General features: G+C 44.8%; 91 protein-coding genes, 2 tRNA genes, 1 pseudogene and 1 riboswitch (1 of these 95 running past the window's edge). Of the genes and pseudogenes, 42 read left to right on the forward strand and 52 right to left on the reverse strand.

The genetic code is table 11. The features are described 5' to 3' along the window. A pseudogene (locus tag R7P35_RS08065) lies at positions 1 to 344 on the reverse strand (murein transglycosylase A); the annotation flags it as partial. A gap of 273 nt (positions 345 to 617) precedes the next feature. Further along, positions 618 to 1,073, reverse strand: a complete 456-nt coding sequence (locus tag R7P35_RS08070; RefSeq protein WP_005380234.1) for a DUF2850 domain-containing protein — start codon at positions 1,071 to 1,073, stop codon at positions 618 to 620. 162 nt (positions 1,074 to 1,235) lie between these two features. Between R7P35_RS08070 and argA the strand changes: the two genes are divergently transcribed. Further along, positions 1,236 to 2,573, forward strand: a complete 1,338-nt coding sequence (gene argA / locus R7P35_RS08075; RefSeq protein WP_012841478.1) for an amino-acid N-acetyltransferase — start codon at positions 1,236 to 1,238, stop codon at positions 2,571 to 2,573. Positions 2,574 to 2,990: 417 nt separating this feature from the next. Beyond that, positions 2,991 to 3,179 carry a hypothetical protein gene (locus tag R7P35_RS08080; RefSeq protein WP_005380230.1) on the forward strand — a complete coding sequence of 63 codons (189 nt, stop codon included), beginning with the start codon at positions 2,991 to 2,993 and terminating at the stop codon, positions 3,177 to 3,179. 34 nt (positions 3,180 to 3,213) lie between these two features. On the opposite strand, the gene recD is transcribed toward R7P35_RS08080, so the two are convergent. The 3 genes from recD to recC form a co-directional block, all read right to left on the reverse strand. Further along, positions 3,214 to 5,361 carry an exodeoxyribonuclease V subunit alpha gene (gene recD / locus R7P35_RS08085; protein WP_171344504.1) on the reverse strand — a complete coding sequence of 716 codons (2,148 nt, stop codon included), beginning with the start codon at positions 5,359 to 5,361 and terminating at the stop codon, positions 3,214 to 3,216. Then, entirely contained in the window at positions 5,361 to 9,035 is a 3,675-nt protein-coding gene (gene recB / locus R7P35_RS08090; protein WP_213904913.1) for an exodeoxyribonuclease V subunit beta, read from the reverse strand. Before recB ends, recD begins: the two co-directional genes overlap by 1 nt. A gap of 327 nt (positions 9,036 to 9,362) precedes the next feature. Then, entirely contained in the window at positions 9,363 to 12,854 is a 3,492-nt protein-coding gene (gene recC / locus R7P35_RS08095) for an exodeoxyribonuclease V subunit gamma (protein ID WP_258458537.1), read from the reverse strand. A gap of 252 nt (positions 12,855 to 13,106) precedes the next feature. On the opposite strand from recC, the gene R7P35_RS08100 reads away from it, so the two are divergent. Then, positions 13,107 to 14,930 carry a DUF3413 domain-containing protein gene (locus R7P35_RS08100; RefSeq protein ID WP_132936903.1) on the forward strand — a complete coding sequence of 608 codons (1,824 nt, stop codon included), beginning with the start codon at positions 13,107 to 13,109 and terminating at the stop codon, positions 14,928 to 14,930. Between the two features lie 75 nt (positions 14,931 to 15,005). Here R7P35_RS08100 and R7P35_RS08105 read toward each other — a convergent pair whose 3' ends face one another. Beyond that, on the reverse strand, positions 15,006 to 15,980 hold the full coding sequence (locus R7P35_RS08105; RefSeq protein WP_258458538.1) for a TDT family transporter: 975 nt from the start codon (positions 15,978 to 15,980) through the stop codon (positions 15,006 to 15,008). A 109-nt stretch (positions 15,981 to 16,089) separates the two neighbouring features. Between R7P35_RS08105 and R7P35_RS08110 the strand changes: the two genes are divergently transcribed. The 5 genes from R7P35_RS08110 to dapD all read left to right on the forward strand — a co-directional run bounded on the left by R7P35_RS08110 (position 16,090) and on the right by dapD (position 20,992). After that, complete coding sequence (locus tag R7P35_RS08110; RefSeq protein ID WP_017636009.1) at positions 16,090 to 17,016, forward strand: LysR substrate-binding domain-containing protein; 927 nt, start codon at positions 16,090 to 16,092, stop codon at positions 17,014 to 17,016. 128 nt (positions 17,017 to 17,144) lie between these two features. Then, entirely contained in the window at positions 17,145 to 17,444 is a 300-nt protein-coding gene (locus tag R7P35_RS08115; protein WP_005380208.1) for a YebG family protein, read from the forward strand. Positions 17,445 to 17,600: 156 nt separating this feature from the next. Further along, positions 17,601 to 17,676: riboswitch (Fluoride riboswitch) on the forward strand. Between the two features lie 259 nt (positions 17,677 to 17,935). After that, positions 17,936 to 18,628, forward strand: a complete 693-nt coding sequence (locus R7P35_RS08120) for an iron-sulfur cluster assembly scaffold protein (RefSeq protein WP_005391710.1) — start codon at positions 17,936 to 17,938, stop codon at positions 18,626 to 18,628. Between the two features lie 23 nt (positions 18,629 to 18,651). After that, positions 18,652 to 19,635: a GGGtGRT protein gene (locus R7P35_RS08125; RefSeq protein ID WP_005391709.1), complete on the forward strand. Its 984-nt coding sequence runs from the start codon at positions 18,652 to 18,654 to the stop codon at positions 19,633 to 19,635. A gap of 325 nt (positions 19,636 to 19,960) precedes the next feature. Next, positions 19,961 to 20,992: a 2,3,4,5-tetrahydropyridine-2,6-dicarboxylate N-succinyltransferase gene (gene dapD, locus R7P35_RS08130; RefSeq protein WP_042521367.1), complete on the forward strand. Its 1,032-nt coding sequence runs from the start codon at positions 19,961 to 19,963 to the stop codon at positions 20,990 to 20,992. 81 nt (positions 20,993 to 21,073) lie between these two features. On the opposite strand, the gene glpQ is transcribed toward dapD, so the two are convergent. Both glpQ and glpT read right to left on the reverse strand, forming a co-directional pair. Continuing rightward, positions 21,074 to 22,129: a glycerophosphodiester phosphodiesterase gene (gene glpQ, locus R7P35_RS08135; protein WP_025768218.1), complete on the reverse strand. Its 1,056-nt coding sequence runs from the start codon at positions 22,127 to 22,129 to the stop codon at positions 21,074 to 21,076. Positions 22,130 to 22,185: 56 nt separating this feature from the next. Beyond that, the gene (glpT, locus tag R7P35_RS08140) at positions 22,186 to 23,550 is read right to left on the reverse strand and encodes a glycerol-3-phosphate transporter (protein ID WP_005380199.1); all 1,365 of its coding nucleotides are present in this window, start codon (positions 23,548 to 23,550) and stop codon (positions 22,186 to 22,188) included. 896 nt (positions 23,551 to 24,446) lie between these two features. Here glpT and R7P35_RS08145 point away from each other — a divergent pair. From R7P35_RS08145 to R7P35_RS08165, 5 genes are all read left to right on the forward strand, one after another. Continuing rightward, the gene (locus R7P35_RS08145; protein WP_005380195.1) at positions 24,447 to 25,301 is read left to right on the forward strand and encodes an MIP/aquaporin family protein; all 855 of its coding nucleotides are present in this window, start codon (positions 24,447 to 24,449) and stop codon (positions 25,299 to 25,301) included. Between the two features lie 59 nt (positions 25,302 to 25,360). Further along, the gene (gene glpK, locus R7P35_RS08150; protein WP_005380193.1) at positions 25,361 to 26,878 is read left to right on the forward strand and encodes a glycerol kinase GlpK; all 1,518 of its coding nucleotides are present in this window, start codon (positions 25,361 to 25,363) and stop codon (positions 26,876 to 26,878) included. Between the two features lie 159 nt (positions 26,879 to 27,037). After that, positions 27,038 to 27,829, forward strand: a complete 792-nt coding sequence (locus tag R7P35_RS08155; RefSeq protein ID WP_005380192.1) for a DeoR/GlpR family transcriptional regulator — start codon at positions 27,038 to 27,040, stop codon at positions 27,827 to 27,829. 176 nt (positions 27,830 to 28,005) lie between these two features. Beyond that, complete coding sequence (glpD, locus tag R7P35_RS08160) at positions 28,006 to 29,565, forward strand: glycerol-3-phosphate dehydrogenase (protein WP_017636005.1); 1,560 nt, start codon at positions 28,006 to 28,008, stop codon at positions 29,563 to 29,565. 279 nt (positions 29,566 to 29,844) lie between these two features. After that, positions 29,845 to 30,798 carry a CorA family divalent cation transporter gene (locus R7P35_RS08165; protein ID WP_005391702.1) on the forward strand — a complete coding sequence of 318 codons (954 nt, stop codon included), beginning with the start codon at positions 29,845 to 29,847 and terminating at the stop codon, positions 30,796 to 30,798. Between the two features lie 73 nt (positions 30,799 to 30,871). On the opposite strand, the gene R7P35_RS08170 is transcribed toward R7P35_RS08165, so the two are convergent. Beyond that, positions 30,872 to 32,056, reverse strand: a complete 1,185-nt coding sequence (locus R7P35_RS08170) for an NnrS family protein (protein WP_182016232.1) — start codon at positions 32,054 to 32,056, stop codon at positions 30,872 to 30,874. A 184-nt stretch (positions 32,057 to 32,240) separates the two neighbouring features. Here R7P35_RS08170 and R7P35_RS08175 point away from each other — a divergent pair, with 184 nt between their 5' ends. Further along, positions 32,241 to 32,792 carry a gamma-glutamylcyclotransferase family protein gene (locus R7P35_RS08175; RefSeq protein ID WP_206953305.1) on the forward strand — a complete coding sequence of 184 codons (552 nt, stop codon included), beginning with the start codon at positions 32,241 to 32,243 and terminating at the stop codon, positions 32,790 to 32,792. A gap of 38 nt (positions 32,793 to 32,830) precedes the next feature. Here R7P35_RS08175 and R7P35_RS08180 read toward each other — a convergent pair whose 3' ends face one another. Then, a complete protein-coding gene (locus R7P35_RS08180; RefSeq protein ID WP_017636001.1) occupies positions 32,831 to 33,418 on the reverse strand; it encodes an outer membrane beta-barrel protein in 588 nt (195 codons plus the stop codon). A gap of 420 nt (positions 33,419 to 33,838) precedes the next feature. Between R7P35_RS08180 and ebgR the strand changes: the two genes are divergently transcribed. Beyond that, on the forward strand, positions 33,839 to 34,825 hold the full coding sequence (ebgR, locus tag R7P35_RS08185) for a transcriptional regulator EbgR (protein WP_182016233.1): 987 nt from the start codon (positions 33,839 to 33,841) through the stop codon (positions 34,823 to 34,825). A gap of 171 nt (positions 34,826 to 34,996) precedes the next feature. Here the strand turns inward: ebgR and R7P35_RS08190 are convergent, their stop codons facing one another. Continuing rightward, positions 34,997 to 35,914, reverse strand: a complete 918-nt coding sequence (locus tag R7P35_RS08190) for a LysR family transcriptional regulator (protein WP_158156818.1) — start codon at positions 35,912 to 35,914, stop codon at positions 34,997 to 34,999. Between the two features lie 112 nt (positions 35,915 to 36,026). Here R7P35_RS08190 and chrA point away from each other — a divergent pair, with 112 nt between their 5' ends. Next, positions 36,027 to 37,166 (forward strand): chromate efflux transporter, encoded by a 1,140-nt coding sequence (gene chrA / locus R7P35_RS08195; protein WP_158156820.1) that lies wholly within the window; start codon positions 36,027 to 36,029, stop codon positions 37,164 to 37,166. Between the two features lie 123 nt (positions 37,167 to 37,289). Here the strand turns inward: chrA and R7P35_RS08200 are convergent, their stop codons facing one another. Further along, positions 37,290 to 37,934 carry a helix-turn-helix transcriptional regulator gene (locus R7P35_RS08200; protein WP_005380169.1) on the reverse strand — a complete coding sequence of 215 codons (645 nt, stop codon included), beginning with the start codon at positions 37,932 to 37,934 and terminating at the stop codon, positions 37,290 to 37,292. 568 nt (positions 37,935 to 38,502) lie between these two features. Between R7P35_RS08200 and R7P35_RS08205 the strand changes: the two genes are divergently transcribed. The 4 genes from R7P35_RS08205 to R7P35_RS08220 are packed head-to-tail and all read left to right on the forward strand — an operon-like array spanning position 38,503 to position 41,038. After that, the gene (locus tag R7P35_RS08205; RefSeq protein WP_064354267.1) at positions 38,503 to 39,390 is read left to right on the forward strand and encodes a hypothetical protein; all 888 of its coding nucleotides are present in this window, start codon (positions 38,503 to 38,505) and stop codon (positions 39,388 to 39,390) included. Between the two features lie 20 nt (positions 39,391 to 39,410). Beyond that, complete coding sequence (locus R7P35_RS08210) at positions 39,411 to 39,734, forward strand: hypothetical protein (RefSeq protein WP_005380167.1); 324 nt, start codon at positions 39,411 to 39,413, stop codon at positions 39,732 to 39,734. A gap of 5 nt (positions 39,735 to 39,739) precedes the next feature. Next, positions 39,740 to 40,417, forward strand: a complete 678-nt coding sequence (locus R7P35_RS08215) for a C39 family peptidase (RefSeq protein ID WP_033905563.1) — start codon at positions 39,740 to 39,742, stop codon at positions 40,415 to 40,417. A gap of 54 nt (positions 40,418 to 40,471) precedes the next feature. Beyond that, positions 40,472 to 41,038: a hypothetical protein gene (locus tag R7P35_RS08220; RefSeq protein WP_064376472.1), complete on the forward strand. Its 567-nt coding sequence runs from the start codon at positions 40,472 to 40,474 to the stop codon at positions 41,036 to 41,038. A gap of 224 nt (positions 41,039 to 41,262) precedes the next feature. Here the strand turns inward: R7P35_RS08220 and R7P35_RS08225 are convergent, their stop codons facing one another. Next, the gene (locus R7P35_RS08225; protein ID WP_005380160.1) at positions 41,263 to 42,258 is read right to left on the reverse strand and encodes a transporter; all 996 of its coding nucleotides are present in this window, start codon (positions 42,256 to 42,258) and stop codon (positions 41,263 to 41,265) included. 476 nt (positions 42,259 to 42,734) lie between these two features. On the opposite strand from R7P35_RS08225, the gene R7P35_RS08230 reads away from it, so the two are divergent. Next, the gene (locus tag R7P35_RS08230; protein WP_206953302.1) at positions 42,735 to 44,426 is read left to right on the forward strand and encodes an AMP-binding protein; all 1,692 of its coding nucleotides are present in this window, start codon (positions 42,735 to 42,737) and stop codon (positions 44,424 to 44,426) included. Between the two features lie 68 nt (positions 44,427 to 44,494). Here the strand turns inward: R7P35_RS08230 and R7P35_RS08235 are convergent, their stop codons facing one another. Further along, the gene (locus R7P35_RS08235) at positions 44,495 to 44,704 is read right to left on the reverse strand and encodes a DUF1127 domain-containing protein (RefSeq protein ID WP_005380156.1); all 210 of its coding nucleotides are present in this window, start codon (positions 44,702 to 44,704) and stop codon (positions 44,495 to 44,497) included. A gap of 97 nt (positions 44,705 to 44,801) precedes the next feature. Here R7P35_RS08235 and R7P35_RS08240 point away from each other — a divergent pair, with 97 nt between their 5' ends. Further along, the gene (locus R7P35_RS08240) at positions 44,802 to 45,749 is read left to right on the forward strand and encodes a LysR substrate-binding domain-containing protein (protein ID WP_170893994.1); all 948 of its coding nucleotides are present in this window, start codon (positions 44,802 to 44,804) and stop codon (positions 45,747 to 45,749) included. Positions 45,750 to 45,867: 118 nt separating this feature from the next. Here R7P35_RS08240 and fusA read toward each other — a convergent pair whose 3' ends face one another. Together fusA and radA are read right to left on the reverse strand one after the other, a co-directional pair. Beyond that, positions 45,868 to 47,958, reverse strand: coding sequence for an elongation factor G (fusA, locus tag R7P35_RS08245; protein WP_005386444.1), 2,091 nt, complete (start codon positions 47,956 to 47,958; stop codon positions 45,868 to 45,870). Positions 47,959 to 48,173: 215 nt separating this feature from the next. Next, positions 48,174 to 49,553 (reverse strand): DNA repair protein RadA, encoded by a 1,380-nt coding sequence (radA, locus tag R7P35_RS08250; RefSeq protein ID WP_258458287.1) that lies wholly within the window; start codon positions 49,551 to 49,553, stop codon positions 48,174 to 48,176. 136 nt (positions 49,554 to 49,689) lie between these two features. On the opposite strand from radA, the gene R7P35_RS08255 reads away from it, so the two are divergent. Continuing rightward, on the forward strand, positions 49,690 to 52,038 hold the full coding sequence (locus tag R7P35_RS08255; RefSeq protein WP_206953300.1) for a PilZ domain-containing protein: 2,349 nt from the start codon (positions 49,690 to 49,692) through the stop codon (positions 52,036 to 52,038). A gap of 63 nt (positions 52,039 to 52,101) precedes the next feature. Here the strand turns inward: R7P35_RS08255 and serB are convergent, their stop codons facing one another. Beyond that, positions 52,102 to 53,082, reverse strand: coding sequence for a phosphoserine phosphatase (serB, locus tag R7P35_RS08260; RefSeq protein WP_005386439.1), 981 nt, complete (start codon positions 53,080 to 53,082; stop codon positions 52,102 to 52,104). Positions 53,083 to 53,173: 91 nt separating this feature from the next. Here serB and R7P35_RS08265 point away from each other — a divergent pair, with 91 nt between their 5' ends. Next, positions 53,174 to 53,779, forward strand: a complete 606-nt coding sequence (locus tag R7P35_RS08265) for a YtjB family periplasmic protein (protein ID WP_005391677.1) — start codon at positions 53,174 to 53,176, stop codon at positions 53,777 to 53,779. Between the two features lie 95 nt (positions 53,780 to 53,874). Here R7P35_RS08265 and deoD read toward each other — a convergent pair whose 3' ends face one another. From deoD to deoC, 4 genes are all read right to left on the reverse strand, one after another. Then, positions 53,875 to 54,594 (reverse strand): purine-nucleoside phosphorylase, encoded by a 720-nt coding sequence (deoD, locus tag R7P35_RS08270; RefSeq protein ID WP_005380140.1) that lies wholly within the window; start codon positions 54,592 to 54,594, stop codon positions 53,875 to 53,877. Positions 54,595 to 54,737: 143 nt separating this feature from the next. Continuing rightward, positions 54,738 to 55,958, reverse strand: coding sequence for a phosphopentomutase (locus tag R7P35_RS08275; protein ID WP_017820430.1), 1,221 nt, complete (start codon positions 55,956 to 55,958; stop codon positions 54,738 to 54,740). Between the two features lie 68 nt (positions 55,959 to 56,026). Further along, positions 56,027 to 57,355, reverse strand: coding sequence for a thymidine phosphorylase (deoA, locus tag R7P35_RS08280; RefSeq protein WP_206953299.1), 1,329 nt, complete (start codon positions 57,353 to 57,355; stop codon positions 56,027 to 56,029). 97 nt (positions 57,356 to 57,452) lie between these two features. Further along, on the reverse strand, positions 57,453 to 58,229 hold the full coding sequence (gene deoC / locus R7P35_RS08285) for a deoxyribose-phosphate aldolase (protein WP_005380133.1): 777 nt from the start codon (positions 58,227 to 58,229) through the stop codon (positions 57,453 to 57,455). Between the two features lie 90 nt (positions 58,230 to 58,319). On the opposite strand from deoC, the gene R7P35_RS08290 reads away from it, so the two are divergent. Beyond that, positions 58,320 to 58,454, forward strand: coding sequence for a hypothetical protein (locus R7P35_RS08290; protein ID WP_005391675.1), 135 nt, complete (start codon positions 58,320 to 58,322; stop codon positions 58,452 to 58,454). 358 nt (positions 58,455 to 58,812) lie between these two features. Here the strand turns inward: R7P35_RS08290 and R7P35_RS08295 are convergent, their stop codons facing one another. From R7P35_RS08295 to R7P35_RS08320, 6 genes are all read right to left on the reverse strand, one after another. After that, positions 58,813 to 60,096 (reverse strand): NupC/NupG family nucleoside CNT transporter, encoded by a 1,284-nt coding sequence (locus R7P35_RS08295; RefSeq protein ID WP_005380131.1) that lies wholly within the window; start codon positions 60,094 to 60,096, stop codon positions 58,813 to 58,815. Between the two features lie 204 nt (positions 60,097 to 60,300). Next, entirely contained in the window at positions 60,301 to 61,074 is a 774-nt protein-coding gene (locus R7P35_RS08300) for a TatD family hydrolase (protein WP_005380129.1), read from the reverse strand. Beyond that, on the reverse strand, positions 61,061 to 61,258 hold the full coding sequence (locus tag R7P35_RS08305) for a DUF5363 family protein (RefSeq protein ID WP_017635884.1): 198 nt from the start codon (positions 61,256 to 61,258) through the stop codon (positions 61,061 to 61,063). The genes R7P35_RS08300 and R7P35_RS08305 overlap by 14 nt, the downstream gene beginning before the upstream one ends. Positions 61,259 to 61,352: 94 nt before the next feature. Further along, entirely contained in the window at positions 61,353 to 62,942 is a 1,590-nt protein-coding gene (prfC, locus tag R7P35_RS08310) for a peptide chain release factor 3 (RefSeq protein ID WP_005380123.1), read from the reverse strand. Positions 62,943 to 63,227: 285 nt separating this feature from the next. After that, a complete protein-coding gene (rimI, locus tag R7P35_RS08315; protein ID WP_005386430.1) occupies positions 63,228 to 63,683 on the reverse strand; it encodes a ribosomal protein S18-alanine N-acetyltransferase in 456 nt (151 codons plus the stop codon). Between the two features lie 12 nt (positions 63,684 to 63,695). Next, entirely contained in the window at positions 63,696 to 64,094 is a 399-nt protein-coding gene (locus R7P35_RS08320) for a DNA polymerase III subunit psi (RefSeq protein ID WP_005386429.1), read from the reverse strand. Positions 64,095 to 64,253: 159 nt separating this feature from the next. Between R7P35_RS08320 and R7P35_RS08325 the strand changes: the two genes are divergently transcribed. Then, complete coding sequence (locus tag R7P35_RS08325; RefSeq protein ID WP_005380120.1) at positions 64,254 to 64,700, forward strand: hypothetical protein; 447 nt, start codon at positions 64,254 to 64,256, stop codon at positions 64,698 to 64,700. Between the two features lie 62 nt (positions 64,701 to 64,762). On the opposite strand, the gene R7P35_RS08330 is transcribed toward R7P35_RS08325, so the two are convergent. Both R7P35_RS08330 and R7P35_RS08335 read right to left on the reverse strand, forming a co-directional pair. Beyond that, a complete protein-coding gene (locus R7P35_RS08330; protein WP_005380119.1) occupies positions 64,763 to 65,266 on the reverse strand; it encodes a GNAT family N-acetyltransferase in 504 nt (167 codons plus the stop codon). Beyond that, positions 65,256 to 65,777 (reverse strand): SCP2 domain-containing protein, encoded by a 522-nt coding sequence (locus tag R7P35_RS08335; protein WP_318091999.1) that lies wholly within the window; start codon positions 65,775 to 65,777, stop codon positions 65,256 to 65,258. Before R7P35_RS08335 ends, R7P35_RS08330 begins: the two co-directional genes overlap by 11 nt. Positions 65,778 to 66,140: 363 nt before the next feature. On the opposite strand from R7P35_RS08335, the gene R7P35_RS08340 reads away from it, so the two are divergent. From R7P35_RS08340 to R7P35_RS08350, 3 genes are all read left to right on the forward strand, one after another. Next, positions 66,141 to 68,180: a bifunctional diguanylate cyclase/phosphodiesterase gene (locus R7P35_RS08340; protein ID WP_005380112.1), complete on the forward strand. Its 2,040-nt coding sequence runs from the start codon at positions 66,141 to 66,143 to the stop codon at positions 68,178 to 68,180. Between the two features lie 133 nt (positions 68,181 to 68,313). Continuing rightward, positions 68,314 to 69,327, forward strand: a complete 1,014-nt coding sequence (locus R7P35_RS08345; RefSeq protein ID WP_005386427.1) for a ubiquinone anaerobic biosynthesis protein UbiU — start codon at positions 68,314 to 68,316, stop codon at positions 69,325 to 69,327. 20 nt (positions 69,328 to 69,347) lie between these two features. Continuing rightward, positions 69,348 to 70,226: a U32 family peptidase gene (locus R7P35_RS08350; protein ID WP_021034024.1), complete on the forward strand. Its 879-nt coding sequence runs from the start codon at positions 69,348 to 69,350 to the stop codon at positions 70,224 to 70,226. A gap of 51 nt (positions 70,227 to 70,277) precedes the next feature. On the opposite strand, the gene R7P35_RS08355 is transcribed toward R7P35_RS08350, so the two are convergent. The 17 genes from R7P35_RS08355 to rlmE form a co-directional block, all read right to left on the reverse strand. Beyond that, complete coding sequence (locus R7P35_RS08355; RefSeq protein WP_017635889.1) at positions 70,278 to 71,624, reverse strand: MATE family efflux transporter; 1,347 nt, start codon at positions 71,622 to 71,624, stop codon at positions 70,278 to 70,280. 124 nt (positions 71,625 to 71,748) lie between these two features. Further along, the gene (locus tag R7P35_RS08360) at positions 71,749 to 72,171 is read right to left on the reverse strand and encodes a MarR family winged helix-turn-helix transcriptional regulator (RefSeq protein ID WP_005380103.1); all 423 of its coding nucleotides are present in this window, start codon (positions 72,169 to 72,171) and stop codon (positions 71,749 to 71,751) included. A gap of 99 nt (positions 72,172 to 72,270) precedes the next feature. Further along, a complete protein-coding gene (nlpI, locus tag R7P35_RS08365) occupies positions 72,271 to 73,191 on the reverse strand; it encodes a lipoprotein NlpI (RefSeq protein ID WP_005380101.1) in 921 nt (306 codons plus the stop codon). A gap of 178 nt (positions 73,192 to 73,369) precedes the next feature. Continuing rightward, positions 73,370 to 75,505: a polyribonucleotide nucleotidyltransferase gene (pnp, locus tag R7P35_RS08370; RefSeq protein WP_005380098.1), complete on the reverse strand. Its 2,136-nt coding sequence runs from the start codon at positions 75,503 to 75,505 to the stop codon at positions 73,370 to 73,372. Between the two features lie 292 nt (positions 75,506 to 75,797). Next, positions 75,798 to 76,067 carry a 30S ribosomal protein S15 gene (gene rpsO, locus R7P35_RS08375; RefSeq protein WP_005380094.1) on the reverse strand — a complete coding sequence of 90 codons (270 nt, stop codon included), beginning with the start codon at positions 76,065 to 76,067 and terminating at the stop codon, positions 75,798 to 75,800. Between the two features lie 141 nt (positions 76,068 to 76,208). Beyond that, positions 76,209 to 77,162, reverse strand: coding sequence for a tRNA pseudouridine(55) synthase TruB (gene truB / locus R7P35_RS08380; protein WP_025768208.1), 954 nt, complete (start codon positions 77,160 to 77,162; stop codon positions 76,209 to 76,211). Then, the gene (rbfA, locus tag R7P35_RS08385) at positions 77,162 to 77,557 is read right to left on the reverse strand and encodes a 30S ribosome-binding factor RbfA (RefSeq protein ID WP_005380087.1); all 396 of its coding nucleotides are present in this window, start codon (positions 77,555 to 77,557) and stop codon (positions 77,162 to 77,164) included. Before rbfA ends, truB begins: the two co-directional genes overlap by 1 nt. A gap of 114 nt (positions 77,558 to 77,671) precedes the next feature. Next, positions 77,672 to 80,383, reverse strand: coding sequence for a translation initiation factor IF-2 (gene infB, locus R7P35_RS08390; protein ID WP_005380086.1), 2,712 nt, complete (start codon positions 80,381 to 80,383; stop codon positions 77,672 to 77,674). 22 nt (positions 80,384 to 80,405) lie between these two features. Next, complete coding sequence (nusA, locus tag R7P35_RS08395) at positions 80,406 to 81,893, reverse strand: transcription termination factor NusA (RefSeq protein WP_005380084.1); 1,488 nt, start codon at positions 81,891 to 81,893, stop codon at positions 80,406 to 80,408. A gap of 36 nt (positions 81,894 to 81,929) precedes the next feature. Beyond that, positions 81,930 to 82,385: a ribosome maturation factor RimP gene (rimP, locus tag R7P35_RS08400; RefSeq protein WP_005386424.1), complete on the reverse strand. Its 456-nt coding sequence runs from the start codon at positions 82,383 to 82,385 to the stop codon at positions 81,930 to 81,932. A gap of 225 nt (positions 82,386 to 82,610) precedes the next feature. After that, positions 82,611 to 82,687: transfer RNA gene (locus tag R7P35_RS08405), tRNA-Met, on the reverse strand. Positions 82,688 to 82,743: 56 nt separating this feature from the next. Continuing rightward, a tRNA-Leu gene (locus R7P35_RS08410) sits at positions 82,744 to 82,827 on the reverse strand. Between the two features lie 16 nt (positions 82,828 to 82,843). Continuing rightward, on the reverse strand, positions 82,844 to 83,182 hold the full coding sequence (gene secG / locus R7P35_RS08415; RefSeq protein WP_005380080.1) for a preprotein translocase subunit SecG: 339 nt from the start codon (positions 83,180 to 83,182) through the stop codon (positions 82,844 to 82,846). 220 nt (positions 83,183 to 83,402) lie between these two features. Continuing rightward, positions 83,403 to 84,743 carry a phosphoglucosamine mutase gene (gene glmM, locus R7P35_RS08420; protein WP_318091968.1) on the reverse strand — a complete coding sequence of 447 codons (1,341 nt, stop codon included), beginning with the start codon at positions 84,741 to 84,743 and terminating at the stop codon, positions 83,403 to 83,405. A 19-nt stretch (positions 84,744 to 84,762) separates the two neighbouring features. Further along, complete coding sequence (gene folP, locus R7P35_RS08425) at positions 84,763 to 85,593, reverse strand: dihydropteroate synthase (protein ID WP_017820419.1); 831 nt, start codon at positions 85,591 to 85,593, stop codon at positions 84,763 to 84,765. Positions 85,594 to 85,645: 52 nt separating this feature from the next. Then, positions 85,646 to 87,619 (reverse strand): ATP-dependent zinc metalloprotease FtsH, encoded by a 1,974-nt coding sequence (ftsH, locus tag R7P35_RS08430; RefSeq protein ID WP_318091969.1) that lies wholly within the window; start codon positions 87,617 to 87,619, stop codon positions 85,646 to 85,648. Between the two features lie 108 nt (positions 87,620 to 87,727). After that, positions 87,728 to 88,357: a 23S rRNA (uridine(2552)-2'-O)-methyltransferase RlmE gene (gene rlmE, locus R7P35_RS08435; RefSeq protein ID WP_005388985.1), complete on the reverse strand. Its 630-nt coding sequence runs from the start codon at positions 88,355 to 88,357 to the stop codon at positions 87,728 to 87,730. A 138-nt stretch (positions 88,358 to 88,495) separates the two neighbouring features. Between rlmE and yhbY the strand changes: the two genes are divergently transcribed. Further along, positions 88,496 to 88,792 carry a ribosome assembly RNA-binding protein YhbY gene (yhbY, locus tag R7P35_RS08440; protein WP_005380066.1) on the forward strand — a complete coding sequence of 99 codons (297 nt, stop codon included), beginning with the start codon at positions 88,496 to 88,498 and terminating at the stop codon, positions 88,790 to 88,792. 84 nt (positions 88,793 to 88,876) lie between these two features. On the opposite strand, the gene greA is transcribed toward yhbY, so the two are convergent. Further along, positions 88,877 to 89,350, reverse strand: a complete 474-nt coding sequence (gene greA / locus R7P35_RS08445) for a transcription elongation factor GreA (RefSeq protein ID WP_005380065.1) — start codon at positions 89,348 to 89,350, stop codon at positions 88,877 to 88,879. A 545-nt stretch (positions 89,351 to 89,895) separates the two neighbouring features. Here greA and R7P35_RS08450 point away from each other — a divergent pair. Both R7P35_RS08450 and dacB read left to right on the forward strand, forming a co-directional pair. Beyond that, complete coding sequence (locus R7P35_RS08450) at positions 89,896 to 90,918, forward strand: porin (protein ID WP_005380064.1); 1,023 nt, start codon at positions 89,896 to 89,898, stop codon at positions 90,916 to 90,918. A 186-nt stretch (positions 90,919 to 91,104) separates the two neighbouring features. Further along, positions 91,105 to 92,526 (forward strand): serine-type D-Ala-D-Ala carboxypeptidase, encoded by a 1,422-nt coding sequence (gene dacB, locus R7P35_RS08455; RefSeq protein ID WP_017820417.1) that lies wholly within the window; start codon positions 91,105 to 91,107, stop codon positions 92,524 to 92,526. Here the strand turns inward: dacB and R7P35_RS08460 are convergent. Continuing rightward, positions 92,505 to 93,350 (reverse strand): magnesium transporter, encoded by an 846-nt coding sequence (locus tag R7P35_RS08460; protein WP_005380062.1) that lies wholly within the window; start codon positions 93,348 to 93,350, stop codon positions 92,505 to 92,507. The genes dacB and R7P35_RS08460 overlap by 22 nt on opposite strands. A 418-nt stretch (positions 93,351 to 93,768) precedes the next feature. Continuing rightward, positions 93,769 to 94,956: a tyrosine--tRNA ligase gene (tyrS, locus tag R7P35_RS08465; protein WP_017820416.1), complete on the reverse strand. Its 1,188-nt coding sequence runs from the start codon at positions 94,954 to 94,956 to the stop codon at positions 93,769 to 93,771. Between the two features lie 130 nt (positions 94,957 to 95,086). Between tyrS and R7P35_RS08470 the strand changes: the two genes are divergently transcribed. Continuing rightward, a complete protein-coding gene (locus R7P35_RS08470; RefSeq protein WP_033905576.1) occupies positions 95,087 to 96,379 on the forward strand; it encodes a peptidoglycan DD-metalloendopeptidase family protein in 1,293 nt (430 codons plus the stop codon). Positions 96,380 to 96,444: 65 nt separating this feature from the next. On the opposite strand, the gene vmeK is transcribed toward R7P35_RS08470, so the two are convergent. The 3 genes from vmeK to erpA all read right to left on the reverse strand — a co-directional run bounded on the left by vmeK (position 96,445) and on the right by erpA (position 101,121). Continuing rightward, complete coding sequence (vmeK, locus tag R7P35_RS08475; RefSeq protein ID WP_318091972.1) at positions 96,445 to 99,549, reverse strand: multidrug efflux RND transporter permease subunit VmeK; 3,105 nt, start codon at positions 99,547 to 99,549, stop codon at positions 96,445 to 96,447. 9 nt (positions 99,550 to 99,558) lie between these two features. Next, positions 99,559 to 100,674: an efflux RND transporter periplasmic adaptor subunit gene (locus tag R7P35_RS08480; RefSeq protein ID WP_054574824.1), complete on the reverse strand. Its 1,116-nt coding sequence runs from the start codon at positions 100,672 to 100,674 to the stop codon at positions 99,559 to 99,561. Between the two features lie 105 nt (positions 100,675 to 100,779). After that, on the reverse strand, positions 100,780 to 101,121 hold the full coding sequence (gene erpA / locus R7P35_RS08485) for an iron-sulfur cluster insertion protein ErpA (RefSeq protein ID WP_005380031.1): 342 nt from the start codon (positions 101,119 to 101,121) through the stop codon (positions 100,780 to 100,782). A gap of 246 nt (positions 101,122 to 101,367) precedes the next feature. Between erpA and hemL the strand changes: the two genes are divergently transcribed. The 9 genes from hemL to R7P35_RS08530 all read left to right on the forward strand — a co-directional run. After that, entirely contained in the window at positions 101,368 to 102,663 is a 1,296-nt protein-coding gene (gene hemL, locus R7P35_RS08490; protein WP_005380032.1) for a glutamate-1-semialdehyde 2,1-aminomutase, read from the forward strand. A gap of 345 nt (positions 102,664 to 103,008) precedes the next feature. Continuing rightward, positions 103,009 to 104,094 (forward strand): AI-2E family transporter, encoded by a 1,086-nt coding sequence (locus tag R7P35_RS08495; RefSeq protein ID WP_005386541.1) that lies wholly within the window; start codon positions 103,009 to 103,011, stop codon positions 104,092 to 104,094. A gap of 76 nt (positions 104,095 to 104,170) precedes the next feature. After that, on the forward strand, positions 104,171 to 105,196 hold the full coding sequence (rsmC, locus tag R7P35_RS08500) for a 16S rRNA (guanine(1207)-N(2))-methyltransferase RsmC (protein WP_017635899.1): 1,026 nt from the start codon (positions 104,171 to 104,173) through the stop codon (positions 105,194 to 105,196). 226 nt (positions 105,197 to 105,422) lie between these two features. Beyond that, positions 105,423 to 108,809: a response regulator gene (locus R7P35_RS08505; RefSeq protein ID WP_318091973.1), complete on the forward strand. Its 3,387-nt coding sequence runs from the start codon at positions 105,423 to 105,425 to the stop codon at positions 108,807 to 108,809. Between the two features lie 782 nt (positions 108,810 to 109,591). Next, complete coding sequence (locus R7P35_RS08510) at positions 109,592 to 111,274, forward strand: ABC transporter substrate-binding protein (protein WP_005380037.1); 1,683 nt, start codon at positions 109,592 to 109,594, stop codon at positions 111,272 to 111,274. A gap of 170 nt (positions 111,275 to 111,444) precedes the next feature. Further along, on the forward strand, positions 111,445 to 112,431 hold the full coding sequence (locus R7P35_RS08515) for an ABC transporter permease (protein ID WP_318091976.1): 987 nt from the start codon (positions 111,445 to 111,447) through the stop codon (positions 112,429 to 112,431). Positions 112,432 to 112,433: 2 nt separating this feature from the next. Beyond that, positions 112,434 to 113,459 carry an ABC transporter permease gene (locus tag R7P35_RS08520; RefSeq protein WP_054730004.1) on the forward strand — a complete coding sequence of 342 codons (1,026 nt, stop codon included), beginning with the start codon at positions 112,434 to 112,436 and terminating at the stop codon, positions 113,457 to 113,459. Between the two features lie 2 nt (positions 113,460 to 113,461). After that, positions 113,462 to 114,445 carry an ABC transporter ATP-binding protein gene (locus R7P35_RS08525; protein WP_213904899.1) on the forward strand — a complete coding sequence of 328 codons (984 nt, stop codon included), beginning with the start codon at positions 113,462 to 113,464 and terminating at the stop codon, positions 114,443 to 114,445. Between the two features lie 47 nt (positions 114,446 to 114,492). Continuing rightward, positions 114,493 to 115,343, forward strand: the 5' portion of a protein-coding gene (locus R7P35_RS08530; protein WP_005380041.1) for an ABC transporter ATP-binding protein. It continues 145 nt past the right edge of the window; the window shows 851 of its 996 coding nt (coding positions 1-851); the start codon lies at positions 114,493 to 114,495; its stop codon lies beyond the right edge, outside the window.

Raw genomic sequence — 115,343 nt, forward strand, 5'->3', positions numbered from 1 at the left:
TATCCGGTAAACAGCACATTACCTTTTTTATCACCACCACCCAATTGCGCGGCTTGAATGCCAAACGCACTCAACGCACTGGTATCTCCGCTCTGTTGCGCCCACTCACTTAATCGTTGATATAGCGGTTGGTATATCTTCGCCATGGATGGTGACTTTATCACCACTTGCTCAGCTTGCTTGTTAAATTCAGTAAAATCGCGTGGTTTGTTAGACTCAACTACGTCCACTTTATTGAGGATCTGAGGAAACTCACCATCAAGATATTGCTGAGCACGATCATTTTGTTGAGCACAGCCAAAGAGTAGGCTCAAAGATATAATAGGAAGGAGTTTTTTTAACACGTGTCTTTTCCGTAAAAGAGAATAGCAAAAGGATGGCAAACAAATGCATACGGTGCAATTGAAAAGCAACGACAAAATGTTTCAACGCTAAGCCAATCCGTTTACTCGTTGTGAATTCATTCAGTTAATGCAACATGATAGCAGCGGAAGAATTACGGAATTGTCCGGATTATGTTTGAAAGTAAGATTTACTGATTGAGAGATGAAATTGTGATCATCCATGTGACTCACAGACGCAAGAGATCTCTGCTTAACAGACAATGATAAAAACGACTATCTTACCGCAATCCTTGCACGCCCCTCTAAACGGAATACAGGTAGATAATGCGCATTGGCATCCAGCTTCATTTCTGCATGCTGCTTACCCACAAAATTGAAGTGCCGCTCATTTGAACCCACTCGATACGAAAACGAATCCCCATCGAATTCAAAACTGGTCGCCACTGTAGAACCATTTACGGTAACACCGCGCTCACTCAACACAAATTCTTCACGAGCATAAGGCGCAACATCTTGCTCAACCCAGCGACCATAAATAGTCGATTTGGGAATGGGCGGATTAATGGTTCGAGTAATCAAATCACTATACAGCATGCACACGACAACGGTTCCAACTATCGCTATAAGCATGAGAGAACGCTCTAGCCACTTACGAAGCATTGATTTAGATGACGTTTTTGACAGATTGGAAGCAGTGATCGCAGCATTCTTATTAACAGCAGAAGACATGAGGTTCACGTATTGAGGAAAGACGCACCCATTGTAACCTTCCCTTTTAACGGGACCAAGAACCTACCTCAATATGTTTGTGCTTTATTCCAAAATTTCACCTTGCCACCAAATGAATAAAAAGGCATTATTTTAACATAATTAAACAAAGGAATGGCTGTAGTGAAAATTCGTAGTACTGCTCTCGTAAAAGGATTCCGTCAATCAACACCTTATGTCAATGCTCACCGCGGAAAAACCATGGTGATCATGCTGGGCGGAGAAGCCGTCGCACACAAAAATTTTGGCAACATTATTAATGATATCGCCCTCATGCACAGCCTCGGAATCAAAGTCGTGGTGGTGTATGGTGCACGTCCTCAAATTAATCAGCTGCTAGAAAAACAAGACCTCACTACGCCTTACCACAAAAATATCCGCATTACGGATGAATCGGCTTTATCTGTTGTTATGCAAGCTGCCGGACAACTTCAGCTTGCGATTACTGCGCGCCTATCAATGAGCCTCAACAATACTCCGATGGCAGGTACCCAGCTCAATGTCGTTAGCGGAAACTACATCATTGCCCAACCACTCGGCGTTGATGATGGTGTGGACTATTGCCATAGTGGACGTATTCGCCGCATTGACACCGACGCGATTAATCGCACGCTCGACCAAGGCTCTATTGTGCTACTTGGCCCCATTGCGAGCTCTGTGACTGGCGAGTGCTTCAATTTATTATCGGAAGAAGTCGCCACCCAACTAGCGATAAAGCTGGGTGCGGATAAGCTGATTGGTTTTTGCTCCGAACAAGGTGTCATTGATGACAACGGCAATGCTGTCGCCGAGTTACTGCCAATTGAAGCGGAGCATGTCATCAAAACACTCTCTGAAAATACGTCTCCTGACCTAGATTACAACACTGGGACACTGCGCTTTCTTAAAGGCTCTATTGCCGCTTGCCGTGCCGGAGTACCTCGTAGCCACTTGATCAGTTATAAAGTAGATGGCGCCTTAATTCAGGAGTTGTTCTCTTTCGACGGTATCGGTACCCAAGTTGTTATGGCGAGTGCTGAACAAGTGAGGCAAGCTAATATTGACGATATTGGCGGTATCTTAGACCTCATTCGCCCTTTAGAAGAACAAGGTGTACTCGTTAGGCGCTCTCGAGAGCAGCTAGAGCAAGAGATTGGAAAATTTACCATCATTGAAAAAGACGGCTTGATTATTGGCTGTGCTGCCCTTTATCCATACCCAGAAGAGCGTAAAGCAGAGATGGCTTGCGTAGCGATTCACCCTGACTATCGTGATGGAAACCGAGGTTTGTTACTGCTCAACTACATGAAACATCGTTCTAAATCCGAAACCATTGATCAGATTTTTGTCCTCACGACACACAGTTTGCATTGGTTTAGAGAGCAAGGTTTTTACGAAGTCAGTGTCGACTATTTGCCTGGAGCCAAACAAGGGTTATATAACTTCCAGCGTAAGTCCAAAATCTTAGCGTTAGATTTATAGCTTAACCTTAAATCAGGGAGCGAAACTTAACGTTCCACTATACCAACTAACCTCAAAGGGCAGGATTTAGTTCATTAACGCTCAACCCTGCACATCGAGCTTGTTTAGGAACGAGTTTGTTTAGGAGTAAGGCCACACATAACCCCTACTCCGGACTAGCGGGTCATCATGTAAACCCAACTTAGATATGCGCAAACCATTGCTTGATTTTTGTTCCAATTTTATCTTTTAAATATACATTTGGTTGGCTATACTCTGCTCGCTAGTGATTGGTTTTTAACCAATACGAATGGATCTAGGTGATGTAATGTAGCCTTCACCCTAAAATACTGGGCAATTGAAAAACTAGTTAGCTCCGTATTGCACACCAAGGACAGTTGTTAATCTGACTTTAAATAAGCCGAGACGAGCACTGTTATGAGAACAATCATTTGTAATTCGCTTCAAAGCTTCTGGGATATGGCTGACAATCAGTTTTTAGAAGGCCTAGACGTCCACTGTGTTTTCCCCGTAAATGACGCTATCCGAGATTTTATTCTTGCTTATCAACAGCAATACAAAATACGCAGCGTGTCTTTTACCAATGCGTTTGCAAAACATGCATAAAAGAAGACCGAGCCATAAGCTCGGTCTTCTTGTTTTAGTTGGTAAGCCGCTTTACTAACCCACTCGCGCGAGTGGTTTTCACCTTAATGCCTCGCTTCAGAACATTGAGCTCGGCGTAAAGAGCTAAACGCTTTTTCGCGCGGGTAATGCCTGTGTAAATCAACTCACGGGTTAATATCGGGCTAAAGTCTGGTGGCAAAATCATAAGGGTGTAATCAAATTCACTGCCTTGCGATTTATGGATGGTCATGGCGTAAGCCGTTTCATGTTCAGGTACTCGGCTTGGCAAGACCGATTTCACACTGCCGTCAGGTAACTCGAAAAAGACTTTCAAACGCGGTTCTTCTTCACTGTCATCTCGCATACAAATACCAATATCACCGTTATACAAACCTAAACCGTGATCATTACGCGTAACCATGACAGGTCTGCCGTGATACCAAATTTCATCCTGAACTTGAATGAACTTGCGCGCCGCAAGCGCTTTCTCGATGCGTTGGTTTAGCCCAGCCACACCGAAGTCACCTTCACGGATCGCGCACAGCAGTCGGCATTGGTTGAAGGTATCTAACACCGCTTTGGCTTTGTGCGTTAGCGACTCTGGCTCTCCGGTTTTAGGATCAGTTTCCTGTTGTCCAATGCGTTTGAGGTAACGACCGTATTCCTGCACCAACGTCTGCATCATTTGGTTGTAATGTTGACTACTTAGTGCGAAATGTTCGATATCGGAAAAGTCACGCGCCCAGACGTTATCTACGCTCGCAGCAGAACCGGAATTAACCGCTTTTGCCAACTGACCAATGCCTGAGCGAGCGTCAAATCGGTAGCTCTTTTGCAGCATACATAAACTATCAGCAATGCTAGATGCACTGTTACCCGTATGGGCTAAAGTATCGAAGCCCGTCAGTTTTGCGATGGCTGACGCCTGCTCTTTGCCATAACCCAACGCATGGAACGAACAGATATCACCCAACACTGCCCCTGCTTCAACTGAGGCAAGTTGATCTTTATCACCTAGCAAAATCAGCCGCGCATGTTTCGGTAAGGCATCGACCACTTTATACATCATTGGTAAATCGACCATCGACGCTTCGTCGATAACCAAAATATCCAAATGCAGTGGATTTTGCTTGTTGTGACGAAATTCTGCGCTATTAGGAATCGCACCCAGCAACCGATGTAAGGTACTCGATTCAGTCGGAATTTTGGCTTTTAGCTCCGGAGAAACTGGCAGCTCTTGCACCGCTTTACCAATGGACTCGGTTAATCGCGCCGCCGCTTTCCCCGTCGGGGCCACCAGCTTGATGGTTAGATTTTTCTCTTGCGTCGCCTGTTCAATCAAAGCAGCAAGCAATTTGGTTACTGTCGTCGTTTTACCCGTACCAGGGCCACCAGAAATCACAGCAAATCGACGAGTTAACGCAACCGCCGCCGCGACTTTTTGCCAGTTCACACAAGCTGAGAGTGGCACGAGTTCATCCAGTATTTGCAAATCTTGAACCTTGCGCGCATTGCTAAGCACGGAATCAATGGCGTGCCAATCCAACGATTCGCTTGCGACCACATCAAGGTGGTCACACACCAATTGCTGACGCAACACTTGGTTGCTGCTTCCCGCTTCTACTGCTTTGCCCAACGCGTTAAACAGAAAATGGTATTGGCGTGCGAACAGATGGTTGAGCAACTCCGATAATCGCGCAAACTCTTGTGGTTGCAAGTTAACTGCGGCGCCCAGCTGATTGAGCTTTTCCGCCAGTGTCACTTCATAATGCCAATAGCGATGCAGATACAGACGCTCACCATCGAACATTAAAGGCAAGGCTTCTCCTTGCGCGCCGACCACGCTGGAATTTTGTAATACTTGAATCCAGTCTATGCCTTGCAACTGTGTGTTAAGCGCCAATGCCGACTCACCAAACAGCCCTAGCTTACTGGCTAAATCCGTAGTTTGCCCTTGTGCATCGCACAGAGACAGACAGATATGTCCTTTACCAAGCTCACTACTGACAACACCAGCGATAAACGCCAGTGCTTGGCTGTCCGACTGTTCATCATGCGTTTGAGAATCAATAAAACAGGCGAATTGGTAGTCGAGCTGACGAATAGCACCTTTGTGCGCCAAGCGTTCCAACACTACCAATAGGCTATCTTGGTCAGAATGAAGATTGTGATTTGTCGTCATTAAAGTAGCTCCATCTGCCCGGCTTGAGTTGAGCGCGTTTCAAGTACTTGACCATCAATCAAACGATCCATCTCTTGTAAGAACTCGAAAGTTGGTTTCGCGGCAAAAATGCCGTGGTCACTCTGCCCATCCATGCCGCGCAAGAACAAGTAATACACGCCACCAAAGTGCTGTTCATAATCATAATTGGCCAATCGGCTGCGTAGGAAACGATGCAGGGCTAACGCATAAATCTGGTACTGCAAATCGTAGCGGTGATCTGCCATCGCCGATTTCAGAGCCTCACCATGATAGTGCGTCACATCGTCGCCAAGATGATTCGATTTCCAGTCAAGCACGTAGTATTTACCTTGATGTTCAAACACCAAGTCGATAAAACCTTTGAGCATGCCTTGCACGGTTTGGAAACCTAAATCCCCCGCTTTCGCCGACAACGGATCGTGACGTTGAATGACTCGGTTTAACGCCGGTGCAGACAAAACTTCAATCGGCAGCAAAAATTCCATCTCCACCAAACGTTGCGACGGTGCTTTTTGATTCAGCAGCAAAGACTTACCATCCAACGGCGTTGCGAGTACGGTATCAATCAATTGCTGTAAAATAGGTAGCCACTCTTCATCGAGCTGTTCGCTTTCCATCAAGCCAAGGATGATTTGTGTATTCTCTTCCGTAGTGGCTGGCTGAGTAAATTCAACTTCCTCAAACAAGCTGTGCAGGAACGTACCCGGACGCGCACCACGAGGGAAGGTAAAAATAGAGCGCTCTGGCTCCACCAAATCCGCTTCGTCTTGCTCTTCAGATGAGTCGATATCAAAACCCGTAATCTCAATCGTGGCATCATGCTCGGCGTGATGAGAGCCTTGCTTGACCAAGCCAGAATAACTGGTGATGCGCCAGTTTCTATCGATAGGGTTTTGCAGCTCTTTCGCGCTAAGATCGTGTATTTCTTCTTGTGGCGCTACGTACTTCTCTTCGAGTTGCTGCGGCGGATCGGCCACAACGACACAATCAAGCTCGTCTTGTTGCTTTGTTAAACCTTGTTGCAAATCGTTAATGCCACCTTCTTGACCATTTTGAATCAAATAGCCAATCGCACTGCGGTGTACACCAGTTGGCTCTTTGGTCGAACGGCCATTGCGCAAAGGTGAGGCACCGATAAAACACGCATACACAGCTCGCGTTAGTGCTACGTATATCAAGCGTAAGTCTTCCGCCAAACGCTCTTTATCCGCTTGCTTCATGGACGCATCGTTGCCAGTAATATCCAGTACCGTGCGGTCATTGGCTGCATCGTAATATTTGGCTTCACTGGCTTCTCGATAGCTGAACACAAACGGCAGAAATACGAGGTCATACTCCAAGCCTTTTGATTTGTGAATAGTTACGATCTGCACTAAGTTACGTTCCGATTCTAAACGTTGGATTTGGTCATCACTGCCACCCAAACCGTTTTCCGCATCACTGATAGACTGAGCGAGCCAACGCAGTAGACCGTGATCGCTGTCCAGTTCATTACTGGCTTGTTGAAGCAGTTCACCGATGTGCATTAAATCGGTAAGCACTCGCTCACCATTTTCACCCTGTGAACTCGCGCCTTCTTCTAGTAATCGCTCGGCAATATGGCGTTTGCTGATCACCGCCCGCAGCATCGGCAGCACACCACGCTGAACCCAAAGTTTGCGATATTCTTTGAATTCGTTTACGGCGTTTTCCCACACAATTTCATCGTTATTAAGTGCATCCAAACTTGCTGCATCAAGGGCAAACAGCTCAGAGGCAAGACTTGCACGCAGCGCACGGTCATTTTCTGGAGTCAGCACCGCTTGCAGCAAACGCTGTAGATCCTGCGCCACTGAACTGGTAAACACACTGTCTCGGTTAGACAGGTACACGCTGGCAATGCCTTGTTCAGCCAGCGCTTGTTTGATCATTCGACCTTCACTACCTGTTCGAACCAACACCGCGATATCGCCCGCTTGAACCGCTTTCTGTTTTTCGCCATTCACCAGACACGCTTGCCCCTGTTGAGCCTGCGTCAAAATAGTTTGGATTTGGCTTGCAGTCGCCTCTGCCATTCGAGTCAAATACTCGCCTTTTGGTAGCGGTTTATCGTCCGCTTCTTGCAACCAATAAGTCAGCGCCGGTTGCTTTTGGCCACCCATAGTCCAAATGCGTTTTTCGGCATTGGGACTGTACTTAACGGGTAAGAACGGAATATCTGAATCATAGATAAATGGACTGTCTGGCAAAGCAAATACTTGGTTTACCGCCTGCACCATATCTGCGCTAGAACGCCAGTTGGTTCCTAACGTATAGTGGGCACTTACTTGGTTACGCGCTTTGATATAAGTGAAAATGTCTGCGCCACGAAAGCCATAAATCGCCTGCTTGGGATCACCGATCATAAACAAACCACATTCCGGATTATTCAGATAAATACGGCTGAAAATACTGTATTGAAGCGGGTCGGTATCTTGGAACTCGTCAATCATTGCGACAGGATACAAAGTACGAATACGCGCCGCTAAAAGCTCGCTTTCGTCCGTATCGATAGAAGCAGAAAGTTGCGTCAGCAAATCATCAAAAGAGAGCCACTGTTTTTGATTTTTCGCGTTAGCCAGCATCACACGACAATGTTCAATTGCATGAGCAAGCAGTGGCGCTTTTAAGCTGATTGGGTTAGCAAGAAATGTTTCAATGGCTTCAAATACCGCGTGCTGCGGCGCACTGCCTTTCGGTGTTTTTTCCAACAAGACGTTTTGCGCGAATTTCTCCAGCTTGTCTGGATAATCGTAACCTGTGGTTTCCGTTGCTGCCCAAGCGTTTACCGCCTCCAACCACGTCGGCAGAGACTTTTTGGTATAGCTACGTTTGTTAATATCTGAATCTGAAATTAGCGTTAAGAAGTCATCTTGGCTTTCTCGCCACTGTGCTTTTAATTCATCAATTTTTTTCAGATTTTCAGTATGAAGATCAGCCAAACTGCCTTTCATTGCCGGAACAGAAAGGCTTAACGGCGCACCAGTTAAGTAATTGCTGATGTCAGACAACAACGCAGATGGAGAGCCCCATAGCTGGCGAATTTCTCCAGCCAAGGTAAATGGCAACGGGTAGAAATTGCGGCGCCAGTAATCGGCTACAACTTGCGCTTTTAGGTGACTTTCATCGGTCACAAACTCGTTATTAAATCGGCTGCCAGATTCAAACGCATTTTGCGTTAGCATACGTTGGCAAAAACCGTGAATGGTGTAGACCGCCGCCTCGTCCATCTGACGCTCTGCCTGCAATAAAATTTCTGCGGCTTGCTTGTGATCGTCAAACTCATTAAGCAAAGGTTGGATCACCGGGTCGGAACTCTGTCCACGCGCAAACGCGATTCGCGCGTCATGGATCCTTGCCCTGATACGATCGCGTAATTCCGCAGTTGCCGCTTCGGTAAAGGTTACGACCAGAATTTGGTCGACTGTAAGCGGTACGCGATGTCGAGTTTCCTCGCAGCCGTGACCAAGCAAAAGGCGCAGATATAAACCTGCAATAGTGAAGGTTTTACCTGTACCTGCTGATGCCTCGATTAACCTCGCGCCATGCAGAGGAAACGTCATCGGTTCTAGTGGCGTTGGTTGAGGTTGCTCTGTGCGGTCTAACGTATGTAGAGGACACTCTGCACCTGACATTTGATCCATAACGCTGAATCTCTCCGGATTATTTACTAGGACGTATCACCTAATAAATGTGATCTATAGTTAAAAATTCTATTAATATGTTTAACAAGTTGGATAATTTAGAGCTTTGTGAGATCTTTCTCACGGTTATCCATAAGACGTACCGTTAGTATGCGCCCCACGAGATAAGCCAAACCTTTTTGGCGGCACAACTCAAATGAATTAAACAAAAGTATCATGGTCCCTCTGACCTTGTGGCCGTACAGCGAACGCCCTACAAAAAATAATGATTTTCTGGCGGCCACCCTACTCTTCCTTCTCTTTATCCAACTTTCTTTATCACGCTTTTACATCATCAGCGTCTTGAACCGCTAAGCGCGCACCTTGCAGTACTAATGCTGTCAGCACACGAACTTCTGAGGCCAACTCATCATTCCAAGCAGGCCAAATTCGAGAGATGTACGCATTATTGCCTTCGCCCGGGCTCATGAAGCCATCATTGAATGCGTCAGCCATTTTCTTCAAAGATTTCTCTTCGTCATCGACCCACTGACCACGGCTAAAGCCCGCTTCAACACAAGCCAACGCCGTTTTCGGGAAATAAGGCAAAGGCTTAGTCATGCCTTCGAAAAATAAGCGAACTAATTCAGTCAGTAGCTGTTTGGCATACTGCGCATCGGCAATTTCTGGGTAGATCAAATGCAGCGCGCCTTCTTTACGATCGTAACCAATGATGTGAGTTTTCTTAGCATGACCCGACGCCGACATGGCAAGGTGATCGATCCACGCTGCAAGGTAATCCTGCGATCGAATCTTACCGCTTCGATAGCGAATCAAACCGGATTGGTAGCATTGAGTTAGCCAACCTGTTAGGCGAACGTTTTTCTCTTCGCCTTCATTTCGCTCAAACAAGGAATCAAACGTCAGGTCGATTTCCAAATCGTCTTGAGGCGCACCAGATAAAAACGCCAGTTTATACACCAGCTCTTCCGCCTGAACTCGGTTGGTTTCAAATTCGATATCACCAAACGCCCCCACCGGCAGTTTGCCTTGCGCGCGCTGTTGACTCATAAAGTGTTTAAGCACCTCTGTTTTTTTCTCTGGCTGCATCAATGTCGCTTCAAGCAAGGTTTCTAACAGCTCATCACGCATTTGATAGCTTTCCAAACCACCTAAAACAAAGGGTTCGTCGTCTTCCATCACCGGTAGTGGCGGTTCAAAGATTACTTTTAAACGACGATTGAAAAAATACTGCACTGGTAAACGCCAGAAACGTTGCAACTCGACTAAGTCGAGCTCAAGCGGGAACATCGCTCCCAACAGATAGTCGTCTAATGCCCGATTAAAATCACGACGGACATAGCCTTGCGATTGACTGCTTTGAGTCAATGCCGCTGGAATCCACTCTTTCGCGTAGCTAGCATGCATGCCTTGGAACGCACTTGGGCTAAACGGCACCATGGCGTGGGTATTCACCAACGCATTTAATAAGTTGTCGCCAGACTCATCAACGGGCAACGCTTCATCACCACTTAAACAATAGTTTTGGTGACAGTATTCCATCAGCTCAGAAACCAGAACCGAAGGCACTCGCTCGGTGTTGTCTTGGATTGAACGGCCAACATAACTGATGTAGAGCGTTTGCTGTGCAGACAACATCGCTTCGAGGAATAGGTAACGGTCATCATCTCGGCGCGAACGGTCGCCCGGTTTGGTTCTTCCTGTCATCAAGTCAAAGCCTTCTGGCGGCATGGAGCGCGGATACACGCCGTCATTCATCCCCAACAGACAAACAATTCTAAACGGAATAGAGCGCATCGGCATCAGGGTACAAAAGTTCACTTGACCAGCAAGGAAGCGCTGGCTGACTCGTGTGCCAGATAATTTGTTTTGAAGGTATTGGCTGATGATCGACGGCGATAACGCATCATCAAATGCGGCATCAGCTAATTGCTCTTTGAGTTGGCTGAGCGTATCGCGAATGGATTTGAGCGCCATTTCGCCTTCTAACTCAACCGAGAAGAAGTCATCCAGCAGTGAAACCAAAGTCTCTCGCCAACCATCGATAGTTTGAACATGAGAAAGTTTGCTTCGATAAGTGCTAATTTGTTGGATAAAGTGTGCCAACTTGCCCGCCAGCTCTGCGCCCATGCCTTGCACTTCGTTGTACGGAGACAAACTGCCTTGCTCGGTTTCAAACAAGCCTGCGGATTCTGGCATCGCGTAGCCAAGCAACATGCGTTGAATACCAAATTGCCATGTGTTTTGACGGGTTTCCGGCAGTTCAAATTCGCGTCCGGTATTGGCGTCCAACCCCCAGCGAATTCCCGATTCCTCAACCCATTGTTTAGCTTGTAAGAAATCACCTTCGCTGAGTTCAAAACGCTTTAATATCGCCGGAGTTTCCAGAAGTTCGAGTAGTTCTGATGCCAAACAGCGCGTATTGGGTAAGTTCACCAACTGCATAAATGCGGCCAGAATTGGGCTCTCTTGATCGGCGGTTCGGTCAGAAATCGAATATGGAATAAAACGCTCACCCGGCGCGTTACCAAAGACCGCCTGAATCGCAGGGCTGTAAGCGTTGATGTCCGCGACCATCACGATAATATCGCGCGGTTTTAACGTTGGGTCAGCATCGAACATCGCCAACAGTTGATCATGCAGCACTTCCACTTCACGCATCGGGCTGTGACAAGCGTGTAGGCTCAGTGATTTATCACCCAAGCTAACCACTTGTTTGTGATGACTGTTTTCAATCTGTTGGTCATCTTGATGTTCTTCAAGATTGAGAATATCCGCTTGCAATTGATGGAGCAGACTGTCGCGCTCAACATCAACAAAGGCTTCAATTTCATGAGATTCCAGCTGAGACAACAGATACATATTGTCGCGCCCGAGTTTACCCATGGATGCCAACAGACTGTTTCCGACCACATCGGTGTGCAGCTCATCGATCACATTATCTTCCAGTGATCCTTTCAGTTGCTCAGTTTCACCTTGCACTTCCGAGTGATCGTCCTGCCACACAACGTGCTGACGATGTTTCGCCGCCAAACGAGCCAGATATTTGCGATCTCGAACTTCACCCCAGTAATAACGACACGGGTTGGTGAACATCAGATGCACGTCGATGTGTTCACCAATTGCTTTTAGCGCATCCATATAGCGAGGCGGCAACGAAGAAATACCAAAAACAAACAGACGCTTCGGCAGATGGTCAAAGCTACCGTTGAAGTTTTCGAGCGTATCAATGAAGTGTTCGTACAAATTGGCACGATGATAAGGCGATTGCCCAAGGGTAACCGTGTGGTCGTACAATGCCTGCCACAAAATCGGCTGCCATGGGTGTTCGTCTTCAAGTTCAGGCACCGTTTGTCCGGCTTCCCAGCTTGCAATCCATTCTGGGCGATACACCAAGTAACCATCGAAAATATCGGCAATTTTCTCAGCCAGCTGATACAGCTTAGAGTGGTCACTGTCATCTTTGAGGTACTGCGCTAACGGCGAAAACACCTCTTGGTTGAGAAGCCCCGGAAGCAAATGCATCAACTTCCACGTCATCGCTTCTTTGTTAAACGCACTGCGTTTTGGCACGTCTGGCAATACCTGCGTAAACATTTCCCAAATGAAAGTCGCAGGGAGCGGAAAATCAATGTTCGCGGCAACACCAAACTCTTTGGCCAATTCCATTTTTAGCCACTGGGACATGCCTGGACTTTGAACCAGAATTTGTTCTTTTTCGAACGGGTTTTCCAGCGGACTGATTCGAATCAGTTCGACAAGGAGTGATTTAAGAACGTCAACTTGGTTGGAGTGATAAACAGTAAACAAATTGGGAATACCGAGCGCCGATTGAAACTGTTAGCTAGCTTAGCACAGCCCTATTTAAACCCGCAGTGATCTCGCGTTCGGAAAAAACAAAAGGTTATATATCACTCAAATAGAGTATGAATCTTCTGAATTTTCACATGTCAATCAAGTCTGACACTTCCATACAAAATGTGACATTCGTCGCAACTATTCCATAATAAAAAACACTGTTTTATACTCCCTCTACCCATAATTTATAAACAAACAAAAAGTATGTTTCGCAAACTGTCTTCCAACAGCGCTTGGCTGATTGCTTTTTTTGCTTGCTTTGCAGTGTACCTGTCGATCGCTTGTTATCCTTTTGTGTTGTCTAACAATCAGAATGAACCGCTAACCTTGTTGCAAGGTTACTATTTGGTTTCGACTCAATATGGCTGGCTGGGCTTGATCGCTCTTCCATTTATGTTGTTGAGTTTATTGCTCTCTTTTCTACCGACTCGAGCATTCAAAGGTATCGTGATCGCTATCGCGATCTGTCTATTGATCATGTTTAAAGTCGATATCCTCGTTTTTCAGCAATACAAACTTCACATCAACGCCCTATTAATCCGTATGTTTTTCGAAGGTGGCGGTGATGTCTTCGATATTTCTTGGATGAGTTGGCTTATCTTCGTCAGTGAAGTTGCCGTTCTGGTGATCGGGCTCGCCTGTACCGTTTGGGTAAGTAATCAACTGTCAGAAAGCCGAGCTAAGTTCGTTTTGATCAGCGTTTGGTTTGCTGTATTGCTTAGCACACAGATGATTCATGCGTACAAAAACGCACTTTACGACGATGAAGTCAGTCAGTTTTCGAATAACTGGCCACTTTACTACCCGCTGACGGCTCGTAAATTTATTTACAAACACGACCTAGTGGATGAGAACATTGCATCGAAGAACCGCGTAGAGTTAACCAACATTGAACGTAGCTCACTCAACTACCCGCTTGCGCCGATTCAAGTGCAAAGCAAAGAGAAACAGCCCAATGTTTTGTTTATCTTGGTTGACGCGTGGCGCTACAGTGATGCGACGCCGGAAGTCATGCCAAATGTCAGCAAGTTCGCCGAAAAAACGGTGAATTTCACACAACATATGAGCGGCGGCAACTCAACTCAAGCGGGTATTTTCAGCCTGTTTTACAGCTTGCCCGCGACCTACTGGGAAAGCTTTTACGCAAGTCAACGCTCTCCTGTGTTTATGGATACGCTGCAAGCAGAAGGCTACCGCATGGGCATTTTTGGCTCAGCACCGCTCACCAGTCCGCCACTCTCTCGCACGGTATTCAAAAAAGTGTCGGATTTGACCCTGAAACAAACTGGGGAAACAGCTGTCGAGCGCGATCAGCAGATAACAGACAAGTTCATCGAGTTCCAAAAGCAGGACAGCGACAAGCCGTACTTTGGTTTTCTGTTCTACGATGCCGCCCACGGCACGGTGTTTCCTGAACCTGAATTTGCGAAATTCAAACCATACTGGGAACGCGTTGACCACATTTTGCTCAACAACGATTTTGACGCTTCGCTTTACCACAATCGATACAAGAACTCGTTGTACTACATCGACAGCTTGATTGGTGATGTGCTGAAAAACGTCGACTTAGACAACACCATTGTGGTGATTTCATCAGATCATGGTGAAGAGTTTAATGACCATAAGATGAACTATTGGGGCCACACGGGTAATTACAGTGACGTTCAAGTGCATGTGCCTCTTTACGTGTACATGCCAAATCGTCAGCCAGAGCAAGTTGATTACCGCACGACCCATTTTGACGTCGTGCCAACCATGATGAATACGCTGTTTGACGTTCAAGGCACAACGAGTTCATACAGCGTTGGTCATAACTTGTTTGATAGCTCTGCCTCTCGCGATTGGTATATTGCAGGCAGCTACTACAACTATGCATTGGTCGGCAAAGAACTGATGCTTGTGGTCAACCCTGGCGGGCACTCTCAGCAACTGAATCGCCAGTTAAAAGTCGAGAAAGAACAGAAAGTTCCTGTCGATATCATTCGTCATTCTCTGGATGAGATGTCGCGATTTTACAAAAAAGGCTAGCGTCCAACATCGACGCCGATTGAAATAAAAAAGCCTCTTGGTTGTAAGACCAAGAGGCTTTTTCCTATCTGCTATTTAAGCGTGATGAGCGTGCATCAAGCGTGGCTGAATCAACAAGTTGTTGATGTATTGTAAGGCCACATAAGAGACAACAAATGTTGCCACAATCAACTCAAGACCAGCTAAGCCTCGCACTTGTTGAACATAGTGCGCAGCCAATCCTTGCAACTCCATCCAATTCGCCATTTTAAACAGCGCCGTCGCACCGATCACCATCGGGAAGGAAAACGCTGCATAGCCAGGGCTGAATGGCAGTCTAAGCAATTTAAAGAACGCGAGATATATGATGGCTGTCATCAATACCGCGATACCAAATAGCATAGCGATGATCACTGGTGATGGTGTCGCAGTGACCGTTAAGTACCCTGCCAATGATAGACTTGCTGGCGCCGCCATAATTGCCATGGTTGGTTTTGCTGCATCCGGAATTTCATGGGTAAACATGAAACGGTAAATCATCATCGGCAACATGATCGCGTACGCCACCATACCAAACATCAATGCACCTTGTGCCACTGGTGCTAACATAGGGTTGCCAGAGAAAGACACATCCGCAACGATGATACCCACAGGCGGTACAAACCAACTAGGAACCATGTGGTGCAATTCAAAATCTTTGGCGCGATGGTAAACAAAGCTCACCAAGAATACGATGTGCAAAACCACCGCAATCAGCCAAAGCGCATCGCCAGCTAATGGGTAAAAATGGCCGAGAGAGTTCGATACCACCATAGTGCCCATCGCAAATGTCGGAACCACGCTGCCCACAACCGGATGAGCAAGATCTTGTCTCAATAGATGATTATGTAGCAAAAACTTGGTTGCCAATATAGCCAACAATATGCTCGCGATACCCGCACTAATCCACTGTCCGTAGCCATGTAATTCGGCGAAGTTTTCCCAACTCCAGCCCAAGCTTGCAATACCAAGAGCCAAACCCGCCATTGGAGTTGGCGCTCCCATTACTTTTGCTTTTGTTCTTTGAATCATGATGACCTCAACCAGACTCACTCTTGATGAGACGTATAATACGCTTGCACTTCGTTCCGATATATCTAATTATTTAAAACAAACGTTCAGAATTACTTAACGGTGGGGTATGGCAAGTCACATTTCTCTTAAACAACTGAAAGTGTTTACGACGATCACGCAGCACAAAACGCTCACAGCGGCTTCTGATAGTCTCTTTTTATCGAAAGCCGCAGTGAGCATGGCACTCTCAGAATTAGAAAAGCAGATCGGCCATCACTTATTTGATCGTGTTAATAACCGACTGATTTTGAACCAAGAAGGTCAAAAATTACTGCCACTGGCGGATGAATTACTCAACCGAGCCAAGGACATCGAGAGCATTTTCGATGGTGACCAAGCGCTATCGGGCCAACTTCGCATTGGTGCCAGCGACACCATTGGCAACCAAGTCGCGCCCTATTTGCTTAGCGAATTTCGTCAGCAAACGAACCATCGTTCTCAAAGTCTGTTCATTTCTAACTCCGCACAAATCTGCGACATGCTGACCGATTACGAGTTAGACATAGCCCTCATTGAAGGCAAAACACTTCACCCTGAATTGCAGTCTACCCAGTTTAGCGAAGATGAAATGTGCGTGATTTGCGCGCCCAATTCCCCAGCCGCGCACGAAGGGCCAGTAAACTTAACCGAGCTAGAAAACAGTGAATGGATATTGCGAGAGGCAGGCTCTGGCTCACGCGAATTTTTTATGCGCGTTGTCGCGCCGCGCTTGGAACATTGGCATGAAGCTTTTCAGCTCAATACCACCGAAGCGTTGATCAACTCAGTATCGGCAGGGTTAGGCTTGGGCTGTTTGTCACGTTTGTCTGCAGAACCTGCTATTCGTGACGGCCGCGTAAAACTGCTCGACATGCCTTTAGATATGAAACGTCGCTTCTGGTTACTGGTTCATAAAGAGAAATATCAAAGCCCATTGCTCAAAACGTTTATCGAATTTTGCCAAGATTGGGAGCGACCAACAAACCTTCCTTTGGCGGACAAATCCGCAAAGTGAAACCAAGATAGTTTAAATGCTAGTCAGTTAGTTGTACGTGTCTCTCATTCTGAGGCTTGTCGCTAGACTTGATTGGTCAAAAACTGTATAAAAAGCCAGTATCAATACACCAAATTAGGGGACCAACCATGGCTGTAATCGTCAAGTACGTGGTAGAACGCAATGGAGAAGAGAAAATGACTTTTACCTCTAAAGCGGAAGCTGACGCATACGACAAAATGCTGGATATGGCAGACGAGTTATTCTCACTGCTGGGTAAAAGTGAACTTCTAGAAGACGAAGGTAAGCAAGAAGATCTTGCAATGTTCCTTGCGCAAAACAAAGAAGAAGTGCTTTACGCTCTTGGTGCAAAACGTAAACCTGCACCAAAAAAAGCAAAGAAGCTTGAAGCTGTTGAAGAAGATAGCGAGCAAGAAGACGCTGCATAAGCCTCTTATTTGTTTAGAAAAAACGTCGCATTATGCGGCGTTTTTTTATTCCTTCCGTTTATCTCCATATATCTCTGAGAATATAAAGAACCGATTTAATATCCCAAATTGCTCTAAATTTCATGTTGCGGATTAGTGTGACTTAGATCTAGTCTAAATGGGTCCGGTGATGGGGTGCCACCGGAATCGAAAGATTCGAACCGCTGTTAAAGCTAATGACTCCTACAGAAACGAAAACAGGTCAGCCCTGTTGGAAGTGCTTTCGCTTATGTTGTGAAAGCGAGAGTTCTGTAGTGAGCAATTCAACTCTTCTCCAACCCCGCTCCTGTTTTCTCAAAAATTAAAAAGATATCCAAAATAGTTGTTAACTCAACAAGGCGACAAACGCATGAACCTCCTGAACATAGTTTTCTATTTGATGGAGCGAATAAGAGCAGTCAACGCCGTTGAGACTGACAAATAGGCTGGATATCGTACACTGGGAAAACATTATGCAATATTCACACGAAATCCAATCAATGTGCCCGATTCAACGCGGCGAGCTTCATGCATCTGCACCGATCCCTGTTGAAGGCGCAATGATCAATCCAAAAGACGTTATCGCGATTTCTGGTCTTAGCCACGGAGTTGGCGCTTGTGCTCCTCAACAAGGCGCAGCAAAACTGACCCTTAACGTCAAAAACGGCATCATCGAAGAAGCTTTGATCGAAACGATCGGCTGTTCAGGCATGACTCAATCAGCAGCGATGGCCGCAGAAATCCTAACAGGCAAAACCATTCTTGAAGCACTGAATACCGACTTGGTATGTGATGCTATTAACGTCGCGATGCGCGAAATCTTCCTTCAATTTGTTTACGGTCGTACGCAATCTGCTTTCTCTGAAGGCGGCTTAGAAATTGGTGCGGCATTGGAAGATCTTGGTCAAACTCAACGCAGCCAAGTGGGTACTAGCTACTCAACCAAAGCAAAAGGCGTGCGTTACATGGAGTTGGCTGAAGGCTATGTAACAAAACTCGCGCTAGACGAAAACAAAGAAGTGATTGGTTACCAATATCTCAACCTCGGCAAGATGATGAAAGCCATCAACGAAGGCGTATCTGCTGCAGAAGCCGCAGACAAAGCGACGGGGACTTACGGTCGTTTTGACGAAGCCGTAACTACCATCAACCCACGCCAACAATAATTGCCACCAAGAGGAAAGAGATTATGAACACTCCAATTACTGAATCTGTACGTCGCACATTAGACGAAATGCAACTTTCTTCTCTGGAAGAGGCTTACCAATACTGTATGGATCGTGGTATCGACCCTAAAGCACTAGTGATGGACACTCAACCTATCGCGTTTGAAAGCGCTGCCGATGCCTACACGCTAGGCACTGCTTTGGCGATTTTCCGCGTAGCAAAAACAGCTGAAGAAGCTGCAAACATCATCGGTGAAGGCCTTCAAGCCTGCACAAAACCAGGCAGCGTCGCAGAACAACGCCGAGTGGGTATCGGTCACGGTGCATTGGCGGCTCGTCTATTGAATGAAGAAAGTGGCTGTTTCGCTTTCCTTGCGGGCCATGAGTCATTCGCAGCGGCAGAAGGCGCTATCAAAATCGCATTGAACGTGAACAAGTCACGAAAAAATCCGTTGAAAGTTATCCTAAATGGCTTGGGTAAAGACGCCGCTTACCTAATCTCACGCATCAATGGTTTCACTTACGTACGCACTCAGTACAACTACCAAACTGGTGAGTTAGTGGAAGTAGAACGTCGCCGTTTCTCCCAAGGTCCACGTGGTGAGATCCTTTGCTACGGTGCAGACGATGTGCGTGAAGGCGTGGCTATCATGCATAAAGAACAAGTGGATGTGAGCATCACTGGTAACTCAACCAACCCGACTCGCTTCCAACACCCTGTAGCAGGCATCTACAAAGCAGAACGTAACCGTGAAGGCATGCCTTACTTCTCTGTGGCATCAGGTGGTGGTACTGGTCGTACTCTACACCCAGACAACGTGGCGGCAGGTCCTGCCTCTTACGGCATGACAGATACCTTGGGTCGCATGCACGCCGATGCGCAATTCGCGGGTAGCTCTTCAGTACCAGCACACGTAGCGATGATGGGCTTCATCGGTATGGGCAACAATCCAATGGTAGGGGCAACGGTTGCACTTGCAGTAGAGGTCGGTGAGCTAAGCCTCTAAGTCGATTTATCGCTTTACTATCCAAAGTCAGTAAATCCAACAAACCCAGTGTAGGGGGAGTGACTTCGGTCCTCCCCTTATTTTTTTGCGATGCTCCCTTCTCCCACTTCACTGTGTCTCTGCCCAAAATCGGCCTGATAAGGCTTTTGCGACACATTTCTCATCAGACAAACATATCTCTAAAAAGACAAAAGGTATCCATCTACGGACTTTCTCCATTTCCCCTCTTTAAACTCCCCAACACTCTCTTTATGATGACCGACAACTTAATTATTTCTTGTCAGTGAACAGACGAGACACAAGACTCAACACATGGAGATCAACTATGGCTTTCTTCTCTCTAGCCTTTGGTACGGCAACTAAAAACCGCGACGGCAAAATCATCGAAGCGTTTTTCCCAAACCCAGTTCTTAACCCAAGCGAAGCGCTTGTTAACGCACTAGCAGCAGTAGCAGGTTATGAGCAAGGCAACCAAGCTATCGAGATCTCTGCAGCACAAAGCGCAGAACTGGCAGCAGCATTTGAAGCAAACGGCGATGCGGCAAACGCTTCTTTCGCAGCAAAAGCAGCAGAATCAGCACAACCACTTGTACTGGTTATCCTTGCCACTGACGAGCAGCCACAAAGTGTTGCTGAAGGCTTCCTAAAACTTCAACTTATCTCTAACCGTCTAGTTAAGCCACACGGCACAGTACTAGACGGGATCTTCGGTCTACTGCACAACATCGCATGGACTAACGAAGGTCCAATCGATCTACCTGAACTAGCAGAGCGTCAAATCGAAGCTCGCCTAGCGGGTCGTGCACTAAGCGTAGATTGCGTAGACAAGTTCCCTAAAATGGTGGACTACGTGGTACCAACTGGCGTTCGTATCGCTGATACTTCTCGCGTACGTCTTGGCGCACACGTTGGCGAAGGCACAACAGTAATGCACGAAGGCTTCATCAACTTCAACGCGGGTACAACAGGCGTGAGCATGGTTGAAGGTCGTATCTCTGCTGGCGTAGTGGTTGGTAACGGCTCTGACATCGGCGGCGGCGCATCTATCATGGGCACACTATCTGGCGGCGGTAAAGTTGTAGTTTCTATCGGTGAAAACTCGCTACTAGGCGCAAACGCAGGTCTTGGTTTCCCAATGGGTGACCGTTGTACTATCGAATCAGGTCTATACGTAACCGCTGGCTCTAAAGTGCGCATGCTAGATTCTGCAGGCCAAGAAGTAGAAGTAGTGAAAGCACGCGATCTTGCAGGTGTTTCTGACCTACTGTTCCGTCGTAACTCTGTAACAGGTCAAATCGAGTGTCTTGCTAACAAGAGCGCGGTTGAACTGAACAGCGAACTGCATAAAAACAACTAATTCATTCGTGAATTAGCCCTACGAAAAATCCCCCAGCAGGAAACTGTTGGGGGATTTTTTAGCTTACAGCAAAATGCGTGATTACTGATTTAAAAAGCTGACCGCTTTATCTGGGAAATCAGTAAACAAACCATCCACTTTTACTTGGTTGTAGTACACATCCATCATGCCTTCAAAGCTGTCAGTGTACGCTGGAATGCGTCCTGGATCGGCGCGGAACGTGTATGGATGCACTTGCAAGCCAGCGTCTTTTGCAGCCTTCATCAACGGCTTGATGATGATATTATCTTTGGTTGACTTATCATCCACCAGCATCGGCTTCCAAGGTCCAATTCCTTCCGCGTAACTCGCTACTTTCTTCATTCCGTCGGCTTCGAACATCCAGTCATAACTGTATGGTGTTGCCTTGTCGCCTTTGTACACCATAGTTTCGTTCCAGTCCGTGTAAGCCATAAGCTGAACGAGCTTTAAGTCCATGTCCATTGCAGGCATGAGTTCACTGTTGATGCGTTGAAGTTCATTCGCGTCAAAACACTGAAGGTAGACTTTGTCGTCTTGAGAGCCGTAACCGTACTGCTTCAAGACTTTAAGTACTGCTTTAGAAATGTCCTTACCTTCATGACGATGGAACCAAGGCGCTTTAATTTCTGGGTAAATACCGATGTCATAACCCAGCGTTTTGTTTAAGCCTTGGATCAGCTCAATCTCTTCAGCAAACGTCGGCACGGTGAAATCAGATTTCCACATAGGGAATCGGGTTGGATAGCCCGCTACTTTGTTGCCTTTGTCATCGATATTAAAGCCTTCAGTTACTCGCAAGGATTTGATTTCCGCCAGAGTGAAATCAATCGCATAATAACGACCATCTTTACGTGCACGATCAGGAAAACGCTCCGCAACATCCGTTACGCGATCGAGATAATGGTCATGCAACACGACCAACTGGTCATCTTTCGTCATTACCACATCTTGCTCTATGTAGTCAGGTTTCATTGCGTAAGCAAGTGCTTTGGCTTCTAGCGTGTGCTCAGGCAAGTAGCCCGATGCACCACGATGCGCAATGACAAGCGGCTTCGCAATCGCACCAGCAGAGAGGCTAAGTGCTAAAAAAGTAAGACATACTGACTTTGTTTTCATTGTTATTTCCTTGATAAAGCGAAGAGGCAGTATTCCACTGCCTCTTTAAATAAATATTACGCTAGCGCTTCCTTCTCGCGCTCTTTTTGCTCGTGGTGCGCACGTTCACCTAAGAAGGCGTACATCAAACACACGATAGAAGTAATACAAGAACCCACTAAGATGATAAAGCCACCATCCCAGCCAAAGTGGTCTACGGTGTAGCCCAAAATCGCGTTTGCGGCAACTGCCCCACCCAGGTATCCAAACAAACCAGTAAGACCAGCGGCAGTACCTGCGGCTTTCTTCGGAGCGAGTTCAAGTGCGTACAAACCGATCAGCATAACCGGACCATAGATTAGGAAGCCAATTGCAATAAGCGCCATCATATCTACTGTTGGGTTGCCTGCAGGGTTAAACCAATAAACCATCACTGCAACTGTCACTAACACCATAAATAAGATACCAGCAGGTGCACGACGACCTTTGAACAATTTGTCAGAGATCCAACCACACAATAGTGTTCCTGGAATGCCAGCCCATTCGTATAAGAAATAAGCCCATGACGATTTATCTACCGAGAAATCCTTCGCTTCTTTTAGGTAAACAGGTGCCCAGTCCAGTACGCCGTAACGAATTAGGTAAACAAATGCGTTTGCAATTGCAATCGACCAAAGAAGTTTGTTGTTGAAGACGTATTTGAAGAAGATTTCCTTCGCTGTCATTTCTTGTTCATGGGACTTGTCATAGTCATCTGGGTAATCGTCTTTGTATTCTTCAATAGGAGGCAGACCACAAGACTGAGGGGTATCGCGAACCGTCATCCAAACAAACACAGCAACCAACGTGGCGAAAAATGCAGGAACATAAAATGCAGTGCGCCAATCATCATTAAATGCCCACAGGCCAAGAATAAATAGTGGACCAATCAAACCGCCACCCACGTTGTGCGCCACGTTCCAAACCGAAACGATCTCACCACGCTCTTTACGTGACCACCAGTGCACCATGGTTCGGCCACAAGCAGGCCACCCCATCCCTTGGAACCAACCGTTTAAGAAAAGCAAAATGAACATCGCAGTGACGCTACCAGTCGCCCATGGCATAAAGCCAAAGCAAAACATCACTAATGCAGACATCAATAGGCCGCCACTAAGGAAATAGCGAGGGTTGGAGCGGTCTGAAACGCTGCCCATTAGAAACTTAGAGAGACCATATGCAATGGAAACAGCTGCCAAGGCGACACCTAAGTCTCCGCGGCTAAAGCCTTGCTCGATAAGATAAGGCATCGCCAAACTGAAGTTTTTACGAACTAGATAGTAACCGGCGTAGCCAACAAAGATACCGATAAAGAGTTGCCAACGGAGGCGAGAGTAGGTGCTATCGATGCTGCCAGGGGACAGACGATCAATGTGCGCCTTAGGTTTGAATATTCCAAACATAGGAACCTCATTATTTTGTATGCGATGGTAAAAACACAAAAGGAGCGAACGAAACAAAATAAATCTTCGTTCGAAAGTTCATGAATTGTATGGAGTTAGGATTTTATTTCTGTGACAAATGTTGCACATGGATTAAATATAAGTAAATACAGTAAATTATATGAGCATTAATTAGATCATCGTTCAACTTTACTCAAGATTCGTTAATATGAAACTGATGTTCAAACCTCTCACTTGAGCATTCCAATTCGAAACCTTTGAAACAAAGGCTCGAATTAGAACATAAACTAACCGTAAAAAGGGCGATTTACGCCTGCCCTACTCGCTCCGAACCAACTAATAACTAAAAAGCTGAAAAACGATCACGTTTAGCATCAAACGAAATAAAAAAAACAATTTTTATTTGAATACAAGCCGAAGCAATGATTCACAAACACAAGACATTAACAGCGTTTATTCTCTTATCAACTCATCCTATTGGTACCAATGGGATGACGATTTTTTCTAAAAGTCCAAACATGACAGCGTATTTTTTATATCACTGCTATCCCTTGATACATTTGACATTCCGCTACTCCTTTAGGGTTAATTGCTACACAAGTTCTGTGCAATAAGTCTCCAAGCACGTAGCAGCTTCACAAAACTCCTCTTACCAGTTGTGCATTCTTTTTCACATCGGTAATTTGAGCGCTCTCAACACTGGCCTCGTGACAAATAAATTATTTTCGTTGTGTTCTTTTCCGGTTAAAAGATGCGCCATTTAACAAAAACGAAGACTTTGATTAACAAATTTATGCTCAAACGCTCATTTTTAACGCTCGTTTGTTTTCGCAAACGTTTATATATGCACAATAGTATCGTGCTAGACAGGCAAAAATGATCAAAGGACTTTTAACATGACAACGAACAAACACCCCTCTCTGCTTGGAGAATGTTTGGCCGAGTTTATCGGTACAGGACTACTTATTTTCTTCGGCGTAGGCTGTGTTGCAGCCTTAGTTCTAACAGGAGCATCATTTGGACAATGGGAAATCAGTATTGTATGGGGCTTCGGTGTCGCCATCGCTATTTACTGTACGGCTGGCGTCTCTGGTGCACACATCAACCCTGCCGTTACCATCGCACTTGCTATGTTCCATGGTTTTGATAAGGCGAAAGTGGTGCCATACATTATCGCTCAAATGCTTGGGGCATTCTGTTCTGCTGCATTGGTATACAGCTTATACAGCAACCTTTTCACCGACTACGAAATCGCTCATAACTTCGTTCGCAGCAGCCAAGATGCACTAGCAACTGCTGGTATCTTCTCAACCTATCCGCATGCCTCCCTCTCTTTCTTTGGTGCTTTTGCTGTGGAATTCGTTATCACTGCTGTGCTGATGTTTGCGATTCTGGCTCTGGGCGATGAAAATAACGGCGCGGCACGTGGCGCAATGAACCCTCTATTGATCGGTATTTTGATTGCCGTCATCGGTGGTTCACTTGGCCCACTAACAGGCTTTGCGATGAACCCTGCTCGTGACTTTGGACCGAAGCTGTTCGCTTACTTCGCAGGCTGGGATTACGCTCTGACAGGTGCTAAAGACATTCCTTACTTTATCGTGCCTTTACTTGCTCCGATTGCAGGTGCGTGTTTTGGTGGTTGGTTGTATCCAAAAGCGATTGCCGCTTACCTTCCACAACAAGGTCACGGTTGCACGATTCCAAACCAATGTGAGACGGAAGAAGAAACAGAAGAAGCTAGAGCTTAAAACTGACGTAACTCGAACATTTACTAAAATATAAATAACGAAACAAAAGGATTCTTACCATGACTGAGCAAAAATACATTGTTGCCCTAGACCAAGGTACAACAAGCTCTCGCGCAGTGATTCTTGATCACGATGCGAACATCGTAAGCGTCGCGCAACGCGAATTTACTCAGATTTATCCAGAAGCTGGTTGGGTTGAACATGATCCAATGGAGATCTGGGCAACACAAAGCTCTACCTTAGTAGAAGCTCTAGCTAAGTCTGGCATCCGTAGCGACCAATTAGCGGCTATCGGTATTACTAACCAGCGTGAAACGACCATCGTCTGGAATAAAGAAACAGGTAAACCCGTTTACAATGCGATAGTATGGCAATGTCGCCGTACTGCTGATATCTGTGAAGATTTAAAAGCACGCGGTCTCGAAAACTATGTACGTGACAACACTGGTTTGGTGCTTGACCCTTACTTCTCCGGTACCAAAGTTAAATGGATTCTGGACAATGTTGAAGGCGCACGAGAAGACGCAGAAGCAGGCAAGCTGTTGTTTGGTACTGTCGATACTTGGTTAGTTTGGAAGATGACTCAAGGTCGCGTTCACGTAACCGACTACACCAACGCATCACGTACCATGCTGTTTAACATCAACGATCTATGTTGGGATCAAAAAATGTTAGATGAGCTTGGCATCCCAGCATCTATGATGCCAGAAGTGAAGCGCTCATCGGAAATTTACGGTAAAACCAACATCGGTGGTAAAGGCGGTACTCGTATTCCTATTTCTGGAATCGCAGGTGACCAACAAGCGGCGCTTTACGGCCAAATGTGTGTTGAAGCGGGTCAAGCGAAAAACACTTACGGTACGGGTTGTTTCTTGCTAATGAATACGGGCCAAGAAAAAGTCACTTCGACACATGGTCTTCTAACAACTTTGGCTTGTGGTCCTGCAGGCGAACCAGCTTATGCACTTGAAGGTGCCGTATTCATGGGTGGAGCTTCTATCCAATGGCTACGTGATGAATTAAAAATCCTAAACGGTGCAGAAGACTCTGAATACTTCGCGACAAAAGTGGATACATCAAACGGCGTTTATGTCGTGCCTGCATTTACTGGTTTAGGCGCACCATACTGGGATGCCTACGCACGTGGCACGATTGTCGGCCTTACTCGCGGCGTGAATTCAAACCATATCATCCGTGCAACATTAGAAGGCATCGCTTATCAAACTCGTGACGTACTGGATGCGATGCAAGCTGACTCAGGCATTAAGCTTGCGAACCTTCGCGTCGATGGTGGTGCAGTAGCGAACAACTTCCTCATGCAATTCCAATCCGATGTATTGAACACAGAAGTACACCGCCCTCAAGTAACTGAGGTTACCGCTCTTGGTGCAGCCTACCTTGCCGGCCTTGCCGTTGGTTACTGGGATAGCATTGATGAGTTGCAGAATAAAGCGGTACTTGATCGCACCTTTGAGCCACACGATGATGAAGAAAAACGCAATCGTCGTTACAAGGGCTGGAAACGTGCAGTGAAATGTGCACAAACCTGGTCTGAACTTCACGACGAAGAAGATTAATCTCATCTCCATAAGAAAAAAAGAGCGCCATTTGTGCGCTCTTTTTGCGCTTTATCCCCGATTCCTGAACTCGCTTACTTCTCACAACGAGCAAATTCGAGCACAATAGAGCTTCGAATTTGAAGCATTGGCCGTTACCAATGCACAAGGGAGTGGTAAGTGAAGCAAATACCTCGACACCAGCAGATTGTTGAGCTGGTGAAAAAACAAGGCTATGTCAGCACGGATGAGTTGGTAGAAAGATTCAATGTCAGCCCACAAACCATCCGACGCGATCTCAATGAACTCGCCGATGACAACAAAATTCGTCGTTATCACGGTGGAGCCACTATTCCTCTCAGTTCTGAAAACACATCTTACAACACGCGTAAAGCGCTCAACTTCAATGAAAAAGATGTCATTGCAGACGAGGTAGTCAAACACATTCCAGATGGTGCCACACTATTCATCGATATTGGCACTACACCAGAAGCAGTTGCGCGAGCGCTCAATAAAAACCATAAACAGTTGCGTGTTGTCACCAACAACATCAATGTTGCGACCATTCTTTTCCCTAACCCTGAAATCAAAGTCATTTTGGCGGGTGGAGAAGTCCGCAGCAGAGACGGCGGTATTGTTGGCGAGGCTACCCTCGATTTCGTTAAACAGTTCCGTCTCGACTTTGGTATTCTCGGCATTAGCGGTATCGACTTCGATGGCTCGCTATTAGACTTTGATTACCACGAAGTCCGGGTCAAACAAGCGATCATTGACAATAGCCGTAGTGTATTTCTGGCCGTAGACCACACCAAGTTCGGGCGCAATGCTATGGTGAAACTAGGCAATATTGCACAGCTCAACATGATCTTTACCAATAAGCAGCCACCAGAAGAAATCTTGTCAATTTTGAAGGAAGCTTCTATCCCACTTGAAGTGGTTGAAGCTAACGAATCAAACTCCGAAAACGAGTAACGTCAATCGTATAATTTCCCCTCAAATGACCTCTGTCTTAATTAGACAGAGGTTTTTTTGTGTCTAAATCACACAAAACGCTCACAAACGAAAATAATAGATGATCACAAACGAAACCTGAGCTAGGATTACATTATGTTCTAAAATGCTCGTTCGCTCACCAAGAGGTCAAATTTATGAGTATACAAAATAATGCTTCCACTACTAGCTCATCCACTACCTTAGACTTGATCGTAATCGGTGGCGGCATTAACGGAGCTGGTATTGCAGCAGACGCAGCTGGCCGAGGTTTGAGTGTTGGCTTATATGAAGCAAATGACTTCGCATCTGCGACTTCTTCAGCAAGTTCTAAACTGATACACGGCGGTTTACGCTACCTTGAACACTACGAGTTTCGTTTAGTTTCGGAAGCGCTCGCAGAGCGTGAGGTTATTCTTCGTAAAGCACCACACGTCGCATTACCAATGCGTTTCCGTTTACCGCATCGCCCATTCCTACGCCCAGCTTGGATGATTCGTTGTGGCCTTTTCCTTTACGATAACTTGGGTAAACGTACGACGCTGCAAGGCAGTAAAACCGTCAACCTTGCGAAATCTGGCTTGCTAAAACCAGAGATGAAAACGGGTTTCGAATACTCTGACTGTTGGGTTGATGATGCACGTTTAGTATTACTGAACGTTCTTGCGGCTCGCGAAAACCATGCTGAAGTACGTAACTACTGCCGCGTGGAAAAAGCACACCGTGAAGGTGGTATCTGGCACGTTACTATTCACGATGTGATGACAGACCAACGTTTCGAACGTAAAGCGAAAGCGTTAGTCAATGCTGCGGGGCCTTGGGTAAAACAGTTCTTTGATGATGGATTAGAGCAAGCCTCTCCTCGTAACATTCGCTTAATCAAAGGCTCGCACATCGTTGTTCCTCGTATCCACAACGAACCGCAAGCCTACATCCTTCAAAACAAAGACAATCGCATCGTATTTATGATTCCTTACTTAGATAAGTTCTCAATCATTGGTACAACAGATGTGGAATACAAAGGTGACCCACGCGAAGTATCGATCTCAGATGACGAAGTCGATTACCTCATTGATATCGTAAACCAACACTTTGTCCACCAGTTGACTCGCGAAGATGTAGTTTGGACATACAGCGGTGTTCGTCCTTTATGTGACGATGAATCTGACTCTCCGCAAGCAATCACACGAGACTACACGCTAGAGCTCGATGCGGAATACGACCATGCACCTCTGCTTTCTGTTTTTGGTGGTAAGTTAACGACCTACCGTAAGTTAGGTGAAGCAGCAATGAAGAAACTTGCTCCGTTCCTACCTGAAATGGGTAAAGACTGGACGGCCAACCAAACCCTTCCTGGTGGTAACTTCAGCTGTAGTCGTGAACAATTAGCTAAACAAATTCACGCTAAATACACCTGGGCGCCAGAAGCATTGATTCTTCGTTATGTCACACAGTTTGGTACCCAAACCTGGAACTTAATGGAAGGCACAACAAGTGAAGCTGACTTAGGACAAACGTTCTCGGCACAAGCAGGTGGTGTTTACCAACGTGAGATCGATTACTTAATGAACCATGAAATGGCAATGACCGATGAAGACATTTTATGGCGCCGTACTAAGCTTGGTCTTTACATGAACGAGGAAGAAAAACAGGCCTTAACGGACTATTTAAAGAAAAAGCTACAACAGAAAGTGGTTAATCTTTCTCAAGTTGGCTAACAGCTCCCCTCCCTCCCTCCCCCACAATAAAGCCTGCTTAGTTGCAGGCTTTTTGTTTTGTTGTTTAAGCACAACACCTTGGTGCGCTCCACTCGATTGCAAATAAGAACAACTATTCATAGACATTTGGCGTTAAATACAATCATACTCATTTGAAAAATAATGCATCAATGACTTCAGAGTACCGTACTCAGAGTATTGCCTCTGTATGGCAATGCAATTCTCGCGAAAGAAGTATCTTGAGGTTATTTTGGTATCGGCTCAAACAAGGAAAAGAAAATGGGTTTTATGATTGAACATTGGGACTTCTCAACCCCAGAAGCAACTCAACAATCCACCACGGCAGAGCAAATTCAAGCTAAGCATTGGTACCATTGCGAACGGCTGCATCCTGATATTCGTGGTTGGCTGGAGCAGAACCAAGTGCCTCGTGCAACGGTTGATCATCTATTAGCCGACGAAAGCCGACCATCTTTCCATCCTTTAGATGACGAGAACTTCATGTTGATTTTACGAGGCGTCAATATGAACGGCAATGCATCACCAGAAGATATGCTTAGTATTCGAATTCTCTACTTTCAAGGCGCACTCATTTCAACTCGTAAAATTCCATCACGCGCGATCATGGAGATTCGCCAAGCATTAGCGGAACACAAAGGCCCAAAAAGTCTTGCCAGTTTACTTCATCAGATCATTGAAGGATTAAACAGTAAAATAGACATTTACCTTGATACAATTGAAGAAACACTAAACCAGTTCGACGTGAATGATGAATCGACGTACAAACATATGGCGACTCAAAAAGCATTGATTTCTATCAAGCGTTTTATTCGCCCTCAGCAGTACGCTATCCGTGATCTTGTGGAGTCAGAATCAGAATTGATTGCTTTGAGACCTCATCAATATCGCTTCGCACACAATAATATTACGCGCATAAATGAAACACTTGAGTTTTATCTTGGAGAAGTGGCGCTTTTCCAAGAAGAGATCAAACATCATCGTGATGAGAAAACCAATAAAAACAGTTACCTGTTTACTTTGGTAGCAACGATTTTTCTACCAACCAGCTTCTTAACAGGTTTACTCGGCATCAATGTTGGTGGAATGCCAGGTGTGGAATCCACCATGGCATTCACCTGGTTCTGCATCGCCTTAATTGTCATTTTTGGTCTAGAGTGGTGGCTATTTAAACGCTTGGGGCTCACGAATAAAGCGGACGACGAAGACGAATAAACACTAAACCTATAAAGAACAAAAACCAAAAGAGGAGCACGCGGCTCCTCTTTTCTCTACTCACATTAGAATCTTATCCGGGGTGACCATCCACACGAGGGGTCACAAGCATCACACCAAAGCGCCACACAAATAGCCCAAACGCAACAATCCATAATCCGCCGCTGATATCAATCCACAGTATCATGTTCGCTGGATCAAAGATCACGGCGAAACTGCGAACCAAAGCTGCCGCGGTAATCGCTGCAAACGCAAGGCTCATGTTTGGCCCTTTGTAGATCATGCGACCAGTATGTCCCATCGTCACCCGTGTAATCATCGCTAAAATCAAACCGCCTAACGCACCTATCGCAAACAGGTGAATGAGGTTATGGCTGGCAAATGCATCTCCCCAGACGCCTCGCAAAATTAAGCTTAGTGGTAAACACAAATACGCAGCATGCAGCGACCACACTAAAGGCTCGCTCAGGGTTAACCAAGGTTTCCAGCGAACAAAACGCACCAACTGAGCAACACCTGCAAATAGCATCAAAGGACTACCTAGTTCTGCAAACGTCACAGGGAAAAAGCTCAGCACAAATAGCATTACCAATGGCAAGTTCGCGAACCACTCTAACCAAGCCAATGGTTGCGCTTTTTCGAAATTAAATCGACGCGCAGTAAAAAATGGAATCACACGTCCGCCCATCACTGACAACAGCAAGGTAAACCACCACAGCATTGCTTGCCACACCGCTGAAGAGCTAAAGGGCGGCATACCTTTTATCGTTGCGTAGCTTGCAAAGTTCGCAAAGATGGCCAAAAGAAACAGTGGAACGAAAAACAAATTACGCCAACCTTTGGCTCGATACACACGAATGCCCACCTCATAGGCGACAAACAGTAAAAATACCGCTTCGATACTGCTGGTTAACCATAACGGTGCTTGTGTCCAAAGCAATATGCGGGGCACTAACCACAAGCCAAATAAAGCCAGAAGCATGTAATGCTTGGTACCATTAATGCCAGTCCAGTTTTGTACCGCGGTCAGTACAAAGCCAACTACGATTGCCATCGAAAAACCGAACAACATTTCATGTACGTGCCACCATAATGCCGGTACAGCTAATGCGTTTGGCTGTCCGCTCTGGAACATCCACACCCACAACGCGATCGCAACAATGGCGTAAATCGACCCAAACAGAAAAAACGGCCGAAAGCCTAATCGCAGCCATGCGGGGATTTTTTCTTCCACTTTTTTATCGGTGATATTCAGCATTATCTTGCCCTCAAGCGTCTCTTGATGCTGGTTGACTCAACTACAATATTAATGCTACCACAAACATGCATAAAAAATACATGTTTATAATTAAGATTATACTTAAGAGGTAAAGTTGTGCTTCAGAGGCGGGTTAGGTATAAACGGTGAGAGACACAACCATCAGTTAAGGGATGCAACGAAGATGTACATATTTGGCTATGGCAGTTTGATTAATTCTGCGTCACGTAAGTTAACCGGACAAACGGGAGAAGCCATTCCCGTCATTGCTCATGGACTGGTGCGCTACTGGGGGAAGATTGACGACAGCTACAGCCTCTCTCCATTAGTGGTGAACCAAGGCGATGGACAGGTTAATGGCGTTTTACTCGAAGTGAATAAAGAAGCGCTCGCAGAATTCGACCGCCGTGAGCGAGGTTATCATCGTATTCAACTTCAGCCAGATCAAATCGAAACAGATGCGAGTTTTAACCAAGAACATGACATTTGGGTTTACGTAAAAGACGAGCCACTACCACCATGCGCAAAGAGCCCAATCATGCAAAGTTATGTTGATACCGTGCTGGCAGGTTGCTTGGAAATTTCCCACGCGTTTGCAGAGCATTTTGTGCGTCACACCATTGGCTGGCAACACGCGAAAGAAAATGACCGCCATCAACCCAAATATGGCAACCTTGCAGGCGTACAAGATCACCATTATGAGTTGATTGATAATCTGATCAAAAAAGGAGCCTAACGGCTCCTTTTTAGTATCTATGTTTTGCTTACGCGAGCTTAAAACTTGTAATCAACACCAACGTACAGGCTGTCAAAATCAAAATCTTCGCTGCCACCGTTTTCGGCATCAATACTTACCGAAGAAGCACGGTAGCCACCAGATACAACCAAACCTGAAGCAAACTCATAACCAGCCTCAACACCGTAGTTAAAGCCTACATCACGACCATCATCGGTAACAGTGCTAGATGATTTCACTTCATAAGAAACACTCATTACACCAAGGCCAGCAATCGCACCAACATAGAAGCCTGTACCTGCAAATTGGTATTTAGGCTTCGCATTGAAATTGAACGCAGAAGCATCAACACTAAATTTAACCGGCCACCCCATGTAAGAAAATGTTTCTTCAAAGTCGCCAAAGTATATGTACTCACCTTCAAAAGCTAGTTTGAAGTTTTCTGAATATTGCAGCTCTTTACCTACAGCAAGGCTAAGACCTGTCGCAGAAAAATCTTTTGACAAGCTTTTAACTTTAAGATCTGAATTTACCAAATCAGCACCAACATACCAGTTACCTTTTGCTTGAACTGACGCTGAAGCAACCACTGCACCTAAAGCCAATAATGGCAATACTTTTTTCATTATAATTTCCCAATTTTTCATACTGTTAGACAGCTTTTAAAAGCGCGGAGATTATAAATAGAGTTGAATACTTTCCTATTGATTTGTTTATAAAATGAGACACAAAACATAAACATGAACAATAAAACGTTTGCTTGATTAAACTCTAAACAGCTCGACTCCTATTAAGTACTAGAGTTACCACAAGTAGCAAGTTTCCAAACCAGTCGCGTTTTTCAGTATTTTTACAGCAATATAATCCTTACGTTTACGGCTTTATTTATTACTCAATAGAGTCTATTTCATGAAAACAAGTTGGCTTGATATGATGATTTAAAGTGTTTAGGACTGTCTTACTAAAGGTTTGTGCATATCTAAGTAGCTGTTTAAAATAGTCAGATTATTGAGCTCACACTTGGGCAGTGCCAACGGGAAATTTACATGGCAAAGCTAAAAGATATCGCCATTGAAGCAGGCGTCTCACTTGCAACCGTATCGCGGGTTTTGAACAACGACCCAACGTTGAGCGTTAAAGAAGAAACCAAATACCGCATTTTGGAAATTGCAGAAAAACTGGAGTACCGCACCAGTAGCTCGAAGAAAGGCATCAAAGAAGTTAAGCAAAAACATCACTTTTTAGCCTTATATAACTACAAACAAGAAACAGAGGTGAATGACCCTTACTACTTATCAATTCGTCATGGGATTGAAACGCAATGCGACAAATTAGGTATTACGCTAACCAATTGCTATAACAGTGAAATTGATGTTGAAACGAAAAAGATAACAGGTGTCCTTTTAGTCGGAAATGTCGACCAAAAGGTAGTAGATAAATTACCTAAACGTCTAGCCGATAGCATCTGCTACATAAACTTTTCAGATCCAACCTGCCCTTATGATTGCGTTGATGTCGACCTTATTCGAATCAGTAGGCAAGTGGTTGATTTCTTTGTACAACGAGGCCACCGCCGCATCGGTTATATTAGCGGTCAAAACAAGCCCGACGCAGCTGACACTCGTAAAAATGTGTTTTTGGACTATGGCTATCTAAAAGGCGTGGTCGCAGAACAAGATATACACTATTGTGCCTGCTCTAGTTTGTCCGGTTATAACTTAGCGAAAGAGATGCTAGCCAAAGGTGACTTCCCGAAAGCAGTATTCATTGATTCAGACTCCATCGCGATTGGCATAGTACGTGCAATCCATGAATTTGGCTTAAAGATACCAGAGGATATTACGTTGATTAGTATGAATGATATTCCTACTGCTCGCTTTACCTTTCCGCCGTTGTCTACAATTCGTATTCACTCTGAGTTGATGGGAACTCAGGGAGTGAACTTACTGGTGGAAAAATACCGAGATGGACGCTTACTCCCTCTTCATGTATACGTTCAAACAGAGCTTAAACTACGTGGTACAACTCAATGATACCTTTTCCATTAATCTCTTTTATGAATTAAATCTGGAACATCCCCCCCCTAACCCAAGACATTCATTTTGCACAATCAGTACTGTTTCGGTGTAACGCCGATAACTCAGCGGGTAGTAAGAAGTCCAACAACAAATAACTCTAAGCACCATGAGTGCCCCAAATGTTTATCATTTAGAGGTGATGGTCGAAAAAACCAACTCGCGTAGCCAAATGCCTTTGTCTTCATTGTTTCGGCTGGAATGCCACAGCATGGCAATATCAAAATCCGCAACGGCGATCGGCGGCTTAACAGTAGTGAGATCGTCCGAAAAGCCCTCCGCCAACGCCATTTTTTCTGGCACGATGGCAATGAGATCGCGCTTTTTCAACAGATGCCGAATAGTGAGAAAGTTGCGCGACGCCACGGTGACTTTGCGGCTCAAGCCATGTTCTGCGAGCTTTTGGTCTACTTGTGTCTTTAAGCTCCCATCGGGACTTACCAGAGCTTGCTCTATGTTCGCGAACGCTTCCAGAGACAGCTGTGTTTCCCCTTGCAATACCTGTTTATCACACATGCACACGTGCTTTTCGGTGTACAAGTACAAGCTCTCAAAGTTGTCATCCAACACCGGCATGCTGCCAATAATGACATCGAGCTTTTCATGCTCAGTTAATGCCACGTAGTTGCTACGATTGACGTTAATAAAACTGATCTGCGCCTCTGGGGCGCGCTGGCGTATTTCGTCATAAAGCCGAGGAGCAAAGATAAACTCGGCATAATCCGTTAACCCGATGCGACATACACCCGCGTAATTTTCAGGTTGGAAGGCAGACTTAGTGAGCAAGTCTTTGGCGATAGAATCCAATAAGTGATGCACAGTTGGCGCGATGTGGTGAGCGTGCTCGGTGGGCTCCATCTTGTGCCCTTTTCGCTCAAAAAGCGGGTCGTCAAACAACAACCTTAAACGAGACAAACTATGACTCATCGCCGACTGGCTAACGTAACTTTTCTCTGCCGCGACGCTAACGCTTCGATAGCGATACAAGTAGGAAAACGTCACCAATAAGTTCAAGTCAATGTTGCGCCACTGAATGTCCTCTTTCACTCCAACATCCTCATCCCATCTCATTCATAGATGAAATTAAAATCATCAATTTGAGTCATTTTAGAGCATTCGATAAATTAGCAACAATGCTTTTTAGATAAACAGGCTCGACATGTTCACCATATTCAAAACTTTTTTCTGGCTGGGTTGGTTCAGCTTCGGCGGCCCTGCGGCTCATATTGGTTATTTTCGCCAAACATTTGTTGAGAAACTGAAATGGCTTGATGACAGTGAGTACGCGCAAATTGTCGCGCTCAGTCAGTTTTTGCCGGGACCGGGCTCAAGCCAAGTTGGCTTTGCTTTAGGCTATAAACGTGGCGGTTTAGGTGGCGCATGCGCAGCATTTGTCGGATTCACGCTTCCTTCAGTGGCCATCATGTTGGCGCTGGCGATGGTGAGCAGCCAAATCACCGACACCGCAGTGTTCCAAAACATCGTTCACGGCCTAAAACTGCTCGCAGTCGTCGTCGTGGCGGATGCGACTTGGGGCATGTACAAAAACTTCTGCCAAAGTAAACTGACCGCGGGTGTGTGCGTCGCGACTGCGATTGCGTTGCTAGTGGCACCAAGCATCATGACGCAAATGTTCGTGTTGATCGCAGCAGGTTTTGTCGGAATGCGATATCTAAAGAAAGACTCCGCGCCATCAGCCGAGTCGTTTAAACCGTCTATCGCGCCATTGGCTCTATTTGCGGTGCTTTTACTCGGCTTACCGTTAGTGGCTCATACGTTACCTTTGCTTGGGCTGTTTAGTGATTTTTTCCAAGCTGGTAGCTTAGTGTTTGGTGGCGGTCATGTGGTTCTGCCGCTTCTGCAAAACATTGTTGGCGACCAGCTCAGCCAAGATGCATTTTTAACAGGCTACGCCGCTGCACAAGCTGTACCAGGGCCAATGTTCACCTTTGCGACTTTTATCGGTTACGAGCTTTCGGATACGCCAATTTTAGGCGCTCTGATCGCAACGCTTGGCGTATTCCTCCCAGGGTTTCTTTTACTGCTTGGCGTTCTTAAAAACTGGCAAGCACTGGCAGGCAAACCGCTGGTCTCCGGCGCCATCAACGGTGTCAATGCCTCGGTAGTAGGGTTGCTACTCGCGGCACTTTACCAGCCAGTATTTAGCAGCGCAGTTGTTGCTCCCATCGACATGGCGTTAGTGGTTGCAGGTTTTTATCTACACAAAAAGATCAACCTATCGGTGCTATGGATGATCGTGTTTTTTGTGGCAGCAGGCCTTGTCACGGGCATGATTTAGCCTGCTGATACACCAACTATTGAATCCAGATAAACCACGGGCACTCAAATACGAGTGCCCTTGCTTAGATTAGATAGCGAAAACGGAACAGACCCCGATAAAAAGAGCATCCAAAATTATGACTTAACTTCTCTCGGTTAAGCCATTGTTCATTCTTACCAACTTAACCGCATCATGACGAGAATGGACATCGAGTTTTTTGTACAACTTGTATATATGGCTTTTCACTGTACTTTCAGATAAAAAAAGTCTTGAAGCAATTTGTTGATTTGAAATGCCGTACACAAGTAGCTCTAGAATCTGTTTTTCTCTGCATGTTAACTCATCATGCTGCTGTTCTTCGGACAAATTTGCATGCCGATAATTGAGGACTAACTTCTCTAGGTACATTCTTGGTAGCCACAACCCTCCTTTCAGTACGTATTCCGCGCCATCACATATATGTGTCACTGATGCACTTCGGAGCAAAATTCCTTTTAACAACTTCCAATGCAGTAAGTCCGTTTGTACTTTTTCACAAGGGACGTTGTGAAGCATAAAGGACCACCCAAATAGATCAAAATCTGGTAACTTTCCTTGAACTTCAAGCTGACGCATAAAATCGTAATCAATAAACATCAAATCGATACTGAGTGAGTGACTTCTGAACACCACTTCATCTGGTTGCATTATCTTTACATCGACATCATGAATGGAAGATAGTTGTTTTTTTATTAAGTTACTTTGTAAATTACTCTCAGCTAGCAGTATCAAGTGCTTCTTTTCCATAGTCCCACCACATTAACTTACCTGTTTCACCAACCCCCGTTAGAAAATTAATTGGGGATAGCAAAGAGAATTTATCTTCATTTTAAGTAGAAAATATAGCACTTCAGAATGATATCGCATTGCTTTTCAGCACCGAAAAAGACTTAAAAAGTATGAACCTGTTGTGTTTTTATCCATACTTTTCAACCTGTGTTAGCATAAGGATATGATTTATAATATTAAATAATAAAGATAATAATTGGATAAAATACCATTTATAAAAAATGGATGACTGCTCCGCTCAGTGCAATAGAACGAATTACTTCTTTATATTGGCTTCATTTCATACTTGATGAGTACTTAAAGTAAATACAAAAAATAACATTATGATTATGTTATTTTTTTCTTTAACACCTTAAAGAGACGCACCTAAATACTCCCTTCCAGCCTGAATCATTCTCAATAATGAGAACAGCTTTCACTGATCCTTTCTTATAATTTCATCGCTTCCCACAACATTTGAAGGAAGCAGCAAGAAGTTAAGTGCAGTCATTTTTAATCAGGAATAACAGGAAATGGAGTAATCGTTATGACTCTAAACAAAACAGGGCTTGCTTTAGCAATGTCAGCAATTTTATTTAGTGGCTCTCTAATCGCGAATGAGATCGATGATGGAGACGACAACATGCAATGGACTGACAGCGCTAATACCGATATCGGTTTATCTGGCAGCTTCAATGATAACAGTGACAATAGCGCATCTCTCGGTGTTGGTGATAGCTTCAACGACAACAGCGATAATAGTGCGTCACTAGGTATTGGTCATAGCTTCAACGACAACAGCGACACTGACAACAGTGCAACTCTTGGTGTTGATGACAGCTTTAATAACAACAGCGACAACTCAAACTCGAGCACTAACACAGCTCAAAGCCACAACGACAATAGTACGTCTAACGCTAACGACAACAGTACCAGTGCTGATCTTGATGTGAGCCTAAATAGTGATAGTAGTGATTCAAGTACTAACACAAATAGAAGCCACAACGACAACAGTGACTCTAGTATCAACAGTAGCTTTAACGATAACAGCGATAATCGTAATCAAAGCGACAACCGTAACCAGAGTGATAACCGTAGCTACGCTGATTCAAGCACAACAAACTCGAACAGCTTTAACGACAATAGTAACTATCAAAGTGACTCGAGCTCAACAAATGTTGATAGCTTCAATCAAGTCCATATGGATACAGATATGGTTGTTGCGAGCTCAAGCCTAATGGGTGGTGTTACAGGTGCATCAGTTATTTATGCAACTAACGCGGATGATACTCGAGTTCGAGTTGAAAACATGAACACCCTTGGTGGTCTTGGTGGTGCAGCTGGTATTACTACCGTTGGTCAGAATGCTGGTTCAAATTCACTTGTACAACAATCTGTTACAACTAATGCAAGTGTGTTTACTGGGGGTGAGTAACCGACTAGTAGGAGAAAGCGATGCGTTTGGCAATCTGTACTTTGAGTATGATAGTTGCCTGCACTGCACTCGCTGATGACATTGCATTATCTGGCGGAGAAGTTAGCTTGGATATCATGAATGAATCAAGAGGTGGACAAAATGTTGAACTCGACTTGGTTTATGCAGAATCAGATATCAATGGTATTTCGTCAGATAATGTCGCGTCAAACACCGTGAGTGGTAACAATATACTATCAAGTGGAGCGTTCGCAGACAGTTCGGGTATATCCAACGTAATTCAGAACAGCGGAAACAACGTTTTAATCCAGAACTCTACCGTCGTTAACCTGACACTCAAGTAAACAATATGAAAGTATTAAATAACGTAATTTGGCTGATGCTCGTTTATTCAGCATCAGCCATTTCATTAGAACTGCTACCTTACCGAGCACATTACTCTGTTCCTGTTAAAAGCTACAAAGAAATAGTGTTCGGTGATGTTTTTCGCCAACAGTATGACTTCAGCTGTGGCTCTGCCGCCCTGGCTTCTCTTCTCACTTTTCATTATGCAACAGAGTCATCTGAACAAGATATCTTCAAAAGCATGTTTGAAAAAGGTGATAAAGAAAAAATCAAAGAGAAAGGTTTTTCTTTGTTGGATATGAAGTTTTACTTGGATTCCATAGGGTTACGTTCTGACGGCTTTCAAGTAGGACTGGAGAAAATTAAAGAAGTCGGCGTCCCTGGGATTACTCTCGTTAATTTCGACGGGTATATGCATTTTGTTGTCATCAGAGGTATAAACAATCACTCAGTTATTCTAGGAGACCCTTCTAGAGGAACCATGATAATGAAACTGGATGAGTTTGAAAAATATTACCAAGGAATTGTGTTACTGGTCCGTAACGAAGCGGAAATGGGACGGTCTAGCTTTATAACCAATGATAATTTCACCGTATATCAAAGATCACCATTAAAAACAGGAGTGTCTAGAGATTCCTTAGGGGTATTTAGCATTACTCTCCCAGTTTCCGGTGAAAATTAATATAACATTGTTTTAAATAACTTTAAGAACTTAACAACCTGAAAGGCCTACATTATGAACTACAATAAATTTTTGTTAGTGCTTTGTATGCTAATACCTCATTTTAATGTGAATGCTAAAGATGTTGGCCTGCAAGAACTTACTCCTCTTTCAAATTCATCTTTAGAAGAATATCGAGGTGGTTTCCAAATTACGGACGAGTATATTATTAATATTGGATTAAGCATTACTACGACTATAAATGGCGATGATATTTTGAACACAAACATTGCCAACTTAGTAATTGAAAATGGTAATTTAAAAAACATTAGCGCAAATAGTGAAAATCAAAGTGGAGATGTTTTCAACCAGGGTATTGTTAACATCATACAATTTGGTGAAGGCAATATTATTGGAGATGATTCTATAGATTCACCCAAAATGCCTTCGTCTCAAAATCCTAATATAATAAGTTCAGACTTTATAAATTCAAGTATTATCAATATTATTCAAAACACGAAAGATAACAGTATTATTGGACTTAGCACGCTCGTAGACATTGATGCTCAAGTAAATGGGGTAATACGGGAAATCAAAGCAAACCAACAATTAGAAGACGCCTTATTGAACCACCTTCAATGAGCATTTCCATTTTTATCTGAAAAATTGTCACGTTAAGCTTCTTTGATATTAGAAACGACTGATATCTATGATTACATACCAAAAGAAAGTTCGATATATCAATTGGCCATCATCATTTTAAGAATATATACCTACTTTATCCAATATAATCCAATCAATTTATAATGCGAACACTAGGCGCTAACGATAAATTAGGCCCAAGACTCAAGGGCCTAATATCCATTTTACAAATTAAAAGGTACTCGTACTGTTAATTGAAAGTCGGGAGTATCTTCTGTAAGACCAGCTTGAGCACTAACATTGATAGATGAGCGTTCACTAAAGGCATAGTTTATACCAAAAGTTAATGCATCTAATTGAAGCAACTTAGCATCATCTGCCGATCTGCCATTTACTTTGCTTTTTAAAATAGTTTTATGGCTAAGTCCTAAAGAGAATGAAAGATCAGGATTCACCGCAAACCCCATTCCCCCTGAAAGAGAAATAGTGTCTCCAAGTTCAACATCAGCTTTTGTGTCGCCAACTGTAACAGTATCCTCTAAGTTATAAATATAACTTAGACTAGCGAACAAGACCGCAGGATCAACAGGGTGAATAAGAGATAGATTAGGCTCAAAACTCCAAAAACCCGAACCTGTAGGGACATCACTAAATGAGTTGCTTCCATCTTCAATAGAAACATCATAAGGCGATCGTCCTGTATCCGACTTTACTCTAAGGCCACCTACCCAGTATGGCGCAGACTCAAAGTTAAACTGGTGCCTCAATGCGAACTCTACATCACCAAGCCCTCCGCCATCCACCGTTGTGTTTACTACTTCACTGTTTGAACCATCTTGAATGGGGCGCGTAGAAACTTGGTCATTACGATACACATACGGCACTCTAACTTCTAACTCTGTGGCGTTTGTTAAACCGTACCGAGCAGTTAATCCAACGGTTACTGTAGTCCTATCCGAATCACTCACTTCAATTCGCCCAACAATCAGAGTTGGTAAGACTGTATATCCAACAACAGATACTTTGTTTGAAGAGTTTTGTGTATAGCTCAAAGACGAATCAAATGACCATTTACCTTTAGGTGTGAGAACGCCTGGGCGCTCAATAACATCACCAACCGTTTGGGCGCGCTGAGGAATATCATCTCCTTCAGCACCATATGCATTCCCCGCAATGAATAAACTACAAAGATAGGTACCCAGTAAAGTCTTCCGTAACATCACATCTTTCCTTTTGCTGATGATCGTACCCAAGTAATCTCAGGCAATAGCTTGAGGTGAAGCTCCTAACTTTCCAAAGTAAGATTAGTATAGCTACTTCAAAACCACGACATACCTTTAAGTTTGGCGCTTTGAAGAAATTAGGAGACATTTATACTTATCTTCAACACTAAGCCACTAGTTAATAAATAATTAGGATAGATTCTATGTTTTCGCAATATTATTAATAAAATAAATTGCTTACCTGTGCTCTTAGTATGAAGTCGGTATGACATAACAGCTGAAAAGCCTGTTCTCTTTTGCGTAGCATCAATCACATTGCTTTTTAGATCGAGTCGCTCCGACTTCAACCATAACTAACGCTATCTTCCCCACATATTTCATCAAAATGCATTCCCGTGTCGCGATTTAACATGCTAAAGTTAACAATGCGTTAACAATTATAAATACAATGAGAAGACATGGAGTCACTTAAAATGAATCAGCCGAATCTAAATAGCGCTGCTGGTTGCGCTCTCCCACCACCAAATGAAATGATCCTCAAATGGGCTCAAGAGCGTCCAAATGAGGTCTACCTAAAACAAATTATTAACCGACAGTTTGTTGAGTACACATTCTCTGATGTTGCAGATCAAGCCTTAAAACTTGTCAGCGCACTACGCACGCTTGGTGTAAAGCCTGGCGACAAAGTCGCGTTAGTATCTAAAAACTGTGCAGAATGGTTTATTTGCGATCTTGCTATGATGCTTGGTGACTATGTCAGTGTGCCAATCTTTCCTACCGCCGGTGCAGACACCATCGAATACTGTGTGACTCATAGTGAAAGTAAAGCGATCATTGGCGGAAAACTCGATGATCCCAAAGCAACTCAGCAAGTCATTGATGCTATGCCTGAACTCATTAGCATCGCTCTACCTTATGACACGGCACCAAAGTGTAAGCACGAATACCAAGCGCTCATTGCTGATGCAGTGCCAAGTGAAGAGCGTCCGCAGCATTACGATGACAAGCTAATGTCGTTGGTGTATACCTCAGGCACATCAGGGTTACCGAAAGGCGCGATGCTAACTTACGGCGCATTCAGTTGGTCTGTTCAGCAACTGATCAATCATATTGGTATCCAAGAAAACGACCGATTGTTCTCTTATTTACCGCTCGCTCATATTACAGAGCGTGTTTATATCTTCGGTTCATCGATTATGGGTGGCGTGCCAACAGCATTTCCAGAGTCACTGGACACTTTTATCGAAGATGTGAAGATGCACCGACCAACTCTGTTTATCTCCGTCCCACGATTATGGACGCTATTCCAGCAACGTATTCAAGACAAACTTCCACAGAAGAAGCTCAATATTCTGTTGAAAATCCCATTCGTCAATTCTTTGATCAAGAAAAAGCTAGCAGATGGTCTAGGTTTAGATCAGGCTCGAGTATTAGGCTGTGGCTCCGCACCTGTATCGCCAGCGCTGTTGGAATGGTACCACTCAGTGGGCCTTGATATCACAGAGGCTTGGGGGATGACGGAATCATTTGCCTACAGCACGCTCAACTACCCATTTAGAGCTGACAAAATTGGTAGTGTCGGTAATGCAGGGCCAGGCATTGAGTTAAAAATCGCAGCTGATGATGAAATCATGGTGCGTGGCAAAGGGCTATTTTCTGGCTACTACAAAAATGACATTGCCACCCAAGAGTCTTTTGATTCAGAGGGCTGGCTACACACAGGCGATATCGGCGCTATCGATTCAGATGGTTATCTAACGATTCAAGGCCGTAAAAAAGATAACTTCAAAACCGCCAAAGGTAAATTTGTCTCTCCGGTTCCTATCGAGAAAAAGCTTTTCGAGTACAGTCGCGTAGAGATGATGTGTCTCATCGGTTTAGGGCTACCCGCTCCGATTCTTTTGGTTGTGCCACATGACTTCCCTAACTTTGATCGAGAGCGATACGCACGTACCACACGTAAAGTTATTGCCAGGATGAATCAAGAACTCGCCTCTCATGAGCAAATCAAAGGCGTGTTAATGATTAAAGAACCTTGGAGTATAGAAAATGGCGTACTGACGCCAACACTTAAAATTAAACGTCATGTGCTCGAACAAAAGTATCATGAGATAGGCCACAATTGGCCAAAAGATGAATTGGTCGTGTGGGAAGAAGACTTGTAATTTTGCTTGCACTCCTCAACACCATTGGGGAGTGCAGCTTAACTTTGAGCTTGAATCAAACTCATAGACTACTCTCTCCAGAATGGCTTACTCACTTCACAACTAATCTCCCTTTCACCTAATCCAATATCGTCCCAAAGGTGCTTTGGTAACTCTCTCAAGTGACGACGTGTCTTATAGTTCCTTCTCCAAGCCGCCAGTTTAGAATAAATTAACTGTAACCCGCTCTGATGGGCAGTAGGTATAGTACGCTCACAAGTGTGTGTCATGTTTTCCATTTCAGAGATTCCTATACAATGTTGACCACTTAATAATCAGCGACTACGCTGATATCCTCAAACGATAGAATCTGCCATAGAGTTAAGGAAAACTAATGTGAAAGATCGAATGCCTCCCTTACAGGGCTTGTATTACTTTTTCGTTGCAGCAAAGGAAGGAAGCTTTAAAACGGCAGCAAAAGAACTGTTTGTTACGCCAGCGGCCATTAGTCAGCAAATTCGTCATTTAGAAGAGTTCTTAGGCACGGACCTATTTGTTCGTCAGCACAGAAAAATCGTGCTCACACCTGAGGGAGAGCTACTGTTTACTCAGGCAGAAAGAGGGTTTGCTCATTTGCAGCAAGGGGTTAGATTAGTCAATCAAGATCCAAACCCGAACCACCTTTCGATATCAACACTCCCCTCTTTCGCTCATCATTGGTTAGTCCCGAAAATTACGGCTTTTCGTCAGCGTCACCCTGATATCGCCTTGCTATTAGAACCAACCAATGATTTGGTGTCTTTTCAAGATAGCCAGATAGATTTATGTGTTCGTTACGGTTTAGGAAAGTACCCCAATTTAGAATCACAATGGCTAATGGACGAAGCTTTTTATCCAGCTTGTCATCCGGTGTACCAGAAAGAGCACGGGATCTATAACATCGAGGATTTAAGCAAAGCTGAGCTGATTGAAGATGTTTGGCCTGATCTTGATTGGAATATGTGGTTAGCAACCTTGGGTCACTGCGCAGCAAAGCCTACCTTAAAATACAGTGGATCACATCTCGTGCTTGAGGCTGCACTATCACTTCAAGGCGTGGCATTAGTAAAACACAGTTTAGCTCATCAATATTTTCGTTCTGGCAAATTGGTCCGAATTGGAGATATCGCTATCAAGCCCAACTTTGCGTATTACTTGTGTGCGCCAAAAGGCTACTTAAAAAGACCTAAAGCTCAATTGTTTGCGCAATGGTTGAAGGAAGAAATAGAAATATTTGAAAAGTCAGTGGTACCAGACTTTAGGACCATTGACCTAAAAGGCAACAGTACTAGAACGGCATCATAACAATCGTCAAAACAAACGCTAAATAGGAATAAAACAAACACGCTCTGCGTATAAGACTGCTAAATACAAAAAGCCCCGCACTAAGCGGGGCTTTCAAGTTATAGAGTTAACTTAAGAATTACTTCTTAGCGTTACGCTCTTTAACGTCAGCAATTACTTGCTCTGCAACGTTTGTTGGACATGGTGCGTAGTGTGAGAACTCCATAGAGAACTGACCACGACCAGAAGTCATAGTACGTAGAGTACCGATGTAACCAAACATTTCTGATAGAGGTACATCACCCTTGATACGTACGCCAGTAGACGCTGCTTGTTGGTCTTTGATCATACCACGACGACGGTTAAGGTCACCGATTACGTCACCAACGTGATCTTCTGGAGTGAACACGTCAACTTTCATGATTGGCTCAAGAAGTTGCGCGCCAGCTTTAGGCATAGACTGACGGAATGCACCTTTCGCTGCGATTTCGTAAGCGATAGCTGAAGAGTCAACTGCGTGGAAACCACCGTCGAATAGTTCAACTTCAACGTCTAGAGTAGGGAAGCCAGCTAGAACACCGTGCTCCATCATTGACGCAAAGCCTTTCTCAACTGCAGGCCAGAATTCTTTAGGTACGTTACCACCAACAACTGTTGATTTGAACGTGAAGCCAGAGTTTGGCTCACCTGGTTTGATGCGGTAGTCGATCTTACCGAACTGACCAGAACCACCAGACTGTTTCTTGTGCGTGTAGCTATCTTCGATTGCTTGAGTGATAGTTTCACGGTAAGCAACCTGTGGAGCACCAACTTCTAGCTCAACGCCGTAAGTGCGCTTAAGGATATCTACCTTGATGTCTAGGTGAAGTTCACCCATACCTTTCAGGATAGTTTCGCCTGAATCTTCATCAGTCTCAACTTGGAATGATGGATCTTCTGCAACCATTTTACCGATCGCGATGCCCATCTTCTCAGAACCGCCTTTATCTTTAGGCTTAACTGCGATAGAGATTACTGGATCTGGGAAGATCATTGGCTCAAGAGTACATTCGTGCTTAGGATCACATAGAGTGTGACCAGTTTGAACGTTCTTCATACCAACTACAGCGATGATGTCACCAGCTTGTGCTGAATCGATCTCGTTACGCTCGTCCGCGTGCATCTCAACCATACGGCCGATACGCTCTGTTTTACCAGTTGCAGAGTTAAGGATTGTGTCACCTTTCTTCATCTTACCAGAGTAGATGCGGATAAAGGTTAGAGCACCGAAGCGATCATCCATAATCTTAAATGCAAGAGCACGTAGTGGCTCGTCTGCAGATACAGTCGCAACTTCACCAGTTGGCTCACCAGTCTCTGAATCAGTTAGAGGCTGTGGATCAACTTCTGTTGGAGATGGTAGGTAATCAATTACCGCGTCAAGAATAAGTTGGATACCTTTGTTCTTGTACGCTGAACCACAGTAAGTTGGGAAGAATGCTAGATCACGAGTACCTTTACGGATACAACGTTTGATGTCTTCTAGAGATGGCTCTTCGCCTTCTTCTAGGTAAGCCATCATTAGATCTTCGTCTTGCTCTAGAGCAGTTTCGATTAGCATTTCACGGTATTCAGCAGCTTTTTCTACCATGTCTGCTGGAATATCTTGAACTTCGTAGTTCTCTGGTTGGCCAGACTCATCCCATACGTAAGCTTGTTGGCTTAGTACGTCTACAACACCTACGAAATCTTCTTCGATACCGATAGGTAGAGTCATAACTAGAGGTGTAGCACCTAGTACGTTCTGTACTTGATCTACAACTTTGTAGAAATCTGCGCCCATACGGTCTAGTTTGTTAACGAAGATCAGACGTGATACGTGTGATTCGTCAGCGTAACGCCAGTTAGTTTCTGACTGAGGCTCAACACCACCAGAACCACAGAATACACCGATACCACCGTCAAGTACTTTTAGAGAACGGTAAACTTCGATAGTGAAGTCAACGTGTCCAGGAGTATCGATGATGTTTAGACGGTGATCGTTCCAGAAACAAGTTGTTGCTGCAGACTGGATTGTGATACCACGCTCAGCTTCCTGCTCCATGAAGTCAGTAGTAGTTGAACCGTCGTGAGTGTCACCGATCTTATGGATCTTACCAGTTAGCTTTAGGATACGCTCTGTAGAGGTAGTTTTACCCGCGTCTACGTGAGCAAAAATACCAATGTTTCTGTATTTTGATAAATCAGTCATTGTCTTACTCTGTTAATAAGGTATAAAGTGCGCGCAGAGTATATCACATTCTGTCAATACTGATACCCTTGCGTGCGGATGGAAGAAAAAAAATTTTAACGTGAAATTTCCGTCCCCAAAGCATAGTCAAACACAGCAATTTATGTACTTTATTCGCATTTTATTGAGGACGGATTGAACAGTTTGTGATTGCACAAATACCATTCTTATGAGCATTACAGCTCGTCAAAAGCCTCTATAGCTTCCGACAATTTCTTAACGCCGTGAATTTGCATGCCAGGGATGCCACCTTTCGGCATGTTGGCTGCTGGCACGATGGCTTTCTTGAAACCATGTTTGAACGCTTCATTCAAACGCTCTTGCCCACTTGGCACTGGACGGATTTCGCCCGCAAGCCCTACCTCACCAAAAATCACCACATCTTTAGGGAGTGGACGGTCACGAAAACTCGATAAAAGCGCCATAACTAAAGCAAGATCAGCGCTCGTCTCCGTCACCTTAACACCGCCAACCACATTAACAAAGACATCTTGGTCTGCCATTTGTAAGCCACCATGCTTATGCAACACAGCGAGCAAAAGTGATAGGCGGTTCTGCTCCAAGCCGACCGCAACACGACGAGGGTTGGCTAACTGCGAGTAATCCACCAGCGCTTGAATCTCTACTAGCAGAGGGCGCGTACCTTCCCAAACCACCATGACGGAAGAGCCTGATGTTTCTTCTTCACCACGAGAAAGGAAGATCGCTGATGGGTTACTCACTTCCTTCAATCCTTGGCCTGTCATTGCAAATACACCAAGCTCATTCACAGCGCCAAAACGGTTTTTATGACTACGCAAAGTGCGGAATCGGCTATCCGTTCCACCATCGAGTAGTACCGAACAGTCGATAATGTGTTCAAGAACTTTGGGGCCCGCAAGGGTACCATCTTTTGTTACGTGACCAACAATAAATACCGCAACATTATTCTGTTTTGCGTATCGTGTCAGAGCCGTCGCAGATTCACGTACCTGAGCAACACTGCCAGGCGACGATTGAACATCAGAAACGTTCATCACCTGAATCGAGTCTATCACCATTATACGAGGCTGCTCTTTTTCGGCGATTTGGCAAATTTTGTCGACGTTCGTTTCCGATAGCATTTTTAAATGATCTTTCGGCAAGCCCAATCGGGAAGCACGCATTGCCACCTGCTGTAACGACTCTTCACCGGTTACGTAAAGCGTTGGCATTTGCGCAGATAAACTACACATGGTTTGCAACAGAAGGGTTGATTTACCTGCGCCAGGGTTACCGCCAATCAAAATTGCGGCACCTGGCACAACACCACCACCCAACACGCGGTCAAGCTCTTTAAACCCACTGGTGAAGCGAGGTACTTCTTGCAGATCAATTTCGGATAGCGTTTGAACCGTTGCTTCTTTTGCGGAACCAGCGTAGCCGCTTAAGCGTTCATTGCGAGCAACGGTTGGCGATGCAGCGATACGTACTTCTGTTATCGTATTCCATGCACCGCATGCGTTACACTGCCCCTGCCAACGGGGAAAGTCCGCGCCACAATCATTACAAACATACGCTCGTTTTGCTTTCGCCATGATGCCTCAATTTTTTCTACAAATGTGACTAAGCACAGCCAAGTCAGACCTGAACTGAAATGAACTATTGATATACTTAAGTATTACTTCGCTTAGCCGATACAATTTAAAGTAACGACATACTCTAGCAGAAATAATGCAGCAATCTGAAATTCTCTCGCTCGCAGAACGACTCATTCCCGTTTACGGTACGAATGACTTTGACTTTGTCCTTGGCCAACTGACCGAGGAAGAGCCGCCTTCGGCCAAAATTTTGGTTAAAATGGAACTTAACCGCTTAATGGCTCCATGCAAAAAAAGCATTGATTTGCGAGGTCGCGTTCAAGGCGAATGTCGCGAGTATATTTTGGATGGTATTCCACATTGGTTGGATGATGTTGCTTTCAACGCTTACCATAAAAACATCAAAAAGTTTGGCTGCTACACGGAAGGAATGTGGGAAGCATTGGTCAACACGCGAAATAACTTTCGCGTAATGAGCAAGCGCCTTACTCAGCAAAAAACGCAATCGTTAACGGATCCTAAAAGCCCGTTCTTAGCAGAACCCGTTCACCTAGGCTACGATTTAAAGCGCCAAGAAAAACGCTTGAAAGTCCAATCTCAAGTTGAAATTTGCCGTTCTAAAGGACAGCTTCTTCATGGATTAAGCATTGATTTATCTAGCTCTGGCGCAAAGTTCAAAGTCCCTAGCGCATTTAAATATAACCTTGGGGAAATTATTCAGGTCACGTTTACTGAATTTGCCAGCAAATCTAACGTTGCAGGTATAGAGAAACCGCTTGCATACCGCATACTCGCGGTTGATGACTGTTACGAAAATGACTCAGTTCGATACCTCAGAACCATACGCTTAACTGATACCAATGTCGTCACCAGAGTGATAGATGAAGCGCTCAACAGTGCTGTTAAAAGGGCTCGTCACGACAATCAAGACAAGATTATTCGAGCTCGAACTCGCGGTTATGAGCACATCGCACTAAAGCACACCAGCAGCTTGCCTCTATTCTTTGATGGTAGTGACCTAAAATTAGCAATGTTAACGCCAAACAATCAAAAGCTTTGGCAATACTGGCACGATGAGAGAAACCAGCAAATGTTTGGTTCCTTATTCAACGAGCAACGCATCGCGTCACTCATTAAGCCTGGTGTTAAAGGAACAACCAATGTCCTTTATTCATTTACTCACGAGCACGAGAATCGAACCTATTTCTATTCGATGTTTCGCCCAGAAGCAACTCGCGAACAGCGCCAGCTATTTTGGCATTTAGGTGGCAAACGAGAGAGTTGGCGCGCCTTTAGAATTTCAATCTTTGAACTATCAGAGCAAGAGCAGGAAGACCTAGCAGCTTTCTCTCCAGAGTTGGCAGAAACGTCTCAATCACTGACTCATATTGGTATTTTGCAAGAAATTGCTGACGAAAAATCAGGGCAAGATTACCTGCTAACTGAAAAGCCGCGCTTACCCGCTAATACGTTAAACGCGTTTCGTCATCCGAGAAGAGTTATCGGCAATCCAAAGGGCATTTATTTTGATGCAAAGTCTCGTCGTAAAGAGCCTCGTTATCGTTTTAAAACACCTTTAGAGTTGTACTCAGGACAAACTAAAACAGGCGGCTGTACTGTTGACCTTTCCAAACGAGGACTCGGAATTAGGCTAAGTGAGCCCACGATGTTACGTTCTGGGCAAGAGGTAAGAATCAACTTTCGAGAATTACAACTCTACGATAAAAAATTGCCGTTAATGTCGGTGCCATATCGAGTAATTCGTGTAAGCCCAGATGGTTGTAGCGTGCAGCTAGTTATTGATGAAAGCAGCCAAACCATGAAGGTAATCGCTTTTTTCAACAGCATTATCGAGCACAATCAAGACAAGCTAATCCCGCAAAAAGAGACGCTACCAAGTAATGCTCTACTTGAAAGGCTGCACTGCATGTTGCTCTCGCGTACGCTGAGCACGCCCATTTTTATCAGTAAGAGTACGTCATCTTCAATAAAAACCCCCGTTATCGGGGTGAACTTGCCGCTACCTAAACACATTGAGCTTTTTGCCCGTCTTGGGCATGATCAACTGTTGTCACTTGAACCTATCTTTAAAGGCCGGACAAGCACATTAATCGCAGAGCCAATAAAACGTGTAGAAGGTGCTCAAGCCAGACATCAGGATATCTACATAAGCGCCGCAAAAGTAGGCAATAAAATTACAGGCATTGAGTCAAAGCTTCATCAAGAGTTCAACAGCGTAAAAGAGCGGATTCAATTTATAAAGAAAGCGCGAATGATGGGTGACTTTTACGTGATTCGCCTTTCTACTGCGCCAATTTTCGATCCGATGACATCATTACTGCAACAAGATTTAAGTGACTTAACCCAATTTGGTGTACATCAAGCAAGCAAGTTAGAAAAAGAGTTGACGGCGCTCGTTGGTTACAGTGAATTTGAAGACATTACTGAAGAGGTAGTAATTAGATTGGAGTTAACCGAGTAAATTCAAAGTCATACCAAATTGAAAAAAAACACCGCCTTTCTGGCGGTGTTTTTGAATGGATGGTTAAGGTTTAGCTTTCCAGCTGACCTTTTGCTGCTTCACCAATGCGCCAGATAAAATACAGAGCACACCGCCCAACCCTGCAAAGCGAATCGCTGATTGCGCTTGAGCTTCCACTTTTGGTTTTGCGTGATACGCAATCCCTAATCCTGCCACCGACATCATCACAAGATCATTAGCGCCATCACCGACAGCAACCGTGTTGTGCTGCTCAATTTCATATTCATCCGCCAGTTCCACTAGAATGTCAGACTTCATCTGCGCCGTTACCACATCACCAAGTACGTTACCCGTGAGTTTGCCGTCAATAATTTCTAATTGATTGGAGCGAGCAAAATCTAAGTCGACTTTATCTTTGATGTAATCAGAGAAGTAAGTAAAACCACCGGAAGCAATCGCTGTTTTCCAGCCCAAGGCTTTCAACGTCGCAATTAGCGCTTCAAAGTCCGGCATGAATGGTAACTGGGAACGAACTTGTTCAAGAATTGATTCATCGGCACCTTTGAGCTTACCAACTCGCTGACGTAAACTTTGCTCAAAATCCAGCTCACCTTGCATGGCACGTTCAGTGACTTCAGCGACTTCATCCCCTACTCCTGCCAGTTTCGCGATTTCATCAATACACTCTATCTGGATCGCCGTTGAATCCATATCAAATACAATCAACCCTTGGGTTGATAGATCGGGCACTTCATTAAGCGAGGCGTAATCTAGGTTGAGACTTTGTAAGATCGTTTCATGTTGAGGAGTTAATTCTCCGGCCATCAGGGCTACTTCATATTGGCCAACTTTCCACGTTTCTAGTATCGGGTTGTAAAAGCCGGTGAAGAAATCAATGTCTTCGAAGTGACTTGGCGAAAGGTACTCAGCAAATACGATCCAGTTTGCTTTTGCTTTATCTAATTGGGAGGCAAATCGAGTCTCGGGTAATCGTTTTAAAAGTGTCGTATGTTTTCTGATAGGCAAGCTTTTTGACGCGTCCATGTATATAATCCCTTATGACTTTGCTAAAACGTTACCTCAACAAACTAAAAAGGCAAGTCTTTGTTTTATTTTAAATGGATGAGTAAAGAGCATGAGTGAATCTTTGTTCTCAGTAAGGAATGCCCTAAGAATTCTGGCACTAATCCTACTGTGTGTGATGTTGTTTATCACAATAAAAAACAGTGTTGTGATCAGTAAGGGTAATGAGAAAATTCAAGCACAACAGCTTGAAACACTCACCAAAGTTTTGATTTCACAGGCGTCTCTTTCTGCCAGTGAGATGATTTTAACTAAAGATCAAGAACGATTACTTCAGCTAACAAACCAACTAGCACAAGACCGTTTAGTGTTTGATGCAACAATCTACGATGCACAGGGTGTACGTTTAGCGTCTAGTGAAGAGGCATTATCGGTACGCGAAGTTCTTGGCCTGGATACGCCTTTGGCAACAGCTTCCATTGGTCGCCAGCAGTTGGTTGAACCAGTTTTTGCAGATGGTGCGCTTATCGGTTTTGTTCGCGTGACTTTTGAGACGGGCCGGGTGACGGCTATTTCTGACCACCACTATCGCAAGAGCGATCGTTATATGTACATGATGGTCTTAATGAGCTTTGTCTGTGGCATGTTGTTCATCTTGATTTTACGTCGACAACCGATACGTCGTAAAAAAGCGCCAAACCTGCTGCTAACCAAGTAACTAGGTAGCGCTAACAACTCATATAAAAACAGCCCGCAATGTGCGGGCTGTTTTTTTAGCTCTTGAGAGCGAAAAATAGAATGACTCTTCGTCGCTTACTCTTCGTCACCAAGCAATACTGAATCTAGTGCAATTAGCATCATGTCGTTGAATGTCGTTTGACGCTCGTCAGATGTAGTCTGTTCGCCAGTCTTGATATGATCAGAAACCGTACAGATTGTCAGAGCTTTTGCACCGTATTCTGCCGCAACACCGTAAATACCAGCCGCTTCCATTTCAACACCAACAATGCCGTACTTGTCCATTACATCGAACATTTCTGGATCTGGCGTGTAGAAAAGCTCTGCTGAGAATAGGTTACCAACTTTAACGTCAATACCGCGAGCTTTTGCAGCGTCTTCTGCCGCACGAACCATGTTGTAGTCTGCGATTGCCGCGAAGTCATGACCTTTAAAGCGGATACGGTTCACTTTAGAGTCAGTACATGCACCCATGCCGATCACAACATCACGCACTTTGATGTCTTCATTCACTGCGCCACAGCTGCCAACACGGATGATTTTCTTCACGCCGAAGTCTTTGATTAGTTCAGTCGCGTAAATCGAGCATGATGGGATACCCATACCGTGGCCCATTACCGAGATCTTACGGCCTTTGTATGTGCCTGTGTAACCAAACATATTACGAACGTCACACACTTGAACGACATCTTCAAGGAAAGTCTCTGCGATGTATTTTGCACGTAGTGGATCACCAGGCATCAGTACGACGTCTGCAAATGCACCCATTTCAGCATTGATATGTGGAGTTGCCATTTTCTTTTCCTTAACCTTTCTCTAGCGCTCCGCGCTTAAGGCGATATAAGCCAGAGTATTCTCATTTCCGACAAGCAGCATTTACATACTGCAAACATAAAACTAGGAGCAATCAAGCTCCTAGTTTTCAAAAACCTAACTAATTATAGGAAGTTCTTACCGTAATCCATTGGAGAAGTACCGAAGTAACTTGCCAATGTTTGACCGATATCTGCGAATGTTTCGCGGCGGCCAAGAGAACCAGCTGGTACTTTTTGACCATAAACCAATACTGGGATGTGCTCACGAGTATGGTCAGTGCCTGGCCATGTTGGGTCACAGCCGTGGTCTGCCGTTAGGATAAGCACATCGTCTTCTTCCATAATCTCTAGCACTTCGTTGATACGACCATCGAAGTACTCAAGTGCCGCTGCGTAACCCGCTACGTCACGACGGTGACCGTAAGCTGAGTCGAAGTCTACAAAGTTAGTGAATACGATCGTGTTGTCGCCCGCTTCTTTGATTTGCTCTAGCGTTGCTTCGAACAATGCAGGGATACCTGTCGCTTTCACTTTCTTAGTGATGCCGCAGTTTGCGTAGATATCAGCAATCTTACCAATAGAAACCACGTTGCCTTGCTTCTCATCAACGAGCTTCTGAAGAACCGTTGCTGATGGTGGCTCTACAGAAAGATCACGACGGTTACCTGTACGCTCAAATTGACCTTTACCAGCACCAACGAATGGGCGCGCGATAACACGACCAATGTTGTAATCTTCTAGCTCTTCACGTGCGATTTGGCAAAGCTCTAGTAGACGGTCTAGACCGAAAGTCTCTTCGTGACATGCGATTTGGAATACAGAGTCAGCAGACGTGTAGAAGATTGGTTTGCCAGTCTTCATGTGCTCTTCACCAAGATCGTCAAGAACTTGAGTACCAGACGCGTGACAGTTACCCAGGAAACCGTCAAGCCCCGCACGCTCAAGAATGCGGTCAGTCAATTCTTTCGGGAAGCTGTTTGCTTTGTCAGTGAAGTAACCCCAGTCAAACAGAACAGGAACACCTGCGATTTCCCAGTGACCAGACGGCGTGTCTTTACCTGAAGAAAGCTCTGCTGCATGACCGTATGCACCAATGATTTCAGCGTCTGCGTCTAGTCCAGGTGCGAAGCGACCTGTCGATTCTTTATGCGCCATTGCCAAACCAAGTTTCGATAGATTTGGAAGGCGAAGTGCACCTTGGCGATTGTCGTTATCTGCTAAGCCTTTTTCACATTGGTCAGCGATGTGACCTAGTGTGTCTGAACCTACATCACCAAATTCTTTAGCATCGGCAGTTGCACCGATACCGAATGAGTCTAGTACTAAAATAAATGCTCTTTTCATTGCTCGTTCCTTAGGCCCACTCGGCTTTTTATTATGGTTGAGTAGGCCTTGTGTAATTACTTGTTCTATTAGATATCTTCTGCACGAATTTGGCGGTAAACCTCTGGAGTTGGTGTGTATTCACCACCTACTTTGATTGCACTGCGCAGTGCTTTTGCCGCTTCTTCCCATTGCTCTTCAGTGCGAGCGTGGATGACTGCAAGAGGTTTATCACTGTCTGCGACCTCACCTAGGCGGATGAACTCGTCGAAACCAACTGCGTAGTCGATTTCATCAGTAGCAACACGACGACCACCACCCATAGCAACCACAGCCATGCCGATAGCACGTGTATCCATTGCAGAGACAATGCCCGTTTCTGTTGCGTAAACTGGCTTAATGATTGCTGCTTTTTCTAAGTAGTTATCGTAGTTTTCTACGAAGTCCTCGGGGCCGCCTAAGCCGGCAACCATCTTGCCGAAGCACTCAGCCGCTTTGCCGTTATCCAGCACTTCCATCAGTTTTGCGCGTGCGTCTTCTGTGTTCTCAGCAAGCTTGCCAAGTACTAACATTTCAGCACATGAAGCCATGGTCACTTCAAGTAGACGAGGGTTACGGTATTCACCCGTTAAGAAACGAACCGCTTCACGAACTTCCACTGCGTTACCCGCTGAAGACGCCAATACTTGGTTCATGTCCGTAAGAATTGCCGTAGTCTTAGTGCCAGCACCGTTTGCTACCGCAACGATTGATTTTGCTAGCTCTTCAGACGCTTCGTAAGTTGGCATAAATGCACCTGAACCCACTTTTACGTCCATCACTAGCGATTCCAGACCCGCCGCCAGTTTCTTAGAAAGGATCGACGCCGTAATCAGGGAGATATTGTCTACCGTTGCGGTAATATCACGAGTCGCGTAAACACGCTTATCCGCAGGAGCAAGGTCACCAGTTTGACCGATGATCGCCACACCAGCGTCTTTGGTTACTTGACCAAAAACATCGTTGCTCGGCGTAATGTTGTAACCAGGGATAGATTCAAGTTTATCCAGCGTACCGCCTGTATGACCAAGACCGCGGCCAGAGATCATAGGTACGAAACCGCCACACGCTGCCACCATTGGGCCAAGCATTAAAGAAGTTACGTCACCCACACCACCGGTTGAGTGTTTGTCGACAATTGGACCACCGAAGTTCATGTGGCTCCAGTCGATAACCATGCCCGAATCACGCATTGCACACGTTAAGGCGATGCGCTCATCCATGGTCATTTCATTAAAGAAAATCGTCATAGCAAACGCCGCAATCTGACCTTCAGATACCGTGTTGTTCGCTACGCCTTGAATAAAGAAGTTGATTTCGTCTGCGGTAAGTACTTCACCGTCACGTTTTTTACGAATGATTTCTTGTGGTAAATACATTAGTGCCTCCCAAGCTCTTTTGAGCCATGGTTGTAGTAGGATAGAAGAGGTTTGGTAGCACCCGTTTAGGTGCTACCGTTCAGACGTATTATTGGAATTAGTACGCTGTTGGATCAGCGACGTCGTCCGATACTTCTAATGTATTTAGTAGGTTGGTTAGCAGGCTAGACGCACCAAAACGGTAGTGACGAGCATCAACCCAGTTGTCACCTAGGATTTCGTCAGCCATTGCTAGGTATGCTGCTGCGTCTTCAGCAGTGCGCACACCACCTGCTGGTTTGAAACCAACAGTTTCTGCAACACCCATGTCGCGAATAACTTCAAGCATCATGCGAGCGTATTCTGGTGTTGCGTTTACTGGCACTTTACCAGTTGAAGTTTTAATGAAGTCAGCACCTGCTTCAATACAGATTTGAGATGCTTTCTTGATTAGTGCTTCTTCTTTTAGTTCACCTGTTTCGATGATCACTTTAAGAAGAATGTCACCACAAGCTTCTTTACATTGCTTAACTAGTTCGAAGCCTACTTTCTCATCACCCGCCATTAGCGCGCGGTAAGGAAAAACTACGTCAACTTCGTCTGCACCGTAAGCAACCGCCGCTTTTGTTTCAGCAACTGCGATTTCAATGTCGTCGTTACCATGTGGGAAGTTCGTTACTGTTGCAATACGAACCTCTGGCGTACCTTGCTCACGAAGTGTCTTCTTAGCAATAGGAATAAAGCGAGGGTAAATACAAATTGCAGCTGTGTTGCCTACTGCTGTTTTCGCGTCATGACATAGTGAGATCACTTTTGCATCAGTGTCATCGTCATTCAACGTAGTTAGGTCCATAAGTTTAAGTGCACGTAGCGCTGCTGCTTTTAAATCGCTCATTTCTATCTCCGATCAATATTCAAAAAATTCACTACTCAGCCTTACATCACGTCTTTAACTATAATCAACAAGTCGAGACAATGTGAGTAAATGGCTAAACAGTCTATTAATGAACGGACTTGGTTCCCTGAAGACTCGGCATATACAGCGAAAATTTATCATATGCCAATTGCTATCCTTGTCACCGCACAGTACCAGTTTGGCCTATGGCACAACAATCTATGATTGCGGTGTCTTTAATATCACATCACAAAGCAAAACGCCTATTAGATCTGATATTGCAGGGCAATTCATTTGCCCATCGATTATGTAATATTCATTACGTGATTAAGAATCAAGCTTAACCACTATCCTGTGATTAATACATTATAGAGTTTCACCGCAAAACTGTAGCACCAAATAGAGCGCAAACGGTTTGTATCTCAAAATTTCCTAGCCCCTATTCCATTGACTGCGTAATACCTCGACTAAGGCAAACACCCGATGAAATTTTGGAGCCCGAAAAACGAAAAATGCCCCGCAGCAATCTCTTGCTACAGGGCATGATGTAAAACGGCGTCTATATATTAAGAACCGATTCTAATTATAGTGCTGCAAGGCTTAAGCAGAAGCCTGCAATTGTCGCTGCCATAAGGTTAGACAACGTACCTGCAAGAACTGCTTTAACACCCATGCGAGCGATGTCACTACGACGGTTTGGTGCAAGGCTACCTAGACCACCAAGTAGAATCGCGATAGAAGAAAGGTTCGCGAAACCACATAGTGCGAATGAGATGATAGCTGTTGTCTTCTCAGACATTACTTCACCAGTTGCCGCGATTACTTGAGCGTTTTCACCTAGATATGGTGTGAAGTTCAAGTAAGCAACGAATTCGTTCACTACGATTTTCTGACCGATGAATGAACCAGCTGTTACAGCTTCTGCCCATGGAACACCGATTAGGAATGCTAGTGGAGAGAACGCGTAACCTAGGATTAGCTCTAGCGTTAGTTCTGGCATGCCGAACCAACCACCGATGCCACCTAGCATACCGTTGATTAGCGCGATTAGACCAACGAATGCGATTAGCATTGCACCTACGTTAAGCGCAAGTTGTAGACCAGAAGCCGCACCGCCCGCAGCTGCGTCGATTACGTTAACTGGTTTGTCGTCACCGCCGTCCATCGCTTCTTCGATACTTTCGTGAGGCTGGTCAGTCTCTGGGTGAAGGATTTTAGCGAACAGTAGACCACCTGGTGCTGCCATGAATGATGCCGCAACTAGGTACTCTAGTGGAACACCCATAGATGCGTAACCAGCTAGTACACCACCAGCAACAGAAGCTAGACCACCACACATTACCGCGAATAGCTCTGATTGAGTCATTTTTGGAACGAATGGGCGAACAACTAGAGGTGCCTCAGTTTGACCTACGAAAATGTTAGCTGCCGCTGACATTGATTCCGCACGAGAAGTGCCTAGCGCTTTTTGTAGTGCGCCACCAAGAATCTTGATAACCCATTGCATAACGCCAATGTAGTAAAGAACTGAAATCAGTGCAGAGAAGAAGATCAGTGTAGGAAGAACACGGAATGCGAAGATGAAACCGCCGCCGCCGAATACTTCGAACATCTTGTCAGAAACAAGACCACCGAACAGGAATGATGAACCATCGTTACCGTAGTTGATAACGTTAGAAACACCTGAAGAGAAACCGTTTAGTAGATCACGGCCCCAAGGTACATACAGAACAAATGCACCTAATGCGAATTGGATAGCGAATGCGCCACCCACAGTTCTAAAGTTGATAGCTTTTCGGTTGTTAGAAAATGCCACTGCAATCGCAAGAAGCACTACCATACCGATTAGGCTCATAAACAGGCTCATAGTTTATGACTTCCTTATAAGTTATTTATTGGCGTGTTACAAAATGGAGCTATAAAGCGGGGGCAATTATACTCATGCAGAATCAATTAAAGTAATGCCAGCCTCACACTTTCCTATAAGATTCATGATTGATTCAACCAGCTTTGTGAGTTAATTCACAATAAGCAGGAAAACGTTTTCGATTTCAAACCACATCTTTAGATTTTATTCACATATCGAGAAAGCAAAATTGCTATTTTTCCACAGTTGAGAGGCAATCGATTGCTTTCGGCCGTTATGCAACTCTACGAGCTCATTAAAGACGTGAATGAGTTTGGCTGGGTGATTTGACTCCCCTTGATATCCAAGTATAGGCATATCTGGTGCGTCTGTTTCGATTACTAGGTTTTCGAGTGGTAATTTTTGAATTGCGTCGCGTGTTTTCTTGGCTCTTGGGTAGGTAATCGTTCCTCCTACACCGATAAAAAAACCTAATTTGACCCACTCCATGGCTTGCTGATAACTCCCAGAAAAAGCGTGTAGCACACCACCTCTAGGGAGATTCGCCGCTTTCACCATTTGAATGAGGCGATTGTGCGCTTTTCGGCTATGTAAAATAACTGGGAGTTCGAAGCGTCTAGCCAGCTCAAATTGAACTTCAAGTATCTTTTCTTGCAACTGTGGATCAACATCAATGGCAAAATCTAAACCACACTCTCCTATTGCCACGCACTGCTGCCCTTTTTGATTTAGATAGCCTTCTAGCTCTGTAAGGTGCTGCTCAACGTTATCTTCAAGAAAATACGGATGAAAGCCGAGCGCATAATACAAATTGGCATGTTGCTCTGCCAAAGTTTGAATACGAGCCCAGTTTTGCGGACCGACGGAAGGAATCAAAATTCTTGCGACGCCTTGCGTTTGAGCAAGCTCAAGTTGATGCGCAAAGTCATCTTGAAACACATCAAAATCAAAGTGGCAGTGCGTATCAAAGAGCTTCATCTTGACGCTTTTTATCTGTATCTGCGGGCAGAAAATCAGGAGATCGTTGGGCTTCACTCTTCTCTTCAGTTTGGTGGGCAGGGTCTTTTCGATATGGGACGCAACTGCGTTTCTGGTCGGGGGTTAACCCCATTTCTTTACACCAATTGTCGTAACGCTTTAGCCCACGTTTAAACCAGTTCATATCTTATCCTTATATAAAAACGCCCTTGGCTAAGTTTATAGCCAAGGGCGTTTTAAAATCTAGTTTGCGTTAAGGCTTACCCTAACCGCGCAAATTAGTGCTCGCGCGTCGCACGGAAATCAACGTCAGGGAAACGCTCTTTCGCTAAGTTTAAGTTAACCATTGTTGGAGCGATATACGTTAGGTTATCACCACCATCCAATGCTAAGTTCGCTTGATTCTTGCGTTGGAACTCATCCAGTTTCTTCGCATCACCACACTCAACCCAACGCGCAGTTGCAACGTTAATGCCTTCATAAATCGCTTCAACGTTATACTCAGACTTCAAACGAGCCACAACAACATCAAACTGAAGTACACCAACGGCACCAACGATCAGATCGTTGTTCTGTAGAGGACGGAATACCTGTACCGCACCTTCTTCTGATAGCTGAACCAAACCTTTGAGAAGCTGCTTCTGCTTTAGTGGATCTTTCAGGCGAATACGACGGAATAGTTCCGGAGCGAAGTTCGGAATACCAGAGAACTTCAGTGATTCACCTTGCGTAAAGGTATCACCAATCTGAATAGTGCCGTGGTTGTGTAGACCAATGATGTCTCCGGCGTAAGCGTGTTCTGCACGTGCACGGTCACCAGCCATAAAGGTTACTGCATCAGAGATACTCACTTGCTTGCCAAGACGAACGTGGTTCATCTTCATACCTTGCGTGTAAGTACCCGATACAATACGCATGAATGCGATACGGTCGCGGTGTTTTGGGTCCATATTCGCTTGGATCTTAAATACGAAACCAGAGAACTTCTCTTCAGTCGCTTCAACTTCACGTTCAACCGCTTGACGAGTTTTCGGCGCTGGAGCCCATTCAGTTAGACCGTCTAGCATATGATCCACACCAAAGTTACCTAATGCAGTACCGAAGTAAACTGGCGTCAGGTCACCTGTTAAGAACATTTCCAAATCAAACTCAGGGCAAGCACCCATGACAAGCTCAAGCTCTTCTCGAACACTTTCCGCAAGGCCTGCACCAACTTTTTCATCAAGCTCTGGGTTATCGAGACCTTTGATGATTCGAACTTCTTGAATCTCATGACCGTGACCTGATTCGTATAAAATCGTTTCATCACGGTGAATGTGGTAAACACCTTTAAACTCTTTACCACAGCCGATTGGCCATGTGATTGGCGCACACATCATGCCCAATTCGTTTTCTACTTCATCCAATACTTCCATTGGATCACGAACGTCACGGTCAAGTTTGTTCATGAAGGTTACGATTGGCGTGTCACGTAGACGTGTAACTTCCATTAGTTTACGAGTACGGTCCTCAACACCTTTCGCTGCATCGATAACCATCAGACATGAGTCAACTGCCGTTAGAGTACGGTAAGTATCTTCCGAGAAGTCTTCGTGTCCAGGCGTATCAAGTAGGTTTACCAGACAATCGTTGTAAGGGAACTGCATTACAGAAGTAGTAACCGAGATACCACGTTCCTTTTCCATTTCCATCCAGTCTGATTTTGCGTGCTGTGCGTTACCACGACCTTTAACCGTACCTGCTTTTTGGATCGCGTTTCCGAATAACAGTACTTTTTCAGTAATGGTGGTTTTACCCGCATCCGGGTGAGAAATAATAGCGAACGTTCTGCGCTTAGACACTTCGCCTAAAAAAAGGGGATTTGACATTAGTTAATCTTCTAAATTACTTTCATGCTCACAAAATAGGCAAGCATATCTACTATTCGATATTGTGCGGTATTCTCGCTTATTATCGCTGTGCTAGCAAACTGGAAAGACATGAACTGAATTTACTCGGCTCACCAGCCTTTACCTGCAACTAACAAGGGAAAGCCAGCTCCACACAAAGAGATGTAAAAATTCAAAAAATTATTATTACATATTCAAAAGCCTCGAATCCGGATACGCATTTAAAGCATAAGTGTTGATGAGGTAATTAGTAACGGCCTAAAACTAACTCAAAAATAAGTAACTCATGATAATGGCGTCTTCCTTACCATTTCCCGATTTAGCTGGGTAATAGTTGTAACGACGGTCCACTTCATTAAAACCTGCTTGCTCATAAATATGGATAGCTGGGTGATTACTTTCACGCACTTCTAACCAAGCACTCTCTGCTTTGGCTTGTTCACAGTGTTCAATAAACGCGTCCAGCAATTTTTGCCCTAGCCCTCTGCCCTGTTGAGAAGGCGCTACTGCAATATTTAATAGTGTCACTTCTCCAACAATATTCTGTCCATAGAAGTAACCAACCACTTGAGAGCCTTCCAGCATCACATGGTGGCAAGCACCGCGACTGGATAAGTCACGAACCAAAGATTCGGCCCAAGGGTGAGAATGTGCTTGCTGCTCGATTTGCCAAACTTGGTCGAGGTGCTCTGCACGCATCGGCGTAATTTCAATTGTCACGCATTAGCTCCGTTAAGAGTACGAACAGATTTGTTGCCACAATGCGCGGCGCTGTTCGTTATTACCATCAATATCTTGTAATAGTGGCGAGGTCAGGTGCTTTGCCTTGATGCTTTGATCAGCCTCACAGCCTGCAAACCACACCCACTCTAGCTGATGTTCACCCAGCATGGATAAGCGCTCAGGCTCTAGGTGTAGCGCATCATCAAGCGTGAGCTTAATGCTTTTTAATACGCGCTCAAACATCAATGCCGTCTCGTTTTCTGGACATATTGGCGATACCAATAGGAGTTTACATGAACTTTGCAAATCCAATAATGGCGATTGATAGCCTTCCAGTCTTTCAGGGTGTACCAGCTCCCATGTGCTGATCCCCATTTCACGTAAATACTGTTTCTCGTTAATTGACATTTTCCGTCACCTATTTGAACGAGGGCAATCCTATCAAATTATCGCGATTATACCTAAAGGACTTCAAGGAACACCTGAACACAATGAGATGATTTGGATATTCCTGAACATAGCGTTTTGCCAACGGCCACACATTGGGTATGACATATGAGGTACATTATGAAATTCTTAAATACGCTACTACTTTGCACACTGGTAGCCGCCACCAGCGTGAGTGTTTTTGCTAATAACAGCGATGAGTGGGAGCTGATTGCAACGAAAACCGTTAACTTTCATACAGAAACAGATACCGTGACACCAAATAGCCTATTCCGAAACCGAAGCTTCAGTAAAATAAAACTAAAATGTGTGCAAGGAACGGTAGACATGAATGGTTTAAAAGTCGTCATGACAGATGGTAGTGAGAAAAAGCTTTCCTCTATGGGCGTACTAACAAGCGGATTGTCGACTCGTGCCTGGAGCCTTCCAGGTACAAAAGAAGCCAAGCTAAAACGGATTGAAATGACTTACAGTAGCTGGGGAAGCACAAAACTTAGCCTGCTAGGGGTAAGTAAAAAAGCGAAAATAGAGGTCTGGGGCAAAAAGAAAAGTAACCAGTCATCCTAACCTCCCTATCTCAGTTTTCAGTGAATAAGAAAGAAGCCCACTTAGTCGTGGGCTTCTTTCATTTACAGTTCAGAGAACTCTGGCGCATAGTCTATGCGTCCGGAGCGTCCAGCACATTGACCTTCGACCAACTCTGCGACTCGAAATGCACCTTTAGGGACATCCCAAGCACATTCAAAGCCCATCTCGTCGCATGATTGAAAACCCTGGCGCGCGTAATAATCAGGATCGCCCAACACCACACACACTGGGTAACCAAAATCACGCAGTGAATCAAAACCTTCTTTGATCAACTCTGCAGCGATGCCTTGGCGACGGTAATCTTCATGAACAGCTAATGGCGCTAGCCCTTGCCATGACAAATCTTCACCATTTAAGGTCACAGGGCTAAATAAAGCATGGCCTATCACCTCTCCCTCATCTGTACACGCGACTAAGGAAAGCGTGAATTTGCTGTTTTCGCGCAAACGCATCACAAGCTCAGCTTCAGCTTCCGTCGGGAAGGCGTGTTTCAATAAGCGGTCAATGGTAAGAATGTCCGCTGGGGCTTCAGTTCTAATAAGCATTCGCTACTCCGGTTGGTTGTGCAGGCGCTTGAACTCCTTTCTGAACAAAATCAGCCAATTGATTCAAAGCGACTTGCATTGCTTTCGGTAACTGCTCTAAGTCGACACTGTCCATTAAGTTTTTCACTTCTAAGCCAAGCTCAGTATCACCTTCAATTGAAAGGCGACGTTGGAAGAACAGTGTGTCAGGGTCTTCTTTACGACCAGCAATCAGTACTAGGTCGTTTAGATTACCACTAAAACTCACATCTTCCTGAACTGGTTTTTCAGCTACCACCAATTTTTCGTCTTGATAGCTGATGTACCATGCTAAGTTCAAGTCTTTAATCGCAACTTTTAACCACTTGTCTTCAAGGAACTCAAAGTCACCATCTTCCAAGGCTTCTTTAAACACCATTTTTAGCCCTTCTAGCAACGCTTTTTGCTGAATTGGCTGTGGTAATAACTGGACTGGAGAACGCAAAATATTAGCTGCGTTCTTTACTAGTTGACTGCGAATCTTGTTTAACACGTTCATTATCCGTTACTTTGTCATTAGGTTGCTTATATTAAGCAATCGTGGCGATGAGATTACTGTTATGTATCAATAAAGTGCTTATTTTAGATTGGTGGTTTATTGCTCACTAACGCTTCTTTTTTTGAACTTACGTGTATTATTGATGCGAACAGGTGGATAAACACTTTTACAACCGTATTTTCAAAGTTATAGTTATCTGAGCGTATCCATGTGATTGTCGACTGCACAGCTAAAACCGCGAGCCCTTTAATGGCAAGTAACACTTTGGCTTGGTGGTAGATCGCCGCAGGCTTATCAGGGTGTCGCTTTTTATACACGGACGAATAATCTGGCTCATTGGAGATCGGTAATACCCTAATGCCTTCCCAGCAATTAAAACATTGGTTTGCCACGCTAACCTCAAATAGCCCTTTCTTCTTTGCCATTCTTGATAAAAAACACAATTATCGAATGGTAAGTGACCGTTACTGCGATATCGCAGGTTTAAGTCATGAGGAAATCGTCGGCTTAAACGATTGCCAAGTGCTGGGTGAACAGTTTTATAAGAAGCTTGCACCATACTATCAGCGCGCGTTCAAAGGGGCACATGTCGAAGCCGAAATCACGCTCGATGAAACCGACCTTGAAACCAGTCTTCACTTTAGTCTTTCGCCAGTTTTTGAAGGTAACGACATTCGCTTTGTTGTTTTTCACGCTGTCGATACTTCAGAAAAGCAGATACTCGTTCGCTCCTTAGAAGAGTCCGAAAGTAAGTTTGCGAAGTTAACACAACTGCTACCAGACGGCTTACTGCTTATCGAAGATGATATTGTCATCTCTGCGAACCCCGCATCAGCGCGCCTTCTCGGACTTAACTCTCCTCATGAATTGTTGGGCGAAGAGCTAAGTCGTTTATTCATCGATGAAAACAGTAAAAAGGTATTTAGTCATCGATTGAGTACATTAATTTCTGACAAACCTTTTGTCTGCTTAACCAGTGCAAGATGCGGCTTTGAACGGAAAGTTCAGCTACACGCGGATTCCACGGCGATATTAGGTAGCGAATCTCAAATTATCCTAATCCAAGATGCTGATGATGCGCCCAAAAACCTGTCTTCTGCATCGAATGAAGACATACACATTGACTCGCTCACCAAACTCTACAACCGCTTTGGCTTCACCAAACGTTTGGAACAGCTGATCAAAAAGCAAACACCGCTTCTGGTGTTCTATTTGGATATCGATAACTTCAAAAACATTAATGACTCACTTGGTCACCATATTGGCGATAAAGTGATTCAAGAGGTATCGGCCCGTCTTAAACGGTTACTGCCAAACCAAGCGATTATTGGTCATTTGGGTGGCGATGAGTTTGGCGTCATTCTGCCGGAGCCAGAAAACACCCGCATGGCTGAAATTTTGTCCGATCGCATTATCTCGTTGATCAACCAACCTTTCGACTTGCACCACTTCAGTAAACGCCTTGCGTGTTCAATTGGTAGCGTTCGATACCCTGAAGACGGACAAGATGCGCGAATCCTACTACAAAATGCCGATACTGCGATGTATGAAGCCAAAGATCGTGGTAGAAATCGTCTGATCAAATTTAACGATCAAATGAACAAAGAAGCGCGTATGCGTTTGTGGCTTGAAATTGAACTGCAAAAAGCATTGCAGCAGAACGGTTTGGAAGTGTGGTATCAACCTAAGGTTAACGCGCGAGACTTCAGTATCAACGGCGCAGAAGCGCTCGTTCGTTGGAAGCATCCAGTCGAAGGGTACATTAGTCCTGGCTCATTCATTCCTGTCGCCGAGCGCGCTGGGTTAATAGAACACCTTGGACGTGTCGTGATGCGTGATGTTTTCAATACGGTAAAACGTTGGAAGCAACAAGGCATACTGCCAGGCCGTGTCGCCATCAACCTCTCTCCCGAGCAATTTGGCAACCCACAGCTGATCGACTTTATGGAAAAGCTGCTTCGCACTACCGAGCTTGATCCAAGCTGCATTACCTTCGAGCTAACCGAAAGTGCCGTGATGAGTGATAGCGAACATACACTGCAAATGTTGAATGCGATTAAAAAGCTTGGCTTCGCTCTCTCTATCGATGACTTTGGTACCGGCTACTCTTCTCTTTCCTACTTAGCGCGTTTTCCTATTGACGAGCTAAAAATCGACCGCGCTTTTATTAATGATATCGACACACTACCGAAACAAGTCACTGTGATTGAAAACATCATTAATCTGGGTAAGTCGCTCGACTTAACTGTCGTTGCCGAGGGGGTGGAAACCCACCAGCAAGCGACCCTGCTCTCTAACCTTCAATGTAATGCGATTCAAGGATTCCATTTTTATCGCCCGCAGCCAAAACATGAAATTGAAGAGCTGTTTGTACAGAATCGTCGTCACAAGAACTAACCCCGACCCGATACCCTTACTCGCAAGGGGTAAATATCGACTTTATTGAGCTAAACCTAACTTAGGTCAATTTCGCTATTCATAATTCTTCATAAAATGCGGACACCTTTTTATTCTCAATGATTGTGAGCATATGGAACTCTTGTGTCCCGCGGGTAACCTGCCTGCGTTAAAAACTGCGATTGATTGCGGTGCCGATGCCGTCTACATTGGTTTCAAAGATGATACCAACGCCCGTCACTTTGCTGGCCTCAACTTTAACGGCAAAAAGTTAGAAAAAGCGGTGCAATACGTTCATGACCGCAATAAAAAAATTCATGTCGCGTTGAATACCTTCGCTCATCCCAATGGCTTCGAGCGCTGGACGAACGCAGTAGACAATGCAGCGGCACTGGGTGTAGACGCGCTGATTGTTGCAGACATTGCAGTGCTGGAGTACGCGGCTCGCAAATATCCCGATCTAGAACTACACCTTTCAGTGCAAGCATCAGCGACCAACGTCGCAGCCATTGATTTTTACAAACAAAACTTCAACGTAAAACGGGTAGTATTACCTCGCGTTTTATCGATTCATCAGGTCAAACAGCTTTCACGCAACATCACTAGCGATGTCGAGTTAGAAGTCTTTGCTTTTGGTAGCCTTTGCATCATGTCTGAAGGTCGCTGCTACCTATCGTCATATATGACAGGCGAGTCTCCAAACACTGTGGGAGCATGCTCTCCAGCTAAGTACGTTCGCTGGCAAGAAACAGAAAATGGTCTGGAATCCCGCCTTAACGACATTTTGATCGATCGCTACAGCGCCGGTGAAAATGCGGGCTACCCTACCTTGTGTAAAGGTCGTTTCGAAGCAGAAATCGAAGGCGAGAAAAAACGCTACCACGCACTGGAAGAACCAACCAGTTTGAACACCCTCTCTATGCTGCCAGAACTATTTGCTGCAAATGTGGCGTCTGTAAAAATTGAAGGTCGCCAACGTAGCCCAGCTTACGTAGAACAAGTCACTCGAACATGGCGAGCCGCGATTGACCGTTACCAAGCAAACCCAGAAGCTTATCAAGTCGAAGCGGCTTGGGATGCCGCATTGGCAAACGTGTCTGAAGGTACGCAGACCACACTTGGTGCTTATCACCGCAAATGGCAGTAGAGGTTAAGATGGATAATTCAATGAAATACGCGCTTGGCCCGCTGTTGTACTTCTGGCCAAAACAAGATATCGAAGCGTTTTATGAACAAGCGAAATCAAGCTCCGCGGACATCATCTATCTTGGGGAAACCGTATGTTCAAAACGTCGAGAAATGAAGCCTTCGCATTGGCTTGAAATCGCAAAAGAGCTGTCTGCATCTGGCAAGCAAGTGGTGCTATCAACAATGGCACTACTAGAAGCTCCGAGTGAAGTAAACATAATGAAGAAGTACATCGACAACGGTGACTTCGCGATTGAAGCAAATGACGTATCTGCTGTTCAATTGGCATCAGAGCATAAAGTGCCTTTCGTCGTTGGCCCTGCAATCAATACTTATAACGCACACACGCTCAACTTATTTTTGAAGCAAGGTATGATGCGTTGGTGCATGCCTGTCGAGCTATCTCGCGAATGGTTAAACGATACTTTAGTTCAGTGTGACGAGCTTGGTATTCGTAACAAGTTTGAAGTTGAGGTATTTAGCCACGGTTATTTGCCTTTAGCGTATTCCGCTCGCTGTTTCACAGCCCGAGCTGAAAACCGAGCGAAAGACGATTGCGAAACCTGCTGTATCAAATACCCTACGGGTATCCAGGTCAGCAGCCAAGAAGGGCAAGAAGTCTTTAACCTTAACGGCATTCAAACACAGTCAGGGTATTGCTACAACCTCATCAATGACTTACCTACTATGAAAGGGCTGGTTGATGTGGTCCGGTTAAGCCCTCTTGGTATCGACACTTTTTCAGAGTTAGAGCGTTTTCGCTCAAACGAATACGGCGATAATCCTGAAAAGCTCGAAAGCCGCCAATGCAATGGCTATTGGCATCAACTAGCGGGCTTAGAAGTAAAAACCATTTAATCCTTAAAGATAAAAGCGAGGCCTAGCCTCGCTTTTATCTGTTAGCTTTTGTTAGCAGGCTTGCACCCTTGGTTCGACAGAACTCTCATTAAGCAGCTTTTTCACATCTCGCCACAACATACTGATCACGACCAAACTCAATGCAATGTTAGACAATGGGAAAGCTAACCAAATACCTGTCACGCCGAAAAGTTTCGGCATAATGAATAAGAATGGCAACTGGACCAGCATGTTGCCTAGTGTTACAAACATAGCTTTGCTGCCTTTGTTTACTGATTGATAGTACGCGGCCGCCACAACTAAAAAACCATCTAAGAACAACGCAAACATGTGTAAACGAATCCCGATCACGGTGCTATCAATCAACTGTTGGTCAGCATTATTAAACACCGCAACCAGTTCGTACGGGAAAAGGTTCATCAAAACAACGAACGCCACCCCACCAAGCACAGATGTCCCCATCGCGACCTTTAATAACTTTCTGATGTTCTCCTGATTACGTGCACCGTGGTTGAAGCTCACTAAAGGCTGCATACCATTCGCAATTCCTTCTGCTATCAGATAGTAAACCGTCACGATGTACCCCAAAATGGCGTACGCTCCGATCAACATTGCACTTCCGTATTGAGCAAATAACGCGTTGTGCAGTGCCACCATCACAGAGCCGTAGGCGTACATAAAGAAACTTGATGTACCTATCATGATAATCTTTGGTGCAGCATCAACCTGAACTTTGAAGTCGCGGATACGAAGGCGTAATGTTGCTTTTGAAGTAAAGAAGTAACCAATACCGAGCACAGTGACCACTAATTGTGCAAGTGCAGTGGCAATAGCGGCTCCGGTTAACTCCCACTCCAACCAAGCAATAAATACGTAGTCTAATACAATGTTAATAACGGCACCGATGACCATCAAAATCGTTGCTAAGTTCGGGCTGTCGTCATTGCGTAATAAAAACGGAACTGCGATAGAACCCAACGTGAATACGCACGCGACAATCAGAATATGCAAATATTGCAGCGCAAGTTCAAACACTCGCCCTTCCGCACCTTGCCAGCGAATAAATTCATCCGAAAACAAGAACAATATTGTAGCAACGATCGGCATCAATGCCGCTAACAACGTCAATCCGGTCGTTAGGATTCGCTTAGCGCCTTCATGATCGTTCTCTCCTTGCTTGATCGAAGTCAGCGCGCCAGTCCCCACCCCAATCATCATTCCTATACCGAGGATCGAACCGATAATAGGCCACGCAACATTGATCCCAGCTAATCCGTCAGCGCCAACATAACGGCCAATAAAAATGCCATCAACTATTTGATACAAACCGTTTACGAGCATTGCTGCGACGGTTGGAATCGTATATTTCCAAAACTGTCTATAAATTGAGTTTTGCATGACTGTCACCAGTAGTTAGCAAAGCTAACCATTTAATTAGCAAGGCTAACTAAATGGTTAAATTAAATAAAAGAAAGATGAAACAACAAAAACTAAACCATACAGCTGAGGCCTTTGCTTCAGTTTAAAATGACTTATTACTCAATGCTTTATTCAATAAAGCTTGTAACTGTTCAGCTTCTTGCTGATTTAATTGTTGCATCATTTGGTCAGAGATATCTTTGTACACTACCTGCTCCAAAGACATTTTTTCTGCGACTTCTTCCGTAAGCAACACACGCTTAGCACGAGCATCCTCATTACATGCGATGCGTTTCACCAAACCCTTTTTTTCCAAACGCACAACCATTGTCGATGCGGAAGGCTTAGTCACTTGCAGCTCTTCTGCAAGATCGGTTATTCGCACACCCTCAGGGTAAACCTGAATCACACGTAAATAATCGAACTCATTAAAGCTTAGATGTGATAATGGATCTTCTTTGGCATAGACACGCCAAGCTTTGGCGCAAAAACGCTCTAAATCAATCAAGCTTTCTTCTAATGCCATAAAAGCCACCACCACTTAGTTAGCAAGACTAACTATTTTAAATGAGTCACTCATCAAGTTCAATCATAAAAAAAGCCGCTCTCATCGAGCGGCTCTAAATCATTCAATTTCCAGCTTCTTGGCAGCCTTTAACTTGGCCAATCTATCTTGCTGTAATTGATCGTAAATTTGCGCCAGCTCCAAGAAAGAATAGCGATGCTCAACATAATCGTAAACGTTGAACGAAATCGCGAGCTTATAAAGTGAGATGGCACTTGCGATATCACCTTCAAGCTGATTACGCTTTCCAAGGTAGAAATACGTTTCCGTCAATCGTTCAGCTAGGCGATAGTTCTCTCTCGTTCCATCCATAATTGCTTTAAGCGCGTCTTCGTCCGAGACGTCTCGTAGCATGATGGCAACAAGAACCCATCCCCACTCTTCACTACGATCTCGTAAATAACGCTGTTGAAGATTGGCTTTTGCTTGCTCTGGATTTTGCTCAGCTTCGATGATGTACAGCCATAATGAACGAAAAGGATCCGTTGGCATTTCTTGATAATGCTTGGTCATATCTTCTAAAGCGAGATCGATTCGGCCACCATAATACAGTGCAATCGCACGGTTGCGCTCAGCATAGGTATTATCAGGAGCCAACTCTATGGTCGAGTCAAACGCTTCATATGCCGCATCAAACTCTCCTACTTGGGTAAAGTATACTCCCAAAAGATTGAAGATGTCCGGCTGAGCAGGATTCAACTGCAAAGACTGGTTAAAGTCCAAACGGGCAAGATCACGCAAACCAACGCTGTCGTAGTAGCTACCGCGCTCATAATGCATTTTAGCGCGCACTTCATCACTAAGGTCGGGACGTTGTAGCAACTGCGATAGACGCGCGATTTGTACTTCTTGTTGAACACTAGGCTGAAGTGGCACCGCCATCGGTGGATATAACCACTTTTGTGCTGATTGTTGAGAAGTATTTGCACAACCGGTCAGCGCGATAGCAACACATAAAATTGCGGTTTGAAACCATTTCACTAATTGATACTCCTGTTTGGACCGCTCAAGATTTGTTTCTCTTAATGCAATATAGGCGATAACCTCGTTTGAGGTTAATACATCGAAACAAACCAAAAAAGGGGAGCGAAAATGCTCCCCTTTTATAACATGCTTTCAGGCCCTTAATCTAATAAAAGGCTGAAAGTCTCATTTTGTCTTACTCGTCTTTAGCAGCCGGTGCTTCAGCAGCAGCTTCTTCAGCTGGCTTTTCTACCGCTTCTTTCATGCTTAGACGTACACGGCCTTGGCGGTCGATTTCAAGAACTTTAACTTGAACTTCTTGACCTTCAGCTAGGTAGTCAGACACTTTCTCAACACGTTTTTCGGCGATTTGAGAGATGTGTACAAGACCATCTTTGCCTGGAAGAACCGTTACGAATGCACCGAAGTCCGCTAGACGTGCAACTTTACCTGTGTAGATACGGCCCACTTCAACTTCAGCAGTGATCTCTTCGATACGGCGGATAGCTTCTTTCGCAGCAGTGCCTTCAGTTGCCGCAATCTTGATAGTACCGTCGTCTTCGATTTCGATAGTTGTACCAGTCTCTTCAGTTAAAGCACGGATAACTGCACCACCTTTACCGATAACGTCTTTGATCTTCTCTGCGCTGATCTTCATCGTGTGAATACGCGGAGCAAATTCAGAGATGTCTTCACGAGCACCAGAGATTGCTTCATCCATTACAGATAGGATGTGCTTACGTGCGCCTTGAGCTTGGTTAAGCGCAATTTGCATGATTTCTTTAGTGATGCCTTCGATCTTGATGTCCATTTGAAGTGCAGTGATACCAGTGTTAGTACCTGCTACTTTAAAGTCCATGTCACCTAGGTGGTCTTCATCGCCAAGGATGTCAGAAAGTACAACGAAATCGTCACCTTCTTTAACAAGACCCATTGCAATACCAGCAACAGATGCTTTGATTGGTACACCTGCGTCCATAAGCGCAAGAGAAGTACCACATACTGAAGCCATTGAAGATGAACCGTTAGATTCAGTGATTTCCGATACAACACGTACTGTGTATGGGAACTCATCAACAGAAGGCATTACTGCAGCAATACCACGCTTCGCCAGTTTACCGTGGCCGATTTCACGACGCTTAGGAGAACCTACAAAACCAGTTTCACCTACACAGTATGGAGGGAAGTTGTAGTGCAGTAGGAAGTGATCTTTACGCTCACCAGTTAGCTCATCGATGATTTGAGCATCACGCTGAGTACCTAGCGTTGCAGTAACGATCGCCTGAGTTTCACCACGAGTGAATAGCGCGCTACCGTGAGTACGAGGAAGAACACCAGTACGTACATCTAGTGCACGAACCATGTCTTTTTCACGGCCATCGATACGAGGGTTACCAGCAATAATACGGCTACGTACTACTGTCTTCTCTAGATCATGGAAGATAGTGTGGATTTCTTTTGTGTCTGCTTCAGGATCTTCAGCAAGAAGAACTTCATTTACTTCCGCAGCGATCTCATGGATGCGGTCGTAACGAGCCATTTTCTCAGTAATTTGGTAAGCTTCAACAAGTTTAGCTTCTGCTAGATCAGCAATCTTATTTTTAAGCGCTGTGTTCTCTTCAGGAGCAACCCAATCCCAAGCAGGAGTTGCAACTTCTGCTTTGAATTCGTTGATAGCTTGAATAGCAACTTGTTGTTGGTCATGACCATAAACAACCGCCGCTAGCATTTCTTCTTCAGTTAGGTTGTCCGCTTCTGACTCAACCATCAGTACTGCTGACTCTGTACCTGCAACAACAAGGTCAAGCTTAGAAGTTTCTAGTTCAGTTTGGCTAGGGTTAAGTACAAGCTGACCATCGATATGACCAACACGCGCCGCACCGATAGGGCCGTTGAATGGAATGCCAGAGATAGCAAGAGCAGCAGAAGTACCGATCATTGTAACGATATCTGGCTGAACATCTGGGTTTACAGACATTACTGTCGCGATAACCTGAACTTCGTTTTTAAACGCGTCTGGGAATAGCGGACGGATTGGACGGTCGATTAGACGAGCTGTTAGCGTTTCGCCTTCAGAAGGACGACCTTCACGTTTGAAGAAGCCGCCTGGGATTTTACCCGCAGCGTAAGTACGCTCTTGGTAGTTAACCGTTAGTGGGAAGAAGTCTTGACCTGCAACGGCTTCTTTTTTACCTACAACAGATACGAATACAGACGTATCATCCATTGTGACCATAACTGCTGCTGTAGCTTGACGTGCAATAACGCCAGTTTCTAAAGTAACTGTGTGGTTACCGTACTGGAACGTTTTAACAACTGGTTTTTCGAACATTGTTATTCCTTGTTTCTAATCTTCCTTTAGTGCTTAAAGAAATCTTAGATGTGTTAATTGACACTCAAGGCATTACGAATCGCGACTAGTAAAAAGAAACTCGGAAGTTCCTTTTGAATAGTCGCGACCTTTTGGTCGACGTGGTTGACTGTAATGCTATGAGCTTTTGAGAAAACCTCTTACAAGGTTTAGCCGCCAGTATTATAACGGCATAAGTCTAATTTGGCTAAATTTAGGCAACAAAAAAGGGGCATAAAGCCCCTTTTTAGACAAACTGCTATGCAGTCGCTGATTAGCGACGTAGGCCTAGACGTTTGATTAGGTCTTGGTAGCGAGCTAGGTTTTTACCTTTTAGGTAATCTAGAAGCTTACGACGACGAGAAACCATGCGTAGAAGACCACGACGGCTGTGGTGATCGCCTTTGTGCGCTTTGAAGTGACCTTGTAGGTGGTTGATAGAAGCTGTAAGTAGAGCTACTTGAACTTCTGGTGAACCAGTGTCGCCTTCGCCTTGTGCGTATTCTGCAACGATTGCTGCTTTAGTTTCTGCATTCAGAGACATAATTCTCTCCTAATAAGAGTAGGTTTAAAGTTGTAGCAGCCAATCTCTGATTCAGCCGCTACGCGAAGCGCGGATTATAGGGAAATTTCCTATCTCGTGCAATATAAAAATACCGACACTCAGGTCGGTATTTTCAATCATTTACTTGGATGCAACGTCATCTCGGAACACGACCAATCGCTTAGGAGCGATTTTGCCATCTTCGTTCATTTCGCCAACGCCAATAAATAAGCGTTCTTCACCCATAGTAAGGCGAAGTGAGCCCTCTGTCGGAGCACCAAATACTTGAACGGGCTGCCCATGTTGGACCATATCCGCCAGTTCAGGCACCAAGTTGACTTCTGGTAAGTCTTCTACCGCTGTATCCATTGGCAAAAGTAGCGGGTCCAGTAGTTCTCGAGGCGCTCGTTCCTCGCGGTGAGCTTGCTCTAGCAACTCATTTAGTTGCTCAAGTGTTACCATATTCTCGTAAGGGTATTTAGCAACACCAGTACGACGAAGCATAGTTACGTGCGCACCACAACCTAACATTTCGCCCAGATCATCAACGATAGTACGAATATAGGTACCTTTAGAGCAGTGCACTTCCATCTCTACTTCATCGCCTTCAAAACGGTGAAGAACAATCTCATATACCGTGATCTTACGAGATTCGCGCGGAACTTCGATGCCTTTACGAGCGTATTCATACAAGGGTTTCCCTTGATATTTCAACGCTGAAAACATGGAAGGTACTTGATCAGATTCGCCACGGAACTGATCGATGCACGCTTTTAGTTTGTCTAACGTAACATCGACTGGACGCGTCTCTACAACTTCACCATCCGAGTCAGACGTATTAGTACGTTCACCCAGCTTTGCGATCACGCGGTAGCGTTTATCAGAATCAAGAAGAAACTGAGAAAATTTTGTCGCTTCACCCAAGCAAATTGGCAGCATGCCTGTCGCTAATGGGTCCAAGGCTCCAGTGTGGCCTGCTTTCTCGGCAAAGTAGATTCGCTTTACTTTTTGCAGTGCATCATTGGAAGAGATACCTGTTGGTTTGTCCAACAGTATAACGCCATTAATTGGACGACCTTTACGACGACGAGCCATTATTCTTCGTCCTCACGACCAGAATCTTTTTGCTTTTGTTTGTCTGAACTAACGACTTCAGACACTAGGTTAGACATACGCATACCTTCAACAAGCGTATTGTCATAGTGGAAGCGGATTTCTGGCGTTAAACGTAGACGAATACGCTTACCTAACATCATGCGAATGTGCACTTCGTGCTCACGTAGCGCTGCTAGACATGATTCAGGTGTTTGCTCACCCACACACAGGAAGGTCACAAATACTTTTGCGTAAGCTAGGTCACGAGAGACTTCTACGTCTGAGATCGTCACCATGCCAAGGCGAGAGTCACGAACTTCACGTTGAAGGATCATCGCTAGTTCTTTTTGCAGCTGCTGTGCAACGCGCTGCGTGCGGCTAAATTCTTTTGACATATCTTTACTCTTATATAGAAAGAATGGGGGGTTGGTCAAAGCCAGCCCCCCATGGTGTATTCAACAACCAATTACTACTTATCTTTCAAAGACAATATTAGTAATTTTAGTCAATTAGTCTAGAGTACGTTTAATTTCAACGATTTCGAAGACTTCGATTTGGTCACCAACGCGAACATCATTGTAGTTCTTAACGCCGATACCACATTCGTAGCCATTCTTAACTTCTTGAACGTCGTCTTTGAAACGACGTAGTGACTCTAGTTCACCTTCGTAAATAACAACGTTATCACGTAGTACACGGATTGGGTTGTTACGCTTGATCACACCTTCTGTAACCATACAACCAGCGATAGCGCCCAGTTTCGGTGACTTAAACACGTCACGAACTTCAGCAAGACCAATGATCTCTTGCTTGAATTCTGGAGCAAGCATACCGCCCATTGCTTGTTTCACTTCATCAATCAATTGGTAAATGATTGAGTAGTAACGTAAGTCAACAGCTGCGGCTTCAACAGCACGGCGAGCAGAAGCATCTGCACGAACGTTAAAGCCAAGGATGATTGCGTTTGAAGCTTCCGCTAGTACTACGTCAGTTTCCGTAATACCACCTACACCAGAACCAACGATGTTCACTTTAACTTCGTCAGTAGATAGCTTAACTAGTGAGTCAGCGATTGCTTCTACAGAACCTTGAACGTCTGCTTTAAGTACAACGTTAAGTTCAGCAACTTCACCAGCAGTCATGTTAGAGAACATGTTCTCTAGTTTAGATTTCTGCTGACGAGCAAGTTTCACTTCACGGAACTTACCAGCACGGTAGTTAGCTACTTCACGCGCTTTACGCTCGTCACGAACTACTGTTGCTTCATCACCTGAAGATGGTACACCTGAAAGACCTAGGATCTCTACAGGGATAGATGGGCCAGCCGAAGTAATTTCTTTACCTAGCTCATCACGCATTGCACGAACACGGCCGTATTCTTGACCACAAAGAACGATGTCGCCTTTGTTTAGTGTACCTGATTGAACAAGTACTGTTGCAACTGGACCACGACCTTTATCTAGGCGAGATTCAACAACAACACCAGATGCCATGCCCTCAGCTACAGCTGTAAGTTCAAGAACTTCAGACTGAAGAAGGATTGCTTCTAGAAGACCATCGATGTTTGTACCCTGTTTAGCAGAGATGTGAACGAACATGTTCTCACCGCCCCACTCTTCAGGAATAACGTCGTATTGAGCAAGCTCGTTCTTAACGTTATCTGGGTTCGCGTCTTCTTTATCGATCTTGTTCACAGCAACAATTAGAGGAACGCCTGCCGCTTTCGCGTGCTGAATCGCTTCTACTGTTTGTGGCATTACGCCATCGTCTGCTGCAACTACAAGAACAACGATATCTGTTGCTTGAGCACCACGAGCACGCATTGCAGTAAACGCTGCGTGTCCAGGAGTATCAAGGAACGTGATCATGCCGTTGTCTGTTTCAACGTGGTACGCACCAATGTGCTGAGTAATACCACCCGCTTCGCCAGAAGCAACGTGTGTGCGACGGATGTAGTCAAGTGTTGACGTTTTACCGTGGTCAACGTGACCCATGATAGTAACAACTGGAGCACGTGGAACTGCTTCCGCGTTAGTGTCACGGTCAGATAGTACCGCTTCTTCCAGTTCGTTCTCTTTACGAAGAACTACTTTATGGCCCATTTCTTCAGCAACAAGTTGTGCTGTTTCTTGGTCGATCACTTGGTTGATAGTCGCCATAGCGCCCATCTTCATCATTACTTTGATAACTTCTGTCGCTTTAACCGACATCTTGTTAGCGAGTTCTGATAGAACGATCGTTTCGCCAATTACAACGTCTTGCTTAGCAACCGTTGCTGACTTATCAAACCCGTGCTGCATTGAAGTCGGCTTAGCAAGTTTGCCCTTACGACCTCTACCGCCACGTTGGTTGTTACGGCCACCGCGAGCTTGGTCGTCTTTACCCGAAGCTGCTTTTTTCTTCTTACGACGACCGCCTTCTACTTTGCGATCTGCTTCATCTTCGGCTTCACGTGCGTATTGTGAAGTCGTTACATGGTAATCTGTATCTTCCATATCACCCTTTTTCTCTTCTGCAGCAGACCAACGCTCTTTATTCTTTTCAGCCAATTCGCGAGCTTCTTCAAGCTTGCGCTGACTTTCCTCTTCAGCCTTACGCTTAGCTTCTTCTTCCTGACGACGTTTAAGCTCGTCGGCCTCTTTTCGCGCTGCTTCTTGCTTAATTTTCTCTTCAGCATCACGCTTTGCTTTTTCTTCAGCATTACGTTGTGCATTCGTATCTACGTCTCGCTTCGCTTTTTCTTCAGCTTCACGTTTCGCTTTTTCTTCCGCTTCACGTTTTGCAGCTTCTTCAGCTTCACGTTTTGCAGCTTCTTCAGCTTCACGTTTTGCAGCTTCTTCTGCTGCACGTTTTGCTGCTTCTTCTGCTTCACGTTGTGCTGCTTCTTCAGCTTCACGTTTCGCTTCATCTTCAATTGTGCTGCGCTTCACGTATGTACGTTTTTTGCGCACCTCAACCTGAACATTCTTACTCTTACCACCACCCGCGTTCACACTAAGTGTACTACGAGTTTTACGCTGAAGCGTAAGGCGAGTCGGCTCTGAATCACCTGATTTATCACCGTGTTCTTTCTTTAAATGAGAGAGAAGCTTCTGCTTCTCTTCATCAGTAACATTGTCAGAGCTCGCCTTTTTAATGCCAGCGTCAGCAAGTTGTTCAATCAAGCGGTCGACTGGCGTACCAATCTCATCACTCAGTGCTTTAACTGTTAATTGTGTCATGCCGCTTCCTCCTTGCCGAAAATTATGCTTCTTCGCCGAACCAACAGATGTTACGTGCGGCCATAATTAGCTCACCTGCACGTTCTTCGGTCAGGCCTTCGATACCTTCTAAGTCGTCAATACCTTGGTCAGCAAGATCTTCCAGTGTCGCTACACCTTTCGCTGCCAATTTAAATGCCATCTCACGCTCAAGACCTTCAAGTGCAAGTAGGTCCTCAGCTGGTTCTAGACCTTCAAAAGACTCTTCTTGTGCTAGTGCGATCGTCGTTAGTGCATCTTTTGCACGTCCACGAAGCTCTTCGATTAGTTCTTCATTCAAACCATCGATTTCTAGTAGCTCGTTAACTGGCACGTATGCGATTTCTTCTAGCGTTGAGAAACCTTCTTCAACAAGAAGTTGAGCGAAGTCTTCTTCAATATCTAGGTACTTCATGAAGTTTTCAATAGATGCTTGTGATTCTTCAGCGTGTTTCTTCTGAAGATCAGCAACTGTCATAACATTCAGTTCCCAACCTGTTAGTTGAGATGCTAGACGCACGTTTTGACCGTTACGACCAATAGCTTGCGCTAGGTTGTCAGCTTCAACTGCGATGTCCATTGAGTGTGCATCCTCATCAACGATGATAGAAGCAACATCAGCTGGCGCCATTGCGTTGATAACGAATTGAGCTGGGTTATCATCCCAAAGAACGATATCGATACGCTCACCACCAAGTTCGCCAGAAACAGCTTGTACACGTGCACCACGCATACCAACACACGCACCTACAGGGTCGATACGTTTGTCATTTGTTTTGACAGCGATCTTAGCGCGAGAACCAGGATCACGTGCTGCGCCTTTCAACTCGATAATATCTTCTGCGATTTCAGGCACTTCAACACGGAACAGTTCTGCCAACATTTCTGGCTTAGAACGAGTGATGAACAATTGGAAACCACGTGCTTCAGGCGCGACTTTGTAAAGAAGGCCACGTACGCGGTCGCCTGGACGGAAGTTTTCACGAGGAAGTTGGTCATCACGCAGGATTACCGCTTCAGCGTTATTACCAAGATCAAGCACGATTGTGTCACGGTTTACTTTTTTCACGACACCAGTGATTAGATCACCTTCATTGTCGATGAACTGTTCAACGATTTGTGCGCGCTCAGCTTCACGAACTTTTTGTACGATAACTTGCTTAGCAGTTTGAGTCGTAATACGGTCAAACGTTACTGATTCGATTTCGTCTTCTACGTAGTCGCCAAGCTCGATTGAATCATCTTCGTATTGCGCTGCTTCTAGTGAGATCTCTTTTGTAGGGTTCTCAACGTCATCAACAACTAACCAACGGCGGTAAGTTACAAATTCACCGGTTTTACGGTCAATGGCAACACGTACGTCGATTTCGATTTCGTATTTTTTCTTTGTAGAAGTTGCTAGAGCAATCTCAAGAGCCTCAAAGATACGCTCACGAGGTACCGCTTTTTCGTTCGATACCGCTTCTGCTACCGCTAAAATTTCTTTACTCATTGTATTTAGCCTCTAAGCTTAAACTTTTTTAGGGAACTAAAATTTAGGGATCAGGTTAGCTTTGGAAATGTTACTTAGAGCAAACTCTTCTTGCTGACCGTCTACAGTAATTGTCACTGTTTCGCCATCAACACCGTGGATAATACCTTTCCACTTACGACGGTTTGCTACAGCCATTTTCAATACGATGCTGACCTCGTGACCAATAAATTGCTCGTAATGTGCTGCTTTAAAAAGTGGTCTTTCTAAACCTGGAGAAGACACTTCTAGGCTGTAAGCAACAGAAATTGGATCTTCAACGTCTAAAACTGCACTAACTTGGTGGCTAACTTCTGCACAGTCGTCTACGTTAATACCATTTTCATGGTCAATGTAGATACGTAACGTTGAGTGCGCGCCTGCACGAATGAATTCTAATCCAACTAACTCATAACCTGATGCCGCTACTGGCGCGTCAAGCATTTCAGTAAGTTGTCTTTCTAAACCAGTCATTTAACCACTCCAGAAACAAAAAAAGGGCTCAGAGCCCAATCAAAAAACCAAGCAGTATCTGAGCTATTTCAAAAAGCTCAGATAACAAAAAACCCCGATAGTCGGGGTTTTATGCTGCTGGACCCTGATACGTTAAGAATAGCCAACAATTGCTTTTCTTAACTCGTAGTGTGGTTAGCACTACGCAAACTTGCCAATCTACGATTTCCTTTTAAAGAAAGAGATTGGTTGCGGGGGCCGGATTTGAACCGACGACCTTCGGGTTATGAGCCCGACGAGCTACCAAGCTGCTCCACCCCGCGTCCGACTTGCTGAGCATTATACTCGCAAACAAGTGATTTACAAGTTTGTAAATACATGGTGCCGAGAGAGGGACTCGAACCCTCACACCTAAGGCACTAGCACCTCATGCTAGCGTGTCTACCAATTTCACCATCTCGGCATCAAAACCTTACAGCTTATTGAGGAATTTCATCACCCGCTGGGGCAGGAACTTCACTCGCTGCATCCTTAACTTGTTCAACAACTGGTTGACCTAACGTTGGGTCTACCCATTGTGATTCAGTCTGGTGCGTAGACATACGACCAAGTAACAAGCTAACGATAAAGAATACGGTTGCTAAAATAGCAGTTGTTCGGGTTAAGAAATTACCTGAGCCGCCAGCACCAAACACTGTGTTTGAAGCACCAGCACCGAACGAGGCTCCCATATCTGCGCCTTTACCTTGTTGAATCAACACAAGGCCAATCACACCAAGCGCTGCCAACAGGTAAATCACAAGTAGAACTGAAAACATTTTTTCCACCTATGTTCCAAATTGTTGAGCCAGCGCCGTTCAAAAGAATAAATCATTATGAACAAGGCTAGCGACCTCCTAACGGGAGGCGGAGCAATACTAGCGAAAGCCAGTAACGCTGACAAGGGAAAATTAGTAAAAAATCAATGCCAATGCGTTAAGCGCTCAAAAAAAGGGCAAAAGATGCCCTTTTCATTCAAGACATGCTTTAACGCAATGATTAACAACTTGCTTTAACAGCCTCAGCGATTTTCAATGCTGAGTGTTGAACTAGTTCACCATCTTCGCCTTCCACCATAACGCGGATCAAAGGCTCAGTGCCAGACTTACGCAGCAGTACACGCCCTTTATCACCAAGTGTCGCCTCTACTTCAGCGACAGCGTTTAATACAGCTGTAGCTTCAAGAGGGTTACTTTCTCCTGAGAAACGGACATTTTCTAAAACCTGAGGATATAATGTCATTCCTTGCGATAGTTCATATAAAGACATATCGCTGCCAATTACAGAAGCAAGTACTTGAAGTGCAGCAACAATCGCATCGCCGGTTGTGACTTTATCTAATAAGATCACATGGCCTGAGTTTTCAGCACCAATTTTCCAACCTTTTTCTAGCAGTTGCTCCATGACATAACGGTCACCAACAGCAGCACGTACAAACGGAATGCCTAGCTGCTTTAAACCATTTTCCATACCCAAGTTAGTCATTAGTGTACCAACAACACCACCCTTTAGCTCACCACGACGAAGTGCATCACGAGCGATGATATAAGCAATTTGGTCACCATCAACTTTGTTACCTAGGTGGTCGACCATAATGATGCGGTCACCATCACCATCAAATGCGAGACCAAGATGCGCTTGCTCTTCAACAACACGCTGTTGAAGAGCTCGTACGTCTGTTGCGCCCACTTTTTCATTAATGTTGATGCCGTTAGGCTCTACGCCCATAGCGATAACTTCTGCCCCAAGTTCTTTGAAAACATTTGGAGCGATGTGGTACGTTGCACCGTGCGCACAGTCTACTACGATCTTAAAGTTCGCAAGGCTCAACTCAGATGGGAAAGTACTCTTACAGAATTCGATGTAACGACCAGCTGCATCATTTAGGCGGGTTGCTTTACCAAGCTCAGCAGACTCCACACATTCAATTTCTTTATCTAACTCAGCTTCGATCGCCAATTCGATATCGTCAGGTAGCTTAGTACCCTCAGAAGAAAAGAATTTAATGCCGTTGTCGTAATATGGGTTATGTGATGCAGAAACCACAATACCAGCCTCGGCACGGAAAGTCTGAGTTAAATATGCCACAGCTGGAGTTGGCATGGGACCAGTAAATGTTGCTTTAAGTCCCGCAGCTGCAAGGCCAGCCTCTAGTGCAGATTCAAGCATATAACCTGAAATACGTGTATCTTTACCTATGATAACTTTCTTTGTGCCTTGTTTCGCTAGTACACGACCAGCAGCCCAGCCAAGCTTAAGTACGAAGTCTGGAGTGATTGGGTATTGTCCTACTTTACCGCGCACACCGTCAGTACCAAAGTAACGTCTTTCATTCGACATAAACTTTCCTTTATTATTTTTAAATATTGTTTTTCGTCATCTCAACAACTTTCATCGCTTCGATTGTCTCTTCAAAGTCATGCACGCGAATGATCTGCGCGCCTTTCATCGCGGCAATCGTAGCACAAACGACACTTGCGTTCGTACACTCTGCCGCTGGCTTGTCTAACAGTTTGAAGATCATGGATTTACGAGACATGCCAGCCAAAATAGGCAGGCCGAATTCATGAAACTTTTCAAGATGAGCAAGCATATGATAATTGTGCTCGATTGTTTTGCCAAAGCCAAACCCAGGATCGAGAATCAGTTGAGATTTATCAATCCCTGCTGCTTCACACGCCGCGATACGTTCTTCTAGAAAAGCCGACACGTCCCCCATTAAATCATCATAATGAGGGTCAACTTGCATGGTCCTAGGCTGACCTTTCATATGCATCAGACAAATTGGAAGGTTTGCTTCTGCTGCGACTTCCAGAGCACCTGGCTCTTGCAGCGAGCGGATGTCATTGATCAAATCAGCCCCAGCATCAATTGCTTGACGCATCACTTCTGCTTTACTGGTGTCAACGGAAATCCATACATCATATTTTTCACGAATGGCTTTGATTACTGGGACAACACGCCTAAGCTCTTCTTCCAAAGACACATCCGGTGCACCAGGTCTTGTTGATTCACCACCAACATCAACAATACTTACACCAGCCTTTATCATTTTATCAACTTGAGCAAGAGCAAGTTCAATTGAGTTGTATTTACCGCCATCCGAAAAGGAATCCGGTGTCACATTTAGAATGGCCATGACATGTGGACGCGAAAGGTCCAAAGATTTGTTATTTGCTGTAATCATCATCATAAACACAAAAACCCCGAGATAACTCGGGGTTTAATATTATCGATACTCTTTATTCAGAGTCTTTCTTTTCAGGCGCTTCGTTAGAAATTGTTTCAGAAGAGCTAGGCTGTTCTGCATCTTTCGCAGTCTCCGTTGCTTCTTCTTTAACTTCTTGCTTTGCTTGAGGCTTGTCGCTGTCTTCTGGTTTGCTTGCTGAGTTATCACTCCAGCCCGCAGGCTCACGAATTTCAGCTTTGCGCTCCATTAAGTCATCAATCTGGCGAGCATCAATGGTTTCATACTTCATCAGCGCATCTTTCATCGCATGCATGATATCCATGTTCTCTTGAAGAATCTTCTTCGCACGATCGTAGTTGCGGTCAATGATCTGACGAACTTCGTCATCAATCAACTTCGCTGTATCGTCAGACACATGTTTAGTCTGAGTTACACTACGTCCTAAGAACACTTCGCCTTCATCTTCTGCATACAGCAGAGGGCCAAGCTTTTCAGAGAAACCCCATTGAGTAACCATCTTACGAGCAATATCTGTTGCGCGCTCGATATCATTAGAAGCACCGGTTGATACTTTGTCAGCACCGTAGATAAGTTCTTCTGCTAAACGACCACCGTACAAGCTAGAAATCATTGATTCTAGGTGTTGGCGAGACATACTCACGCGGTCCTGCTCTGGAAGGTACATTGTTACACCCAACGCACGACCACGTGGAATGATAGACACTTTGTACACTGGATCGTGTTCAGGAACCAAGCGACCAACAATCGCGTGACCCGCTTCGTGGTATGCGGTTGACTCTTTCACTTCCTCAGACATCACCATTGAACGGCGCTCAGCACCCATCATGATTTTGTCTTTCGCCAGTTCAAACTCAACCATAGAAACGTTGCGCTTGTTACCTCGCGCAGCAAACAAGGCTGCTTCGTTAACTAAGTTTGCTAGGTCAGCACCAGAGAAGCCTGGTGTACCACGTGCGATGAGAGAAGGCTCTACATCACCCGCTAGAGGGACCTTACGCATGTGAACTTTTAGGATCTGTTCACGGCCACGTACATCTGGAAGACCAACTACTACTTGGCGGTCAAAACGACCAGGACGCAGTAACGCAGGGTCCAGCACATCCGGACGGTTAGTCGCAGCTATAACGATAATACCTTCGTTACCTTCGAAACCATCCATCTCAACGAGCATTTGGTTTAGTGTTTGTTCACGTTCATCATGACCACCACCAACACCTGCGCCACGTTGACGACCTACCGCATCGATCTCATCGATAAAGATGATACAAGGTGCAGCTTTCTTTGCTTGTTCAAACATGTCACGCACACGAGATGCACCAACACCAACGAACATTTCTACGAAATCAGAACCAGAGATAGTAAAGAATGGTACTTTCGCCTCACCGGCAATGGCTTTCGCTAGAAGCGTTTTACCCGTACCAGGAGGACCAACCATTAGAACACCCGTTGGAATCTTACCGCCCAGCTTTTGGAAGCGGCTTGGATCGCGTAGGTAGTCCACCAGCTCTTTCACGTCTTCTTTTGCTTCGTCACAACCTGCAACGTCAGCAAAAGTTGTCTTGATTTGTTCTTCGCTCATCATTCGAGCTTTGCTCTTACCAAAAGACATGGCGCCTTTACCACCGCCGCCTTGCATTTGACGCATGAAGAAAATCCATACACCAATTAGTAAGATCATTGGGAACCAAGAGATGAAGATAGTACCCAGCAAGCTTTGCTCTTCTGGAGGCGTGCCTTGTACTTTCACGTTTTGGTTAATTAGGTCATCTAGAAGCTTTTGGTCATACACTGGCATGTAAGTGACCATTTTGGCACCGCCGCCACGACGAACAAAGCTAATTTCACCGTCTTTAAAAGTTGCTTCTTGAATCTGGCCTTGGCCAACTTCCTGTACAAACGTGGTGTAATCCACGGTTCTGCCATTGCTTTCTCCAGGGCCAAAGCTCTGGAATACCGACATCAATACGACGGCGATAACAAGCCACAGAATTAAATTTTTTGCCATGTCACTCAAGGTGTAAGCCTCTCGATAACTAATTGTAATTAAAGGTAGGGTACTACAGTTCATTAACTGTAGCTATAGTGTTAACACGCTCTCAAGAGAGCAAAATGGTTAACCTTTGTAACCAGTGGCTACGACGAAGACCTCTCGAGAGCGAGCTCGCGATGAGTCTGGTTTTCTAATTTTTACGGCTTTAAACATGTCTCGGACTTCTTTCACATACTGATCGAAGCCTTCCCCTTGGAAAACCTTTACGACAAAGCTACCATTAGGCGCTAGAACTTGTCGACACATATCTAAAGCTAATTCAACTAAATACATAGCGCGAGGTTGATCAACAGAATTGTTTCCCGCGATGTTAGGCGCCATATCAGACATTACTACGTCTACCATGGAAGGTTGGATCCTTTCTAGCAAAGCTTCCAATACCGCATCATCACGAAAGTCGCCTTGTAAAAAGCTAACGCCAGCAATCGGGTCCATAGGAAGCAAGTCACACGCGATGATCTGACCACTGTCCCCTACTATCTTAGCAGCATATTGAGACCATCCGCCCGGCGCAGCCCCCAAGTCGACGACTGTCATTCCAGGCTTTAACAATTTATCTTTCGTTTGAATCTCATCGATCTTGAAATAAGCACGTGAGCGGTAGCCTTTTTTTCGGGCTTCATTCGCGTATTTATCATCAAAGTGTTCTTTCAACCAACGACCAGAACTAGCCGAATGTTTTTGTTTACTCATTTTAATCCCAACAAGGCACAAATTGGAGCTATTGTTTTAATAGGCGCTACCTATTACTCAATAAATTATAGTCTTCAGCAATAGATGGCGTTAAAATAGCTTTTTTCAACCCTTATTTTAAAGAAAATTGGCCGCGTAATGAACCTAAGCACCAAACAAAAGCAGCACCTTAAAGGCCTAGCTCACAGTTTAAAACCTGTTGTGCTAATGGGCGCAAATGGACTTACAGAAGCCGTGCTAGCAGAAATTGAAATCGCTCTTAACCATCACGAACTTATCAAAGTAAAAGTTGCTTCGGAAGATCGTGAAACAAAACAGCTAATCATCGACGCTATCGTACGTGAGACGGGCGCTGAAAAAGTTCAGACTATTGGTAAAGTGCTTGTGCTATATCGCCAGTCTGAAGAGCGTAAAATCGAAATCCCTCGTAAGTAACTCTACTTACGTTGCTGAAGAAAAAAGGTCGCCTGAGGCGACCTTTTTGCGTTTTATCAGAGTAGTAATGCTACTCCAAACGACTTAGATATATTCTACTCGGTCAATTTCGAAGTCTTTCGCGCCACCTGGAGTTTGAATAGCAACTTCATCGCCTTCCATCTTACCAATCAGGCCACGAGCAATAGGTGAGCTCACTGAAATGCGACCTGCTTTGATATCGGCTTCGTCATCACCAACGATTTGGTACGTTTTTTCTTCTTCGGTGTCGATATCAATCAAGGTTACGGTTGAACCAAAAATAACTTTACCCGTGTTCTCCATCTTCGTTACATCAATAACTTGAGCAACTGACAGTTTGTATTCAATGTCACGGATTTGTGCTTCACAAATGCCCTGCTCTTCACGAGCGGCGTGATATTCAGCATTCTCTTTTAAATCACCTAGCTCACGAGCTTCAGCAATTGCCTCTGAGATCTGAGGACGTAGTTTAAGTAGACGATCGAGTTCTGCACGTAGCTTTTGCTCGCCACGTAGTGTCATTGGAACTTTTTCCATTTTATAACCTCAAGCCCAAATGGGTCTTTGGACAAAAAAAGCCCACCCTGTCATAGGACTGGGTAGTGCGCTTAAAGATGTATTTCGTTTAGTGTAAACAAACTCCCGGACGAAATCATCTTAATTCGAAAGACAGCAAGACTATGCCTTTTCGGCATAATGATATAACTCACTTTTAGAGCGGTTCTAGGGCGAATCACCTTCTCAATTTATTGAAAAACAACACTGTTCATTACACCAAAAACCTCAAAAAAGATAAAAACTAATCAATGTCAGGCCAATGTCATTGCCAATAATTTCAATCAAAAACAGTAATTTAAATAAAAACAACGCACAATTGAACAGTGTTCATCAGTGGGATTTATATCATTTTACTAACTCATACGGAAACTTTAGCAGTAAAACATGTCCAGCGAGTTGTTAGATCAATGGCTTACAAGTGCGAACTATATCGCTCAATTAGCCAATTTTGGACCAACAACTTGTGAGAGATCACCTCTCCCCCATACAACAATGATTATGGACAGCTAACTAGGACAAATAAGATGAAAAAGACTCTAATTGCTCTTTCTGTATCTGCAGCAGCTATGGCAACTGGCGTAAACGCAGCTGAACTTTACAACCAAGACGGTACTTCTCTAGAAATGGGCGGCCGTGCTGAAGCACGTCTATCTATGAAAGATGGCGACGCTCAAGACAAATCTCGCATCCGTCTAAACTTCCTTGGTAAACAAGAAATCAATGACAACCTATACGGTGTTGGTTTCTGGGAAGGTGAATTTGAGACTGCTCAAAACGGTACTGTAGACGGCGACGACAAGAGCGATCTAGAAACTCGTCTTGCTTACGCTGGTCTTGGCGGTGCTTACGGTGAGTTCGCATACGGTAAAACTGAAGGTGCACTAGGCGTTATCACTGACTTCACAGATATCATGGCTTACCACGGTAACTCTGCAGCAGACAAACTAGCTGTATCAGACCGTACAGACAACATGATGGCTTACAAAGGCCAGTTTGAAAACCTAAGCGTAAAAGCAAGCTACCGCTTCGCTGATCGTATGGAAAACAAAAACACTGGTGAGTACTACGACAACAAACAAGACGGTTACTCTCTATCTGCAATCTACGCTCTAGCTGACACTGGTCTTGAGCTAGGTGCTGGTTACGCAGATCAAGACAAAGCTAACGAGTACATGCTAGCTGCATCTTACACAATGTCTGATCTTTACTTCGCTGGTGTATTCACTGACGGCGAGAAAATGGAAGATTCAAACAACAGTAACACAGTTGATTACACTGGTTACGAGCTAGCGGGTGCTTACACTCTAGGCCAAACAGTATTTACAACATCATACAACAATGCAGAAACTAACAACGAAACTTCTGCAAACAACTTCGCTGTTGATGCTTCTTACTACTTCAAGCCTAACTTCCGTGGTTACATTTCTTACAACTTCAACCTGATTGATGCAGGTGACAAGTTTGGTTCAACTGACACGAGCAAAACAGTTGCAACTAAGATCGATGCTGAAGACGAGCTAGCTCTAGGTCTACGTTACGACTTCTAATTCCGGTCTTTGACTAGAATATCGAATGCCCGCTTTAAGCGGGCATTTTTTATACTTAATTTTAAGCAGCGCGCCTTTCTCTCGTGTCTCATTCATGAAGACATTTGAAGCATTTCTTTAGTTACCTAGCATATTGAAAGGACTTGCGTATACTCAATCACATAACTCACCTTAGAAAGTATCATTATGCGTTTACGTTGGCCCTTGCTCATATTCTCTTCATTACTTTCTGCTTTTTCACAAGCGTACCCTCATCAAGAAGTGCTGCCTGAAGGCGCCCGCATCAGTTTAGTTGCGGAAAAACTCAGTGAAAATGCTGAGCTTGACGGTGTTCATCCTACCGAACAACTGTTCCCACCAGCGAGTACATTAAAAATCGTCACCGCATTAGCCGCAAAGCTAGAACTGGGTGATAATTTCCGGTTTCGAACCAAGCTGGAAACGTCGAACTCAGATGCAGTGATTTACTTTGTCGGCGACCCAACACTCCAAACCAACGACTTAAAATCACTCCTCACTCTAGCTAAGAAAAATGGCTTAAAACGGATTAACGGTGACCTATGGCTCGATAACAGCGCATTCACTGGTTATAACCGTGCGGTGGGCTGGCCATGGGATATCTTGGGAGTTTGCTACAGCGCTCCGGCATCGACCATCACACTCAATAACAACTGTGTACAAGCCTCTATCTATACACAAAAAGATGGTGGAACGCGGGTCTACGTACCAGAGCATCAACCTATTCGTGTCACAAGTACCGTAGAAACAGTTTCTAAAACCATTAAGAAAAGTCGTCATTGTGACTTAGGTTTAGTTGCAAATCCCGATAACAACTACAAGCTAACAGGGTGCTTGGTTGAAAGAGACAAACCATTGCCACTGAAATTTGCGGTTCAAGACCCTGAGCGTTACACCAGTCAAAGGTTGGCGACTTTGCTCAAGGAGCTCAACATTGGGGTATCAGGAAAGATTAGGGTCGGTACGGCGCCAGAAAAGCAGCGAAAGCTCATCGCAATGCATCAATCAAAGGCCTTACCAGACATTCTTGAAGATATGCTCAAAAACTCTGACAACTTGATTGCCGACACATTAACCAAAACACTTGGTGCTAAATTTTTCGTTCAGCCAGGCAGTTTTACTAACGGTACAGAAGCGATCAAGCAGATCATTTTCGCCAACACTGGTATTGATATTCGTAATGCGCGCCTAGAAGACGGCTCAGGACTTTCGCGAAATAACCGGATCTCCGCGACCAAGATGGCTGAAATGCTGCGCTATATTTGGAAGCATGAAAACGAACTCAAATTGATTGCCATCATGCCGAAATCAGGTGAATCCGGCACATTAAAGTACCGACAAAGTATGCGAAAACTTCCAATTAAAGGACAGCTGATAGCGAAAAGTGGCTCTATCTACGGTACTTACAATATGGCTGGATATGGCTTGGATAAAAATGGTCAACCTAACACCATTTTTGTTCAGTTTGTTTCAGACTACTTCCCAGAAAAACGGGACGACAACACACCTGTCATCGCCCCGATTACACATTTTGAGCAGCTTTTTTACAATGACATTGTGAACTTTAGTCAGGCAATACCTAAGAAATAGTTCACCACGTTAAAGTAAATCCACATTCCTGAAATATCGACGATAGACGCAAGAACTGGACTCACCAATACGGCTGGGTCCAACTTGCAAGCTCGTGCAATAATTGGCAACAGCCCGCCCAATGTTGTAGAAATGGTGACTTGAATGAACAGCGCAACTGCTATTGCCAGTGCGATATCGGTCAGTTCAAAGCCTCCTGTTGATTGTCCTGCACTAAATAACATAATGCGTCCAATCATCACGATAGCGATCGCTAGCGCAATAAATAGAGCGACTCGGCTCTCTTTCCACAAAACTTCTAACCATTGGCGTTTTTTTAACTCTCCAGTAGCAAGAGCACGAATCACTAAAGTTGCTGCTTGTGTTCCTGTGTTACCACCAGCAGCTGCAATCACTGGCATGTACACTGCAAGTAAAACAAGCTGACTAAGGGTGTCCTCATACTGAGCAATGATCAAGCCTGACACTATCCCTAAAAGAGCCAGTGCAATGATCCACCCAATACGCTGCTTCACGTGCCCCAAAACACTAGTCGATAAATAACCATCAGGTGTATCAACTTCAGACATATGCAGACCTAATTGGTGAGCATAATGACGTGCGCGTTTGTCATGGCCTGCTTGCTCAAGTTGAGCAATAAGACTATTCACATAGCCGACAGAGCAATGCTGTAAAATACCTACAGCCTCATCAATCGGCATAACCGTAAGCAAATGGACTTGTTGCTCTTGCTCGTACTGCAAGAATGCATTGCGAGCTGCACCAATTTCTACTTCAGAAAAGTTTGGTGTTGTTTCAATAAAAGTGTTGTTCATTACCGTCATGGCGAATCTCCCGATTGGCATTGGTAACGACCATCGACAAAGCATGAAAAGCCACTCTTGCACGCTAAAAGTCAGACAACAAATAAGATGCACAGAGAAAACCAATGCGAATGCACTGTCTATTCAGAATGTATGAAGGAAATAACGAGAAAAAAATTAGAAAAGATGCCTCACCACTTAGGTAAGGCGGAGATCGCCAATACCGAAGCGGGTTATTTCGCTCCCTTAATCTTACTCACCCAACGACTGGGAGGATGGTCGGTATTGTTCATGTAAATCTCCGATAGCGCTGCCATTATTGGCAGCGCAAGTATAGTAGCAAAGTTCATCAGGTATGGAAGTTTTACTTTGCCGTTTTTGCTAAATTTTCATACAAAAAAAGCGCCCTTCGGACGCTTTCATTTGCAGTCATTATGGATTACTGAATAGTAATACGAGCAAATTTACGTTTACCTACTTGGAACACGTAAGTACCCGCTTCTGGAGCAAATTTGCTGTCCGCAATTTTTTCACCATCAATCTTCACAGCGCCCTGCTTAACCATGCGCATCGCATCTGACGATGATGGACATAAGCCTGCTTCTTTCAACAGATTACTCACTGGGCGACCTGCGTCAAAGTCAAACTCTGGCATTTCATCAGGAATTTGGTTCTTCGCAAAACGGTTTACGAATTCTTGCTCTGCTGCATCGGCATCGGCTTCACTGTGGAAACGAGCAATAATTTCTTTTGCTAGCAATACTTTGATGTCACGAGGGTTTTTGCCCGCTTCTACATCAGCTTTGAATTGAGCAATCTCTTCCAGAGGACGGAAAGAGAGCAGCTCGTAGTAGCTCCACATTAGGTCATCAGAAATAGACATGATTTTACCAAACATTTCGCTTGGCGCTTCGCTGATACCGATGTAGTTGTTTGCTGACTTAGACATCTTCTTCTCGCCATCAAGGCCCACTAGAAGCGGCATCATCAGTACAACCTGAGGTTTTTGACCGTGAGACTTTTGCAGCTCACGACCCATTAGAAGGTTGAACTTCTGGTCTGTACCACCTAATTCAACATCCGTTTCCATTGCTACTGAGTCCCAGCCTTGTAGAAGTGGGTACATGAACTCATGAATAGCAATTGGCTGACCACCCGCGTAACGCTTTTTAAAGTCGTCACGCTCTAGCATACGAGCAACGGTTTGGTTTGCCGCAAGGCGAATCATACCTTCTGCGCCCAGTTCAGACAGCCACTCAGAGTTAAACTGAATTTTAGTCTTTGCAGGATCGAGAATTTTGAACACTTGCTCTTTGTACGTTTCAGCGTTACGCAATACGTCTTCGCGACTTAGCGGTGGACGAGTTGTGTTTTTACCTGTTGGGTCACCAACCATTGCAGTGAAGTCACCGATTAGGAACGTCACTTCATGACCTAGTTCTTGGAACAAGCGAAGCTTATTGAAAATAACCGTATGGCCTAGGTGAATGTCAGGTGCTGTTGGATCAGCGCCCAATTTAATACGTAGAGGACGGTCTTCTTTTAGTTTTGCGATTAGCTCTTCTTCTGGAATCAGCTCTTCAACACCGCGCTTAATCTCGGCTAGTGCAGCTTCAATGCTCGCCATTCTTGTTCACTCCCACAGATTTGGCAAAAATATAATAGCTGAACATATTACTTGAATAGCGATGCATTTTGAAACACGTTAGACTAGGTAGTTGTCACTTTTTCCGTTTAATTTAGCAATCAAGTACCTCATGCATTCGATTTTTGTCCGACTTCCACTCTTGCACAAAGTATTGATCGGTTTTTTTAGTGCGCTGATTATCTTCGCGCTCTTCTTTTTACCTGATCCGCAAGACCTAGACCCGCAGCAGAGCCGATTAAAAGTTGGTCAACATTATCCTGTGCCAGTTTCCCTCGAACTCAGTGCACTAAATAGTTCATCGCCTGCGGTTCCCGCCGTGCTGCGCTGGGAGACATACAAGGTAAAAAATGGCGAGAGTGCTGCCATCTTATTTAGTCGCGTAGGGCTTTCTGCTCGTCTATTACATGAACTGGTGTCATCAGACAAAGAAGTAGAAAAACAGTTAACTCGGCTTCGACCTGGTGACCGATTGCAATTTGGCTTTGACGAAAATAACGACTTGGTGCAGCTAAGAAGGACACTAAGCGCGTTCGAGACTTTTCGTATCACATTAAAAGACGGCAAGTACGTTTCTGAAGTTGATAAGAAAGAAGTCGACTTCCAGTACAACTACGCAGAAGCCACCATCAAATCAAACTTTTGGAATGCAGGAATATCTTCTGGATTAAATGGTAACCAAATCATGGAACTGGCTGGCATATTTGGTTGGGACATCGACTTTGCTTTAGATATTCGTAAAAACGATAGCTTCCGAGTACTTTACCAAGAGGAAGTGGTAGAAGGAGAAGTAATCGGCCGTGGAAAAATCATTGCTGCGATCTTTAAAAACCAAGGCGATACCTTTACCGCAATATTGGATCAGAAAAGTGGCAAGTATTACGACGAAAATGGGCGTGCAATGAAAAAAGCATTCTTACGCGCGCCGTTGGATTTCCGTCGAGTTTCGTCTAACTTCAACCCACGCCGCTTACATCCAGTGACGGGACGCGTTCGTCCTCATAGAGGCACGGACTATGCAGCACCAGTGGGCACCCCGATTTGGGCGGCTGGTGATGGTGTCGTTCAAAAATCGTCTTACAACAAATTTAATGGTAACTACGTTTTCATTAAACATAGTAATACTTACATTACCAAGTACCTGCACTTAACCAAACGTACTGTACGAGCTGGTCAACGCGTTAAGCAAGGCCAAACCATCGGTACGCTTGGCGGAACTGGCCGTGTAACTGGCCCTCACCTGCACTATGAGTTCCTTGTGAATGGTGTCCATAAAAACCCGCGCACGGTGAATTTGCCACAATCTAAATCCCTGACAGGAAAAGCGAGACAAACTTTCATGGCAAACGCGAAAGTTAGCATGGACAAGCTTGAACGCTACAGCAAACTGCTAGCAATGAAGTAAGGCAAGGTATTGAAAAGGGCAGCTTCGCTGCCCTTTTTGTTTTGTCGATATCATCACGATAAAGCTTACTGTTCGGAGTGATGCTCTCTCCCGAGCATAAGCAAACACGGTGTCAGAACTAACGTTAGCAAAGTCGCAAACGCCAAACCACCCGCGACAGCGGTCGCAAGCTGAGACCACCATTGAGTGCTTGGTGCGCCAAACTCCACTTTCTGATTAACTAAGTCGATGTTCATTTCTAACACCATTGGCAATAAGCCTAATATGGTGGTCACCGTCGTAAGTAAAACGGGTCTTAAACGCTGCACACCCGTACGCAAAATAGCCTCAGATTTTTCTAAGCCACGTTTACGCATCTGATTATAAGTATCGATTAAAACAATGTTGTTGTTTACCACGATACCAGCCAACGCAATCACTCCAATTCCCGACATAATGATGCCAAATGGCTTTTGGAAAATAAGTAACCCGGCGAAGACACCAACGGTAGAAAACAGCACTGCACTAAGGATTAAGAAAGCTTGATAAAAGCTATTAAACTGCGTAATTAAAATCAAAGCCATCACACCAAGCGCGACAATAAAAGCATTTTGCAAGAATGCTGATGAGTTTTCCTGCTCTTCATTTTGACCCCGAATCTTATATTCAATGCCTTCCGGTAAGTCGAGCTGTTCCATTCCAGCGGCAATCTTAGGTAACTCAAGCGCCAAATTGTAACCTTCCACCATATCCGCTTTAATATTGATAACTCGATGACCGTCGACCCGACGAATAGTGTCTTGCTTATGATCTGGTTTGATTTGAGCAAAATTCGTAATCGGTACCAGACCAGCTGCCGTTTTCACTCTCAGTTGATCAAATCGACCTATGTCGCGCTTATCTTGCGGATAGCGCACCAAAATATCGACTTCTTCATCCACATCATCGGGCAAATAATCGCCTATTTTCAAGCCGTTCGTAACAAACTGGACGGTATTCCCGACTAAAGTAGCATCCGCTGCAAAGCGAGAGGCGTCATCTCGCTGGATATCAATTTGCCAATCAATCCCTTCCTTATTAGTGGTATCACTCAAGTTGGTCAGTGCAGGATTACCATCAGCCCAATGTCGTACTTTTTTGGCTGCTTCATCTAACGCACTAACACTCAAATTTCGTGATGACACTTCAATCACGAGATCATGCTCGACAGGCGGTCCTGCGTCCGGGAATTTATACTCAAGTTCAACACCATAAAAGCGGTCTGTCGTCTCTTTTAGTTCCTCAATAATGGTTTTCACTTTGCGTCGATACTGCCAATCCACAGGCGTTATTTGAATCTGGCCAATCTCGTCCCCATTATCGCTCGATCCTGTGCGCGTGTAGACACTTTCAAACTCGTCATGACCGAGCATCACCTTCTCGATTTCGCGCATAACAACATCTTTTTCGTGAATTGACAAGTCACCATAAGAACGAACTTTAACGGTAAAAAAGGCAGGGTCCACTTCAGGGAAAAACTCTGCACCCAAGCCAGCTTTGTTGTAAGTGAAGCCGACACCTGCCGCTAGCAGTATCGCGCTGAGTAAGACTTTCCATGGATGACGAATCGCTACCGACAGAGTCTGGTAATAAAGCTTGGTAATGCCTGTCGCTTTTTCAAAGTTGCCGTTATGCAGCTCAACCATTTCTCGCTGAGCTTTCTGATTGACTACTTGAGGCTTGCCAATGATCCCACCGATGACAGGAACGAACAATAAAGCCATCATCAGAGAAGCGGCCAAAGTAGCAATTAAAGTAAGTGGTAAGTACTTCATGAACTCACCAGTGATGTCTGGCCAGAAAAGTAACGGAGCAAACGCAGCCAATGTGGTTGCTGTGGATGCGGTAATAGGCCAGGCCATTCGCTTTGCGGCATCTCGATAGGCTTCTTTACGTGGCGTTCCTTCTTGCATGCGCCGATCTGCAAACTCTGTCACCACAATGGCACCATCCACCAACATGCCTACTGCCATAATTAAAGCAAACAGTACGACGATATTGACCGTCAGCCCAAATACCGATAACACCAACAACCCAGTCAAGAACGATCCTGGAATAGAAATCCCCACGAGAAGCGCGGTCCTAACCCCCAATATGGCAATAATGACGATAACTACGAGGATAATTGCGGATAAGATATTGTTTTGTAGATCACTGAGCATCAATTTGACATCGTCGGATTGATCCCAAGTGTATTTAACTTGCAAATTGTCGGGCCACTCGGCGCGCTTCTGTCCCTGAGCCAGTATTTCTTTTACCAGCTCAACCGTTTCAATGATGTTTTCCCCTGCCCGTTTTTTTACGTCCAAAACGATGGCAGATTCGCCATCTAAACGAGCAAAACTTTCAGGATCGCGAAATGCACGCCGTACTGTCGCCACATCGCCAAAAGTGATCACCTCTTTGCCATTCACCTTGATCGGTAGTTCAAGCACATCTTTCAGTGAATCAAAAACCGATGGGACTTTTACCGAAAAGCGTCCATACCCAGTATCGACAAACCCCGCAGCCACAACTCGGTTATTCAAGGCAATTAAATTATAGATATCCGCTTGATCGAGACCGTAGCTTTCCATCAATAGCGGATCGACAACTATCTCCACGATGTCTTCGCGATCCCCTGCGATTTCAACTTCAAGAACCTGACGGAAACTCTCCAAACGATCACGTAGCGTTCTGGCAATCTGTACAATGGTCCGCTCTGGTACGGTGCCATATAGAACAACAGTTAAAACAGGCTCTTCAGATGCAAACGTGACTTCATTTACCGTTGGCTCATCACTGTCCTCTGGTAATTTTGGCTTTGCAAGATCAACCGCATCACGCACATCTGTCATCGCTTTATCAAGATCCACTCCGACACTAAATTCCAGCGTCACCGAAGCATGACCTTCTGATGCCACAGAGGTCATCTCTTTTACGCCTTCAATTGAACGCAGCTCTTGCTCTATTGGCCGAACTAATAAACGTTCGGCATCGACAGGAGAAATGCCTTGATGTCCAACAGAAACATAAATGATCGGAATGGTAATATCAGGGCTCGATTCCTTGGGGATTGTGACGTAAGTAATGACACCAGCAATTAATATCATCACCAACAATGTCAGCATAGTGCGAGCGCGAGATAACGCAGCATCAATCAGAGTGTACATAGGTGCTCCTTACTGCTCATTAGCCGCTTCAATAACTACGTCATCAACTTTATTGGCCAGTACTTGATCACCATCTCGCACAAAACCTTGTCCCAGCACGATAATGTCTGCACGCTCTCCTAACCCAGAGAGCCACACACCATCATCCTCGGCCTTAACGAGTTGAATTGGAACAAACTCAACATACTCATTACGCAGTGTCTTGACACCTAAGTTACCTTCTTCATCTAGTGCTAACATGGCAGCCGTAATCTTTACTGCCAACACTTCACTCAAAGGCAGCTGTACTTCTGCGCTCATACCGGCAGGAATTCTTGCGTCTTGATTATCAATTTCGATTTCAATTGGAAATGTATTAGTAGAAGCAGAAGAAACACGTCCAATGTAGCGCACACGACCTTGATGATGCTGTTGGTTAATGGTTCTTACGTCGGCTTCTAGGCCTTCCTTAAGGTATTGTATATGCCGTTCACTGACATCGGCTTCAATCACTAAAGTATCCAAATCAATGACCGTCGCAATAGGATCGCCAATCCCGACAAAATCACCTAACTCAACAAAGTGGTGATCTACGATGCCATCAAATGGCGCTTTAACCTCAGTATTTCTTAAAGCCGTTTGCACGTTACTCAAATTCGCACGTGCATCTACCAACGCTGCTTGCGCTGTCGCAAATGCAACCTCACCTTGCAGTCCACGACTTTTTAGCGATTTAGCTGCATTAAACTCTTTCTCTTTAACCAACAGCATCGCCTGGGCCCGTTTAAGTTGAATGCCAAGGTCGCGCTTATCGATGTTTGCGATCACTTGTCCCTGTTTGACCGCTTGGCCTTTCTTTATGTTAAGACTGACTATTTTACCGGCAACTTCGGCGCCAAGACGCGCTTGACGATTGGGCGCTGTTCGTCCATACAATTCAATGGTTTTACTGGTAGGTTCGGCAAGAAAAGTATCAAACATCACCTTTGCAAGTGGTGTTGTGTTCGTGGATGTTGAAGAGTTAGGATGATCATCCTGTGCTTTGAGTTGGCCGATGGTTAGCCATGCAACAAGAAGTAAGACGAGGATAAGAGATACTAGCCAAGGGCGCTCGACAATTCGGCGTCCAAAAGAAAGTCCAGACATATAAAGTCCTTTTTATTATTTCTCTGCATATCTGCGAGCGTGCGCTTTACGTGACATCCTTCTACATAAAGCACAGGCAGCCATTAGCTGCCTGTTAGGTGTTAATTACACACTGAACGATGCACCACAACCACATGTTGTCGTTGCATTTGGATTATTTACGAAGAAGCGCGCTCCTTCCAACCCTTCTGTGTAGTCAACAATACCGCCAACGAGATATTGCAGACTCATAGGGTCTACAACCAGTGTTACACCACTGTTTACGATTGTCGTATCGCCTTCGTTTACATTTTCATCAAAAGTAAAGCCGTATTGGAAGCCGCTGCAGCCGCCGCCAGTAATGTATACGCGCAGTTTCAATGCTGGGTTTTCTTCTTCAGCAATCAATGCTTTAACGCGAGATGCTGCTGCGTCAGAAAAAGATAATGGTACGTTTACTTCGCTCACGAAGACCTCTCTCACTCGTGTAATGCGTCAAGCCTGAAGCAAGACGTCAAATTTGTGCTAATTGAGACGATTATCCAATACCTGACAAACTCGTTCAAGTATTCGCCGCCGATTCTTTATAACAGATGCGGATATATAAGATTACACTGCGAAACAACACATAAATTAAGCAAAACGTTTCTAACTTGATTATAGCTAGGTACAATGCGCTCCACTTGGTCCGAGCAATCAAAAGAGGATAACCCCATGACCAAATCATCAGAGCTGTATCAAAAAGCTCAGCAAACCATCCCTGGCGGTGTCAATTCACCAGTTCGTGCATTCAACGGCGTTGGCGGCTCTCCGCTATTTATCGAACGAGCAGACGGTCCACTGATTTTTGATGCCGATGGTAAAGCGTATATTGATTACGTTGGCTCTTGGGGTCCAATGATTCTTGGCCACAACCACGCGGTTATCCGCGAAGCAGTAATTGATGCAGCGCAACGCGGTCTTAGCTTCGGTGCGCCAACAGAGCTTGAAATCGCGATGGCAGAATTAGTTTCTGAGCTTGTTCCATCAATGGAGCAAATCCGCATGGTAAGTTCTGGTACTGAAGCTACTATGAGCGCGATTCGCCTTGCACGTGGCTTCACCGGTCGCGACAAGATCATGAAATTTGAAGGTTGTTACCACGGCCACGCTGACAGCTTGCTAGTAAAAGCAGGTTCTGGAGCACTAACTCTAGGCCAACCAAGCTCTCCTGGCGTTCCTGCAGATTTTGCTAAGCACACGCTAACAGCAACATTCAACGACCTAGATTCTGTACGCGAGCTATTTGCTGCTAACAAAGGCGAAATTGCTTGTATCATCGTTGAGCCAGTAGCAGGCAACATGAACTGTATTCCACCAGTGGAAGGCTTCCACGAAGGGCTACGTGAAATCTGTGATCAAGAAGGCGCGCTACTAATTTTTGATGAAGTAATGACAGGCTTCCGTGTTGCTCTAGGCGGCGCGCAAGCACACTACAACATCAAACCCGACCTAACGACACTGGGTAAAGTGATTGGTGGCGGTATGCCAGTAGGTGCTTTCGGTGGCCGTAAAGAAGTGATGCAATACGTTGCACCTACAGGCCCAGTTTACCAAGCTGGTACCCTTTCCGGTAACCCTGTCGCAATGGCAGCAGGCTACGCATGTTTGAACCTTCTAAAAGAAGAAGGCAACGAAAAGCGCCTAGCTTCTAAAACGAAACAACTTGCTGAAGGCTTTAAGTCTCTAGCAGAAAAACACGGTATTCCGCTAGTTGTTAACCAAGTGGGCGGTATGTTCGGCTTCTTCTTCACTGACCAGGAAAAAGTAACTTGCTACGAAGACGTAACGAAGTGCGATGTAGAACGCTTCAAGCGTTTCTTCCACTTAATGCTAAAACACGGTGTCTACCTTGCGCCATCTGCGTTTGAAGCGAGCTTTACTTCACTCGCTCATGGTTCAAAAGAGATTGATGCCACACTAGAAGCGGCTGACCGCTGTTTTGCTGTTCTTGCAGAAGAAGCGAAATAATCGCTAAAAACGGCGATAACGCATTTAGAAAAGGACCGTAACGGTCCTTTTTTATTGCCAATTCAAAATAACCAATATCGCTAATACCCCAACGACAATGCCAAACCACGGTATTCGCTTAGCTTTTTTCTCAGTTTGACACTTTTTATCACCGTTGCAACAACCCATAGCTCATCTCTTGATTGATAACCGACTGATTTGTAGTCATTATAGCAAGGTACATCGCCCTGCTCTAATTCGGCATTGTCATAAGCTTGAAAGAGTTAAGAGTGCAAAGTAATAAAGGTTACACGCCATCATTGAAGGCATAAACCGTAAACGTCACCTGTAAGTTGGACTAATACCATGCCAAATAATGTAAAAATAACGTCGAGTCACCGAGTACTAATGGTTGCTTTACTCGCCGCTGCTTTTGCTTGCTACTTATTGGTTGAGCCATATATCAATTCAATTGTGATGGCTTTTATCATTTCTTTGCTCATGTTTCCGATACACGAATGGTTTGAGCAGAAAATTCCCAAGCACCCCAATATGGCGGCACTGCTGTCATGTGTCGTCTTGACGTTTATTATTGTTATCCCGCTTTTATTTGTGTTTGCCGCCATTGTTCAGCAAGGCTCTGTTTTCTCACAAAATACATATAATTGGGTTACCAATGGTGGTATCCAAGATATATTCCAACATCCTTTCGTTATCAAAGGCTTAGCGATTGTTAATGAGTACTTACCTTTTGATAAAATCGAGCCCAAAGCCATTGCTGAGAAAATTGGTCAATTTGCCACATCGTTTGGCTCTAACTTAGTCGCTATCAGCGCAAAGATTTTAGGAGACGCAACCAACTTCCTAATGAACTTCTTCCTAATGCTGTTTGTGCTGTTTTTTCTGCTTCGTGACCACGACAAAATTATCTCTGCGATTCGTCATATCCTGCCACTCTCACGTAGCCAAGAAGACCGCATATTGACAGAGATAGAGCAAGTTTCTAAATCAGCCGTAATGGGCTCATTCATGACGGCGATTGCTCAAGGTTTGGCTGGCGGCATCGGTATGTGGCTCGCCGGCTTCCCTGGGCTATTTTGGGGAACGATGATGGGCTTTGCATCATTCATTCCAGTGGTAGGAACCGCGCTAATCTGGATTCCTGCAGCAGCGTACTTGTTCTTAACAGGCGATATGACTTGGGCTATCTTTTTGACGGTGTGGAGTGTAGTTGTCGTTGGCTCTATAGATAACCTATTGCGCCCGTTGCTAATGCAAGGCAGCGCCGGCATGAATACCCTTATGATTTTCTTCTCATTACTGGGTGGTCTGCATCTGTTTGGTTTGATTGGTCTTATCTACGGCCCACTTATTTTTGCCGTGACCATGGTACTGTTTAATATCTACGAGGAAGAATTCAAAGACTTCCTTAACCAACAAGACAACAGCTAGTCACCGCTTAATCACTTCAAGCTTGGGGCAGATTGTGCGAAAATCTGCCCCAAATTATTTCTGATGAACCAAATTTATGTCTGCTTATATCGCTCCTAGCCAAATAGCTCAGCGCCAACTTGAATACTTCAACGGAAAACACGTTTTAGTCGCTGGTGAAGTTGAAGACCTATTTCCTCTTGAGTTAGTAGCTCATTGTGAGTCTGTTGAAGTGTTTACTTCCAACTATAGCTACTACCGCCAAATTCAAACCTCTGACAAAGTGAAAAGTCATTTTGGCTCTGTGTTTGATGTTGAAACAAAAGCAGACATGGTCCTTTTATACTGGCCAAAAGCAAAAGCCGAAGCAGAATACTTGCTGGCGATGTTGATGGCGAAACTGGGCATTAACACCGAAATCGTCATCGTTGGTGAAAACCGCTCCGGCATCAAGAGCATCGAGAAGATGTTCCAAGAATACGGCCCTGTGAACAAGTACGACTCTGCTCGTCGCTGCTCATTTTACTGGGGTAATTGCCTCAATGAACCCAAACCTTTCAACCAAACAGATTGGTTTAAGTCTTACACTGTTACGCTCGGTGAGCAGTCGCTAGCGGTTAAGAGCCTACCTGGCGTATTCAGCCATGGCGAATTCGACTTAGGTAGCCGATTGCTGCTTGAAACCTTACCTAAGCTTTCGGGCAAAGTGCTAGACTTTGGTTGTGGTGCAGGTGTGCTCGGTGCGTTTATGGCGAAAGCGAATCCAGAGATCGCGATTGAGATGTGTGACATTAATGCTTATGCGATCACTTCTAGCCAAGCCACATTAGAAGCGAATGGTTTATCCGGACGCGTATTTGCATCAGATATATACTCGGATACCGCAAAAGACTACCGCTTTATTATCAGCAACCCGCCATTCCACAGTGGTCTAGACACAAATTACAACGCAGCGGAAACCTTGTTGGGTCAGGCACCACAATATTTAACCAAAGACGGCGAAATGGTGATTGTCGCGAATAGCTTCTTAAAATACCCACCAATTATCGAGCGGGCGTTTAATAATTGCGAGACGCTAAATAAGACCAATAAATTTTCTATCTACTACGCGAAAAAATCATAACTTCCCCCCGCGCGGGCACAAACCTGCGCGATTTTTTCTCATAAATTCAACACTCATAAGAAAAACTGCGTCACCCTGCACGCTTTACAACTAACTTTCTTGTCAAAGAAAAAAAACTCGTTAATTTTGTTAATTCTATCTAGTTGAACATCTTATCCGTTTTTAACGAGAACCTCGGCAGCGAAGTATGTTTTAGAACTGCCCATTATGAGTTGTAATCTTATCCATGTTTAAATTCTACAAAAAACAGAAATTTAAGCGCCTTCAGAGTACACTGATGACCGCATTTCTGGTGCTCAGTATCACACCTCTTACCATTACTGCGATCTTTTTCTTGCAGTCCCACAGTAAAGATCTGCAAGAACAAAGCACCTCGCACTTACTGTCTGTTCGAGATACAAAACAGCAGCAAATCATCGACTACTTTGAGGCACGAGAAACCGAAGTCATGGGCTTTGTGCGCTCAGAGTTGGCTTACGCCAGTGGTGGCCGATTCTACGGTCTCGTCAATGCTTTTAGTCGTTTAGGCAATGATATTGAAGAGTCTCGTAAAAACGCCCAACAGCGCTACATCGAGGGCAGCGGAGACCAAATCAAAACCTCAACGTTACCCGAGTCATCCAACTATGTAGGAAGTGAACGTTACAGACTTTTGCACAAACGCTATCATTGGGCCTACTTGGAGCTCCTCAAGCGCTCTGATTTTAATGACATTTTGCTGGTCGACATCAATGGTAACGTCACCTACTCGATCAACAAAGACGATAACTACGGAACGAACTTGTTATCAGGCCCCTACAAAGACTCGGCACTTGGCAAAACTTTCAAGCGTCTCGCCGATGATGTGACTGAACGTCGAAAAGTAAACGAAGACTACACTCCTGTGATTGTGTCTGACTTCGAGCTGGAAGGGGGTAAATCAGTCGCTTGGCTAGGTGCACCAATTGTTCAGCAAGGTTATCTACACAGCTATGCCATGTTCCGCTTGCCAAATAATGGCATCACTAAGTTAGCCGCAGACGCTAATCGAGAGTCATCCATTAACACCCTGCTGGTTGGAAATGATCACCAACCTCGCACAATTAACACGAAACAAGACGACATTAAGAACAGTTTAGAAGTGATCGATAAAGCACTCTCTGGTGCGTTTGGTGTCGGCACTTACACGAACGGCTTAGGTGAAGAAATCATCGCGGCTTATGCACCGATTGAAACTCGTGGTGTGATTTGGGCGCTCGTCGTACAGTTACCAGAAAACGAAGCTTTCGCTCGTATCCATCAACTCGAAAAACTATTCGTTATCGCTATGTTGATCGCCATTATCCTTGTGGTGATAGCTTCTCACTATTTATCAAACTTTATCACTTCTCCGTTGCTGAAATTGACTTGGGTTGCCGAAAAGGTCTCTGCAGGGGATCTTGATGACACGTCTTTTAATACGGTTCGTAAAGATGAAATTGGTCGGCTTGCGTTAAGCTTTGAACGAATGCAACGCTCTATTCGAGAGAAGATTCAAACCATTAAGAAGCAAAATGAAGAACTAGAAAGCAACATACAGATCATTCAAAAACAGAATGAAGAACTGCAATTGGCCGATAAATTAAAAGATGAATTCTTAGCCACGACTTCTCATGAACTTCGTACACCGTTACACGGCATGGTCGGGATTGCTGAAACCTTAGCGTCCGGCGCCAATGGTGCGATCCCCGCTAGCCAGAAATATCAGCTTGATATCATCATTAAAAGTGGTCAGCGTCTCGCTAATCTAGTCGATGACTTGTTGGATTATCATAAAATGCGTTATGGAAGCATGGATATCCAGAAATCAGCAGTGAGTTTGGGCAGTGCAACACGATTGGTTTTAGAGCTTTCTAGCCATTTACTCGGAAGTAAAACCATCCGCATCATCAACCAAGTCCCAGCGGGTTTAAAAGCAGTGTCAGCTGACCCGCAACGCCTTGAACAAGTGCTATATAACCTGATTGGCAATGCGATTAAATACACCTCAGAAGGTAAAATTGTTATCTCCGCTAATGTGGTAGATGATCATGTACGCGTACAAGTTGTGGATACTGGACAAGGAATTCCCGCAGAACAACTTGAACATATTTTTGAACCACTCATCCAAGCAGGGCAAGACGCGAGCCGTTATCGTCAAGGTGCAGGACTTGGGCTCTCCATTAGCCGTCAATTGATCGAATTAATGGGAGGCTCGTTATACGTCAGTAGCCAACCAATGGTCGGAACTACCTTCAGTTTCACTTTACCGCTCGCCAGTGAAGAAGAAATCCAAGCAACCCAGACTCTAGCTGCGCACGGACACTTCCAAATCCCTGAAGTTAATGTAGAGAACCGCGAAGACTTATCACTTCCAGAGAACCCAGACGGCCCGTTACTGTATGTTGCTGACGATGAACCAGTAAACTTACGCGTGCTTGAAAGCTTTTTACGTTTAGAGGGCTATCGTGTGCGTACCGTCTCCGATGGGCCAGAAACGTTAGCGCTCGTCGAGCAAGAGAAGCCGGAACTTCTGTTATTGGATATCATGATGCCAGGCATGAGCGGCTACCAAGTTTGTAGTGAACTACGTGAAACCTATGATCATGCCGAGTTGCCAATCATTATGCTCACCGCACTCAGTCAAACAGAAGATCGTGTAAGAGGTTTTGAAGCAGGAGCCAACGACTATTTATCGAAACCATTTAATAAACAAGAGTTGGCGGCACGTATCCAAGCGCATTTAACGGCAAGTAAAGCAGAAATGCGCCATATGGAAAACAAAGTGCTAGAGTCTGAACTTAGACAGCGAGCAGTCGTTGAAGCAAGCTTACTTGAGACTCAAGGTCGTTTGTTGGAACAGCTAGAATCGGCTCCTGAAGCTATCATCTGTCTACGTGAAGACAAGCGTATTCGCTTTGCTAACGAAGCTGCTTGTAAGCTATTCAAGCGCAGCTTAGAACAGCTAAAGCGCTCATCTGCTGATGAGCTGATTGCCCCTAAATATCTAACCGTCAAACAACCTCATTACTGTGGAAAGATTGATATCTATATTGAAGATATTCGTCAGAACATCGAAGCAGACATTCTTAAGCTCCCTGAAGGTTCAGGGTTAGATATCATGTACATCTTTAATGTCGGCGGTGGAGCCAGTGCCGCTCGCATACATAATCTAGAAACCGCCGTAGAAGTGCTTTCAAGTTATGCATTTGATGGTGACAAAGACCAATTGCAAAAGCTAAAAGAGCTTGGCGGAGAATTTACGCGCCTTGCAGACAAAGCACTCGGTAATAAAAAGGACAAGCAAGAACTTATGCGGGAAGTTCTAGTCGACGCAATGACACATGCTTTAGAGTATTGGGAATCTGTATCGGGTGAAAGTAAATTCGCATTTGCAGAGCAAAGTGGCTTGTGGCGCGTTTATCTAGACCGAAGTACTTTACAAACACGCACCTTAGATAAATACATGCGTATAGAAACATTACCCAAAACACCACGTTGGAGAACGGTGCTAAGCTCGATAGAGTTCATTCTCGAACACTGCAAAGAACAGAGCCCCGAGAGAGCATACATAGAAGCACAACGAGATAAACTACAGCGACTATTGACCAGCTAATATTTATCAAAAAAACTAGCCCAGCGTGCATGCTGGGCTTTTTTGTTATTCGAGTATTCCCTTCCTAGAGATAAAAGAGACCGCCTCTTCCTACCCCATTACCATATTTCCAATAACGAACATTCGGTTAGACAACGCTATCTATTGTTGGTCTTCAAAACGTACGACCTTATCCATTTAACTTGTCTTAACTAGGTAAGTTCGAGCAACCGAAAAAACTTCATTCATATAATAAAAAAAGGACAACAAACGGAAGAAAACTGTCGATAAAAAAGGCCATTTTTCAGATAACAAGCGGATTTTGACGAACTATTGATAGAGATTGCGAACTTAATCACAACAGAACGGCAGATTAATTTTTAGCTGATTAATTAACACCATTTCTGCATGTGAGCGAGATCTCCGAACCTAGAAAACAAGCAGGAAACGTATATTTAAAAAGGACCAGCAGGTTAGTAATCACCAACACTTATTATTAACAAGGATATAAACTGCGACGCATATCAACGTTTATTTTTTGGCCCAATGCTGGTTAAAATTAGCCAAAATAACGTTTATAACGGAGAGCTCAGAGATTTTAACGTTTTTAACGGGAATCAAGTTTGATTATTTTATGGATAAGGTGTTTTCTTACTCCTACCTAAGGCCTACAGGCCACTCTTGGCGAAACTCAATGTTGTAATGAGTAAGGCATGTACAAGAGGTAGGTCTTAGAGAGTGTTTATCAATTGATGACATTCAATTCCATTTAGTGAAATGAAAGCAAATAGTAAGGAACAGCTATGCTTGCCAATATTAAAAAAACAGCACTAGCAACAGCAATTATTGCAACGGCTACTACAGGTTTTGCATCGGTAGCTACTGCGGCTGAACGCAGTGAACTGACTATCCACCCTAAAGAGTTTACAACTTTCGTTCGTAACTTTAACCCTTTCTTGGGTGCAACTAACCTGCACACAACAACCGACTTTATTTACGAGCCGCTCGTTGTTTTTAACGAAATGCACGGTAACACGCCTGTATTTCGTCTAGCAGAAAACTTTACCATGGCTGATGACCTGATGAGCGTAACCTTCGATATCCGTAAGGGCGTAAAATGGTCTGATGGCAAAGCGTTTACCGCTGATGATGTTGTTTATTCTTTCAACCTAGTTAAAGAGAAGCCAGAGCTAGACCAATCTGGTATCAACTCTTGGGTGACTGGCGTAGAAAAAGTTAACGACTACCAAGTTAAATTCCGTCTAAGCGAAGCAAACTCAAACGTTCCTTACGAAATTGCGAAAGTACCAGTCGTACCTAAGCACGTATGGAGCAAAGTAAAAGATCCAGCAACATTCACAAACGAAAATCCAGTAGGCAGTGGTCCATTTACTGAAATCGACACTTTCACACCGCAGCTATATATCCAGTGTGAGAACCCGAATTATTGGGATGCTGACAACCTAGATGTAGATTGTCTGCGTGTGCCACAAATCGCGAACAACGACCAATTCTTGGGCAAAATCGTTAACGGCGAAATGGACTGGACGTCTTCATTCGTACCAGACATCGACCGTACGTACGCTGCAGCAAGTCCGAATCACCACTACTGGTACCCACCAGCGGGTACTCAAGCATTTGTAGTGAACTTCAAAAACCCAGACGCTGCGAAAAACGAAGCACTAACTAACGTTGACTTCCGTCGTGCGTTCTCTATGGCGCTAGACCGTCAAACTATCATTGATATCGCTTTCTACGGCGGCGGTACAGTGAACGACTTCGCATCTGGCCTTGGCTACGCATTCGAAGCTTGGTCTGATGAAGAGACGCACAACAAGTACAAGGGCTACAACACATACAACGCGGAAGGTGCGAAAAAGCTTCTAGCTAAAGCTGGCTTCAAAGATGTAAACAAAGATGGCTTTGTGGATACACCATCTGGCAAGTCTTTCGAGCTCCTAATTCAATCACCAAACGGTTGGACTGACTTCAACAACACAGTACAACTAGCCGTTGAGCAACTAGCAGAAGTGGGCATTAAAGCTCGTGCTCGTACACCAGACTTCTCGGTATACAACCAAGCAATGCTAGAAGGTACTTACGACGTTGCTTACACCAACTACTTCCACGGTGCAGATCCACACTTGTACTGGGATAGTGGCTACAACTCGAAGCTACAAGCTGGTGACGGCATGCCTCGCTTTGCAATGCACTTCTACAAGAACGATAAGCTAGACGGTCTTCTTAACAGCTTCTACAAGACAGCAGATAAGCAAGAACAGCTAGAGATCGCTCATGGCATTCAGAAGATCATTGCTCAGGACCAAGTAACTATTCCTGTGCTATCTGGCGCGTACATGTACCAATACAACACAACTCGCTTCACTGGTTGGTGGAACGAAGAAAACCCTAAGGGCCGTCCAAACATTTGGGCAGGTATCCCAGAGCGTCTACTTCACGTACTGGACCTAAAACCAGTTAAATAAGTAGAAGTTCATTTCAAGCGGCATACATCCCGTGTGCCGCCTATAAAAATCCCTTGTTAACGAAACCAATATGTGGCGCTCGTCGTCAGGGGATTTTTCGCTCTAAATTTCGCTAGGAGCGACCTGAAACCAGAAACAGGGAAAAAATCTGGGTGAGTAAGGTGTGAGTTATGGGTTATTTTTTAAGACGTTTGTCGTTCTATCTTGTCGCGCTCTTAGTTGCAGCGACGTTAAACTTTATTATTCCGCGAGCAATGCCTGGTGACCCAGTTACCATGATGTTTGCTAATGCTTCAGTACAGGTGACTCCAGAACGAATCGCAGCAATGAAAGAACTGCTCGGTTTCGTTGATGGGCCAATTTACATTCAGTACTTCTCGTACATTAAAAACATTCTAAGTTGGGAATTGGGCACCTCAATCCAGTTCTACCCACTTTCAGTTAATTCTTTACTAGGTAGTGCATTTGGCTGGTCACTATTTCTAGCTGGTACTGCGGTTGTACTTTCTTTCTCCATCGCTTCTGTCCTTGGTATTTTTGCCGCCTGGAAGCGCGGTAGTAAGTACGATGCATTCATAACGCCTGGCACATTGATCATTCAAGCTATTCCACAAATGGTTATCGCAATGTTAGCGCTGTTTACCTTTGCGATTGGCCTGAAATGGTTCCCATCTGGCTATGCTTACACGCCAGGTACTATTCCTGATTGGACAAGCTGGGAGTTCATCAAGAACGTGGGTTACCACGCTGTACTACCTCTATTCTGTGCAACCATCGTTCAAATTGGTGGCTTCCTAGTTAACATGCGTAACAACATGATCAACCTTCTCGCCGAAGACTATATCACGATGGCTAAAGGTAAAGGGCTGAGTGAAAACCGCGTCGTCTTTAATTACGCCGCACGTAACGCACTACTTCCAAGTGTTACCGCACTGTCTATGTCTTTGGGTATGGCCATTGGTGGTCAATTGATCATCGAGATGATTTTCAACTACCCAGGTTTAGGCACCGTGCTACTTAACGCAATTCACGCTCGTGACTACCAAGTACTTCAAGGTCAGTTAATTATCATGACGATGTTCATGCTGTGCTTCAACTTAATGGCTGACATGCTGTACATGATTCTAGACCCTCGCCTACGTACGGGAGGCAAATAATCATGAAAGAACTATTCAAACTTATTTTAGGTAACGCATTCGCTCGAATCGGTCTTGGTATTGTTACCGTATTCGTATTCGTTGCGATCGCCGCTCCTTTACTTACAAAGCATGCGCCAGACAAGCGAACCGGTAACCCACACGAATACCCAAGCTTTGTTGTAAAACAGGCACAAAACAATCCTGATGGTTGGGTCGCTAAAAACCTAGCAGACGATCGTCGTACGCTGATTATGTCTAAAAAGGCCGACCACGTATTAGGTACTAGCCGAATGGGTCGCGATATCTGGTCGCAAGTGGCTTACGGTGCACGAGTATCACTGGGTGTAGGCTTTGGCGCTGGCATCATAGTGTGCTTCTTAGCAACAGTCATTGGTATATCGGCAGGTTACTTCGGCGGCAAAGTGGATGACGTATTGAGTGCCGCGATGAACATCATGTTAGTAATTCCGCAGTATCCATTGCTATTCGTGTTGGCGGCCTTTATCGGTGAAGCAGGCCCACTCACCATTGCCTTGATTATCGCTGGTACTTCTTGGGCATGGGGTGCACGTGTTGTCCGCTCTCAAACTATGGCACTACGCGAGAAAGAGTTCGTTAAAGCTGCCGAAGTATTGGGAGAGTCTTCATTCCGCATCATCTTCGTTGAGATTTTACCAAACCTTATCCCAATTGTCGGTGCGAGCTTCATTGGCTCAGTAATGCTGGCGATCAACACTGAAGCGGTCATTTCGTTCCTAGGTTTGGGTGATGCCAACACGATCAGTTGGGGCATCATGCTTTACAACGTGCAAACCTCATCAGCCATGCTGATTGGCGCATGGTGGGAAGTACTAGCACCTTGTATTGCCCTAACACTACTGGTTACTGGTCTTGCTCTGTTGAACTTTGCCGTTGACGAAATTGCGAACCCTCAACTTCGTTCTCACAAAGGCATGAAACGCTGGAAAAAACTAGCAGCAAAAGACAAGAAAGAACGTGAGCCTGAACTGGCACCACAAAATGCACTATGGAGCGGAGATAAATAATCATGACTGCACCACTAATTTCCATCCGTAACCTATGCGTAGACTACATCACAGACGCGGGCGATGTCCGCGCCTGTAACAACGTGAGCTTCGACATTGCACCAGGTAAAGTATTCGGTCTGGCTGGTGAATCTGGCTGTGGCAAATCCACTGTTGCCTTCTCACTAATGCGCCTTCATAAGCCGCCAGCGTTTATCACAGGTGGTGAGGTGATCTTCAACGGTGAAGATATCCTTCAGTACAGCGATGATCGCATGCAAGCGTTCCGCTGGAGTGAAATGTCGATGGTATTCCAGAGTGCGATGAACGCTTTGAACCCTGTTCTAACCATGGAAGAGCAGTTCTGTGACGTCATCATGCGTCATACCAATATGACTCGCGCTCAAGCAAAAACACGCGCTGAAGGTCTGCTGGAAATCGTTGATATCCACCCTAGCCGATTGAGTGATTACCCGCACCAGTTCTCTGGTGGTATGCGTCAACGTCTAGTAATCGCAATCGCTTTGGCTCTGAACCCAAAAATGATCATCATGGACGAACCGACTACCGCATTGGATGTAGTGGTTCAACGTGAAATTCTACAAAAAATTTACGCGCTTAAAGAAGAGTTTGGTTTCTCAATTCTGTTCATCACACATGACTTGTCATTGATGGTCGAGTTCTCGGATCGTATCGGCATCATGTACTCAGGTGAGTTGATTGAAGTCGCGCCTTCTAAGCAAATTCTGGAAAGTCCTTACCACCCTTACACCAAAGGTTTGGGTAGCTCTTTCCCTCCACTAACTGGACCAAAGACCAAATTGACTGGTATTCCAGGTAACCCGTTGAACTTGCTAGAAGTACCACAGGGCTGCCGCTTCCAAGCTCGTTGCGACCGCGTACATGAAGCATGTACACGTGTACCAACCCAATTACGTCAAATTGAACCAGGTCGCCTCTCAAATTGCCATTTGTACGGCGACACCATTGCTCAAGCTAAGGTTTAACAACAAAAAAACACTAGCTAAGAACAAAAATTACACTGGAGAGAATTATGAGCAAACAATTCGGCGAACTGCTGATTGAGGGTAAAAATGTCGTTAAGGACTTCCCTTTAAACAGTAACTCAATCAAACAATCTAAGATGCGCGCAATCAACGACGTCTCTTTCAAAATGTACAAGAGCCGCGGCTTGTCAGTGGTAGGTGAATCTGGTTCAGGTAAGTCTACTACTGCAAAAATGATTGCAAAAATGTACGCACCAACCGATGGCATCATTGAATACAAAGGTCGTGATATCCAAGACATCACCTCTCGTCACGATTTAATGACCTACCGTGAAGGTGTACAAATGGTGTGGCAAGACCCGTTTGGCTCGCTAAACCCAACGCACAATATCTTCCACCATATTGCGCGCCCGCTGCTGATTCATAAGAAAGTAGCACCGGGCAACAAGAAAGAACTGGAAGAGCGTGTGTACGACCTACTTGAACAAGTTGGTCTTATTCCACCAAAAGAAACGGCGCAAAAGTTCCCGCACCAGCTATCTGGCGGTCAGCGTCAGCGTGTCAACCTGGCTCGTAACATCGCGGTTGGAGCTGAAGTAGTCTTGGCGGATGAGCCAACATCCATGCTCGATGTATCGATCCGCGCTGGCGTTTTGAACTTGATGGAAGAGATGAAGTTTGAAAAACAAATGTCTCTGCTCTACATCACTCATGACATCGCAACAGCGCGTTACATTGCTGAAGATCTTGCGGTCATGTACGTAGGTCACATGGTTGAATGGGGCGATACTGAAGAAATCATTCACGACCCTCAACACCCATATACGCAACTGTTGGTATCTGCGGTTCCAGATCCATCGAAGTCTATTCACGAGAAACTGAAAGGCAACAAAGGGGA

This window comes from Vibrio sp. Vb0304 (assembly GCF_033338995.1).
In the GTDB taxonomy this organism is placed as follows: Bacteria; Pseudomonadota; Gammaproteobacteria; order Enterobacterales; family Vibrionaceae; genus Vibrio; species Vibrio alginolyticus.

What these genes read in the sequence shown, in the direction of transcription:
- yhbY (WP_005380066.1), top strand. Translation starts at nt 88,496, where the DNA reads ATGAACCTAAGCACCAAACAAAAGCAGCACCTTAAAGGCCTAGCTCAC.
- rsmC (WP_017635899.1), top strand. Translation starts at nt 104,171, where the DNA reads ATGTCTGCTTATATCGCTCCTAGCCAAATAGCTCAGCGCCAACTTGAA.
- R7P35_RS08265 (WP_005391677.1), top strand. Translation starts at nt 53,174, where the DNA reads ATGAGTGAATCTTTGTTCTCAGTAAGGAATGCCCTAAGAATTCTGGCA.
- R7P35_RS08510 (WP_005380037.1), top strand. Translation starts at nt 109,592, where the DNA reads ATGCTTGCCAATATTAAAAAAACAGCACTAGCAACAGCAATTATTGCA.
- glmM (WP_318091968.1), bottom strand. Translation starts at nt 84,743, where the DNA reads ATGTCGAATGAAAGACGTTACTTTGGTACTGACGGTGTGCGCGGTAAA.
- R7P35_RS08165 (WP_005391702.1), top strand. Translation starts at nt 29,845, where the DNA reads ATGGGTTTTATGATTGAACATTGGGACTTCTCAACCCCAGAAGCAACT.
- R7P35_RS08345 (WP_005386427.1), top strand. Translation starts at nt 68,314, where the DNA reads ATGGAACTCTTGTGTCCCGCGGGTAACCTGCCTGCGTTAAAAACTGCG.
- R7P35_RS08325 (WP_005380120.1), top strand. Translation starts at nt 64,254, where the DNA reads ATGAAATTCTTAAATACGCTACTACTTTGCACACTGGTAGCCGCCACC.
- prfC (WP_005380123.1), bottom strand. Translation starts at nt 62,942, where the DNA reads ATGTCAAATCCCCTTTTTTTAGGCGAAGTGTCTAAGCGCAGAACGTTC.
- pnp (WP_005380098.1), bottom strand. Translation starts at nt 75,505, where the DNA reads ATGTTCGAAAAACCAGTTGTTAAAACGTTCCAGTACGGTAACCACACA.
- R7P35_RS08120 (WP_005391710.1), top strand. Translation starts at nt 17,936, where the DNA reads ATGCAATATTCACACGAAATCCAATCAATGTGCCCGATTCAACGCGGC.
- serB (WP_005386439.1), bottom strand. Translation starts at nt 53,082, where the DNA reads ATGGACGCGTCAAAAAGCTTGCCTATCAGAAAACATACGACACTTTTA.
- rpsO (WP_005380094.1), bottom strand. Translation starts at nt 76,067, where the DNA reads ATGTCTCTGAATGCAGAAACTAAAGCAGCAATCGTTGCAGAATACGCA.
- R7P35_RS08350 (WP_021034024.1), top strand. Translation starts at nt 69,348, where the DNA reads ATGAAATACGCGCTTGGCCCGCTGTTGTACTTCTGGCCAAAACAAGAT.
- glpD (WP_017636005.1), top strand. Translation starts at nt 28,006, where the DNA reads ATGAGTATACAAAATAATGCTTCCACTACTAGCTCATCCACTACCTTA.
- R7P35_RS08470 (WP_033905576.1), top strand. Translation starts at nt 95,087, where the DNA reads ATGCATTCGATTTTTGTCCGACTTCCACTCTTGCACAAAGTATTGATC.
- R7P35_RS08295 (WP_005380131.1), bottom strand. Translation starts at nt 60,096, where the DNA reads ATGAGCCTGTTTATGAGCCTAATCGGTATGGTAGTGCTTCTTGCGATT.
- R7P35_RS08290 (WP_005391675.1), top strand. Translation starts at nt 58,320, where the DNA reads ATGGCTAAACAGTCTATTAATGAACGGACTTGGTTCCCTGAAGACTCG.
- R7P35_RS08205 (WP_064354267.1), top strand. Translation starts at nt 38,503, where the DNA reads ATGACTCTAAACAAAACAGGGCTTGCTTTAGCAATGTCAGCAATTTTA.
- ftsH (WP_318091969.1), bottom strand. Translation starts at nt 87,619, where the DNA reads ATGGCAAAAAATTTAATTCTGTGGCTTGTTATCGCCGTCGTATTGATG.
- R7P35_RS08320 (WP_005386429.1), bottom strand. Translation starts at nt 64,094, where the DNA reads ATGTCAATTAACGAGAAACAGTATTTACGTGAAATGGGGATCAGCACA.
- hemL (WP_005380032.1), top strand. Translation starts at nt 101,368, where the DNA reads ATGACCAAATCATCAGAGCTGTATCAAAAAGCTCAGCAAACCATCCCT.
- deoA (WP_206953299.1), bottom strand. Translation starts at nt 57,355, where the DNA reads ATGTATTTACCACAAGAAATCATTCGTAAAAAACGTGACGGTGAAGTA.
- R7P35_RS08495 (WP_005386541.1), top strand. Translation starts at nt 103,009, where the DNA reads ATGCCAAATAATGTAAAAATAACGTCGAGTCACCGAGTACTAATGGTT.
- R7P35_RS08125 (WP_005391709.1), top strand. Translation starts at nt 18,652, where the DNA reads ATGAACACTCCAATTACTGAATCTGTACGTCGCACATTAGACGAAATG.
- R7P35_RS08225 (WP_005380160.1), bottom strand. Translation starts at nt 42,258, where the DNA reads ATGTTACGGAAGACTTTACTGGGTACCTATCTTTGTAGTTTATTCATT.
- R7P35_RS08070 (WP_005380234.1), bottom strand. Translation starts at nt 1,073, where the DNA reads ATGTCTTCTGCTGTTAATAAGAATGCTGCGATCACTGCTTCCAATCTG.
- truB (WP_025768208.1), bottom strand. Translation starts at nt 77,162, where the DNA reads ATGGCTCGTCGTCGTAAAGGTCGTCCAATTAATGGCGTTATACTGTTG.
- R7P35_RS08110 (WP_017636009.1), top strand. Translation starts at nt 16,090, where the DNA reads ATGGCAAGTCACATTTCTCTTAAACAACTGAAAGTGTTTACGACGATC.
- rlmE (WP_005388985.1), bottom strand. Translation starts at nt 88,357, where the DNA reads ATGAGTAAACAAAAACATTCGGCTAGTTCTGGTCGTTGGTTGAAAGAA.
- R7P35_RS08340 (WP_005380112.1), top strand. Translation starts at nt 66,141, where the DNA reads ATGCCTTCCCAGCAATTAAAACATTGGTTTGCCACGCTAACCTCAAAT.
- radA (WP_258458287.1), bottom strand. Translation starts at nt 49,553, where the DNA reads ATGGCGAAAGCAAAACGAGCGTATGTTTGTAATGATTGTGGCGCGGAC.
- R7P35_RS08100 (WP_132936903.1), top strand. Translation starts at nt 13,107, where the DNA reads ATGTTTCGCAAACTGTCTTCCAACAGCGCTTGGCTGATTGCTTTTTTT.
- R7P35_RS08525 (WP_213904899.1), top strand. Translation starts at nt 113,462, where the DNA reads ATGACTGCACCACTAATTTCCATCCGTAACCTATGCGTAGACTACATC.
- infB (WP_005380086.1), bottom strand. Translation starts at nt 80,383, where the DNA reads ATGACACAATTAACAGTTAAAGCACTGAGTGATGAGATTGGTACGCCA.
- R7P35_RS08360 (WP_005380103.1), bottom strand. Translation starts at nt 72,171, where the DNA reads ATGGCATTAGAAGAAAGCTTGATTGATTTAGAGCGTTTTTGCGCCAAA.
- R7P35_RS08115 (WP_005380208.1), top strand. Translation starts at nt 17,145, where the DNA reads ATGGCTGTAATCGTCAAGTACGTGGTAGAACGCAATGGAGAAGAGAAA.
- recD (WP_171344504.1), bottom strand. Translation starts at nt 5,361, where the DNA reads ATGACGACAAATCACAATCTTCATTCTGACCAAGATAGCCTATTGGTA.
- R7P35_RS08305 (WP_017635884.1), bottom strand. Translation starts at nt 61,258, where the DNA reads ATGAACTGGTTTAAACGTGGGCTAAAGCGTTACGACAATTGGTGTAAA.
- R7P35_RS08520 (WP_054730004.1), top strand. Translation starts at nt 112,434, where the DNA reads ATGAAAGAACTATTCAAACTTATTTTAGGTAACGCATTCGCTCGAATC.
- rimP (WP_005386424.1), bottom strand. Translation starts at nt 82,385, where the DNA reads ATGACTGGTTTAGAAAGACAACTTACTGAAATGCTTGACGCGCCAGTA.
- R7P35_RS08180 (WP_017636001.1), bottom strand. Translation starts at nt 33,418, where the DNA reads ATGAAAAAAGTATTGCCATTATTGGCTTTAGGTGCAGTGGTTGCTTCA.
- R7P35_RS08255 (WP_206953300.1), top strand. Translation starts at nt 49,690, where the DNA reads ATGCAGCAATCTGAAATTCTCTCGCTCGCAGAACGACTCATTCCCGTT.
- R7P35_RS08230 (WP_206953302.1), top strand. Translation starts at nt 42,735, where the DNA reads ATGAATCAGCCGAATCTAAATAGCGCTGCTGGTTGCGCTCTCCCACCA.
- R7P35_RS08220 (WP_064376472.1), top strand. Translation starts at nt 40,472, where the DNA reads ATGAACTACAATAAATTTTTGTTAGTGCTTTGTATGCTAATACCTCAT.
- R7P35_RS08300 (WP_005380129.1), bottom strand. Translation starts at nt 61,074, where the DNA reads ATGAAGCTCTTTGATACGCACTGCCACTTTGATTTTGATGTGTTTCAA.
- R7P35_RS08460 (WP_005380062.1), bottom strand. Translation starts at nt 93,350, where the DNA reads ATGACGGTAATGAACAACACTTTTATTGAAACAACACCAAACTTTTCT.
- dapD (WP_042521367.1), top strand. Translation starts at nt 19,961, where the DNA reads ATGGCTTTCTTCTCTCTAGCCTTTGGTACGGCAACTAAAAACCGCGAC.
- ebgR (WP_182016233.1), top strand. Translation starts at nt 33,839, where the DNA reads ATGGCAAAGCTAAAAGATATCGCCATTGAAGCAGGCGTCTCACTTGCA.
- R7P35_RS08210 (WP_005380167.1), top strand. Translation starts at nt 39,411, where the DNA reads ATGCGTTTGGCAATCTGTACTTTGAGTATGATAGTTGCCTGCACTGCA.
- R7P35_RS08170 (WP_182016232.1), bottom strand. Translation starts at nt 32,056, where the DNA reads ATGCTGAATATCACCGATAAAAAAGTGGAAGAAAAAATCCCCGCATGG.
- secG (WP_005380080.1), bottom strand. Translation starts at nt 83,182, where the DNA reads ATGTTTTCAGTTCTACTTGTGATTTACCTGTTGGCAGCGCTTGGTGTG.
- R7P35_RS08215 (WP_033905563.1), top strand. Translation starts at nt 39,740, where the DNA reads ATGAAAGTATTAAATAACGTAATTTGGCTGATGCTCGTTTATTCAGCA.
- vmeK (WP_318091972.1), bottom strand. Translation starts at nt 99,549, where the DNA reads ATGTACACTCTGATTGATGCTGCGTTATCTCGCGCTCGCACTATGCTG.
- recB (WP_213904913.1), bottom strand. Translation starts at nt 9,035, where the DNA reads ATGTCAGGTGCAGAGTGTCCTCTACATACGTTAGACCGCACAGAGCAA.
- R7P35_RS08200 (WP_005380169.1), bottom strand. Translation starts at nt 37,934, where the DNA reads ATGGAAAAGAAGCACTTGATACTGCTAGCTGAGAGTAATTTACAAAGT.
- glpK (WP_005380193.1), top strand. Translation starts at nt 25,361, where the DNA reads ATGACTGAGCAAAAATACATTGTTGCCCTAGACCAAGGTACAACAAGC.
- glpQ (WP_025768218.1), bottom strand. Translation starts at nt 22,129, where the DNA reads ATGAAAACAAAGTCAGTATGTCTTACTTTTTTAGCACTTAGCCTCTCT.
- R7P35_RS08330 (WP_005380119.1), bottom strand. Translation starts at nt 65,266, where the DNA reads ATGCTTATTAGAACTGAAGCCCCAGCGGACATTCTTACCATTGACCGC.
- deoD (WP_005380140.1), bottom strand. Translation starts at nt 54,594, where the DNA reads ATGGCAACTCCACATATCAATGCTGAAATGGGTGCATTTGCAGACGTC.
- deoC (WP_005380133.1), bottom strand. Translation starts at nt 58,229, where the DNA reads ATGAGCGATTTAAAAGCAGCAGCGCTACGTGCACTTAAACTTATGGAC.
- rbfA (WP_005380087.1), bottom strand. Translation starts at nt 77,557, where the DNA reads ATGTCAAAAGAATTTAGCCGCACGCAGCGCGTTGCACAGCAGCTGCAA.
- R7P35_RS08145 (WP_005380195.1), top strand. Translation starts at nt 24,447, where the DNA reads ATGACAACGAACAAACACCCCTCTCTGCTTGGAGAATGTTTGGCCGAG.
- tyrS (WP_017820416.1), bottom strand. Translation starts at nt 94,956, where the DNA reads ATGGCGAGCATTGAAGCTGCACTAGCCGAGATTAAGCGCGGTGTTGAA.
- R7P35_RS08175 (WP_206953305.1), top strand. Translation starts at nt 32,241, where the DNA reads ATGTACATATTTGGCTATGGCAGTTTGATTAATTCTGCGTCACGTAAG.
- chrA (WP_158156820.1), top strand. Translation starts at nt 36,027, where the DNA reads ATGTTCACCATATTCAAAACTTTTTTCTGGCTGGGTTGGTTCAGCTTC.
- fusA (WP_005386444.1), bottom strand. Translation starts at nt 47,958, where the DNA reads ATGACTGATTTATCAAAATACAGAAACATTGGTATTTTTGCTCACGTA.
- R7P35_RS08480 (WP_054574824.1), bottom strand. Translation starts at nt 100,674, where the DNA reads ATGTCTGGACTTTCTTTTGGACGCCGAATTGTCGAGCGCCCTTGGCTA.
- R7P35_RS08450 (WP_005380064.1), top strand. Translation starts at nt 89,896, where the DNA reads ATGAAAAAGACTCTAATTGCTCTTTCTGTATCTGCAGCAGCTATGGCA.
- R7P35_RS08355 (WP_017635889.1), bottom strand. Translation starts at nt 71,624, where the DNA reads ATGCAAAACTCAATTTATAGACAGTTTTGGAAATATACGATTCCAACC.
- R7P35_RS08515 (WP_318091976.1), top strand. Translation starts at nt 111,445, where the DNA reads ATGGGTTATTTTTTAAGACGTTTGTCGTTCTATCTTGTCGCGCTCTTA.
- nusA (WP_005380084.1), bottom strand. Translation starts at nt 81,893, where the DNA reads ATGAGTAAAGAAATTTTAGCGGTAGCAGAAGCGGTATCGAACGAAAAA.
- R7P35_RS08505 (WP_318091973.1), top strand. Translation starts at nt 105,423, where the DNA reads ATGTTTAAATTCTACAAAAAACAGAAATTTAAGCGCCTTCAGAGTACA.
- R7P35_RS08105 (WP_258458538.1), bottom strand. Translation starts at nt 15,980, where the DNA reads ATGATTCAAAGAACAAAAGCAAAAGTAATGGGAGCGCCAACTCCAATG.
- dacB (WP_017820417.1), top strand. Translation starts at nt 91,105, where the DNA reads ATGCGTTTACGTTGGCCCTTGCTCATATTCTCTTCATTACTTTCTGCT.
- R7P35_RS08275 (WP_017820430.1), bottom strand. Translation starts at nt 55,958, where the DNA reads ATGAAAAGAGCATTTATTTTAGTACTAGACTCATTCGGTATCGGTGCA.
- folP (WP_017820419.1), bottom strand. Translation starts at nt 85,593, where the DNA reads ATGATGATTACAGCAAATAACAAATCTTTGGACCTTTCGCGTCCACAT.
- glpT (WP_005380199.1), bottom strand. Translation starts at nt 23,550, where the DNA reads ATGTTTGGAATATTCAAACCTAAGGCGCACATTGATCGTCTGTCCCCT.
- R7P35_RS08235 (WP_005380156.1), bottom strand. Translation starts at nt 44,704, where the DNA reads ATGGAAAACATGACACACACTTGTGAGCGTACTATACCTACTGCCCAT.
- greA (WP_005380065.1), bottom strand. Translation starts at nt 89,350, where the DNA reads ATGGAAAAAGTTCCAATGACACTACGTGGCGAGCAAAAGCTACGTGCA.
- R7P35_RS08080 (WP_005380230.1), top strand. Translation starts at nt 2,991, where the DNA reads ATGAGAACAATCATTTGTAATTCGCTTCAAAGCTTCTGGGATATGGCT.